Origin of the sequence: Cognaticolwellia aestuarii (genome assembly GCF_002000025.1) — a bacterium.
GTDB classification, from domain to species: Bacteria; Pseudomonadota; Gammaproteobacteria; order Enterobacterales; family Alteromonadaceae; genus Cognaticolwellia; species Cognaticolwellia aestuarii.
In genome coordinates, this window is sequence record NZ_MUZV01000003.1 from 1 (window position 1) to 115,343 (window position 115,343).

General features: G+C 38.8%; 100 protein-coding genes and 2 pseudogenes (1 of these 102 running past the window's edge). 46 read left to right on the top strand and 56 right to left on the bottom strand.

Annotation, left to right across the window (positions count from 1 at the left end):
• Nucleotides 1–82: 82 nt before the first annotated feature.
• The gene (locus B0169_RS05140) at nucleotides 83–760 is read left to right on the top strand and encodes an integron integrase (RefSeq protein ID WP_085328661.1); all 678 of its coding nucleotides are present in this window, start codon (nucleotides 83–85) and stop codon (nucleotides 758–760) included.
• 195 nt (nucleotides 761–955) lie between these two features.
• Here B0169_RS05140 and sucD read toward each other — a convergent pair whose 3' ends face one another.
• From sucD to sdhC, 8 genes are all read right to left on the bottom strand, one after another.
• A complete protein-coding gene (gene sucD, locus B0169_RS05145) occupies nucleotides 956–1,828 on the bottom strand; it encodes a succinate--CoA ligase subunit alpha (protein ID WP_077284901.1) in 873 nt (290 codons plus the stop codon).
• On the bottom strand, nucleotides 1,828–2,994 hold the full coding sequence (gene sucC, locus B0169_RS05150) for an ADP-forming succinate--CoA ligase subunit beta (RefSeq protein WP_077284902.1): 1,167 nt from the start codon (nucleotides 2,992–2,994) through the stop codon (nucleotides 1,828–1,830). Before sucC ends, sucD begins: the two co-directional genes overlap by 1 nt.
• Nucleotides 2,995–3,168: 174 nt before the next feature.
• A complete protein-coding gene (odhB, locus tag B0169_RS05155) occupies nucleotides 3,169–4,656 on the bottom strand; it encodes a 2-oxoglutarate dehydrogenase complex dihydrolipoyllysine-residue succinyltransferase (RefSeq protein WP_077284903.1) in 1,488 nt (495 codons plus the stop codon).
• 51 nt (nucleotides 4,657–4,707) lie between these two features.
• The gene (locus tag B0169_RS05160; protein WP_077284904.1) at nucleotides 4,708–7,512 is read right to left on the bottom strand and encodes a 2-oxoglutarate dehydrogenase E1 component; all 2,805 of its coding nucleotides are present in this window, start codon (nucleotides 7,510–7,512) and stop codon (nucleotides 4,708–4,710) included.
• Between the two features lie 96 nt (nucleotides 7,513–7,608).
• Nucleotides 7,609–8,319 (bottom strand): succinate dehydrogenase iron-sulfur subunit, encoded by a 711-nt coding sequence (locus B0169_RS05165; RefSeq protein WP_077284905.1) that lies wholly within the window; start codon nucleotides 8,317–8,319, stop codon nucleotides 7,609–7,611.
• A gap of 10 nt (nucleotides 8,320–8,329) precedes the next feature.
• Nucleotides 8,330–10,099: a succinate dehydrogenase flavoprotein subunit gene (gene sdhA, locus B0169_RS05170; protein ID WP_077284906.1), complete on the bottom strand. Its 1,770-nt coding sequence runs from the start codon at nucleotides 10,097–10,099 to the stop codon at nucleotides 8,330–8,332.
• Nucleotides 10,100–10,447, bottom strand: a complete 348-nt coding sequence (gene sdhD, locus B0169_RS05175; RefSeq protein ID WP_077284907.1) for a succinate dehydrogenase, hydrophobic membrane anchor protein — start codon at nucleotides 10,445–10,447, stop codon at nucleotides 10,100–10,102.
• Complete coding sequence (sdhC, locus tag B0169_RS05180; RefSeq protein ID WP_077284908.1) at nucleotides 10,441–10,815, bottom strand: succinate dehydrogenase, cytochrome b556 subunit; 375 nt, start codon at nucleotides 10,813–10,815, stop codon at nucleotides 10,441–10,443. Before sdhC ends, sdhD begins: the two co-directional genes overlap by 7 nt.
• Before the next feature lie 418 nt (nucleotides 10,816–11,233).
• On the opposite strand from sdhC, the gene B0169_RS05185 reads away from it, so the two are divergent.
• Together B0169_RS05185 and B0169_RS05190 are read left to right on the top strand one after the other, a co-directional pair.
• Nucleotides 11,234–12,520 carry a citrate synthase gene (locus tag B0169_RS05185; protein WP_077284909.1) on the top strand — a complete coding sequence of 429 codons (1,287 nt, stop codon included), beginning with the start codon at nucleotides 11,234–11,236 and terminating at the stop codon, nucleotides 12,518–12,520.
• Nucleotides 12,521–12,712: 192 nt separating this feature from the next.
• Entirely contained in the window at nucleotides 12,713–14,260 is a 1,548-nt protein-coding gene (locus B0169_RS05190) for a hybrid sensor histidine kinase/response regulator (RefSeq protein ID WP_077284910.1), read from the top strand.
• Nucleotides 14,261–14,267: 7 nt separating this feature from the next.
• Here B0169_RS05190 and B0169_RS05195 read toward each other — a convergent pair whose 3' ends face one another.
• The gene (locus B0169_RS05195) at nucleotides 14,268–15,254 is read right to left on the bottom strand and encodes a GlxA family transcriptional regulator (RefSeq protein ID WP_077284911.1); all 987 of its coding nucleotides are present in this window, start codon (nucleotides 15,252–15,254) and stop codon (nucleotides 14,268–14,270) included.
• Nucleotides 15,255–15,710: 456 nt separating this feature from the next.
• Here B0169_RS05195 and tcdA point away from each other — a divergent pair, with 456 nt between their 5' ends.
• On the top strand, nucleotides 15,711–16,496 hold the full coding sequence (gene tcdA, locus B0169_RS05205; RefSeq protein ID WP_077284913.1) for a tRNA cyclic N6-threonylcarbamoyladenosine(37) synthase TcdA: 786 nt from the start codon (nucleotides 15,711–15,713) through the stop codon (nucleotides 16,494–16,496).
• Nucleotides 16,497–16,586: 90 nt separating this feature from the next.
• Here the strand turns inward: tcdA and B0169_RS05210 are convergent, their stop codons facing one another.
• Complete coding sequence (locus B0169_RS05210; protein ID WP_077284914.1) at nucleotides 16,587–18,278, bottom strand: SufS family cysteine desulfurase; 1,692 nt, start codon at nucleotides 18,276–18,278, stop codon at nucleotides 16,587–16,589.
• A 163-nt stretch (nucleotides 18,279–18,441) separates the two neighbouring features.
• On the opposite strand from B0169_RS05210, the gene B0169_RS05215 reads away from it, so the two are divergent.
• Complete coding sequence (locus tag B0169_RS05215) at nucleotides 18,442–18,666, top strand: hypothetical protein (protein WP_077284915.1); 225 nt, start codon at nucleotides 18,442–18,444, stop codon at nucleotides 18,664–18,666.
• A gap of 53 nt (nucleotides 18,667–18,719) precedes the next feature.
• On the opposite strand, the gene B0169_RS05220 is transcribed toward B0169_RS05215, so the two are convergent.
• From B0169_RS05220 to B0169_RS05245, 6 genes are all read right to left on the bottom strand, one after another.
• Nucleotides 18,720–20,108 (bottom strand): hypothetical protein, encoded by a 1,389-nt coding sequence (locus B0169_RS05220; RefSeq protein WP_143323477.1) that lies wholly within the window; start codon nucleotides 20,106–20,108, stop codon nucleotides 18,720–18,722.
• 59 nt (nucleotides 20,109–20,167) lie between these two features.
• Nucleotides 20,168–21,085, bottom strand: coding sequence for a lipoprotein NlpI (gene nlpI / locus B0169_RS05225; RefSeq protein WP_235838480.1), 918 nt, complete (start codon nucleotides 21,083–21,085; stop codon nucleotides 20,168–20,170).
• 133 nt (nucleotides 21,086–21,218) lie between these two features.
• Complete coding sequence (gene pnp / locus B0169_RS05230) at nucleotides 21,219–23,342, bottom strand: polyribonucleotide nucleotidyltransferase (RefSeq protein WP_077284918.1); 2,124 nt, start codon at nucleotides 23,340–23,342, stop codon at nucleotides 21,219–21,221.
• A 331-nt stretch (nucleotides 23,343–23,673) separates the two neighbouring features.
• A complete protein-coding gene (locus B0169_RS05235; protein ID WP_077284919.1) occupies nucleotides 23,674–24,987 on the bottom strand; it encodes a hypothetical protein in 1,314 nt (437 codons plus the stop codon).
• Nucleotides 24,988–25,050: 63 nt separating this feature from the next.
• Nucleotides 25,051–25,311 (bottom strand): DUF2249 domain-containing protein, encoded by a 261-nt coding sequence (locus B0169_RS05240; RefSeq protein ID WP_077284920.1) that lies wholly within the window; start codon nucleotides 25,309–25,311, stop codon nucleotides 25,051–25,053.
• Between the two features lie 2 nt (nucleotides 25,312–25,313).
• Nucleotides 25,314–25,769 carry a hemerythrin domain-containing protein gene (locus B0169_RS05245; protein WP_077284921.1) on the bottom strand — a complete coding sequence of 152 codons (456 nt, stop codon included), beginning with the start codon at nucleotides 25,767–25,769 and terminating at the stop codon, nucleotides 25,314–25,316.
• A gap of 400 nt (nucleotides 25,770–26,169) precedes the next feature.
• Between B0169_RS05245 and fdhD the strand changes: the two genes are divergently transcribed.
• Nucleotides 26,170–26,919: a formate dehydrogenase accessory sulfurtransferase FdhD gene (fdhD, locus tag B0169_RS05250; protein ID WP_077284922.1), complete on the top strand. Its 750-nt coding sequence runs from the start codon at nucleotides 26,170–26,172 to the stop codon at nucleotides 26,917–26,919.
• Nucleotides 26,920–26,938: 19 nt separating this feature from the next.
• Nucleotides 26,939–29,221 carry an FdhF/YdeP family oxidoreductase gene (locus B0169_RS05255; RefSeq protein ID WP_077284923.1) on the top strand — a complete coding sequence of 761 codons (2,283 nt, stop codon included), beginning with the start codon at nucleotides 26,939–26,941 and terminating at the stop codon, nucleotides 29,219–29,221.
• Between the two features lie 184 nt (nucleotides 29,222–29,405).
• Here B0169_RS05255 and rpsO read toward each other — a convergent pair whose 3' ends face one another.
• From rpsO to rimP, 6 genes are all read right to left on the bottom strand, one after another.
• Entirely contained in the window at nucleotides 29,406–29,675 is a 270-nt protein-coding gene (gene rpsO, locus B0169_RS05260) for a 30S ribosomal protein S15 (protein ID WP_077284924.1), read from the bottom strand.
• Between the two features lie 139 nt (nucleotides 29,676–29,814).
• Nucleotides 29,815–30,759, bottom strand: coding sequence for a tRNA pseudouridine(55) synthase TruB (gene truB / locus B0169_RS05265; protein ID WP_077284925.1), 945 nt, complete (start codon nucleotides 30,757–30,759; stop codon nucleotides 29,815–29,817).
• Nucleotides 30,760–30,761: 2 nt separating this feature from the next.
• Entirely contained in the window at nucleotides 30,762–31,178 is a 417-nt protein-coding gene (gene rbfA / locus B0169_RS05270; RefSeq protein WP_077284926.1) for a 30S ribosome-binding factor RbfA, read from the bottom strand.
• 207 nt (nucleotides 31,179–31,385) lie between these two features.
• Complete coding sequence (gene infB, locus B0169_RS05275; protein WP_077284927.1) at nucleotides 31,386–34,070, bottom strand: translation initiation factor IF-2; 2,685 nt, start codon at nucleotides 34,068–34,070, stop codon at nucleotides 31,386–31,388.
• A 21-nt stretch (nucleotides 34,071–34,091) separates the two neighbouring features.
• Nucleotides 34,092–35,588: a transcription termination factor NusA gene (gene nusA / locus B0169_RS05280; protein ID WP_077284928.1), complete on the bottom strand. Its 1,497-nt coding sequence runs from the start codon at nucleotides 35,586–35,588 to the stop codon at nucleotides 34,092–34,094.
• Between the two features lie 28 nt (nucleotides 35,589–35,616).
• Nucleotides 35,617–36,078: a ribosome maturation factor RimP gene (rimP, locus tag B0169_RS05285; RefSeq protein ID WP_077284929.1), complete on the bottom strand. Its 462-nt coding sequence runs from the start codon at nucleotides 36,076–36,078 to the stop codon at nucleotides 35,617–35,619.
• A gap of 486 nt (nucleotides 36,079–36,564) precedes the next feature.
• Here rimP and B0169_RS05290 point away from each other — a divergent pair, with 486 nt between their 5' ends.
• The 11 genes from B0169_RS05290 (at nucleotide 36,565) to B0169_RS05340 (ending at nucleotide 47,251) form a co-directional block, all read left to right on the top strand.
• Nucleotides 36,565–38,451: an EAL domain-containing protein gene (locus B0169_RS05290; protein WP_077284930.1), complete on the top strand. Its 1,887-nt coding sequence runs from the start codon at nucleotides 36,565–36,567 to the stop codon at nucleotides 38,449–38,451.
• A 264-nt stretch (nucleotides 38,452–38,715) separates the two neighbouring features.
• Complete coding sequence (gene rsxA, locus B0169_RS05295) at nucleotides 38,716–39,297, top strand: electron transport complex subunit RsxA (protein WP_077284931.1); 582 nt, start codon at nucleotides 38,716–38,718, stop codon at nucleotides 39,295–39,297.
• Nucleotides 39,297–39,851: an electron transport complex subunit RsxB gene (rsxB, locus tag B0169_RS05300; protein ID WP_077284932.1), complete on the top strand. Its 555-nt coding sequence runs from the start codon at nucleotides 39,297–39,299 to the stop codon at nucleotides 39,849–39,851. Before rsxA ends, rsxB begins: the two co-directional genes overlap by 1 nt.
• Nucleotides 39,852–39,862: 11 nt before the next feature.
• A complete protein-coding gene (rsxC, locus tag B0169_RS05305) occupies nucleotides 39,863–42,505 on the top strand; it encodes an electron transport complex subunit RsxC (protein ID WP_077284933.1) in 2,643 nt (880 codons plus the stop codon).
• Nucleotides 42,506–42,514: 9 nt separating this feature from the next.
• Complete coding sequence (rsxD, locus tag B0169_RS05310) at nucleotides 42,515–43,579, top strand: electron transport complex subunit RsxD (RefSeq protein WP_077284934.1); 1,065 nt, start codon at nucleotides 42,515–42,517, stop codon at nucleotides 43,577–43,579.
• Nucleotides 43,579–44,217: an electron transport complex subunit RsxG gene (rsxG, locus tag B0169_RS05315; RefSeq protein WP_077284935.1), complete on the top strand. Its 639-nt coding sequence runs from the start codon at nucleotides 43,579–43,581 to the stop codon at nucleotides 44,215–44,217. Before rsxD ends, rsxG begins: the two co-directional genes overlap by 1 nt.
• Nucleotides 44,217–44,921, top strand: coding sequence for an electron transport complex subunit E (locus B0169_RS05320; protein WP_077284936.1), 705 nt, complete (start codon nucleotides 44,217–44,219; stop codon nucleotides 44,919–44,921). The genes rsxG and B0169_RS05320 overlap by 1 nt, the downstream gene beginning before the upstream one ends.
• A 72-nt stretch (nucleotides 44,922–44,993) precedes the next feature.
• Nucleotides 44,994–45,626 carry an endonuclease III gene (gene nth, locus B0169_RS05325; protein WP_077284937.1) on the top strand — a complete coding sequence of 211 codons (633 nt, stop codon included), beginning with the start codon at nucleotides 44,994–44,996 and terminating at the stop codon, nucleotides 45,624–45,626.
• Nucleotides 45,627–46,107: 481 nt separating this feature from the next.
• Complete coding sequence (locus B0169_RS05330; RefSeq protein ID WP_077284938.1) at nucleotides 46,108–46,317, top strand: hypothetical protein; 210 nt, start codon at nucleotides 46,108–46,110, stop codon at nucleotides 46,315–46,317.
• A 108-nt stretch (nucleotides 46,318–46,425) separates the two neighbouring features.
• Nucleotides 46,426–46,857, top strand: coding sequence for a hypothetical protein (locus B0169_RS05335; protein WP_077284939.1), 432 nt, complete (start codon nucleotides 46,426–46,428; stop codon nucleotides 46,855–46,857).
• Nucleotides 46,858–46,876: 19 nt separating this feature from the next.
• Complete coding sequence (locus B0169_RS05340; RefSeq protein WP_077284940.1) at nucleotides 46,877–47,251, top strand: hypothetical protein; 375 nt, start codon at nucleotides 46,877–46,879, stop codon at nucleotides 47,249–47,251.
• A gap of 32 nt (nucleotides 47,252–47,283) precedes the next feature.
• Here B0169_RS05340 and B0169_RS19510 read toward each other — a convergent pair.
• The 3 genes and pseudogenes from B0169_RS19510 to B0169_RS05350 all read right to left on the bottom strand — a co-directional run.
• Nucleotides 47,284–47,424 (bottom strand): annotated as a pseudogene (locus tag B0169_RS19510) (IS110 family transposase); the annotation flags it as partial.
• 152 nt (nucleotides 47,425–47,576) lie between these two features.
• Nucleotides 47,577–49,646 carry a S9 family peptidase gene (locus B0169_RS05345; protein WP_077284941.1) on the bottom strand — a complete coding sequence of 690 codons (2,070 nt, stop codon included), beginning with the start codon at nucleotides 49,644–49,646 and terminating at the stop codon, nucleotides 47,577–47,579.
• Between the two features lie 682 nt (nucleotides 49,647–50,328).
• A complete protein-coding gene (locus tag B0169_RS05350) occupies nucleotides 50,329–50,862 on the bottom strand; it encodes a DUF7010 family protein (RefSeq protein WP_077284942.1) in 534 nt (177 codons plus the stop codon).
• A 941-nt stretch (nucleotides 50,863–51,803) separates the two neighbouring features.
• Here B0169_RS05350 and B0169_RS05355 point away from each other — a divergent pair.
• From B0169_RS05355 to B0169_RS05375, 5 genes are all read left to right on the top strand, one after another.
• A complete protein-coding gene (locus B0169_RS05355) occupies nucleotides 51,804–52,394 on the top strand; it encodes a YqaA family protein (RefSeq protein ID WP_077284943.1) in 591 nt (196 codons plus the stop codon).
• A gap of 150 nt (nucleotides 52,395–52,544) precedes the next feature.
• Nucleotides 52,545–52,976: a RidA family protein gene (locus B0169_RS05360; RefSeq protein WP_158077054.1), complete on the top strand. Its 432-nt coding sequence runs from the start codon at nucleotides 52,545–52,547 to the stop codon at nucleotides 52,974–52,976.
• Between the two features lie 115 nt (nucleotides 52,977–53,091).
• The gene (locus B0169_RS05365) at nucleotides 53,092–53,553 is read left to right on the top strand and encodes a DUF2059 domain-containing protein (RefSeq protein ID WP_077284945.1); all 462 of its coding nucleotides are present in this window, start codon (nucleotides 53,092–53,094) and stop codon (nucleotides 53,551–53,553) included.
• A 197-nt stretch (nucleotides 53,554–53,750) separates the two neighbouring features.
• Nucleotides 53,751–54,602: a carboxylate/amino acid/amine transporter gene (locus B0169_RS05370; protein WP_077284946.1), complete on the top strand. Its 852-nt coding sequence runs from the start codon at nucleotides 53,751–53,753 to the stop codon at nucleotides 54,600–54,602.
• 244 nt (nucleotides 54,603–54,846) lie between these two features.
• On the top strand, nucleotides 54,847–56,400 hold the full coding sequence (locus tag B0169_RS05375; RefSeq protein WP_077284947.1) for a diguanylate cyclase domain-containing protein: 1,554 nt from the start codon (nucleotides 54,847–54,849) through the stop codon (nucleotides 56,398–56,400).
• A 234-nt stretch (nucleotides 56,401–56,634) separates the two neighbouring features.
• Here B0169_RS05375 and B0169_RS05380 read toward each other — a convergent pair whose 3' ends face one another.
• A complete protein-coding gene (locus B0169_RS05380; protein WP_077284948.1) occupies nucleotides 56,635–57,627 on the bottom strand; it encodes a transposase in 993 nt (330 codons plus the stop codon).
• A gap of 100 nt (nucleotides 57,628–57,727) precedes the next feature.
• Here B0169_RS05380 and B0169_RS19515 point away from each other — a divergent pair.
• Nucleotides 57,728–57,973 (top strand): annotated as a pseudogene (locus B0169_RS19515) (IS110 family transposase); the annotation flags it as partial.
• Between the two features lie 48 nt (nucleotides 57,974–58,021).
• Here B0169_RS19515 and B0169_RS05390 read toward each other — a convergent pair.
• Nucleotides 58,022–58,300 carry a hypothetical protein gene (locus tag B0169_RS05390; protein ID WP_143323478.1) on the bottom strand — a complete coding sequence of 93 codons (279 nt, stop codon included), beginning with the start codon at nucleotides 58,298–58,300 and terminating at the stop codon, nucleotides 58,022–58,024.
• Between the two features lie 121 nt (nucleotides 58,301–58,421).
• Nucleotides 58,422–58,808, bottom strand: coding sequence for a TonB C-terminal domain-containing protein (locus B0169_RS05395; protein ID WP_077284950.1), 387 nt, complete (start codon nucleotides 58,806–58,808; stop codon nucleotides 58,422–58,424).
• Nucleotides 58,809–59,562: 754 nt separating this feature from the next.
• Here B0169_RS05395 and B0169_RS05400 point away from each other — a divergent pair.
• The gene (locus tag B0169_RS05400) at nucleotides 59,563–59,982 is read left to right on the top strand and encodes a VOC family protein (RefSeq protein ID WP_077284951.1); all 420 of its coding nucleotides are present in this window, start codon (nucleotides 59,563–59,565) and stop codon (nucleotides 59,980–59,982) included.
• Between the two features lie 183 nt (nucleotides 59,983–60,165).
• Here B0169_RS05400 and B0169_RS05405 read toward each other — a convergent pair whose 3' ends face one another.
• Nucleotides 60,166–61,293, bottom strand: coding sequence for a pyridoxal-phosphate-dependent aminotransferase family protein (locus B0169_RS05405; protein WP_077285232.1), 1,128 nt, complete (start codon nucleotides 61,291–61,293; stop codon nucleotides 60,166–60,168).
• Nucleotides 61,294–61,493: 200 nt separating this feature from the next.
• Between B0169_RS05405 and B0169_RS05410 the strand changes: the two genes are divergently transcribed.
• Together B0169_RS05410 and B0169_RS05415 are read left to right on the top strand one after the other, a co-directional pair.
• Nucleotides 61,494–62,027 (top strand): YaeQ family protein, encoded by a 534-nt coding sequence (locus B0169_RS05410; protein WP_077284952.1) that lies wholly within the window; start codon nucleotides 61,494–61,496, stop codon nucleotides 62,025–62,027.
• 111 nt (nucleotides 62,028–62,138) lie between these two features.
• Nucleotides 62,139–63,506: a M20/M25/M40 family metallo-hydrolase gene (locus B0169_RS05415; protein ID WP_077284953.1), complete on the top strand. Its 1,368-nt coding sequence runs from the start codon at nucleotides 62,139–62,141 to the stop codon at nucleotides 63,504–63,506.
• Between the two features lie 133 nt (nucleotides 63,507–63,639).
• On the opposite strand, the gene B0169_RS05420 is transcribed toward B0169_RS05415, so the two are convergent.
• Complete coding sequence (locus B0169_RS05420; protein ID WP_158077055.1) at nucleotides 63,640–64,107, bottom strand: GNAT family N-acetyltransferase; 468 nt, start codon at nucleotides 64,105–64,107, stop codon at nucleotides 63,640–63,642.
• A gap of 206 nt (nucleotides 64,108–64,313) precedes the next feature.
• Here B0169_RS05420 and B0169_RS05425 point away from each other — a divergent pair, with 206 nt between their 5' ends.
• A complete protein-coding gene (locus tag B0169_RS05425) occupies nucleotides 64,314–66,170 on the top strand; it encodes a DUF885 domain-containing protein (protein WP_077284955.1) in 1,857 nt (618 codons plus the stop codon).
• Nucleotides 66,171–66,348: 178 nt separating this feature from the next.
• Here the strand turns inward: B0169_RS05425 and B0169_RS05430 are convergent, their stop codons facing one another.
• Nucleotides 66,349–67,245, bottom strand: coding sequence for a DMT family transporter (locus tag B0169_RS05430; protein ID WP_077284956.1), 897 nt, complete (start codon nucleotides 67,243–67,245; stop codon nucleotides 66,349–66,351).
• 90 nt (nucleotides 67,246–67,335) lie between these two features.
• Between B0169_RS05430 and B0169_RS05435 the strand changes: the two genes are divergently transcribed.
• On the top strand, nucleotides 67,336–67,788 hold the full coding sequence (locus B0169_RS05435) for a methyltransferase family protein (RefSeq protein ID WP_077284957.1): 453 nt from the start codon (nucleotides 67,336–67,338) through the stop codon (nucleotides 67,786–67,788).
• A gap of 137 nt (nucleotides 67,789–67,925) precedes the next feature.
• Here B0169_RS05435 and B0169_RS05440 read toward each other — a convergent pair whose 3' ends face one another.
• From B0169_RS05440 to rpsB, 20 genes are all read right to left on the bottom strand, one after another.
• Nucleotides 67,926–68,495: a PhnA domain-containing protein gene (locus B0169_RS05440; protein ID WP_077284958.1), complete on the bottom strand. Its 570-nt coding sequence runs from the start codon at nucleotides 68,493–68,495 to the stop codon at nucleotides 67,926–67,928.
• A gap of 189 nt (nucleotides 68,496–68,684) precedes the next feature.
• Nucleotides 68,685–69,923: a serine/threonine transporter SstT gene (gene sstT, locus B0169_RS05445; RefSeq protein WP_077284959.1), complete on the bottom strand. Its 1,239-nt coding sequence runs from the start codon at nucleotides 69,921–69,923 to the stop codon at nucleotides 68,685–68,687.
• 106 nt (nucleotides 69,924–70,029) lie between these two features.
• Nucleotides 70,030–71,406 (bottom strand): tRNA lysidine(34) synthetase TilS, encoded by a 1,377-nt coding sequence (gene tilS / locus B0169_RS05450; protein WP_235838481.1) that lies wholly within the window; start codon nucleotides 71,404–71,406, stop codon nucleotides 70,030–70,032.
• Nucleotides 71,407–71,517: 111 nt separating this feature from the next.
• Nucleotides 71,518–72,474, bottom strand: coding sequence for an acetyl-CoA carboxylase carboxyl transferase subunit alpha (gene accA, locus B0169_RS05455; RefSeq protein ID WP_077284961.1), 957 nt, complete (start codon nucleotides 72,472–72,474; stop codon nucleotides 71,518–71,520).
• A 52-nt stretch (nucleotides 72,475–72,526) separates the two neighbouring features.
• On the bottom strand, nucleotides 72,527–75,979 hold the full coding sequence (gene dnaE / locus B0169_RS05460) for a DNA polymerase III subunit alpha (RefSeq protein WP_412842116.1): 3,453 nt from the start codon (nucleotides 75,977–75,979) through the stop codon (nucleotides 72,527–72,529).
• Between the two features lie 110 nt (nucleotides 75,980–76,089).
• Nucleotides 76,090–76,740 carry a ribonuclease HII gene (rnhB, locus tag B0169_RS05465; protein WP_077284963.1) on the bottom strand — a complete coding sequence of 217 codons (651 nt, stop codon included), beginning with the start codon at nucleotides 76,738–76,740 and terminating at the stop codon, nucleotides 76,090–76,092.
• Between the two features lie 18 nt (nucleotides 76,741–76,758).
• On the bottom strand, nucleotides 76,759–77,907 hold the full coding sequence (lpxB, locus tag B0169_RS05470) for a lipid-A-disaccharide synthase (RefSeq protein ID WP_077284964.1): 1,149 nt from the start codon (nucleotides 77,905–77,907) through the stop codon (nucleotides 76,759–76,761).
• Between the two features lie 61 nt (nucleotides 77,908–77,968).
• Nucleotides 77,969–78,757, bottom strand: coding sequence for an acyl-ACP--UDP-N-acetylglucosamine O-acyltransferase (gene lpxA, locus B0169_RS05475; RefSeq protein ID WP_077284965.1), 789 nt, complete (start codon nucleotides 78,755–78,757; stop codon nucleotides 77,969–77,971).
• A gap of 1 nt (nucleotide 78,758) precedes the next feature.
• Complete coding sequence (gene fabZ / locus B0169_RS05480) at nucleotides 78,759–79,211, bottom strand: 3-hydroxyacyl-ACP dehydratase FabZ (protein WP_077284966.1); 453 nt, start codon at nucleotides 79,209–79,211, stop codon at nucleotides 78,759–78,761.
• 40 nt (nucleotides 79,212–79,251) lie between these two features.
• Nucleotides 79,252–80,283: a UDP-3-O-(3-hydroxymyristoyl)glucosamine N-acyltransferase gene (gene lpxD, locus B0169_RS05485; protein WP_143323479.1), complete on the bottom strand. Its 1,032-nt coding sequence runs from the start codon at nucleotides 80,281–80,283 to the stop codon at nucleotides 79,252–79,254.
• Between the two features lie 172 nt (nucleotides 80,284–80,455).
• Nucleotides 80,456–80,974, bottom strand: coding sequence for an OmpH/Skp family outer membrane protein (locus tag B0169_RS05490; RefSeq protein WP_077284968.1), 519 nt, complete (start codon nucleotides 80,972–80,974; stop codon nucleotides 80,456–80,458).
• Nucleotides 80,975–81,114: 140 nt separating this feature from the next.
• On the bottom strand, nucleotides 81,115–83,589 hold the full coding sequence (bamA, locus tag B0169_RS05495; protein ID WP_077284969.1) for an outer membrane protein assembly factor BamA: 2,475 nt from the start codon (nucleotides 83,587–83,589) through the stop codon (nucleotides 81,115–81,117).
• A gap of 27 nt (nucleotides 83,590–83,616) precedes the next feature.
• Complete coding sequence (gene rseP / locus B0169_RS05500) at nucleotides 83,617–84,972, bottom strand: sigma E protease regulator RseP (RefSeq protein ID WP_077284970.1); 1,356 nt, start codon at nucleotides 84,970–84,972, stop codon at nucleotides 83,617–83,619.
• Between the two features lie 20 nt (nucleotides 84,973–84,992).
• Nucleotides 84,993–86,192, bottom strand: a complete 1,200-nt coding sequence (gene ispC, locus B0169_RS05505) for a 1-deoxy-D-xylulose-5-phosphate reductoisomerase (RefSeq protein ID WP_077284971.1) — start codon at nucleotides 86,190–86,192, stop codon at nucleotides 84,993–84,995.
• A gap of 5 nt (nucleotides 86,193–86,197) precedes the next feature.
• Nucleotides 86,198–87,064 (bottom strand): phosphatidate cytidylyltransferase, encoded by an 867-nt coding sequence (locus tag B0169_RS05510; RefSeq protein ID WP_077284972.1) that lies wholly within the window; start codon nucleotides 87,062–87,064, stop codon nucleotides 86,198–86,200.
• An 87-nt stretch (nucleotides 87,065–87,151) separates the two neighbouring features.
• Nucleotides 87,152–87,919, bottom strand: a complete 768-nt coding sequence (locus tag B0169_RS05515) for an isoprenyl transferase (protein WP_077284973.1) — start codon at nucleotides 87,917–87,919, stop codon at nucleotides 87,152–87,154.
• 105 nt (nucleotides 87,920–88,024) lie between these two features.
• Entirely contained in the window at nucleotides 88,025–88,582 is a 558-nt protein-coding gene (gene frr / locus B0169_RS05520; RefSeq protein WP_077284974.1) for a ribosome recycling factor, read from the bottom strand.
• Nucleotides 88,583–88,601: 19 nt separating this feature from the next.
• Nucleotides 88,602–89,342, bottom strand: a complete 741-nt coding sequence (gene pyrH / locus B0169_RS05525) for a UMP kinase (protein WP_077284975.1) — start codon at nucleotides 89,340–89,342, stop codon at nucleotides 88,602–88,604.
• 485 nt (nucleotides 89,343–89,827) lie between these two features.
• A complete protein-coding gene (gene tsf / locus B0169_RS05530) occupies nucleotides 89,828–90,688 on the bottom strand; it encodes a translation elongation factor Ts (protein ID WP_077284976.1) in 861 nt (286 codons plus the stop codon).
• A 93-nt stretch (nucleotides 90,689–90,781) separates the two neighbouring features.
• The gene (rpsB, locus tag B0169_RS05535; RefSeq protein WP_077284977.1) at nucleotides 90,782–91,510 is read right to left on the bottom strand and encodes a 30S ribosomal protein S2; all 729 of its coding nucleotides are present in this window, start codon (nucleotides 91,508–91,510) and stop codon (nucleotides 90,782–90,784) included.
• Between the two features lie 349 nt (nucleotides 91,511–91,859).
• Between rpsB and B0169_RS05540 the strand changes: the two genes are divergently transcribed.
• The 5 genes from B0169_RS05540 (at nucleotide 91,860) to B0169_RS05560 (ending at nucleotide 97,778) form a co-directional block, all read left to right on the top strand.
• Complete coding sequence (locus tag B0169_RS05540; protein WP_077284978.1) at nucleotides 91,860–92,486, top strand: hypothetical protein; 627 nt, start codon at nucleotides 91,860–91,862, stop codon at nucleotides 92,484–92,486.
• 270 nt (nucleotides 92,487–92,756) lie between these two features.
• Nucleotides 92,757–93,545, top strand: a complete 789-nt coding sequence (gene map, locus B0169_RS05545) for a type I methionyl aminopeptidase (RefSeq protein ID WP_077284979.1) — start codon at nucleotides 92,757–92,759, stop codon at nucleotides 93,543–93,545.
• A gap of 82 nt (nucleotides 93,546–93,627) precedes the next feature.
• A complete protein-coding gene (glnD, locus tag B0169_RS05550; RefSeq protein ID WP_077284980.1) occupies nucleotides 93,628–96,252 on the top strand; it encodes a [protein-PII] uridylyltransferase in 2,625 nt (874 codons plus the stop codon).
• A 30-nt stretch (nucleotides 96,253–96,282) separates the two neighbouring features.
• Nucleotides 96,283–97,113, top strand: coding sequence for a 2,3,4,5-tetrahydropyridine-2,6-dicarboxylate N-succinyltransferase (dapD, locus tag B0169_RS05555; RefSeq protein ID WP_077284981.1), 831 nt, complete (start codon nucleotides 96,283–96,285; stop codon nucleotides 97,111–97,113).
• A 338-nt stretch (nucleotides 97,114–97,451) separates the two neighbouring features.
• Nucleotides 97,452–97,778, top strand: coding sequence for a hypothetical protein (locus B0169_RS05560; protein ID WP_077284982.1), 327 nt, complete (start codon nucleotides 97,452–97,454; stop codon nucleotides 97,776–97,778).
• A 43-nt stretch (nucleotides 97,779–97,821) separates the two neighbouring features.
• On the opposite strand, the gene truC is transcribed toward B0169_RS05560, so the two are convergent.
• Nucleotides 97,822–98,589: a tRNA pseudouridine(65) synthase TruC gene (gene truC, locus B0169_RS05565; RefSeq protein ID WP_235838482.1), complete on the bottom strand. Its 768-nt coding sequence runs from the start codon at nucleotides 98,587–98,589 to the stop codon at nucleotides 97,822–97,824.
• A 233-nt stretch (nucleotides 98,590–98,822) separates the two neighbouring features.
• Between truC and B0169_RS05570 the strand changes: the two genes are divergently transcribed.
• The 3 genes from B0169_RS05570 (at nucleotide 98,823) to B0169_RS05580 (ending at nucleotide 101,944) form a co-directional block, all read left to right on the top strand.
• Nucleotides 98,823–99,860 (top strand): DUF3549 family protein, encoded by a 1,038-nt coding sequence (locus B0169_RS05570; RefSeq protein ID WP_077284983.1) that lies wholly within the window; start codon nucleotides 98,823–98,825, stop codon nucleotides 99,858–99,860.
• A gap of 11 nt (nucleotides 99,861–99,871) precedes the next feature.
• A complete protein-coding gene (locus tag B0169_RS05575; protein ID WP_077284984.1) occupies nucleotides 99,872–100,174 on the top strand; it encodes a DUF3301 domain-containing protein in 303 nt (100 codons plus the stop codon).
• 648 nt (nucleotides 100,175–100,822) lie between these two features.
• Entirely contained in the window at nucleotides 100,823–101,944 is a 1,122-nt protein-coding gene (locus tag B0169_RS05580; protein ID WP_077284985.1) for a hypothetical protein, read from the top strand.
• Nucleotides 101,945–102,991: 1,047 nt separating this feature from the next.
• Here B0169_RS05580 and B0169_RS05585 read toward each other — a convergent pair.
• Nucleotides 102,992–103,642, bottom strand: a complete 651-nt coding sequence (locus tag B0169_RS05585; RefSeq protein ID WP_077284986.1) for a GNAT family N-acetyltransferase — start codon at nucleotides 103,640–103,642, stop codon at nucleotides 102,992–102,994.
• 181 nt (nucleotides 103,643–103,823) lie between these two features.
• Nucleotides 103,824–104,633, bottom strand: coding sequence for a choice-of-anchor H family protein (locus B0169_RS05590; protein WP_143323480.1), 810 nt, complete (start codon nucleotides 104,631–104,633; stop codon nucleotides 103,824–103,826).
• 200 nt (nucleotides 104,634–104,833) lie between these two features.
• Here B0169_RS05590 and B0169_RS05595 point away from each other — a divergent pair, with 200 nt between their 5' ends.
• From B0169_RS05595 to B0169_RS05610, 4 genes are all read left to right on the top strand, one after another.
• Nucleotides 104,834–105,142 carry a PepSY domain-containing protein gene (locus tag B0169_RS05595; RefSeq protein WP_235838484.1) on the top strand — a complete coding sequence of 103 codons (309 nt, stop codon included), beginning with the start codon at nucleotides 104,834–104,836 and terminating at the stop codon, nucleotides 105,140–105,142.
• 6 nt (nucleotides 105,143–105,148) lie between these two features.
• The gene (locus B0169_RS05600; protein ID WP_077284988.1) at nucleotides 105,149–105,835 is read left to right on the top strand and encodes a response regulator transcription factor; all 687 of its coding nucleotides are present in this window, start codon (nucleotides 105,149–105,151) and stop codon (nucleotides 105,833–105,835) included.
• Between the two features lie 108 nt (nucleotides 105,836–105,943).
• A complete protein-coding gene (locus B0169_RS05605; protein ID WP_077285235.1) occupies nucleotides 105,944–107,260 on the top strand; it encodes an ATP-binding protein in 1,317 nt (438 codons plus the stop codon).
• Between the two features lie 180 nt (nucleotides 107,261–107,440).
• Nucleotides 107,441–108,745 (top strand): DUF3300 domain-containing protein, encoded by a 1,305-nt coding sequence (locus B0169_RS05610; protein WP_077284989.1) that lies wholly within the window; start codon nucleotides 107,441–107,443, stop codon nucleotides 108,743–108,745.
• A gap of 193 nt (nucleotides 108,746–108,938) precedes the next feature.
• Here the strand turns inward: B0169_RS05610 and B0169_RS05615 are convergent, their stop codons facing one another.
• Nucleotides 108,939–109,286: a DUF3192 domain-containing protein gene (locus B0169_RS05615; RefSeq protein WP_077284990.1), complete on the bottom strand. Its 348-nt coding sequence runs from the start codon at nucleotides 109,284–109,286 to the stop codon at nucleotides 108,939–108,941.
• 172 nt (nucleotides 109,287–109,458) lie between these two features.
• On the opposite strand from B0169_RS05615, the gene B0169_RS05620 reads away from it, so the two are divergent.
• Entirely contained in the window at nucleotides 109,459–109,785 is a 327-nt protein-coding gene (locus tag B0169_RS05620; protein ID WP_077284991.1) for a hypothetical protein, read from the top strand.
• A 23-nt stretch (nucleotides 109,786–109,808) separates the two neighbouring features.
• Here B0169_RS05620 and syd read toward each other — a convergent pair whose 3' ends face one another.
• Entirely contained in the window at nucleotides 109,809–110,390 is a 582-nt protein-coding gene (gene syd, locus B0169_RS05625) for a SecY-interacting protein (RefSeq protein WP_077284992.1), read from the bottom strand.
• A 74-nt stretch (nucleotides 110,391–110,464) separates the two neighbouring features.
• On the opposite strand from syd, the gene queF reads away from it, so the two are divergent.
• From queF to xni, 4 genes are all read left to right on the top strand, one after another.
• The gene (gene queF, locus B0169_RS05630; protein ID WP_077284993.1) at nucleotides 110,465–111,316 is read left to right on the top strand and encodes an NADPH-dependent 7-cyano-7-deazaguanine reductase QueF; all 852 of its coding nucleotides are present in this window, start codon (nucleotides 110,465–110,467) and stop codon (nucleotides 111,314–111,316) included.
• A gap of 196 nt (nucleotides 111,317–111,512) precedes the next feature.
• Complete coding sequence (locus tag B0169_RS05635) at nucleotides 111,513–113,147, top strand: GGDEF domain-containing protein (RefSeq protein ID WP_077284994.1); 1,635 nt, start codon at nucleotides 111,513–111,515, stop codon at nucleotides 113,145–113,147.
• A 24-nt stretch (nucleotides 113,148–113,171) separates the two neighbouring features.
• Nucleotides 113,172–114,518 (top strand): nucleotide 5'-monophosphate nucleosidase PpnN, encoded by a 1,347-nt coding sequence (gene ppnN / locus B0169_RS05640; protein ID WP_077284995.1) that lies wholly within the window; start codon nucleotides 113,172–113,174, stop codon nucleotides 114,516–114,518.
• 5 nt (nucleotides 114,519–114,523) lie between these two features.
• On the top strand, nucleotides 114,524–115,343 hold the 5' portion of the coding sequence (gene xni / locus B0169_RS05645; protein WP_077284996.1) for a flap endonuclease Xni. The gene runs 2 nt beyond the window's last position; the window shows 820 of its 822 coding nt (coding positions 1–820); its start codon is at nucleotides 114,524–114,526; the stop codon is cut by the window's right edge — 1 of its three bases falls inside, at nucleotide 115,343.

Consider the following 115,343-nt stretch of genomic DNA (forward strand, 5'->3'; position numbering starts at 1 on the left):
ACGTCACTCGCATACAGGCGGTGTTTCACCTGCTAAGTTTGAGGAAGCGTATTTTTCTGAGTTAGAAACTGTCTAGTGAAAGCTGGGAAGTCCAGAAGTCACATTAATTATTAATAAATTAAGAATGCCTTTCCAACTAATTGTTTCTATTCTTTATGGCTCAGGTTTACGCTTAAATGAAGTATTGAGATTACGAATCAAAGATATCGATTTTGCCAACAAAACTATATTTATTTTTAGAGGGAAAGGACAAAAAGATAGACTAACAATACTACCTAAAGAACTAAACAACCCTATTACAAATCAAATAAATAATGTGGAAACTAAACACAAACAAGATTTACTTAACGGGTTTGGATTAACGTCTGTACCTGCTTCATTACATAGAAAATATAAATCAGCAATGAAAGACTTCGCGTGGCAATATTTATTTCCTTCATCAACTCGATGTGAACATCCAATAGATGGTTACATATGTCGTCACCATCTTCACCCTTCAACGTTGACTAAAAATTTACGGCAAGCTGTGTTAAAAGCAAAAATTTGTAAAAAGGTATCCGCACATACATTTCGCCATAGTTTTGCAACGGCTTTGTTACTAAATGGCACTGATATTAGAACGGTACAAACATTACTTGGACATTCTGATTTAAGAACAACTGAGATCTACACACATGTGATTGGGGAGAAACATGCAGGAACGATCAGCCCGTTTGATTGCATTTCGCATAATTTTAAGACATATACCCGTGACCATTGAAACTGCTTGTTTTGATTCGCCTAAAATGCCCATCTACTTCGTTGCATTCAATCCCTATAGCCAGCTATGGCTCAATCATGCGCCTTGCAGTTGAACCTTTTAGTCAGAACCAAAATCATGCATTTCCAATGATTACGGGTATAAAAAAGGTCACCGAAGTGACCTTTTTAAGATTAACGTTTGGTTAAGCAGTGCCTACCAACCCGTTTTCTCTTTAAGTGCTACACCGATATCCGCTAAAGAACGAACTGTTTTAACACCAGCCGCTTCTAATGCTGCGAATTTCTCATCAGCAGTACCTTTACCACCAGCGATAATTGCGCCAGCGTGACCCATACGCTTACCTTCTGGTGCAGTAACACCAGCAATGTAAGATACAACAGGCTTAGTAACGTTTGCTTTGATGTATTCTGCAGCTTCTTCTTCAGCTGTACCACCAATTTCACCAATCATTACGATTGCTTCAGTTTGTGGATCGTTTTGGAACATTTCCAATACGTCGATGAAGTTAGTACCTGGGATAGGGTCACCACCAATACCTACACAAGTAGATTGGCCAAAACCAGCATCAGTTGTTTGTTTAACGGCTTCGTACGTAAGCGTACCAGAACGTGAAACAATACCTACTTTACCAGGCTTGTGAATGTGACCAGGCATGATACCAATCTTAGTTTCGCCAGGAGTAATAACACCTGGACAGTTAGGACCGATCATACGAACGCCAGATTGATCAAGCTTAGCTTTAACGTCAACCATATCTAAAGTTGGAATACCTTCAGTGATAGTAACGATAAGCTCGATGCCTGCATCAATAGCTTCTAAAATTGCATCTTTACAGAACGGAGCAGGAACGTAGATAACTGTTGCTGTTGCGCCAGTTGCTTCTACTGCATCACGTACTGTGTTGAATACTGGTAGGCCTAAATGCGTTTGACCGCCTTTACCTGGGCTTACGCCGCCAACCATTTGTGTACCGTACTCAAGTGCTTGCTCTGAGTGGAATGTACCTTGACCACCAGTGAAACCCTGACAGATTACTTTAGTATCTTTGTTAATTAAGACAGACATTATTTGCCCTCCGCAGCTGCTACAACTTTAGTCGCTGCATCAGATAATGATTCAGCAGCAATGATATCTAAGCCAGAGTTTTTAAGAACTTCACGACCTAATTCAGCATTAGTACCTTCTAAACGTACAACTACTGGTACTTGAACGCCAACTTCTTTAACTGCGCCAATAATACCTTCAGCAATCATGTCACAACGTACGATACCACCAAAGATGTTAACTAAAACAGCTTTAACGTTGTCGTCAGAAAGAATGATTTTGAATGCTTCAGAAACACGTTCTTTAGTTGCCCCGCCACCAACATCAAGGAAGTTAGCTGGCTTGCCACCGTGTAGGTTAACGATATCCATTGTGCCCATTGCAAGGCCAGCACCGTTAACCATACAACCAACGTTGCCGTCTAAGGCTACGTAGTTTAATTCAAAACGTGCTGCATGTGCTTCACGCTCATCTTCTTGAGATGGATCGTGGAAAGCGCGCATTTTAGGTTGACGGTATAAAGCATTACCATCGATACCAATCTTGCCATCTAAACAGTGAAGATTACCTTCGTCAGTGATAACTAACGGGTTGATTTCTAATAAAGCGAAATCGAAATCTTCAAACATTTTTGCAAGACCTAAAAAGATCTTAACAAATTGCTTCATTTGCGTTGGGTTTAAACCTAACTTGAAGCCTAATTCACGTGCTTGGTAAGCTTGTGCGCCAACCAATGGATCGATTTCAGCTTGGTGAATTAACTCTGGAGTTTCTTCAGCAATCTTTTCGATGTCAACACCGCCTTCAGTAGAGGCCATGAATACTACTTTACGACTTGCACGGTCTACAACAGCACCAAGGTATAATTCGTTAGCAATATCTGTACAGCTTTCTACTAAAATTTTCGCTACTGGCTGACCATTTTCGTCAGTTTGGTAAGTAACTAAGTTTTTACCTAACCAGTTTTGTGCGAAGTCTTTGATCTCTTCTTTTGATTTAACTAGCTTTACACCGCCAGCTTTACCACGTCCACCTGCGTGAACTTGAGTTTTAACAACCCACATATTGCCGCCAATTTTATCGGCAGCTTCGGCAGCTTCTTGAGCGGTATCGCAAGCGAAACCTTCAGAAACTGGTAAACCATATTCAGCGAATAATTGTTTCGCTTGATATTCATGCAAATTCATGGTGTTTTATCCATTTATCTGTAGATGAAAATGGCAATAATCATAAAATTATTACCATCGAAAAAAGTCGATCGATTATAGTATAAAAGCTCTAAAGAACATAGTCCTTAGAGCTTAATACTATAGTCTACATCGAACAAAATACATTAATGCGACTACGAACTCATTACTTAACTAAATGTTAAGTAACAAGCGTGTAGGATCTTCTAACAATTCTTTAATTGTTACTAAGAAACCTACTGATTCTTTGCCATCAATTAAACGATGATCATAAGAAAGTGCTAGGTACATCATAGGTAAAATTTCAACTTTTCCGTTAACAGCCATTGGACGGTCTTGGATTTTATGCATACCTAGAATTGCCGCTTGTGGCAAGTTCAAGATAGGTGTTGAAATTAGTGAACCAAAAACGCCGCCGTTAGTGATAGTAAAGTTACCACCTTGCATTTCGTCCATGGTTAATTTACCGTCACGACCTTTGATTGCAAGGTCACGAATACCATTTTCGATACCCGCCATGCTAAGTTGGTCTGCATCACGTAATACTGGTGTTACTAAGCCACGTGGTGTAGATACAGCAATCGAAACATCAAAGAAGTTGTGATAAACAATGTCGTCACCGTCAATTGAGGCATTTACCGCTGGGTAGCGTTTAAGTGCTTCTGTTACGGCTTTCACGTAGAAAGACATAAAGCCTAAACGTGTATCATGTGTTTTCTCAAATACATCTTTATATTGTGCACGAAGATCCATAATTGGCTTCATGTTCACTTCGTTGAACGTTGTTAACATCGCGGTAGAGTTTTTCGCCTCTAACAAACGTGTAGCAATCGTTTTACGTAGACGTGTCATTGGGACACGTTTTTGCGTACGCTCACCTAAAGCGGCAGAAGCTTGTGCTGCAGGCGCTGGTGCCGCTGCTTTAGCTGGTGCTGATTTTGGCTTGTTCAAAGCTGTTTCAACATCTTCTTTCGAGATGCGTCCGCCTTTACCTGTGCCAACAACGTCATTAGCCGTTAAGCCTTTTTCGGTCATTAAACGACGTACCGATGGGCTAGCTAACTCATCTGAGCTGATCGCTTCTTCAGCTGAAGCAGCAGGCGCTGCACTTGCTGTAGCACCGGCGTTAAGTTCGCCAATTTTTTGTGCACCTAGCACGGTATCGCCTTCACCATGGATAATTTTACCAATTACACCATCGGCTTGCGCTACTACTTCTAAAACCACTTTGTCAGTTTCGATATCAACCAAGTTTTGGTCAACTGATACTGTATCACCTTCTGCAACATGCCATGTTGCTACCGTTGCATCAGCAACAGATTCTGGTAATACCGGTACTTCGATATCAATCACTTGGCTTGCGCTTGCAGCTGGTGCATTTGCTGGAGTTTCAGCTTTAGCAGCAGGAGCTGTTTCAGCAGCTTCACCTTCAGACAAAATAGCAATTACTTGCTCGCCTAATACGGTTGCACCTTCAGCTTGAGATATTTCAGTGATAACACCATCTGATGTTGCAGGTACTTCAAGTACTACTTTATCAGTTTCAATATCAACTAAGACTTGATCGCGAGACACTTTATCGCCAACTTGTACATGCCAAGTCGCTACTGTTGCATCTGCAACTGATTCAGGTAAAACGGGAACCTTAATTTCGGTTGTCATTTATAATATTCCTTACACACTCTTAATTAATCTCTTTATAAAAAAGAGGGTCTATTCTACATTAAGCGCGTCGTGAACTAGCGCCTGTTGTTCTTTAACATGTACTGACATATAACCTACCGCCGGAGCTGCAGAAGCCTTACGACCTGCATATGTCAAATAGCTGCTTGCAGGGATTGCCGCTCTAAAGTGATGCTGTGAACAGTACCAAGCACCTTGGTTTTGCGGTTCTTCCTGACACCAAACGAATTGCTTAACATGCTGATATTTCTCAATTTCAGCTTTTAGCTCTTCTTCTGGGAATGGGTACAGTTGTTCGATACGAATGATAACAACATTAGTTTGCTCATTCTTACGACGTTGATCGAGTAGTTCGTAGTAAACTTTACCACTACAGAACACAACGCGTTCAACACCTGCCGGATCTATCTCATCAACTTCACCAATAACATTATGGAAAACACCTGTTGAAAGTTCTTCTAAAGAAGAAACCGCTAACGGATGACGCAATAATGATTTCGGTGACATAACCACTAATGGACGACGCATAGGACGAACCACTTGACGACGCAGCATATTAAATACTTGCGCAGGTGTAGATGGCACACATACTTGCATATTGTGATCAGCACAAAGCTGTAAAAAGCGTTCTAAACGTGCTGATGAATGCTCAGGTCCTTGGCCCTCATAACCATGAGGTAATAACATAGTAAGACCACATAAACGACCCCACTTTTGCTCGCCTGAACTGATGAACTGATCAAAAACTACTTGTGCACAGTTAGCGAAATCACCAAATTGTGCTTCCCAAATCGTTAAACCACTTGGCTCAGCTGTTGTGTAACCATATTCAAATGCTAATACAGATACTTCTGACAGTACTGAGTCATGAACATCAAATGGTCCTTGATCTTCGCGAATATTTTGCAATGGTAAATAACGACTCGCATCATCTTGTGCATGTAATACTGCATGACGATGGAAAAACGTTCCACGACCTGAGTCTTGGCCGGTAATACGGACACGCTTACCTAAATCAACAATTGATGCGTAAGCTAAATTTTCTGCCATGCCCCAATCAAGTAGCTTTTCGCCGCTGGCCATTTTTTCACGATCGTCATAAATTTTCTTAACACGATTATGTACTGCATGGTCTGCTGGAATATGGGCTACTTTTGCTGCAAGTTCTTTTAGCTTATCAATTGAGATTTCTTTCTCGTAATCATCATCCCAGTTGTGGCCAATGTACGGTGACCAATCAACAGAATGCTCTGTCATTGGGCGCCATTGTTCAACGGTGCACTGACCTTCATCAAGCAATTTACGATAATAAGCCGTTAGCTCATCTGTTTTTGCTTTGCTCAGAGAACCTTCCGCGTTTAATTTATCAGCGTAAAGTTGGCGAGGCGTAGGATGCTTTTTAACTTTTTTGTACATAAGAGGCTGTGTGGCACTTGGCTCATCAGCTTCGTTATGACCATGACGTCGGTAACAAACTAAGTCGATAACAACATCACGTTTGAATTCGTTACGGTAATCAAGCGCAATTTGTGTTGCTAAAATTACCGCTTCTGGATCATCGCCATTAACATGAAGAATAGGTGCAGAAACCATTTTAGCGATTTCAGTACAGTATTCTCCACTGCGAGTATCTTGTGGACTTGAGGTAGTAAAACCGACTTGGTTGTTAACCACGATGCGAATCGTACCACCCACTTTAAACGCGCGCGCTTGCGACATGTTAAAAGTTTCTTGTACCACACCTTGACCGGCAATCGCTGAGTCACCGTGAATAGTGATAGGTAAAACTAAATCACCTTCATTACAATCACGACGGTCTAAACGTGCACGAACACTACCGATAACCACAGGGTTAACGATTTCAAGATGCGACGGGTTAAAAGCTAGTGCTAAATGCACATTACCGCCTGGCGTTACGAAGTCAGATGAATAACCTTGGTGATACTTAACATCACCTGAAGATAATATTTCATCATGCTTACCGCCGAATTCATCAAATAACTTTGATGGATTCTTACCCATAACGTTAACAAGCACATTTAAGCGACCACGATGGGCCATACCCATAACAACTTCTTTAGCACCTTGTGAACCAGCACGTGTGATAAGTTGCTTCAACATAGGTACTAAGGCATCACCGCCTTCGAGCGAGAAGCGTTTTGCACCTGGGAATTTAGCACCCAAATACTTTTCAAGACCGTCAGCGGCAACTAAGCCCTTGAAAATTTCTTCTTTCTCTTCAACGCTAAGCACGGCTTGTGACTGCACAGATTCAAGACGTTGTTGTAACCAACGTTTTTCATCTGTAGACGTGATATGCATATATTCAGCACCGATGGAACCACAATAAGTAGTCTTAAGCGCTTTATATAACTCACCGAGTTTCATTGTTTCTTGGCCGATAGCCAAAGAACCTAATTTAAACTCACGATCGAAATCATTTTCTGATAGATCATGGTGAGACAATTGCAGGTCACGTACTTTTTCACGCTGCCATAACCCTAATGGATCAAGGTTAGCATTTTGATGTCCGCGAAAACGAAAAGCATTGATAAGCTGTAATACTTTGACTTGCTTAGCATCACTACCACCTGAAACAACTACAGTTTTTTGTATTTGCTGGGCTAGCGCTTTATATTCGTCACGGATTTCAGAATGCCGATATTCAACGTCAGCACCTTCAATTTTAGGAAGTTGTTGGAAAATATCTCGCCACTCTGCAGAAACAGATTGCGAGTTATCCAGATAAGATTCGTATAATTCTTCAATATAAGCAGCGTTCGCACCACTTAAATGGGAAGACTCTATCCAAGCCTTCATATCACCTTCGGGCATTGCCTGTTCCTTTATGGGATAAAAGCAATAAAAACAAATTGTCTAATAAAAATAGCAGAGTACATCAGTTGTTCCCAATATACTCCACTGTTTTAGTTAAACCGCTCTTGTTAGCAACATTGACTTAATATGGCCAATGGCTTTTGTTGGGTTTAATCCTTTCGGACAAACGTCAACACAGTTCATGATGCCGTGACAACGAAATACGCTGTAAGCATCCTGTAAGTCATCTAAACGCTCTTCTGTTGCTGTATCACGGCTATCGATAAGAAAACGATAAGCATGTAATAAGCCGGCAGGACCAATAAATTTATCAGGGTTCCACCAAAAAGAAGGACAAGATGTTGAACAACATGCACATAAAATACATTCATACAGGCCATCTAATTTTTCACGTTCTTCGATAGATTGCAAATGTTCACGTGCTGGTTGTTCTTTACCGTCATTAATCAGGTAAGGTCTGATTTTTTCATATTGATTATAAAACTGTGTCATATCAATAATTAAATCACGTACTACTGGCAAACCTGGTAATGGGCGTAAAACAATTTTATTTGCTTTAATTGCAGATAAAGGCGTTATACAGGCCAATCCATTTTTACCATTCATGTTCAAGCCGTCAGAGCCACAAACACCTTCACGACAAGAGCGACGGAATGACAAACTAGAATCTTGCTCTTTCAGCAAAATTAGTGCGTCTAGTACCATCATGTCTGAGCCTTCTGGAATTTCCAGCTCATAATCTTTCATGTAAGGTTTGTTATCAACATCAGGGTTGTAACGGTAAATAGAAAATACTTGTTTCATCACAACGCTCCTAGTAAGTTCTTGCTTTCGGTGGGAAAGCTTCACGGTGAACCGGCGCCATATTTACAGTACGCTTGCTCATTTCTTCGCTATCTGGTGAGTAAACAGAATGACATAACCAGTTTTCATCATCACGTTCTGTGAAATCTTGACGAGCATGAGCACCACGAGATTCCGTACGGAAGTTAGCAGCTTTAGCTGAACAAAAAGCAGTTTCCATCAAGTTATCTAACTCTAAACACTCGATACGTTGAGTGTTAAACTCACTAGACTTATCGTCTAAATGGGCATGTTGTAGACGTTCACGAATTTCCGTTAATTCTTTCATACCTTGCGCCATTGCATCACCTTCACGGAATACCGAGAAGTTAAGTTGCATGCACTGTTGTAAATCTTTACGGATTTGCGTAGGAGATTCACCTTTACTTGATGACTCCCAACGATTTGTACGTGCTAAAGCAGCTTCTAGATCAGATTCAGAAGCATCTTTACCTGATTGCGTATCATTTAAGTAAGTTCCTAAGAAGTTACCTGCTGCACGACCAAATACTACTAAATCAAGTAGTGAGTTACCACCAAGGCGGTTCGCGCCATGTACAGATACACAAGCAATTTCACCAACAGCGAATAAACCTTCAACGATAGTTTCCGTACCGTCAGCTGCAATGTTAAGCGCTTGACCGTTAACGTTACAAGGTACACCACCCATTTGGTAGTGACATGTAGGAATAACAGGAATAGGTTCTTCAGCTGGATCAATATGAGCAAATGTTTTCGATAAATCACAAACACCTGGTAAACGTTTCTCTAACGTTTCACGACCCAAATGATCAAGCTTAAGCTTAATGTGTGGACCATATTGAGGATGGTCACAACCACGGCCTTCACGAATTTCTGTCATCATTGAACGAGCTACAACGTCACGACCGGCTAAATCTTTAGCATTTGGTGCATAACGTTCCATAAAACGTTCGCCGTCTTTATTTAATAAGTAACCACCTTCACCACGACAACCTTCAGTTACTAGTACACCAGCACCTGCTATACCTGTCGGGTGGAATTGCCACATTTCCATGTCTTGCATTTGAATGCCAGCACGAAGTGACATACCAACACCGTCACCGGTATTGATGTGAGCATTTGTTGTTGATGCGAAAATACGACCTGCACCACCCGTAGCAAGTACAGTTGCACGTGCTTTAAAGTAAACAACTTCACCCGTTTCGATACAAATAGCCGTACAACCGACAACACCGCCGTCGCTATTTTTAACTAAATCTAAAGCATACCATTCAGAATAAACGTTAGTTTTGTTTTTAACGTTTTGTTGGTATAGACAGTGCAATAATGCATGACCGGTACGGTCAGCTGCAGCTGCGGTACGAGCTGCTTGCTCGCCACCAAAGTTTTTAGATTGACCACCGAATGGACGTTGGTAAATTTTACCTTGTTCTGTGCGAGAGAAAGGTAAACCCATTTTCTCAAGTTCGATAATAGATTCAGGGCCTGTTTTACACATATATTCGATAGCGTCTTGGTCACCGATATAATCAGAACCTTTAACCGTATCGTACATGTGTTGTTCCCAGTGATCTTCATGGGCATTACCCAATGCAACAGTGATGCCGCCTTGCGCAGAAACCGTATGAGAACGAGTAGGAAATACTTTTGAAATCAAGGCACAAGATTTGCCAGATTCCGAGATTGCTAAGGCAGCGCGCATACCTGCACCACCAGCGCCAATAACAATGGCGTCAAATTCACGAATTGGAACGCTCACTTACACACCCCACACAGTTAATAAGCCTGTTGCAAAGTAAACGAGCAACAAAACAGAAAAGAAAAATTGTAAACCACCACGTAATAACGCTGGTTTGATGTAATCAGAAAGCACTTGCCATACACCAATCCATGCATGAATGAGTAAAGCAATCAGCGCTAAAATGGTGAATATTTTAGTACAAATATTACCAAAAAAACCTTGCCAAATTTCAAAAGTTACATCAGGTGTTACAACGAAAAAACCAATGAGAAATAAGGTATATAGTGCTAAAACTATTGCGCTAGCACGAAGAAGAATGAAATCATGTACGCCACTACGGCCTACTGTTGCTGCGTTATTTACCATAATCTAACTCCTACAACTACAGTAAGGATTAACCAAAGTGCGATGATTATTTTCGCTGTAGTATTACCTGATGGTAACTCTTCAAAATAACCTAAATCCATAATTAAATGACGGATACCGCCAAGTAAATGATAGATAAGAGCAGAAAGTGTACCAAGGATAATAATTTTAAAGAATAACCCACTAAGTAGTGACTCTACTTGCGCGAAACCTTCAACAGAAGATAGAGATAAAGAAAGCGTCCACAATAAAATACCAATAGCGAATACCATGATGACACCAGATATACGGTGTAAAATAGAGGCATTGGCTGCCGCATGCATTTTAATTGTTGACAAATCTAGGTTTACAGGACGTTGTTTTTTCACGATTGTTGCCTAAGGAGCTCTTGGAGCCTTCAACTTATTTTTACGTTATCTAGCCAATTGTTCTGTTAGATAACCCCCCTCCGATGTGCATTATATTTTTACACTTACGATATGAAAATAACATACGAATGTAAAAACAGAATTCAGATCGGCTTGATTATATAGGTGAAAATCATTAATTACAATTTTCTTCACTGACAAGTTGCAGCCAATTTTCAAGGCTTACGACTAATTATCAACCATACTTTACTAAAATAGATCCTTACATTTGACTTTAGTCTAAGAGGTTAACAAACGAATTGACTTTTAGGGGGTGATCTGAAGTAGAATACACACAGTTTAATATTCACAAAAATTGACTAAACATTTAGTTTAGAGATATTTTCAAGATAAATAAATTTTAATGGGGACGAAACATATGGCTGACTCAAAAGCCTCTCTTAGTATCGACGGTAATGTAGTTGCAGACTTGCCAATTCTTAAAGGCACTGCCGGTAACGATGTAATAGATATTCGCACACTAGGCGGCGCAGGCTATTTCACATATGACCCAGGTTTTTTAGCAACCGCCTCATGTGAATCTGAAATTACTTTCATCGATGGTGATAAAGGCATTTTACAACACCGTGGTTATCCAATTGATAGCCTTGCTAAACAAGCTGATTATCTAGAAGTTTGTTATATTTTGTTAAATGGTGAAGCACCAACTAAAACACAATATGATGAATTTAAAAACATTATTACCAACCACACTATGGTACATGAGAAATTAGTACATTTTTTCCATGGCTTCTTACCTGACGCGCATCCAATGGCGATGTTATGTGGTGTTGTTGGCGCTTTATCGTCGTTTTATCACAGTGATTTAGATATTAACGCACCAGATCAACGTATGCGTAGTGCGCATCGTTTAATTGCGAAAATGCCAACTATCGCAGCAATGGCTTACAAGTACAGCATAGGTCAACCTTTTGTTTATCCACGTAACAACTTGAACTACGCAGAAAACTTTTTACACATGTTATTTTCAGTACCTGCTGAAGAATATGTAGTTAGCCCAACAGTTGCTCGCGCAATGGACCGTATTTTTACTCTACATGCTGACCATGAACAAAATGCTTCAACGTCAACAGTGCGTTTAGCTGGTTCATCTGGCGCTAACCCGTATGCATGTATTGCTGCTGGTGTTGCATCACTTTGGGGACCTGCTCACGGTGGCGCTAATGAAGCATGTTTAACTATGCTTGAAGAGATTGGCTCTTTAGATCGTGTAGATGAATTTGTTGCTAAAGCAAAAGACAAGTCAGACCCTTTCCGTTTAATGGGCTTTGGTCATCGTGTATACAAAAACTTCGATCCACGTGCCACGGTTATGCGTGAAACTTGTCATGAAGTATTAAATGAGTTGGGTATCAAAGATCCATTGCTTGATGTTGCTATGGCACTTGAAAAAGTAGCACTTGAAGACCCATACTTCATCGAGAAAAAATTATACCCTAACGTTGATTTTTACTCTGGTATCATCTTGAAAGCAATTGGTATTCCAACCAATATGTTCACTGTAATTTTTGCCATGTCTCGTACAGTTGGTTGGATTGCACATTGGGATGAAATGCTAGGTCAACCTGGTCAAAAAATTGGTCGTCCTCGTCAAAAATACACTGGCGAAATTGACCGTACATTTGTACCATTAAGTGACAGATAAAAAATAAACTTATACTGATGCGCGTATGCGTTCATCACAAAAAGGCAACCTTAGTGTTGCCTTTTTTTTTAGCTCGCAGCCACTTTTAATATCCAACAACAGAATATGCCATTACATATCCAAGCGGCTATTTAAACTTCAGTACATTAACGTTACAATCGCTAAATTATTCTAAAAACAGGTATTTTATTTGTGCTTGACCATATTTTAATTGTTGATGAAAGTCGATTAGTTCGCGAAGCGCTCGCTAAAATATTACTCTCATGTGGCGTGAAAAAGTCAGCTATTGCCTGCATTGAAAATGTCGAAGACGCACTAGAATATGCCCAATTTTCATCCCTAAATTTACTCATTTGCTCAGACACCTTAACAGAAACAAGTATCTGTTCTTTTCGCGATGAATTAGCTACATTATCGAATAGCAAGCAATTGCCGTTATTGATACTGGCGCATCAACAAGAAGCGCCTGAGGGTAACAATGTTTTAACGGATAGTAACGATACGCCAGAAAAAATCAGTACTTTACTTTACCCCCCATTCAAGAAAAGCTCAGTGATCAACGCTTTATTTAAGTTAACACAAGCAGATGTTTTTGCTCCTAGTATCAATCCATCTGAGCCCAGTAATGCGTCAGTTAAAGCTGCTGCCAGTAGTAAAACAAATTTAAGCACTGAAAAAGCGACAATATTAGTAGTAGATGATGAGAGTAGCAATATTGATGTTGCCGCCGGTAATTTACGGGAAAGCTACCGTGTAATGGCAGCTAAATCAGGCGAACATGCACTAAAGATTGTAGCGAGTAATAAACATAATATTGCGCTAATTCTATTGGATATTATGATGCCTAACATGGACGGCTACCAAGTTTGTAAAAAACTAAAAGAAAGCCCTGTCAGTGCTAATATTCCGGTCATATTTTTAAGCGCTAAGGCACTTGTTGATGACATAAAATATGGTTTTGATTTAGGTGCGGTTGATTATATTACTAAACCATTAAACGGCGACTTACTGCGCGCACGTGTTGCCACTCATATTCGCTTACAACAGCAAAAGCTTGCTTTATCTGCACAAGTTGCAACGCTTGAAGAAAATGCAAAATTACGTGAAGATATTGAAAAAATAACCCACCATGACTTAAAAGCGCCGCTCAGTAATATACTGTTTGAAACCTATCGCTTAGCAGATCAAGACGCGGCAAAATCAATTAATCGCGCAGTAAACAACGCCATAGGTATGATAAATAACTCACTCAATTTATATAAAATTGAGCAAGGTATTTACACCCTTATGCCACAAAAAACCAACTTAAATATACTGGTTAATGACGCTATTAACGCTTCAGTCAAAGACTGTCAGGATAAGCAGCTAACATTTGAGCTGAGCGGCTTTGACCACGAGCATTATATTTTAGCCGAGCCATTGCTTTGCTTATCCATATTCAACAATCTCATTAAAAATGCTGTAGAAGCGTCCCCAACAGAGCAGAAAATAGCAATAACCTTGGCATATGAAGGTGAACAGGTTAGCTTTAGGTTAACCAATCAAGGAGCCATTCCAGAGAGCATGCGTGCAAGCTTATTTGAAAAATACAGCAGCTCAAATCACCGCTCTGGTACCGGTTTAGGTACTTATTCAGCTAAGTTGATGACACAAGTTCAACAAGGTGAAATTAGTTTTAATATTATTGATGAGCAACAAACAGAATTTACCGTTAAATTGCCCGCGGCTAACGCCGATTAAGTTTCGCTTATAGGTATTTTTGGCGATACTCTTTGGGTGTTACCCCAGTGAAACGTTTAAATAGCTGTCGAAAGCTACTGACGTCTTCATATCCGCTCGTCCATATAATTTGATTAATGGCTTCGGTGGTTTTTTCCAATCGCACTTTAGCATGTTCAACCCTTATTCTTTGTAGGTAACTGATCGGCGTTTCATCAGTGGCTTGTTTAAAGCGTCTTTTAAAGGTTCTAGCACCTAGGCCAACTAATGCCGCTAAATTATCAATTAAAATTTCCTGACTAAAATGGGATTCAATCCACTCTTGCGCTTTTAAGATCGCCTGATCATCATGCGATTTTTGCGCCTGAAACGTGACATAAGGTGATTGTTTCTGTCTAACTGGGTCAAAAACCAGTAACTTTGCACAGTCAGAGGCAATATCTTGTCCAATGTTTTTAGCAATTAAATGTAAAGCTAAATCGATATATGACATTGAACCGCCAGAGCAAACAATATCGCCATTATCAATTAACATGCGATCACAATCGAGGCGAATGGAAGGAAAAAGTCGTTTAAATAAATCGGCACTGCGCCAATGTGTCGTAGCCACCTTACCCTTTAGCAAGCCACAAGAGGCTAATAAAAAGCTTCCTGTACAATAACTTGCAATAGTAGTCCCTTGAATGTGACATTGAGTTAGCCAACGCTTAACCGCCGGTATATTCTCCACCATTATGTCATCTGCGCAACATTCAATCACAGCTCGTACTGAGGACGAAACCACAATAATGTCAGGTTTTTCTATTTCATTGAGCTCGGCATTAGGGGTAATACTGACACCGTTATAACCTGTAACCACTTGGTTATCTATGGTCACTATTTTACAGGTAATATTGCTACTTTCACTGCTACCATAGCGCTGTTCATGACAATAATTAGCCGCATAAAACACATCAACTAAACCATAAACAGCCGACACTACACATTGATTTGTTGCTAAAACTAGCACATTCATTCTATTTCACCTGAAAGCCCATGACTTAATTGCCACTAATAATGTCAAATATGCCACCTCTTTTTATCGAGTACAAGCGTTAGAATAAAAATTCGACAAACAAAATCCAACGATATGGAGATTTACTTTATGGAAACCATGATCAAATCGATAAAAATATTACATTTATTAAGCTTTGTTAGCTTAATGTTGGCAATTTCATTGTTGCCGATACTTTTAAATGCTGAAATATTAACCAGTTTGCTTTATTTACCCTTAGCTTATCTCACATTAGCTATCATAAGTTTTAATATTGAAAATAAGCTAAATAAATACTTAAACGAAATAAATAGCCAATCGGCCAAAATCAAAGCAAAAAAGTGCCTTATTTATCGGGGAATTTGTTGTTTACACTCTTAGTTTTAATGATCTAGGCTGTTATAATGCGCCACGATTTTTCAAGCTAGTGAATAAATAATGTCAGATTATCAATTAAGGTTTGGTGGTATAGCAAGACTATACGGTAACAAGCAAAGTAACGCTTTACAGCAAGCACACTTTTGTGTGATTGGCATCGGTGGTGTTGGGTCTTGGGTTGCCGAAGCACTGGCACGTAACGGTGTTGGACAAATAACCTTAATTGATCTCGATGATTTATGTGTCACTAACATCAACCGACAAATTCATGCCTTAACCAATACGGTAGGCTTAAGTAAGGTTGATGTTATGCGTGATAGGATCATGCAAATCAATCCAGATTGTTGCGTTAACACCATAGAAGATTTTGTTACGCTAGAAAATATTAAAGAATTACTTTCAAGTTCATACGATTACGTAATTGATGCTATTGATTCTGTTAATGTCAAAACGGCCATTATCGCGCATTGCAAACGTAATAAACTCCCCATTGTGACTATTGGTGGCGCCGGTGGGCAAGTAGATCCAAGCAAAATAGCAATTACTGATTTAAGCCAAACATTTCAAGACCCACTACTCGCCAAAGTACGTAACCAATTACGTCGTGAATATAACTTTTCTCGTAATGTTAAACGCAAGTTTTCTATTGATGCGGTATTTTCCAGTGAACAACTGCGTTATCCGGATACTGAAGGTAATGTTTGCCATGCTAAGCAGTCAAATGACGGTGCAATGCGATTAGATTGTAGCGGTGGTTTTGGCGCGGCAACGCATGTTACCGCCTGTTTCGCATTTTTTGCTGTTGGCAAAGCGATGGAAAAATATTTGAAAAAAGCGCTCAGTTAAGTGTATGAGCGTTTAAAAATAAGTGTAAACGGCCAAATAACTTCACTGAACTTAACTTGGCCGAATTATATCGAACTAGGCCGAGCAACATTATTCAGTAATAAGTTGCTGAATTTTATGAACAATAGCCCGAACACCATTCCCGCGTGATGGGCTTAAATGCTGTAACAGCCCCAAATCTGAAAAATAATTATTCATATCAAACGCATGAATTTCTGCTGCTGTTTTATTATCGACAGCCGCTAGAATTATTGCCAGTAACCCTCGGATCACTTTCGCTTCACTATCTGCTTGAAAGCGATAAACCCCTGCGGCATTAATGTCAGAAACTAACCAAGCATGGCTTTCACAACCTGCAATCAACGATAACGGGGTTTTGTTTTCAACAGCCATAGGCAATTGCTTTTTACCTAACAGCATAATTTCTCGGTGCTTACTGTCCCAACTTTTTGCCTTAGCAAACATGCTATAAATATCATCAACAGTTAAGCGAGCAATCTCAGGGGAACTAAAGCTAGCTGCTTTATTATCTAATGACAAACTCGCTAGCTTACTGCCTGTGATAACAGTCTGAGTTAATTTTTTCAGTTGCTCAATAACAAAGTCAATTTCTTGCACACTGTTATACGCCGATAAAGACAACCGGATGCAACCCGCCACATTAAGGTATTGCATTAATGGCATAGTACAATGGTGGCCAGCGCGTACCGCAATGCCAACGCTATCTAGAGCCGCAGCAATATCATGATTATGATGCCCTGGCAAAGTAAATGAAAATAAAGGTATATCAGGCGCTTCATCAACCAAGAATTTAAGCGTTGGTATCGATGATAGTTCGCTAAAGCAATACGATGTTAGTGCATTCTCATAGGCTACTAGACCCAAATGGTCTTGTTGTTCAAGAAACTCAAGTGCCGAACCAAATGCGATGACTCCGGCAATATTAGGTGTTCCAGCCTCAAATTTATGTGGTAATTGATTAAAAGTGGTTTGTTCAAAGCTGACGGTTTTGATCATTTCACCACCGGCTTGATATGGCGGCATTTTATCTAATAACGCTCGTTTTCCATATAAAACACCTATCCCTGTCGGACCATACATTTTATGAGCAGAAAAAACATAAAAATCACAGTCTAAGTCCTTCACATCAACCTTTAAATGAGCAATAGCTTGAGCGCCATCGATCAGGGTTAATGCCTGATGTTTTTTAGCGACTCGTATCACTTCTTTAATGGGATTGACTCGACCAATAACATTAGAGATATGTCCTACACAAACAATACGCGTACGTTCACCAATATAGCCTTCTAGATCCGCAATCGCTATTTGACCCGTTTTGCCTAAAGGTAATACCTTTATTGTTGCGCCTGTTTGTTTGGCAACTATTTGCCAAGGCACAATATTCGCATGATGCTCACTATAACTTAAGACAATTTCATCACCCGGCTGTAATGTTGTACGTCCCCAACTTTGCGCAACCAAATTAATACTTTCGGTGCTACCTTTAGTCCAAATTATTTCTTCTTCAGCGTTAGCATTGATTAAGCTTTTGACTCTTTTTCGGGCACTTTCATAATCTGCAGTCGCACTCGCACTTAACGCATGAGAAGCCCGATGTACATTGGCATTACTTTGTTGATAATACTCCTGATAACGCTCAATCACACAAGCTGGTTTTTGAGTTGTCGCCGCATTATCAAAATAAACTAACGCATGCCCATTAACCCGACTTTTTAAAATAGGGAATTGTTGGCGAAAATGAGTATCAGAAAATTTTTCCATAGAAATATAATAGTGCTTTCATTAAGTTGCCATAATTATATCGTAACTTGGTACGGTTAGATTCAGTGAATGTGCAAATATCGAGAAAAATATTAAACATCGGTCAGCAAAAATAGACAATTTACGCTATAACTTAATGTAAGTAATGTGAGGAGCCAGTGGTATGAAACTATTTTCATGGTTTATAAATACAACAAAAATTAACTCAGCTAAAAATGATAAAGCTTCGTTAGAGCGAGAACTCTTAATATTTAATAACAACACTATGTGGCCAATAGCGAAAGTCAGAAATAATATCGTTGTACAACAACAAACATACGTAAATGCAGCATCTAATTTAAAGGAAACAACTCAAGTTAACACATTAAAAGAACACACTAATTCATGATAGCTCTGGATGTTTAGTCAATTAATTTCAGCATTAATTAATTGACTAAGTTATTACTCAAACAATGTTGATTGCAGCACTTCCCTCGCCTGATCATAATCTCCCAGCTCCACTAAATCTCGGCTGACATTATAATGATAACTTGGCATTAAAAATTTGTTCGCCGCTAACCGTAAAATATCAATATAAGTCGGTGGAAAACTCAACTCAAAGTATTGTAGTTTTGTTCGTTGCGCCAAAGGTTTAAAAGCCTGCATTTGCCGCTGATTTTGACATGAATTTGCCGGAAAAAGTCCTATTTCGTTTTGGTATTCTTTCGGTGTCAATAATTGCCAGCCCTGGTTATAGCGAGATAATATTGGTGTGGTATCTTTAATTAAACTAAACCAAGGTACTTGAGATAACACCTTGGCTCTGACACTCGCACGATCACCTTGGTAAAACTCAGGTAAGACAACAAGGTTATGGGCAAACGGCTCTTGCTGATATTGTTGGCACTTTTGATGTTGAACGGGTAATGGATACTCATCAACAAAACCCATTAAATGGCTCAGTTCATGCACTAAAACATCAATACTATCATTCTGATCGATATACAAAATACCGTGATCAACATTAGCACCTCCCCTTTCAACAACAAGGCCGAGATAGCGTGTGTTTATATCTTTTCGCTGCGCCCAAGTGTTAGCCTTACAGGTGATTTTTTCATCAGCTTGGTGTGAACATTTAACGATATCAGCCGCAATATATTTAGGGGCATTCAAACAAACAAACTCTGCTAAATGCTGCTGTTGAAAAGTGTTTATTAACTGCTGTGTGTGTCTCAAACCAGCTAAATTTGTGGCAAAAAACTGAACATCAATAAGACATGTCAACGCTGAAGACTTACTTACTTTCGCTGTTAATGGTTCTGAGTCGGCAGCAAAAACAGAGAACGTTTCTAACTCTAAGTAAAATTCTTGTGCTTCACTGTTTGCAAGCTGATTTTTATAGCGTGTAATAAATGCGACATCACCTTGGTACAGCGCCACTTTATACAATATCGTTAATGCCTCAGCATTAGCGATGATCGGTAATAATAATGGTTTGATGCGCGCGTATTCTTGCTGTTGAAAATAGTTGTTGGCCAATGCAATCCTTGCCTGAATATGGTTTTGGCGTATTGCCACCTTGTACCACAGTTGTGCTGATTGCATTTGTTGACGTTGATGAAAATACTCAGCTAGTTGGTATGCTGTGCTTGCACTTTGATTGCCGTGCAACGTGGCTAAATGCAACCATGCCTGATTATTTTTGGCATTTTTTAGCTGTCTTAGTCGTTCATTGGTATTGGTGAATATATCGACAGTTTCAAGTAGTGTTAATTGCTGACGAGTAATATTGGCTTGATTGACTTTTTCACGATAGTCAGCAATGAAAAAAAATAAGCTTAGCAATATCATTATCGCTAAGCTTATTAATGTAATAGTGATTTTTTTACCGCGAGTCATCTACTACGAATTTACGGTGTACTGCTTTGCTGCAGGCTTTGACGCATTAAATCAAGTTCAAGTTTTGCGTACCTGTGCTCAACAAACTCATAAACATTGGTACTCATCGCAAGTTTGAAAAAGTTAATCGCGGCATTAACATCTCCACGGATTTGACTATATTTGCCTAAATAAAAATACGCTTCACACAAACGTTCAGTTAGCGCTTGGTTGGTGTGAATATTTTCAGTTAACTGAGCGATAAATTGCTCTTGACTCATTTCACCTAAATAGAGCGCAATAACCTTCTTTGCCCAAAGACTATCATCAATTAATTTAGCGGCTTCAATTAACTCTTGCTTGGCACTTTGTTGGTCTAATTCGACATCTGCTAGATATTGCCAAAGCACGCGATAGGGATCATTCACTTGATATGCTTTAAATGCCTTGAAATCGTCAACCGCAAGATTTGGCCGACCACCATAATATAGAGCGATACCACGATTAAAATAAGCAAATTGATAATTAGGATCCAATTCAATCACTGAGTCGAACGCGTCATATGACTGATTAAACTCTTGCAACTGAATAAAATGGATACCTAAAAAGTTATAAGCATCTACCATGTCGGGTTTTAAATTAATCGCTTGATTAAAGTCATTATGGGCTAAGGCTCTTAAACCAAACTTGTCGTATTTAATACCACGTTGGTAATACAATTCAGCCCGTTGTTCGTCATTAATTTTAGCTCTTTGAAGTACTTGGCTTAAGCGCTCAAGGGCTATTTCATCTTTCACGTTAATAGCCATTGGCTCTGCAATGATTAGCTCACCTATAACTGACTGTTGGTTATCTGTGGTAGTACAACCTTGGGCTAATAATAAGCCTGAAACAAGTAATACTTTGGAGAATAAAGCTTTGGGAATTTTATTTTTAAGAAGTAAGCGCACGAAAAACAACATCCTAGTGGGTATTTATGCCCATGAGTATATAAAAAAGGGAGCAATTAAGCTCCCTTTTTATCGACAAGAAATTAGCAATATATGCGTAATACAGCTAATGAACTCACTTTATAGCAGAAAATTACTCTGCGTTGTCAGCTTCAGCTGCCGGTGTAGCTGGCTTTTCAGCCGCTTCTTTCATACTTAAACGTACACGGCCTTGACGGTCAACTTCTAGTACTTTAACGGTTACGTCTTGACCTTCTGTCAATACGTCACTTACCGCGTTAACACGTTCTTCAGAGATTTGAGAGATATGTACTAAACCATCTTTACCTGGTAAAACGTTAACAAAAGCACCGAAATCTACGATACGTACAACTTTACCAGTGTAAATTGTACCCACTTCGATTTCTGCTGTTAATGCCGTAATACGGGCAATAGCATCTTTAGCTTGTTCGCCGTCAGTTGCCGCAATTTTAACTGTACCGTCATCTTCAATTTCAATAGTCGTGCCAGTTTCTTCAGTTAATTGACGAATAGTAGCGCCACCTTTACCGATAATGTCACGAATCTTATCTTGTGGAACTTTCATGGTGTGAATGCGCGGAGCGAATTGCGAGATATCATCACGATGTCCGCCAATAGCTTCGTCCATAACATTTAAGATATGTGTACGCGCTGCTTTTGCTTGGTTTAAAGCAATTTGCATGATTTCTTGCGTAATACCTTCAATCTTAATATCCATTTGAAGTGCTGTAATACCACCAGTAGTACCTGCTACCTTAAAGTCCATGTCACCTAAGTGATCTTCATCACCTAAAATATCAGAAAGAACAACAAAGTTATCACCTTCTTTAACAAGACCCATTGCAATACCAGCTACAGATGCTTTGATTGGAACACCAGCGTCCATCAATGCTAATGAAGTACCACAAACAGAAGCCATTGAAGACGAACCATTTGATTCAGTAATTTCAGATACTACACGAACAGCATACGGAAATTCTTCAGCTGAAGGCATAACAGCTAACATACCACGTTTTGCTAAACGACCATGGCCGATTTCACGACGCTTAGGTGAACCAACAAAACCTGTTTCACCAACACAGTATGGAGGGAAGTTATAATGAAGCATAAATGAGTCAGTTTTCTCACCCATAATAGTATCAAGACGTTGCGCGTCACGTTGCGTACCTAATGTAGCCGTAACTAATGCTTGTGTTTCACCGCGAGTAAACACAGCAGAGCCGTGAGTACGTGGTAAAACACCGGTCATAACGTCTAATGCACGGATCATTTCAGGATCACGACCATCAATACGTGGAGAACCTTGCGTGATACGACCACGTACAACCGTTTTCTCTAAATCGTGGAATAAGTCTTTTGCTTCTTGAACATCTAACTCTGCGTCAGCTTCAAGTAACTGTTCAACTACGCCATTACGAATTTCAGCAATTTTTTCATAACGAACAGCTTTTTCAGTAATTTGGTAAGCTTCATTTACAGCAGCTTCTGAAAGTTCTGCAATTTTGGCGACTAGATCAGCGTTTTTAACTGGCGCTTCCCATTCCCATTTAGGGTTATTCACTTCAGCAGCCATTTCTTTAATTGCTGTGATAGCAGTTTGCATTTGCTCATGACCGTAAACTACAGCACCAAGCATCACTTCTTCAGAAAGCACATCAGCTTCTGACTCAACCATTAATACCGCTGAATCAGTACCAGAAACCACTAAATCAAGTTGTGAGCTAGCTAGTTCAGACTGTAATGGGTTTAAAATGTATTTTCCGTCAGTGTAACCAACGCGTGCTGCACCAACAGGACCACTAAAAGGCATACCTGAAATAGCTAATGCTGCAGAGGTACCTAATAAAGAAATGATATCAGGGGCAATTTCTGGGTTAGCAGATACAACCGTGATAATAACTTGTACTTCGTTAGTAAACCCTTCAGGGAATAAAGGACGAATTGGACGGTCAATTAGACGTGCAATTAAAGTTTCTTCTTCAGAAGGACGACCTTCACGTTTGAAAAAGCCACCTGGGATTTTACCTGCAGCGTAAGTACGCTCTTGATAGTTAACGGTAAGTGGGAAAAAGTCTTGACCTGGTTTTGCTTCTTTTTTACCAACAACTGAGACTAATACTGATGTATCGTCCATGCTAGCCATAACAGCACAAGTGGCTTGACGAGCAATAACGCCCGTTTCTAAAGTAACGGTATGTTGACCGAATTCAAAAGTTTTAGTAACTGGTTTGAACATAAAGTAGTTCCTTAAATATTTTTAGATTTTAATCAATCTGTACAATTATTTATTCACTTAGTTTGTCGCACAAATATTCATTAAAATATTAAGCTGCTAACCGATAAGTTAAGCACTAAGTTGAACAAAAAATTATACAGTTTGATTGATTAGCTTTTTGTAAATACAAAATTTGCACGCACATTATACTTAACAGTTATGTTTTTACTAGCGCGAAAGCACAAATGTTGAATTTAAAAGGTAAAAAGCATGCTTTGTAGTCGTTATGTCTCGCTTTCGCACTGAATTGGATAAATATCAACCAATACATCTTAACGTTTATACTGGGCATTTATAACGGATTATTTTTTATCTTTGCTAGGCAGATTCGATATAAATATAAACTGCGAGTTATGAGAAAAAGTAGCCAGCTAAATTCAGCCAACAATGCTAATGCAAACAAAAAATAATAGCCTGTAGCGGCCATCGTCAATAGCAGAAAAAAACAAGAAACCAGGTGCAATTTAAATAACACTTGGCCATGCTTTTTCAGTAATAACTCATGCATATGTGGTAAAAAACTCATCGCACTAAAATCAGCTAAGCATAAATTTTGTAGATGGGTATAGGTCAGAAACGGCGTTATTTTTAACAACATCGCCTCAATAATACTGACCAAATAAAAATAGATGAATAGCGCACTCAGCAGTAACGCTTTATTTCCAGCAAATACTTGCTGATAAAAAGCGTCAGGGAAAAAGTATAAACAGACCAAAGCCAGAAAACTGACACCCGCAAACTGCCAAAAGCTAACACTGGTATCAACCACTTTGCGTTTGCGCTGCTTGAACAGCTTCAAAAAGGCAACATTATAAACACTGTATAGTACCAAAACGAATGCGATAACAAATTGCCCCGCGACACTATTAGGCTTAAAAACAAACAATAGTAATAGCAAAAGAACTAACATAGCGGGTAAATATTTTGCCAACCATTTGGGGAAGCTTGGTGTTACATGAAACATTGGTATTATTTGTAAACTTACCGCTAAAATCAGCAGCCCTGCCCAACCGAAACCACCCAATAAAGCATGCAAATCGGTATAATTTTTGTCAGCAATAAAACGTATATCAACATAGGGTATTAGGTAACTTTGTGCGATAAAAAGTAACCCTAACAAAACCACAAAAATTAACGATAACATCGCAAGGCGAATACCAATGATAGTCTGCCCTTGACTCAATTTTTTTACGAGTACCTGAATAACCGAAAAAATATACCCTGTAAAACCTATTCCCAAAGCTGACATCGCAATGATCTGAGCTAAAGTACTCGGCAAAATAAAGTTCCATGTCAACGCGAGAGTACCTAAGGTATGTAAACTATGGGATACCGTTGCAACAGTGCTGACATTTGCGATGCCCACACCACCAATAACCGGTAAAAATTGATAGATAGCGCCCATCATCACCATTGACACAAAACCTAAGGTGAAAAGATGAGTCACTGCCAACATCATTGGTTGCCATCGACTCAGCCCAAGGGGTTCCCCCGCGAACAATATCAACAACGCGGCTAGGATTAAAAATACGTTAGCACTAATAAAATAACGAAATGGGACGCTAATCGCAGGTAAGGCACTAAATGATAAATTAGCGATATTCATGAGTTTTCTACACTACTTATATTTTCTGTAACACCAACAACAGCATTATAAATACGCTTACAGCTAAGCATTTGCGGCGATAAAAGCATTAAACTGCTGTTTATCCGGCCCTTTTGCGATGTAAATAATATAACTTTCATCCAAAACTTGCTTACTATGATAAAGCCAACCATGCGCTAATAATCGTTCGTATAGCGGAAACGGCTCTCGTCGATGTATTACTTTTAATACCGCGCCATTGGGCAACTGAGCAAGTGAAGACAAAATTACTTGCATTGGCTCAGGTGGAGCCAATGCGCTGACATTTACTGTCATTACTTCCATTGCTACTCGCTATTTTCAAGTGTTTGACAATGTTCAACAACGCGCGTTAATAAAGCATCTGGCGCCGGAACACGCTGCTGCGTCATAGGGTATAGCATCATTTCTTCTTTCATATTATGCTGCTGCATCAACACCATCAGGGTTTCTGACGCGCCAATATAAGCGTCTTTATCTTCAGCGCTCAGTGCTTGCAACAAATCCGCCACTAAAGCTCGCATTTGCTGATGTTCGCCGCGCATCACTTGTGTAGGACCTTGTGTAATACCGGTGGCTTGTTCGAATTCAGGGAACAAAATATTTTCTTCCGCTTGAAAATGTAAATCTAGCTCTTCAGAAAATTGCTTAAAGCTATCTTTAGCTAAGGCCCAATTATTTTGTGTAATTGCATTCTCAGCGGCAATAAAAAATTCATCACATTCACGGTGTTTTGCCGTCATAAATTCAGGGATAGATGTCATAAAATAGTCCTCATCAATAATTAATGAGATTTTAACTCAACCATAAAATCATTCTTTGACTTAGCGTAATAATAGCGTTATTTAGCATTGAGTAATCGCAATACTAAATATATTTAGCCGCTAAATTACTTCACGAGGCTTTTAATGAGTTGATTTATCATGTTTTTGACTAAAGCAGTATGCGCGAACGGAGATTATTTAGCGTCGTCGGTTTTGGTCTATATTAAGCTTCGATAAAACAATCTTATCGAACACACTTAAGGTTATTGCTGGGCAAAGCTGCGTATCAAATGCATAATTGTCTACTCAGCGCTTGATCATAATGTATATTGCACACTCTATGGTTATTAAGAGCGAATGCAAGTAGCAAGGTTACATTTAAACCCTCAACAGGAAAAGTATGGCAATGAATACAGCATCATCTCTCGATTTATTGCATCAAGCGCAACTGTCAGAGGTTGCGGTTGCTGTTTGTTTTAATGGCATTAGTCAATCTGTGATGATGATTTCTCCAAATAATTTACATGATTTTGCTCTCGGCTTTGCCTTGACAGAAGGGTTAATCAGCTCGACTGCAGAAGTATTAGATATCGTCATTAAAAAGCAAGCGCTTGGTTGGCAACTTAACCTGCATGTACTGTCTAGAACTGAGCACCGTTTAAAACAAAGACGCCGAACTATGGCTGGCCCTACGGGTTGTGGCCTCTGTGGTATCGCATCAATTAATGAGGCAATGTCAGTGCCAACTAAAGCACTCAATAGCCCTATTTTACCTGACGTTGATATCATTATTAACGCCCGTGACTCGTTATCAAAAATTCAAAAAAATCATCAGGGTGTAAAAGGTAACCATACGGCAGTGTACTTCGATTTACAGGCTCAAGTAATTGCCGTCAGAGAAGATGTTGGACGACATTCAGCACTCGATAAACTCATTGGTAGCTTATATAGTAATAAACAAGAACGTGTTGCCGGTTTTGCACTATTAACGAGTCGTTGCAGTCATGATCTAGTCATTAAAGCAGCACGAGCCAAATTACCTATGCTAGTGACGCTGTCTCAACCGACCGATCTAGCCGTAGCTTCAGCCGAGCAAAGCGGCTTAGCACTTTTTAGCTTTCAACAAGGTCAACTTAAACGTTTTGCTTAAAACTAATTAAGAGAAAATTATGCCTAATTCAAATTCTTCTAAACCGCCTTATTCTTCACCTGCAGGAGGCTGGGGCGCGTTAAAAAGCTCTGCTAAACACTTAATTCAAAGTGAAAATGCGATGAAAAGTGTTAAAGCATTACTTAAGGCTAATCAACCTGGAGGATTCGATTGCCCCGGTTGCGCATGGGGAGACGGTACTCATGCAGGCAAAATTGACTTTTGTGAAAATGGCGTAAAAGCTATTGCCTGGGAAGCTACAAGTAAGCGGGTAGATGAAGATTTTTTCAAGCAATATACCGTTAGTCAATTACAACAATGGGATGACCATGCACTGGAAAAAAGCGGCCGTTTAACTGAGCCGATGTTGTATGACGCTAGAGATGATCACTACCACCCGGTAAGTTGGCAGCAGGCTTTTGAATTAATTGCGAAAAATCTCAACCAATTACCCAGCCCTGATCAAGCATTATTTTATACTTCGGGTAGAGCCAGTAATGAAGTGGCCTATTTATACCAACTTTTTGCTCGAGCATTTGGTACTAACAACTTTCCTGACTGTTCAAATATGTGTCATGAAGCCTCAGGAGTCGGCATGACACGTAGTATCGGCATTGGCAAAGGAACCGTCACGATGGAAGACTTTGATCACGCTGACGCTATCTTTGTTTTTGGCCAAAACCCAGGAACAAATCACCCTCGCATGCTAGCAACCCTGCGTAAAGCCAGAAAACGTGGAGCTCGCATTGTTGCTATCAATACCTTGAAAGAGCAAGGGTTACAAAAGTTTGCCGATCCGCAAAACCCTAAAGAAATGATATTGTTTTCAAGCACTGATATTAGTCAATATTACTTCACGCCAAAATTAGGCGGTGATATGGCAATATTACGTGGTATCGCTAAAGGACTATTTGAAAAAGCTGAACATGATAGCAACATTTTAGATCACACATTTATCGATGAACACTGTGATGGTTTTGAGGATTATCAACAGGCAGTAATCAATAGCTCTTGGGATGAGATAACACAGCAAAGTGGTTTATCTCGTCGCGAGATCGCGCAGATGGTCGACATCTATAGTAATAGCAAAAATGTTATTTTTACTTGGGCTATGGGGATCACCCAGCATCGACATTCAGTTGCCACGGTGCGCGAATTAGTTAACGTATTATTACTGCGAGGTAATATAGGTAAAGTTGGCGCAGGTGCTTGCCCCGTTAGAGGCCATTCTAATGTTCAAGGAAACCGTACCGTCGGTATCAATGAACAGCCATCAATGCAGTTTTTAGCTGCGCTTAAAGCACGATATCAATTTGAGCCTCCACAAACGTCTGGCTTCAATACAGTAGACTCTATTCATGCAATGCTTGCTGGAAAAGCGAAAGTTTTTATCGGACTTGGCGGTAATTTTGCTGCCGCAACGCCGGATACTGCCCGCAGCTATCAAGCATTAGAACAATGCGATTTGACCGTGCATATCAGTACAAAATTAAATCGTAGCCATGTCATCACAGGAAAATCCGCTCTAATTCTCCCTTGCCTTGGTCGCACAGAAATAGATCAACAAGCTAGCGGTCAACAACAGATTACCGTGGAAGACTCTATGAGTATGGTGCATGGCTCACGTGGACAAAATGCGCCAGCATCTGAGCATTTACGCTCTGAAGTCGCCATTATCGCCGGTATTGCTACAGCAACTTTAGGTGATAACCTTATCGACTGGTCGAAAATTAGCGCTAATTATGCGCTCATTCGTGATGAAATTTCTGCTGTTATTCCTGGCTTTAAAAACTATAACCAACGCATTGAGACTGAGCGCGGTTTTTATCTCGACAATTCAGCTGCACAGCGTGAATGGAAAACCCTTACCGGTAAAGCTAGCTTTTCAGCGGCAATTTTACCTTCGCATTTATCTTCTACAGTAACTGAAAGTCTGTCAACACAACCCGTTCTGACATTACAAACCTTACGCTCTCATGATCAATATAATACCTCTATCTATGGCCTTGATGATCGTTATCGAGGAATTCATGGACAGCGAAAAGTCGTTTTTATTAATGATGAGGATATGGCAAATCAGCGTCTACAAGATGGTGACTTGGTCAGTATAGTAACCGTCTCAAATGATAATATTACACGTTCTGTATCTGGTTTTCGCGTTGTACGTTATCAAATACCTGCTGGATGTATCGCGGCCTATTACCCAGAAACGAATCCACTCGTACCATTGGAAAGTGTTGCAGACGATTGCGGCACACCAACCTATAAATCTATCTCAGTGATATTAAAGCCCCAGGTGTAGGGTAAAGTTTAAGTTTGTCGTGCGTTGACTATCTTCTCAAAAGCAAGCTAAGTGGCAACGCGAATCATCTAGTGTTTGTTGTGCCGTTGCTCATAATAAAATCAGAGATAATTAATCAGCAATAAAAAAAGGAGCCATTAGGCTCCTTTTGAAGATCTTTTGCTTTTATTTAATAAAGCTAGTCTTAACGACGTAGACCTAATTTACCGATCAAAGCAGTGTAACGTTCAACGTTTTTGCCTTTTAAGTAATCAAGTAATTTACGACGTTGGCTTACCATGCGTAATAAACCACGACGAGAGTGGTGATCATGGATGTGCTCTTTGAAGTGACCTTGTAAGTGGTTGATTTGTGTAGTTAACAAAGCAACTTGTACTTCTGGAGAACCAGTGTCACCTTCAGCTTGTGCGTATTCTGCAACGATAGCAGCTTTTTCAGCAGCATTTAAAGACATAATATTTACCTTAATTTTAGTGTTTAAAAATCGCGTCGAGCCGAACACTAAATCAGCAAGACGTTCTAAAGAGCGCGTATTCTAGCAATATTAACGATAATTGCAACTTATACTGTTAGCCTACACATAGTAGCCGAGTTTATCCGACAACCGTAATACGTTTAGGCGCAACTAAACCATCATCATCTATATGGCCAATACCAATAAACTCACCGGTTTCAACGTCATCGCCAATAAAAACTTGTACTAAGCCTTCGCTTGGCGCGTTCGAGCATTGCACTGGGTTGCCATGGCGTAAAAAGTTAGCCGACATATCATCAACAAAAACAGCAGGAATGCCATCACAAGCAGAAGTCATCGGTAATAATAACGGATCTAAATAAACCGACGGGGCAACTTCTTCACTTTCAGCTTGTGCAAGTAAGGCTTCTAACTGCGCCATAGTGACCATACGATCGGTTGGATAGTTACCAACGGCACTACGGTGTAAATGCGCAACATGTGCGCCACAGCCAAGTAACTCACCTAAATCGTCAATAATAGTACGGATATAAGTACCTTTAGAAACATGAATATCTAAATCGACTTCGTCACCTTCAAAGCGTAATAAATCTAAACGAAACACCGTAATATCACGTGACTCTCTTGGTACTTCAATACCTTCACGTGCGTATTTGTAGAGTGGTTGCCCTTGATACTTTAACGCTGAATACATTGAAGGTACTTGCTTGGTAGTACCACGAAATGACGCTAATGCTTCTGCCAGTTGCTCGGCACTGACATTAACCGCTCTCTCGCTAACCACTTCACCATCAATATCACTAGTGGTGGTTCGAACGCCTAATTTAGCAGTAACTTGATAAGTTTTATCGGTATCAAGTAAAAATTGAGAAAACTTAGTTCCTTCACCTAAACATATCGGCAACATACCCGTAGCAAGGGGATCTAAAGCTCCGGTATGGCCGGCTTTTTGAGCAAAATAAATGCGTTTAACTTTTTGTAAAGCACTATTCGATGACATATCGTATGGCTTATCAAGCAGTAAAACGCCGTTAATTGCGCGACCTTTTCTTTTTTTCGCCATCGTTATTCACTCTCTGGAGCTTCGTCTACATCAGTTTCGCTTACATCGCCTTCATGGTTTTTCATGTCTTGCGCAACCGCTTGGTCGACTAAATTACCCATGCGAACACCTTCAACCATTGAGCTATCATAGATAAATCTAAGCTCTGGCATAATGCGCGCTTTAATGCGCTTAGCTAACAAAGTACGAATATAACTTGCCGCTTCATTTAGTACTTCAAGTGAGTGATCAACATTTTGACCTTCCAAGGTAAAGAAAGTAACAAAGATTTTTGCATAAGCTAAATCTCGCGTGATCTCAACAGCATTTACCGTGACCATACCTAAACGTGGGTCTTTAACTTCGCGTTGAATAATCATCGCGATCTCTTTTTGAATTTCTTGTGCTACTCGATCAGTACGAGCAAATTCTCTTGCCATGATGGCTACTCCTATAAGCGCTATAAAAAGTATTAATCATTAAAATAAACTTTATAGCAAAAAATGGAGGCAAAGCCCCCATTTTAATAAATCGATTGTTATTAATTATTGAAGCTGTTGATAACTAGAGCAAAGAAAAGCACGCAGTTGACGCAAGTCAGTGAGTACTTTTGATGCAGCTATTGTTAACAACAGCAATAATATTAATTACAAGGTACGTTGTACTTCTACGGTTTCAAATACTTCGATTTGATCACCAACACGTACATCGTTGTAGTTCTTAACACCGATACCACATTCAGTACCGTTACGAACCTCTTGTACGTCATCTTTAAAGCGACGTAAAGATTCCAACTCACCTTCATAAATAACCACGTTGTCACGTAGTACACGAATAGGTGCTGAACGTTTAATAATACCTTCAGTAACCATACAACCAGCGATTGCACCAATTTTTGGTGATTTGAAAACATCACGTACTTGTGCCAAACCAATGATTTCTTGTTTAAACTCAGGCGCAAGCATACCGCTCATCGCTGATTTAACTTCGTCAATCAAGGCGTAGATAACACTGTAGTAACGTAAATCAATTTTTTCAGCTTCAATGACTTTACGTGCAGTGGCATCAGCACGAACGTTAAAACCAACAACAATAGCGTTTGACGCTGCAGCTAATGTCGCATCAGTTTCAGTAATAGCACCTACGCCACTACCGATGATACGTACTTTAACTTCATCAGTTGATAGTTTAGTTAATGAATCTGAAATCGCTTCAAGTGAACCTTGAACGTCAGATTTAAGTACTACGTTAACTTCAGAAACTTCACCTGTTGCCATGTTAGCAAACATATTTTCAAGTTTAGATTTTTGTTGACGAGCAAGTTTAACATCACGGAATTTACCTTGACGGAATAAAGCAACTTCACGTGCTTTCTTCTCATCTTTAACAACCGTTGCTTCATCACCTGAAATTGGCACACCACTTAAACCAATAATTTCTACTGGGATAGATGGACCTGCAGATTGAATCGCTCTACCATTTTCGTCACGCATGGCACGAACACGGCCGTATTCTAAACCACAAAGTACGATATCGCCTTGATTTAAAGTACCTTCTTGAACAAGAATAGTCGCTACAGGGCCACGGCCTTTATCAAGTTTAGATTCAACCACCACACCGTTTGCCATTTTATCAACAACAGCAGTAAGTTCTAAAACTTCAGATTGCAATAATATTGCGTCAAGTAGTTCGTCAATACCTAAGCCTGTTTTCGCTGATACGTGACAGAATTGAACGTCGCCGCCCCACTCTTCAGATAATACATCGTGTTGTGATAACTCACTCTTAACACGCTCAGGGTCTGCACCCTCTTTATCCATTTTGTTCACAGCGATGATAATTGGCGCTTCAGATGCTTTTGCATGCTGAATAGCTTCAATTGTTTGTGGCATTACACCATCATCAGCAGCAACAACGATGATAACGATATCCGTTGCTTTAGCACCACGTGAACGCATTGATGTAAACGCAGCATGGCCTGGGGTATCAAGGAAAGTGATCATACCATGACCCGTTTCAACGTGATAAGCACCAATATGCTGAGTAATACCACCCGCTTCGCCTGCAGCTACTTTAGCTTCACGAATGTGATCAAGTAATGATGTTTTACCGTGGTCAACGTGACCCATGATAGTAACAACAGGTGCGCGGGTTATAGCTTCACCAGAATGTCCACGATCAGATAATACCGCTTCTTCAAGGGCATTTTCTTTCACAAGTACCACTTCACGGCCCATTTCTTCTGCAACAAGAGCTGCAGTTTCTTGGTCAATCACTTGGTTAATGGTTGCCATTGCACCCATTTTAAACATGGCTTTAACAACTTCAGCGCCTTTAACCGACATTTTGTTGGCTAGCTCTGCAACTGAAATAGTTTCACCAATACGTACTTCATTAAGCTTAACTTCCACTGGTTTAGTAAAACCATGCTTCAAGCTTTGAGGTGAAGATAGGCTTAATTTGCCTTTGCCTCTTGCATTGCGACCGCGGTTATTTCTATCTTGACCTGCTGGCTTTTTCTTCTTGCGACGACGGCCACTTTCATCAGCTGAATCACTTTTATCTTCAGCTTCTTGAGCATATTTAGAAGAGGTTAAATGTACCACTTCTTTTTCTTTCGCTTTACGTTCAGCTTCTTGCTCTTTCCAACGCGCTTCATTTTCTTCAGCAAGTTTACGAGCCGCTTCAGCAGACAAACGTGCTTCTTCTTCGGCTTTAGCCGTTAATTCAGCTTCTTGTTGTAAGCGTAGTTTTTTCGCATCTTCGGTTTCAGCAGCAACGACAGGTTTAGCTGCCGTTTCTTCAAGGTTTTTAGCTTTAGCTACTGCTGCTTGCTTGGCTTTGGCTTCTGCCTCGGCTTTTGCTTCAGCTTTCGCTTTTGCTTCAACTTCTGCTTTGGCTGCAGCTGCAGCACGAGCATTTTCAGCTTCTTTAGCATCCGCTTCTGCTTTAGCTTTCGCGTCAATTTCAGCTTGAATACGTGCTTCTTCCGCGGCTTTAGCTTCTACTTCTGCCTGTTGTTGCTCTTCTAAATCACTACGTTTCACATAAGTACGTTTTTTGCGCACTTCAACTTGTACTGATTTAGCCTTACTACCATGACCTAAAACTAAAGTAGACTTTTTCTTGCGGCTTAGCGTCATTTTACTTGGGCTAGCTGTTGTGTCGTCACCATGTTGTTTTTTCAAGTGGTCAAGTAGTGCTTCTTTTTCTTCTTGCGAAACAGAGTCGGTCGCCGATTTGTTCACGCCAGAGTCAGCCAATTGGCTTACTAAGCGATCCACCGGTGTGCCGATCTCTTTGGCAAGTTGTTCTACTGTTACTGATGCCATCTATATAATTCTCCCGGTGAGTTATTCTTCGTTAAACCAACAAATATTACGTGCAGCCATAATTAGCTCGCCCGCTTTGGTTTCATCTAAGTCTTCAATGTCTGATATTTCATCAACGCCTTGCTCTGCAAGATCTTCAAGTGTTCGCACACCTCGACTCGCTAGAACAAATGCTAAGTGACGCTCTAAACCAGCAAGGTCAAGTAGATCTTGAGCTGGCTCTGCACCTTCAAGTGTTTCTTCACTTGCTAGTGCTTGCGTAGTAATAGCGGCTTTTGCTCGTTCACGTAGTTCTTCGATAATGTCTTCATCCATGCCATCAATATCAAGCATTTCAGCAACAGGTACGTAAGCAATTTCTTCTAACGAGGTAAAACCTTCTTCTACCAACATCAAAGCAAAATCTTCATCAAGATCTAACTTATCAGTAAATAGCGTTAATACTTTATCATTTTCAGCTTGGTGCTTCTCGTTCATGTCTGCAACAGTCATAACGTTAAGTTCCCAACCCGTTAACTGGCTAGCTAAACGTACGTTTTGACCACTACGACCAATTGCCATGGCTAAGTTGCCTTCTTCAACAGCAATATCCATAGTGTTCTTGTCTTCATCAACAATGATAGAAGCCACTTCAGCTGGCGCCATTGCATTAATAACGTATTGCGCAGGGTTGTCGTCATATAAAACGATATCAACGCGCTCACCGCCTAACTCACTTGAAACGGCTTGCACGCGTGAACCACGCATACCAACACAAGCACCCACAGGGTCTATGCGTTTGTCATTACTTTTTACCGAAATTTTTGCACGAGAGCCAGGGTCACGAGCTGCGCCTTTGATCTCAAGCATTTCTTCGCCAATTTCTGGCACTTCAACGCGAAATAATTCAATTAACATTTCAGGTTTAGTACGACTGACGAATAATTGTGCGCCACGTGCTTCAGGTTTAATTTCATACAATAAACCACGAATACGGTCGCCCGGACGGAAGCTTTCACGTGGTAACATATCATCACGATAAACAATCGCTTCGGCATTGTTACCTAAGTCTAAAATAACGCTATCACGGCTAGCTTTTTTCACTACACCAGTAATAATTTCACCAATTTGTTCTTGGTAAGCGTCAACAATAAGACCACGTTCTGCTTCACGAATTTTTTGAACGATAACTTGCTTAGCCGTTTGTGTTGTTACACGGTCAAACTTAACCGATTCAATTTGCTCTTCAACATAATCACCAACTTTTAAGTCTGGTTCATCATATTGCGCCGCTGCTAAGCTAATCTCAGCGTATGGGTTTTCCATCGGCGTTTCACTTTCATCAACGATTAACCAACGACGGAAAGTGTCAAATTCACCACTTGTACGATCAATACTGACACGAACGACGATATCGCCTTCATATTTCTTTTTTGTTGCAGTTTCTAAAGCGGTTTCCATCGCTTCAAAAATGCTTTCTCGTGGTAATGCCTTTTCATTAGAAACAGCATCTACAACCAGTAATATTTCCTTACTCATGCTAGTTAGCCTTTCTCAGTATTTTAAATTATTTTTTATGGTTAAAAACAAGGTGAGCCTTGTCTATGTTACTGATAACGAGTTCATATTCCTCATTATCTACCATGACAATTAAGCTATCGTTTTCAACGGCAATTAATTTGCCTTTAAATTTTCGACGACCATTCAATGGCATTGATATTTTTACTTCTACCGTTTCATCAACAACCGCTTCAAAGTGCGCTTTGTCAAATAAAGGCCTATCAAGCCCAGGCGATGAAACTTCTAAGCTATATTCACTACTGATTGGGTCTTCTACATCGAGAATAGCCCCTACTTGACGACTTACTTCTGCACAGTCATCAACATCGATACCATTTTCATGGTCGATAAATAATCGTAAAACCGAATGGTTACCGGCACTAATAAATTCAACGCCTAATAATTCCTTACCCGTTTCTTCAACGGCAGGACGTAACATTGCGGTTAATTTATGTTCAAATTTAGCCAATCATTTTTCTCCAATTTGGAAGAGTTCAGAAACAAAAAAAGGGCATATAGCCCAGCGATTTACCTTGCTGTATTGCACCTTTTAACATTGTTAAGATACAAAAAAGCCCCATTACGCGGGGCTTATTCACTGAACCCACGATGTAAACCAAGTCATAACTTTCTTGGTTCTGTATAACAATATCTTAGAAAATTTATCTAACATTGATAAAAATCTATTCAGTGAAATATTGCTATATTCAAGCTGCGCAAATTATATAGACTTGCTATTTTTTTAGCAAGTTAATTTTAGTAAACAATGCCAAGTCAACAAGCTTAACCTAGCTTATTTTTAGTAGAAAACAAGATGAAATTTATGCTGCTTTAGGCTAAAAATTATTGCGGCATAATCAGATAGTTAGTAAATTAGTTCCATTCATGTTAAAAATAATTAACGGTAGTTCATCGGTGACTACTATAACGGCACTTACCAGCACTTTGGAATTATATGTATTCATATTCTCAATTACTTTTAAGAAACTTTCTTTTTGCCTTGGGCTTCAGTGCCTGTGTTGCTATTGCCGGTGTAGTATTATTGGCGCTACAAACATCGGGGGAGCAAAGTCAACACCAGCAAACCCTACTATCACTTGAAAAAAATACTCAAGCGTTCAGTGCACAAGCACTTGTTAAACACTTAGCACACTTTAATGGTTACCATTTTCTCAATATTACCAATGAAGAAGGTGCTGTTATTGTTAATCAGCAGCGCAACTCTACGCTGTTAAGTAATGTAGTTTTAGCCCCTATCAGCGAAATCACGCTACCTAATTCATCGTTAACTATACGTTATCAAGTCGATGTTACTGATAATCTACTTTTATTACGTAATATAATCTTATCTGTATTTGTGCTGAGTATTGTGTTCATTGTCATTGCAGCTTCATTTAGCATTGGTCGCTATCGTCGTTTGGCGGGAAAAATTAATCGGCAAATTAAACGTGACCTTGCAGTTGTTATCACCGGTGAAGAGAGCGATGATGAAATAGCGGATAACGAAATTGACTTGCCGGAAATTCAACAGCATTTATCGGAAATTAAGGCGCTCATTGCCACTAAAGTTAGTGCAACGGCTATATTGGAAAAAGATGCCTACATTGAACCCGTAACTAAGCTAGAAAACCGTAATCGTTTTATACAGTTTTTTGAGAATGTTGAACGTCGCTCTGACTTCGGTGTGCTGGCCATTACGCGTTGCTCCGAATTACAAACAATTAACCAACTGCATGGCTACAATGAAGGTGATAGCTATATTCGTCATGTTGCTGACATTATGAAACACGCTATCAGTCGCTATAACGGTGCACAAGTATTTCGCTTAAATAGCTCTGACTTTGCAACTCTCATTCCTAATATCACCTTAAAAGCAGCAGAAAGTTTCGCCACCGATTTAACCGGCCGCTTCAACGACTACCAACAAGCGTCTGACTTAGACTCTGTTGGTTACACTGGCATGGTATATTTTGATAATGACAAACCTCTAGGTGAGCTTTTAGCCTTAGCTGATACCGGAATAAGTATTGCGCAAACACAGCAAGTTAATGCCTGGTTTGCACAAACAGACAGTAGCATCTTAGAAAGTAGTAGCGCCAGTTATGGCAACCAGAATTGGCGTCAAGAAATCGATAATGTCATCGAAAATCAGCGAATAAACTTACTTATTCAAACAATTAAACCTAGCAGCCCCAATAATCGTGTCTATGGTGAAATTTTAGCGCGCTTTATCAATAGTAATAATGACCCCTTACCTACCGCATCTTTTTTTGCCATGGCAGAAAAACTCGATAAAATCGTTGCTGTTGATAAAATGATCATTGAGTCAGCTATCAAAGAAATTACTGAAAAGAACATGCTGGGTAGTTTCTTTGGTATAAATGTTAGTGCCCGTTCAATAAATGATGGTCACTTTTTAATTTGGCTAGAAAGGCGTTTACTGCGCGACACTAGCGTTGCAGCTAAATTAGTCTTTGAAATTACCGAGCATGGTTTACAGCAAAATATTAAAGCCAGTAAAAACTTTATTGATATGATCCATCGCGTAGGTGCGCGCATTACTGTTGAGCGTTTTGGTGTTGGCCTTACCTCATTTAAATTTTTTAGAGATCTAAAGCCTGATTTTATTAAAATGGATAGTACCTATACCCGTGATATAAATGAAGATAAAAATAACCAATACTTTTTGCGTTTGATGGTCGATTTAGCGCATAGGTTAAGTATCAGTGTGCTAGCTGAAAGTGTTGAAAGCCAAGAAGAAAAATATACACTTGAAAAGCTATTTGTTGATGGTTGCCAAGGGTTTTACATCGGTAAACCGAAAAATATTTCTTCAATATAAATTGATGCTATCGAGAATTAAACCTGCAATTTATCTTTGCTCTTTTGCTTAATTGAGAAACCATAGCTGCACTTTGTTTATAGAATGCGATAAACGATATCAAATAAAGCAATGATTTAGCATAATAACTGTACCTTTAAGGACATTTTTTGATCGCAAATAAATATCTGCAGATAAAAATCAATAACCCTACGCTTCATATGTTGTTTATTACTAGATAAACACGGATAATAGTGCGAATTTTCACGGTAATATATTGATCAAATGACTGATTATCTTCTGCTACTCGTTGGCACTGTATTAGTAAATAACTTTGTCTTGGTTAAGTTTCTTGGCTTATGCCCTTTTATGGGGGTGTCATCTAAAACTGAAACTGCTATCGGCATGTCGTTCGCAACAACCTTTGTTATGACGCTAGCCTCTCTATTAAGCTACATCGTTAATAGCTATATCTTAGCGCCATTAGGCTTAGAGTATTTAACCACCATGAGTTTTATTTTGGTGATCGCCGTTGTTGTTCAATTTACTGAAATGGTTGTCCATAAAACCAGTGCCAACCTCTACCGTACATTAGGTATATTTTTACCCTTGATCACCACTAACTGCGCGGTGTTGGGCGTCGCCTTGTTAAACCTTCAAGAACAACATAACTTTTTCGAGTCTATTATTTATGGCTTTGGCGCTGCCGTTGGTTTTTCTTTAGTGTTGATTATGTTTTCTGCAATGCGTGAAAAATTAGCGAATGCTGACGTGCCAACACCCTTTAAAGGCTCAGCAATTGCCATGATCACCGCGGGTTTAATGTCATTAGCCTTTATGGGCTTTACAGGGTTGGTTAAGTTTTAATGAGTACTCTTATTGCAATATTAGTCCTTGGTGCCATGGCAGCATTATTTGGCGCTTTATTAGGTTTCGCTTCTGTACGATTTAAAGTTGAGGGAGACCCACTTGCTGAGCAGTTAGATGCTTTACTACCACAAACACAATGTGGTCAATGTGGTTATCCAGGTTGTAAACCTTATGCCGAAGCAGTAGCTAATGGTGAAGCCATCAATAAATGTGCACCCGGTGGTGAAGACACCATTAAAAAAATTGCAGATTTAATGGGAGTCGAAGTTCAACCATTAGATGGCAATCACGAAACAGATAATTCTCCAAAGGTTGCTTTTATCATCGAAGAGGACTGCATTGGTTGCACTAAGTGTATTCAAGCCTGCCCTGTCGATGCCATCATAGGCACGACAAAACAAATGCACACTATTATTGCTGACGAATGTACAGGTTGTGATTTATGTGTCGCACCTTGCCCGGTAGATTGTATAGAGATGATCCCCGTAGCAACAACAACACAAAATTGGCAATGGGATTTAAATAGTATTCCTGTCGTACAAATAGATTAGATGAGGTTTGGGTGGAATCGGTAATTGAGCGTATAAAAAAAGGTAGTTTTTCACAGTTTCATGGCGGTATTCACCCGCCAGAGCAGAAATTCTTAACCTGCACCAAACCTATTGCAAGTGCACAAATTCCTGAGCAATTAATTATCCCTATTCGCCAACATATCGGCCAAGCGGGTAATTTAATTGTTAACGTTGGTGATAGAGTCCTAAAAGGACAAAGAATGAGTAGCTGCGACAGTCCAATGTCATTGCCTATTCATGCCCCCACAAGTGGCACAATCACAGCAATTCAGTCTATGGCGATACCTCACCCGTCAGGTCTGAGTGAGAGTTGTGTCATTTTAACACCTGATGGTGAAGACACTTGGCAAGAGCGCCATATCTGTCCTGACTTTACATTACTGGGCAAAGCGCAAATTTTAGAGAAAATTGCTAATGCCGGTATTGCTGGTATGGGCGGCGCAGGTTTTCCGACACAAGTAAAAGTTTCAACCTTAGCAAAAATAGACTATTTGATAATCAATGCGGTTGAATGCGAACCTTATATCACAGCTGATGACTTATTGATCCAAGAGCATAGCCCGACGATTTTAGATGGCATTAAAATTTTAGATCATCTACTCGCACCGAAAAACATTCTCATCGGGATAGAAGACAATAAACCGACAGCGATTGAAGTATTAAAAAAAGTTACTTCCGATATTGATCATATTCATGTCTGTGTAATCCCGACAAAGTACCCTAGCGGCGGCGAAAAACAACTGATTAAGATATTAACTGGGCAAGAAGTTCCCAGTGGCGTATTGCCTAGCTCATTAGGTATGGTCATGCAAAATATTGCCACGTGCTTTGCGATAGCTGACGCGGTAATTAACGACACACCATTGATCAAACGTGTAGTTACGGTTAGTGGTCAAGCCTTAGATAAACCACAAAACACTTGGGCGCTTATTGGCACGCCGGTTGGATTTTTAACCCAACAGTGCGGCTATAGTAATAGCCAAGATAAGCATTTGATTATGGGCGGCCCCATGATGGGCTTTAGCTTAGCGAACGATCAAATTCCAGTAATAAAAACCACCAACTGTATTTTAGCGCCTAGCGAAATTGAAATTGCCTCGCCTTTCTCTTCAACAAGCAGTAAAGAGGTAGAGTGCATTCGTTGTGGGCAATGCGCAGATGTGTGCCCAGCGCAACTATTACCTCAAGAATTACAATGGAGCGCGAAAGCAAAAGATCAATCACAACTTGAAAAACTAAACTTGTTTGATTGTATTGAATGTGGAGCTTGTGCTTACGTCTGTCCCAGCCAAATTCCTTTAGTGCACTATTATCGTGTAGCAAAAGCCGAAATTCGCCAACAGAAGCTACTCGATATTAAAGCTGAAAAAGCGAAAGTTAGATTTGAAGCACGCAAATTACGTCTTGAACGTGAAAAAATTGCTCGTGCAGAAAAACATAGAATTGCAGCTGAAGCACGTAAAGCGAGAATGAATGCGGGAACTGAGGCGGCAAAATCAGAGAAATCTGCTGTTGCTGCTGCCCTTGCTCGAGTAAAGGCTAAAAAAGCACAAAGCAACAATAGCGAAAATAGCCCTGAAATCATTAATAGCGCAGCGGTACAAATTGACGACAATAAAAGCCAAGTAGCTAATGCAATCGCCAGAGCTAAAGCGAAGAAATTAGCACAAAAAAGCCAAGCGACTGACAACGTAATAAATGAAAACCCGGATAATCAATTTAAAGCATCTGACAGCGCAACGCCGGCAACAACAGAAGCTGCGCCTGTAGTCAATGATAAAAAAGCTAAAGTAGCCGCGGCAATTGCCAAGGCGAAAGCAAAAAAATTGGCAGAAAAAAATCAACAAGCGTCAGCAACTGAAGCGGCCGTTAACACCACTGAAACAGCCGCTAAAATAGTAACTGACACTGTTGCTGAAGCAGAAGCCAATGAAAAGCTTGCAACGGCAGATGCACCAGTCAACGACAAAAAAGCCCGCATTGCTGCTGCCGTTGCAAAAGCGAAAGCAAAGAAATTAGCAGAAAAAAATCAGCAAGCGCCAGCAACTGAAGCGGCCGTTAACACCACAGAAACAGCCGCTGAAATAGTAACTGAAACTGTTGCTGAAGCAGAAGCAGAAGCCAATGAAAATATTGCAATTGCAGATGCACCAGTAAATGACAAAAAAGCCCGCATTGCTGCTGCCGTTGCAAAAGCGAAAGCAAAGAAGTTAGCAGAAAAAAATCAGCAAGCGCCAGCAACTGAAACAGCCGTTAACACCACTGAAACAGCCGCTGAAATAGTAACTGAAACTGTCGCAGAAGCAGAAGCCAATGAAAATATTGCAACGGCAGATGCACCAGTCAACGACAAAAAAGCCCGTATTGCTGCTGCCGTTGCAAAAGCGAAAGCAAAGAAGTTAGCAGAAAAAAATCAGCAAGCGCCAGCAACTGAAGCGGCCGTTAACACCACAGAAACAGCCGCTGAAATAGTAACTGAAACTGTTGCTGAAGCAGAAGCAGAAGCCAATGAAAATATTCCAATTGCAGATGCACCAGTAAATGACAAAAAAGCCCGCATTGCTGCTGCCGTTGCAAAAGCGAAAGCAAAAAAACTGGCTGCTTCAGCCAATAAATCACAACTTTCAGAGTAATTGAACGCCATGGCATTTTGGATAGCAAGTTCCCCACACAATCATCAACAAAGCGAAACATCAGCCTTAATGAGAATGGTGATTTATGCCACAATTCCCGGCATTTTTGCCCAGTGGTATTTCTTCGGCTGGGGGAATTTAATTCATATTTCGTTAGCCATCATCACAGCACTCGTTGCAGAATTCACGGTGTTATCGTTACGAAATAAAAAAATAACCGCACAGTTATTTGACGGAAGTGCCATATTAACTGCGGTACTACTCGGTATTAGCTTACCGGCTTTAGCACCTTGGTGGATCACCATTATTGGCAGTTTATTTGCAATTATTGTTGTTAAACAACTGTACGGGGGCTTAGGTCATAATCCTTTTAACCCAGCAATGGCGGCTTATGTCATGCTGCTAATTTCATTTCCAGTGCAAATGACCTTATGGCAACCACCATTGTCTCTATTAGCAATGGATATCCAGTTAAGTGATACTTTTTCTGTGATTTTTACCGGCTATACACCACAAGGTTATTCTGTTGAACAAATTCGCACCCATATTGACGGCTTTACCATGGCTACACCTCTGGACACGGTAAAAACCAATCTAACTCAAGGCCTAACCGTAGTTGAGAGTATGCAAGCACCGACCATAGGTAAGCATTTTGGGCTAGGTTGGGAATGGATAAATGCCGGATTTTTACTCGGTGGCTTATTTTTGTTGAGTAAAAAAGCTATTCACTGGACAACACCATTAAGCTTTTTATCAAGCCTTTTTGTGTGTAGTTTTATTGCCTTTATTATCAGCCCTGACAGTAGTGCTTCAACTATGTTTCACTGGTTTACGGGTGCCACTATGCTAGGAGCATTTTTCATCCTTACTGATCCAGTTTCAGGGGCGACGAGTGTTAAAGGTCGTCTTGTCTTTGGCGCATTGGCTGGCTTATTAGTTTACCTGATCAGAAAATTTGGTGGTTATCCCGATGCAGTCGCTTTTGCCGTTTTATTATGTAATATGGCAGCACCGCTTATTGACCAATATACGCGTCCTAGAACCTATGGCCACAATTTAGGGGCAAAAAAATAATGTCGACTTTACTCCCCGCTATCAGTAAAAATGCAAAAATACTCGCCCTATTTGCTATTGTTTGTACATTATCTGTTGGTTTGGTGCATGTACTAACCAAAGAGCGAATTAGCATGCAGGCGCAACAACAATTGATAAAACAATTAAATGAAATTATTCCGAAAAGTAGTCACGATAATGAAATGTTTCGTGACTGTATTGCAGCCCCTATTGATAACAATACTGATTTACTCGTTGATGTTATCTACCGTGCTCGACTTAACGGTGTATCAACTGCCGCAGCCATTAAAGCCATTGCACCTAATGGCTATAGCGGAAATATTGAATTATTAATCGCGATCAATGTTGATGGCAGTATCAGCGGCGTTAGAGCCCTTGAGCACAAAGAAACTCCGGGCTTGGGTGATAAAATAGAATTAAGAAAAAGTTCTTGGATTGAAAAATTTTCGGGTAAAGGTGTTCTCGATGATAATGATACACGCTGGGGCGTTATGAAAGATGGCGGCATGTTTGACCAATTTACAGGTGCGACTATTACGCCTAGAGCAGTTGTTAAAACAGTGAAAAAAACCATCGACTACTTTAAAGCAAATCAAGCGGTTATTTTTTCAAATACCAGTAATTGTGAGAACAAATAATGAAAATTAATCCTGAATATAAAGAGCTAGCCTGGCAAGGCTTATGGAAAAATAATCCAGGCTTAGTACAATTACTCGGCCTTTGCCCTTTACTAGCGGTAACCTCAACCGTGGTTAATGCTCTAGGGTTAGGTATTGCAACCATGTTTGTTTTAATTTGTTCAAATGCCACTGTATCGGCCATTAGACATTGGGTACCAAAAGAAATTCGTATTCCCATCTTTGTCTTGATCATCGCCGCTTTTGTTACTTGTGTTCAATTACTCATGAACGCTTACACTTACGGCTTATATCAGTCTTTAGGGATTTTTCTGCCATTAATAGTGACTAACTGTGCCATTATTGGTCGCGCCGAAGCTTACGCCTCTAAAAACCCTATTAAGCAAGCTAGCTTTGACGGTTTAATGATGGGATTAGGGTTTTTAGCCGTATTAGTGATATTAGGTGCTATTCGTGAAATTCTTGGCCAAGGCACCTTATTTGATGGTGCAAATTTACTGTTAGGTGCATGGGCAACTGACTTAAAAATACAAGTATATCAGCTTGATAGCCAGTTCTTATTGGCTATATTACCACCAGGTGCTTTTATTGCGATGGGTTTTTTAATCGCCGGAAAAAATGCGATTGATCATAAAATAGCGCAAGCAAAACCGAAAAAATTAGAACAAGCCATTGAGCGCGTACGTGTTAATTTTGAAAGCTAAATAAACATAAACCAACGATAGCAAACACAGCGCTACAACGTTTTACCATAACAATAGTGATATATAAGCCTGATGAATAAAGCAAAACGACTAGAAATATTAACCCGCTTAAGAGATGACAACCCAACGCCAACCACTGAGCTAAATTTTTCCAGCCCGTTTGAATTGTTAATAGCGGTATTGCTATCCGCTCAGGCTACCGATGTAAGTGTTAATAAAGCAACCGATAAACTCTACCCTGTTGCCAATACCCCGCAAGCAATACTTGATCTCGGTCTTGATGGCTTAAAATCGTATATCAAAACCATAGGGTTATTTAACACCAAAGCCGCTAACACCCTGAAAACTTGCCAGATGTTAATTGACTTGCATGGTGGTGAAGTGCCCGAAAACAGAGCTGCACTTGAAGCATTACCGGGCGTAGGAAGAAAAACAGCTAACGTTGTGCTCAATACTGCTTTTGGCTGGCCGACCATAGCCGTAGACACGCATATATACCGCGTCTCAAACCGCACTAAATTGGCTATGGGTAAAAATGTTGACCAAGTAGAAGATAAGCTCTTAAAAGTTGTACCTGCCGAGTTTAAAGTCGATGTTCATCACTGGTTAATTTTGCACGGTCGCTATACCTGTGTGGCGCGCAAACCAAAATGTGGTTCGTGTATCATTGAAGATTTGTGTGAGTTTAAAGATAAGACTGATTAGCCTTTTGTCTGCACAGAGCCTAAATCGGTCACAAATAGTTTCTAATATTCACCTCAATTAAGTCAGCTAGGATACGAAACCGGACACTAATGAATTCAAGAGTAAAGTCTCCTCCGTGCGCTCAGAAGACATTAGCCTCGATATTTTGTCATATATTTTCTAATGGATAACTGGCTATATATATTGGCACGTAATGTAAAGTTACTATAGTGGCTCGTTTATACCAAAAAAATTGGTTAATAATTGTTTTTATTATCTTTATTTTTTATTGGTTGGGTGCATAACGTGCCATTTGTTGGCTCATATATCTCAAGACCCGGTATGTAAATTCATAGATGAAGTTGAATGCAGTCAAACTTACTGGTAAGTTACTAAAAATATTATAAATTATTTATACGTGACCGAATTAATCAGAAATTGTCGACGGTTTAATTCGAAATGCGCACTAATAAGCTGTTATGTGTACAAGGAGGATTGAGCATTGGAAAACATACCTGAATATCCAATAAGCATTGATTATGCTGACGACACTGAAAGTGTTGTGCTAGCTAATGATATGGAGGTTATGACCCACCTCGAATGGTTTGATTCTGAGGATTCCGAATATTGCGCACAAGTAACAGACGCAAAAAATAAAGCTGTTTGTCTTAAGGTCGAGGCACTAGAAATTATAGTGCTAAAGTACACATAACAAGCTGTTAAACAAGGACAAAATACAGTTGGCTTTTGCTCCTTCGTCGCTTATTCTAGCCAACTATATTATTGCCTGTTAACAGGGCGTTAGCAGTACAAGGAAGTTATGAGCAAGCAAATCTGGGATATCACTCTTCAAGACTTATCAGATCATTCTGTTTGGCATTTTCCTATGTGGAAAGACGATAGCTGTGATGAAACAATTATTACCCCTGCAAATGAAAGTGATGAGTTAAACCCTAACTCAAACATCATCGTTAAAGCCCAATTTATTGATGCAGTCGGTTCTGAATTTGCAGGTTTTATATATTACGGTTTAACTGAAATTGGATATTCTCAACCATGTATGTTCGTAAAAAGTGAAATTGTAAATTTTTGGTTTGGTATTTCTAAACCAAACGAAGTTGATTTAATTAAGCTTAACTTTCCAATAGTAGCCACATCAATTCCGGTTTATGGTTTAGAATCTAAATCAGTGAAGATTGATGGTTACGGTTATATAAATGAAGGCTCTAGCACTTGCGTAATGCACTGCTAATAAGGCGTTAGGTGTTTCTTTGAGTCCAGTTATTAAATCGACTTTAGTATCAACAATCACAGTGTTTATTGTGAGTACTTTATTCTTTTTATTTTTTGGTGGTGCCTCAATTGAGTTACTGCTTAGTATATTTTCTGCGGCTGTAGTTACTGCGATAGCTTTAATGGTTACAGTTTTCTGGGTTATTCCTGCGCATCTCTTATTTCAAAAGTATAATAAAGCTAATATACGTAACTACATTTTGGTTGGGCTATGTCCGGCAACATATATTCCAATAGATCATTTTTTTACTGGTTTATACGCTGCTCCAGTATCAGATACATTATCTGTTGCATTAATCGGTATTATCGGAGTAATTAGTTTTAAATTAAGTTTTAGAGCTAAAAACACCTAACAACACGCCCTGAGGTGGACAACTACTAAAATTTAGCTATTTATTGCAAATTTTAGTAGCGGCGAGCCTCTACATTTCAATGCTTCTAAATACTTAGACTCATCAAAAGGTGTATTGGTTTTCCAGCACCTAAATACTATTCTTATCCACTTAAAAGCCAACGACCTTATTATTATATATTGAGACTTATGTGAGTTTAAAGATAGGACTGATTAAGGGCGTCGCAATTTAAAACGAAGAGTTAAATGAGCAAAAAGCCCCAATACTAAAACAGTAATCGGGGCTTTATTTTATATAAATAACTAAAACTAATATCTAGTCTTGTTTATTTTTCAGTTTTTGTATCGTTTTTATACTTATCAAACCAAGCTAAAATATATCCGACTTTACGTGCTAGGTTGGAAGGCTTAGCGGCAATACCATGATAAGCACCTTGAATACGAACAAGTGAGCTTTCTACTCCTTGTAAGCGCAATGCACCATAGTACTGTTCGCTTTCAGACATAGGTGTACGTACGTCTAACTCTCCTGTTAGTACCATCGTTGGTGTTTTTACATTGCCAACTAATGATAACGGCGAACGGCTCCAATATTGTTCGTAATCATTCCACGGTAAGTCTGTAAACCAATACTTGCTCATAAAGGCATAGATATCAGATGTACCTATCATACTGGTCCAGTTAATGACGGGTTTAGCCACAACTGATGCTTTGAAACGATCCGTTTTACCTATGATCCAAGAAGTTAGCGTACCACCGCCTGAGCCCCCCGTGACAAATAGGTTCGACTCATCGATATAGCCTTTGGCAATAGTCGCATCAACCATATCCATAAGGTCATTATAATCTTGTGATGGATAATTTTTATCGATTAAATTAGCAAATTCTTCACCTTGAGAAGTAGAGCCTCTTGGGTTGCCATATACAACAACATAACCAGCAGCAGCCATTAATTGCACTTCTGTTGAGTAGCCAGGACCATAGGCTGTGTGTGGGCCACCATGTATTTCTAAAATTAATGGGTATTTTTTCTGAGCATCAAAATTTGGTGGCGTTACTACCCAAGCTTGTAAAGCTCTATTATCTATACTGCTTTTTAACTCAATTAATGCTGGTTTATTCACTGTTTTGTGATCAAAAACATCACCATTTAAATCTGTAAGTTGTTTTACTTTGCCTTTTTTGGTCACAACAGCGAGATCCGCAGGACGGTTACCTTTTGAAGAGGTATAAACAACATGGCCTTTAGGTGTTACATCATAATCGCCAGATGTATAGGGTCTACCTAAGGTAGTACCACCTAAGTCATTTGTTACATTTGAAATTTTACCTGCTAAGTTAACGTAAGCTACATTTTTCTTGCCCATATCATCGTAGCTAAAATATAAGCCTTTACCCTTACCTGCCCATTTAATTGCACCGACAGAGCGGTCTAGTTTACTGGTTAAGTTTTTAATATTATCGCCATCAGAATCCATGACATATAATTGACTGAGCTGATTTGACTTGCCATTATCTTCATAACCAACAAAAGCTATTTTCTTACCATTAGGACTCAACTGAGGGCTGTATTCTGGCCCACTCATATCTGTTAATTTAGCAACTTTTAACGTATTGATATCAATACTGAATAAGTCGCTATTAAGCATATCGAACTCGGCTTCATCTCTTGTGTTTGCAGAGATAATTAACTGTTGACCGTTTTTAGACCATGCCATTGTTCCGGCGTGATCATGTGCACCAGAGGTAACTTGTCTTGGTGTTCCGCCAATGGTGGGTACTACATACACTTGCATGTTGCCTGGGCGTTTCATGCCCATACTATCTCGCTGAAAATTTGTTTGATCAATATACAGAGCATTCTCTGCCCACTTAGCGCCTTTTGGCTTAAAATCTAAACTAAACAAGGGCTTGGCTTTAGTGGGTGTAAACATAGCAAAAGCCAGGTATTTACCATCAGGTGAAAAGCTCATACTGCTAGGGCTCATCGCAACATCAGTTACGCGAGTTGTGCTGTTTGATGCTACATCTTTCAAATAAACTTGAACCTTGCCTTCTTTACTTGAAAGGTAAGCCATCTTAGCGCCGTCAGGTGAAAACACAGGATTAAAGTGATTTTTACTGTCAGAAAAAATAGGCAAATGAGCGCCACCATCTATTGCTATTGACCACAAATTTCGTCGTACAGAGTCCGTCATAATATCCATGCTGCGGCGCTCATAAACAACATGTTTACCATCAGGCGTTACTACAGGGTTAGCAGCATACTCAAGATTAAAAACATCCTTTAAAGATAAAGTGCGACTTGTCGACTCATCAGCAACAGCTGAATGAGTGGCAAATAACGTACTTATTACCAGCGTCAATGCTGACTTGGTTATATATTTCTTATTCATGACAAGTTTACTCTTATTGTTTTAATTAGAATTAACAGTGAAGTTTAAAAGATAACTTAAATAATTATATTAGCACCATGTATTTGATTTAAAAGGCAGGATTTATAAGGTGAACTGCATGTGCTAATAATTCAACAAGCTTCAAAAACTCTCTTTTTATCAAGCGTGCACGCTCATTTAAACTTCGATATTTATTGTCTTGGCAGATTTAACTCACATAACAGAGCAAAATATCCACCTTTATTATCTTTTGGCTAGCTCACCATAGCTGTAGATATGCATATTTAACGAGTCGCTAATCGTACTAAACTGGCTATAAACAAAATGTTGAGCAAGTGGCATGAGAGCTCTTCAAAGGAGTAAATCTGCCTGCTTTTCTGATAATGCTCCAAATATCATTGGCTTTCCGATATAAAATGCCAGATGAAGCAAAATGCTGGTTAAGTAAAACATTTTTCGGGGCTAAAACTATCACAGCAAGTAATAGTAAAGGGTTTCGCTTTATACTTCCTAAGTCACCGTTTTATAGCTAATTAATATAAAAAGTAGCTAAATTCGCTTGCAGCAATACACCTTGGAACTTAGCCAAGCTTTTACTGGTATCAATATTTTTTATGTTACTTAGCCTTTTGGCCAAATCTAATACCTTAAGTAAAGGCGCCTATTATGGCGCCCTATTGCTTTAACTTGATATTTTTCTCGTTGACATTAGCCAAATACTTAAACAGTAGACAAGGACAATTGAAATCCCGATAGCAAAAAGGCGTGACTCTGGAAAAATAAACCATGCTAATAAAACTAACACTGTACGTAATATTGCATGGATCAGCCCTACTGGGTGCTGAATAATCCACGAGTAAACAATCCAATGTAGTCCTAGACCAATACCAACACTTAAAGGTAAAAATTCTGGTGCATATAAAAACAAGGGAATATGCAGAGCCCACAATAAGTTAACCATTAAAACAGAAAGTCCCATCAACTTCGCCAACGGGTTATTTGGGGAGAAGACCTTTTCTTTGGTGATTTTTGCAATTAATAAAGCTATCGGGAAAATAGTACCTGAGCCAAAGAGTAGAATGAGCAAACCTAGTCTTTCAGAAACCTGAGTTGAAACAATAGCAAGTGCCAGCCAATATAATGCGCCAGCGATGGGCATCGCTAAAGATCTTTTGGCCGAGTGTTCAAAATCTTTTCTACATTCTTCTAAAGTCATCTCTGTATCCTAAATTTTTGGTTTTACATAAAGCTATACTAAGTAAAAAATAATGCTCGGTGGAATCGCCAAACGATATTTCACGACAAGTGTTCTTCGCCACTAGTTATTCGCTACTAGTTCTTCATCACGAATAAAGTAGCGCACTACGTGAAGGTTTATCATTAAATAACTGAGGCTTGGTAATAGAAAGGTATAAAAGTATTGATAATACTCACTTGCCAAAAGTTTTAATCGATTCTATGCCAAGATTAACAGCGAATAAATCGTAAACGAAATACACCAAAATAAACACGGCTAAAAAATCGCGGTATTTTGCCCCCTAAAAAAATCAAAATACCCTTAAATTCAATTAAAAACAAGTCGATATAAGTTTACCCTTATGGCGTGTTACCATGAAAAAAAACGTGAACAATTGCCAGTTACCGACCCAACGACGACCTAGCACAGCCTAGTACTGTATAAAAATCCGCTAAGTTTTGCCTTATTTTACCTAATCCCTTATCAATTTTGTCTGATTGAACTCGTTAGTATATAGAGGCTAAAAGCGTATATTCATCGAGCAGCAAATCGGGGTGAATTGGTGAACAGTATTAATACTGACCAAGGTGAAAGTAGACTATTAAATGAAACCTTTAAAGCAATTAACATTGAAGCTTATCGCTACTGATACTTTATGCTATCGAAGTGACAATGGCCTATAAATAAAGTCCAAATTATGTCACTTGTATTATCGTAAATACCTGTTAATTTAACGTTAAGGGCTAAACACAGGTATTAACTTGCCTTGAAACTTCTTCACAACGTATCTAACAGAGTTATTAAGCGTGCATTGATATATTCAACAGCCTTATAAATTACCAACCAGAGCGTTATAATATTTCTCAAGTTAAACTGAGCTGAAGTTAGTCTTACTTAAATATCGACCTAAAAGGAAGTTTGTGGCTATTCAAAAAAAGCTTAAAAAAAAGACGCGTCAATTCATCGACTCTAAGCACATGCTCAGTGGTATCACCACAGCATCTTTTTTAGAATCAACGATAGTGCCCATTCCATTAGAGGCGGTATTAGTGCCGTTAATGCAAGCTCGCCGTGAAAAATTATGGCTTATTGCCTTAATGGCAACATTAGGTTGTATTATTGGCGCTTTATTTGGTTATGCGCTGGGTTATTTTTTATTTGATGCTGTTGGCGATTGGATTATTAGTACATTTTCAAATCCAGAGCAATTTGAAATAATAAAGCAAAAAATGCAAAAGCAAGGCTTCTGGTTTGTACTCACCTTAGGGGTTGTGCCGATCCCCTTTCAAATAGCAATGCTTGCAGCCGGTGCGACCAAATATTCACTAAGCCTATTTTTGATTGCTGCAACGATTGCTCGCGCTATTCGTTATTTCGGTTTAGCCATTTTGGTATACTATGCCGGAGATAAAGCTGAACATATGCTACGTAAACATAAAGTTAAAACTATCATTGTTCTCACCACGTTAGTGTTACTTGCATGGGGGATAAGCAACGTATTCTCGTCATAAGTGCTGCTGTAGCTATTTAGTAGCACTATTCACTTTTAAAGCATTGAAATTATATGATATTAATACTAATTAAATAAGAATTATGCAGCGAACATGACTGAGCCGTATACATAATAAACAATTATATTTATTTTCCTCAATGGAGTTCAATTGCTACATTTCATCAAAAAATCATTACTGCTATCTTGTAGCCTCTTTTTATTTGGTTGCGCTACCAGCAACCAAGCAATTGAAAGAAAAAATTATCACTCTTGGGAAAATGATATTGGTTACTCGCAAGTCGTGAAAACTGATAACACTTTATATATATCAGGTATCACGAGCGAACAAACTACTTTTGAAAACCAAATTGATGATATTTACAATACTATTAAAAAAATACTTGCTGATTATGATGTTGGAACAAATGCTATCGTAAAAGAGGTAATATTCACTACAGATATTGAAAAATTAAAAGCCGCTATTCCAGCCCGCAAGGCTCACTTTAATGGTAAATACCCCTCTTCAAGTTGGGTTGAAGTTAAAAGGCTCTGGAGTAAGTCACATTTACTAGAAGTTGAAGTTGTTGTTGTGCTACCGTAGACATAATAAATTGTTAAATAAGGATATAATACAAATGACAGTGTTTCGTCCCCCAACAATTTCCGTCAACATTATTTAGCCTGTTAATAGGGCTTAAAATTATCTCAAGGTTCAAATGAAGAAGTTACTGTTAATTGTGTTGTTATTTCCTTTCTTTGTTCAAGCAAACGAATTGGCATTCAAATTACTAGAAACAAACGGGGCAAAAGAGTTTTTCGATAAATCTAAAGGTCAAATCGCGAACGTTATGTATATGACCGATCCAACATTAAAGTTACATTCAAATTTAGTTGAAGAGTGGGAATCATATTACTTTGCTTGGGATAAGGTTCGCCTTTCTATAGCGCCTATATATACAAGTAAGTTTTCTGATATCGAAATAGAAGAGATTATAAACTTTTTTAGCATGGGTAAGCCCGCATCATTCTTCGAAACTGATACCGGTAAAAAATTTCAGTCATTATCTCCTAAAATCAATCAAGAGTTCACTATAAATGGGCATAAATATATGTCAAAGGTTTTACCATTTTTATATCAGGCCGTAGCTAATGCTAAGCCATTAAAGCACGATAACTAACAGTAGCCTTATATTCGCTGCATTCATTATTTTAGCTAGCAACATTTTACAAAACAGCAGATGCTAGCTTTCGACCTTTAAATTTCAGTTAACAGCCCAGAGTTTCAAACGGGTTATTATTTATTTTTGTAAACAGATATACCCAAATTAGAGAAGTCGGTACACTAGCGACATTTTTCTAAACAGGGCTTTCCTACATGCCAATACTAATTGCCGTCACCTTAATGTGGGCATTTTCTTTTAGCTTGATCGGTGTTTATCTGGCTGGGCAAGTGGATGCTTGGTTTTCAGTATTGATAAGAGTAGCGCTGGCTACGGTAATTTTTTTACCTTTTTTAAAGATTCAACAAATTAAAATCAACGTTGCCTTAAAATTGATGCTCTGTGGTGCATTTCAGCTAGGCATTATGTATGGTTTTTATTACCAGTCATTTTTATATCTTTCAGTGCCTGAGGTCTTACTGTTTACGGTGATGACACCTATTTACATAACACTTTTTAATGACCTACTCGATCGCCAACTTAACACTGGCTTTATCTTAAGTGCGTTACTGGCAGTGATTGGGGCTATTACCATTCGCTACGAAGGAATAGACGAAGGTTTCTTAACCGGTTTATTCATTGTACAAGCCGCTAATATCTGTTTTGCCGTTGGTCAAGTGAGTTACAAACGAACAATGGCAAAGGAGCCTAGTAATTTAGCACAGCGAACAATTTTTGCTTGGTTTTTTTTGGGGGCATTAGCCGTTGTGATCCCTTGTTATCTATTGCTTGGCGACCCAAACAAGTTACCAACAACTTCATTTCAATGGTCTATTTTAGTTTACCTCGGTATTGTGGCATCTGGTCTGGGCTATTTTGCTTGGAACAAAGGAGCGACACAGGTAAGCGTTGGCACACTAGCGGTTGCCAACAACTTATTAATCCCAGCAGGTATTATCGTAAACGTAATTTTTTGGAATCGTGACGCAGATATTTTTCGATTAACCTTAGGCGGGTTGATTATCTTATTCGCGCTACAGGTGAATAACAAATTTCATATAAAGTAATAAACGCTAACATGCATTGCTAATGTAATAGGCAATAAAATGACTCATAAAAATTGATAACGTTATTTATCAATCACTTTATTGCTAAATCACTATCTATGGTAAACACTTTATAGATAAGTGAATTTCAAATAAAGTTATTTGTTTGAAGGCTAAGCCAAGGCTTAAATTATCGATTATCTCCAACTAATAAGAATTAAAAACAGGTTAACAAAATTGAATATTGTTTCAGCGCAGACTAACAATGCTTGAACTTGATACCCGCACACTTCTCGTTGTTACGGCACTTGTTTCAATGATCTCAGCTTTAGCTTTAATTGCGCTTTGGCGAGCTCAGTTAAAAGGCAATGGTAGTGGTTTTTGGGCTGCAGGTATGTCGTGCATTTCAATTGCAAGTATCCTGATATCTGGTCGAGGATCACTTCCTGATTTCATTTCTCTGATTATAGCTAACTCACTTTATGTAGCTGGTTTTTCGCTTTTTTTGAGGGGGATTTGTATTTTTACTGGTCGCTCACCCTTGTTCTTTTTTGATTATATCTTAACCTCTTTATGTTTCTTGTTGTTTTATTATTTCCAATACGTAGAACAAGATGTAAACGTTAGAATTATTATAATATCAATCGCATTTACATTGACATGCTTTATGATTGCCTCAATATTATTGCGTGATAAACACGCACCGTGGCGCCCTGCCGGCATAGCCGTAGCATCAGTTTTTACGCTATTTGGTGTGTTCCACGGTATGCGTGGAGCAATTGCTCTGCTTTCTCCTTTTCAACACAATTTTTTGCATGAAAGCATTTCTTCAACTTTAGTTTTTCTGGTCGGTATATTTATTCTTGCGGGTATTACCATCACCTTAATATTATTGGTTTATTCAAATCTCGAATCTAGGTTTCGCATTATCTCTTTAGCCGTAGAGCAATCAGCATCGTCAATAATTATTACTGATACCAAAGGTACTATTGACTATGTTAACCCTGCCTCAGCGAAGAAAACTGGCTATTTAGAGGAAGAACTTATTGGTGAAAACCCACGAATTTTACGTTCTGGGAGTAAGACCACAGAAGAATATGCCAATATTTGGGCAACAATTAGTAATGGCAACACCTGGCGTGGAGAGTTTCAAAACCGGAAAAAAAATGGCCAATTATATTGGGAAATTGCATCAATAACTCCTGTTAAACAACGTAACGGAGAGATTAGCCATTATGTTGCCGTTAAGGAAGATATAACAGCGCTAAAGGAAGCAGAGAAGCAGATTTTACATTTAGCAAACCATGATTTAGTGACTGGTTTACCCACCCGTCGCCTTGCTATGGAGCGTTTAATTAGTGCTATTTCAATCGCTAAGCGCAATAAAACTAAGACCGCCTTGATGTTTATTGATCTTGATGGCTTCAAAGGGATTAATGATAACTATGGACACCATGCAGGTGACGAAATTCTTAAAGAAACAGCTGTTCGACTATGCACTTGTGTGCGAGAAGTTGACACGGTAGCTCGGGTCGGTGGTGATGAGTTTTGGGTGATATTAATGGATATTTCCACGCAAGGCAGTATAACGAAAGTAGCCGAAAAAATTCTCGATGAATTAACTAGACCATACAAACTAAAAAAAGAGCAAGTTTCTATTGGTGCTAGCATTGGTATTTCTATCTCACCTGATCAGAGCAATAATCCTGAAACACTGATAGAACTGGCAGATCACACTATGTATCAAGTAAAGCAGCAGGGAAAAAATAATTATAAACTAGCCGACTCAACAACCCATTTGGGTATTCCCACACCCTAGGAACTATTAAACAGACACCCAATTCAAATAAAGTAACGCAAAACATTAACGAGAAAGGCTCGAGCACATTGGAAGCCAGGTACTTTAACAATAATCAATGATATTGTTCTATAATTTCACTCGATGGTGCCTAAAAATGTGATTTTCGGACAAGCTCACCTTCAGCGTGAGCTTTAAAGCGACGCTGTGCGAAATAAAAGAAACACTAAGATTTTGATATGCTGTTAATTGCCCTTACGCAAACAGTTTATTGCAATGGCTTAAATTCTGTCGTCGTTTGAGGTGCTGATGTTCGCAAAAGTCAGTTAACGCCGCTTCTCGACCCACGGCACCATGAAACTGTGTTCTAAATTCCGTGGTAATAATTAACCAGTGCGCTGCTGAAATATGTAAGCGTGTGAGTATCTCTGGCTGGCTTTGCTCGATATAGCCATGTTTATCTTCACGGATACTACGCCCTGTTATATCAATGAGTTGTAAATAGTCTGTTAGGTCAAACGGCAGGCCTTGGGGTATTCCTTCTCTCGGGTTGCCAACAAAAGGCATGAGTATGTTTGGCTGGTTGCTGATATTGTCGGTTTGACTGGCTTTTGCTTGCTCGCAGCGCAGTTTAACGCTGGTGTGGTTTGAATTCTCTGGTGTGTCAGCGATATTGGCGCGAACAGGATTTAAATCAACATGAGCCATACAAGCCACTAGCGCTGTTTCATCTAACAGCGCTTGGGATTTAAAGCGTGCTTCCCAGAACCGGCCTTTGCACTCATCTTCTTGATTCGCCTGACGTGCTATTTTTTCATTGATTTCACGCATAAACCAACTGATATCCATAAGGCGCTGGCGATATATTTCAGCCGTTGTGTTAACCATATCCACTAGCGGCGTAGCAAGGTTGTCACCATTGAGGTATTGCTGCGTTAATAGTGTGCCTTTGTGTAAACGATGCCAGCGCTCAAGTACCTCATTCATGCTCCATTGGTTGGCTTTGTCTTCATCGACAAATAACACCACATGGTAGTGGTTACTCATTACTGCATAAGCACACATTTCAACAGCAAAAACCGTGGTGAGGAAATGTAATTTATCTTCTATCCACCCTCGCCGATGTTCAAAACTTTGGCCTGAGTGCTTATCTTCACCGCATAAAAAGGCACGCCTGACACAGCGTGTCATACAGTGATAGTAAGGGGTATCCGCTAAACTAATTTGTTGCTTTCTGGGGGTAGTCATCACGCACCTGACATAAATAAGAAAGGGTCATCTGAGCTTAGTACACAGACTAGGTTAGTTCAATTTAGGATGGGTTAGGATGGGTGTCCTTTATATTCTGCAGACCTTTGTTGAATGGGCAGGTCAATCAGTGCGATATTCATTTTGGGCCAAGGCTTATTATGAACAACAAAAAAGTAAAGGAAAGCCGCACAATACTATCATTCGCGCATTGGCATTTAAGTGGATAAGAATACTGTTTCGGTGTTGGAAAACGAAGACCGCGTATGATGAATCAACGTATTTAGAAGCCCTGAAACGTAAGGGCTCTCCCTTGTTGAAATATGCGATGGAAAGCAAGTTTTAGGACTTGCGGTCCACCTCAGGGCGTGTTGTTATGTGTAATCTATTGAATTTACTTGCTAGAAGCAAACCATAAAATGCAACCAATAGGAATTACAATTGGCATGATAGCTAGAGCAATAAAGTCAGAAGTTTTACCATGCTTTTTAGCTTTGAAACCATCTCGGATTGAAAGAACTACGATTAATATAAATACCAAACCAATATAGGTATTTGCATGTTTAAAATCGCCAAGGGTAGAAAGAATAAATAGTGGACCAAGAACGGAACCTATCCACGCAAATGCTACGCCTTTTGCTCCAATAAAAGTTATATACGGATCTCGATTCATACTCATTTACACATAACGCCCTAATAACAGGCAAAAAATTGTTTGCTAAAATGTTGAGGGACGAAAACAGCAAACTGTTTTTTGTCCTTGTTTATTAGCTTGTTATATGGAGTGTACACCATTACTTATTAGCGGCGTTACCAACAAATTTAAAACTAATAACTGATGCTTCCTCAAAATCTTTATTGTTAAGCATAGTCAGCTCAACAAGTGGTGCCGCTGATTCAATCGCCTTGAAAGCAGCGTCATCAAACTCACTATCACCGCTAGAAGAGGTAAGTTTCATTTCAACTATTTCACCTAATTTAGTGAAAGAAGATTCCACCACCACAACTTTATCAGTGGATTTTTGATCACAAATCCACTTCGATTTCTCCCTTACCCGTTGCATAATATTTTGAGCGCAAGATTGAACGTCAGTACATTTCTGTACAGTGAGTTTTTTATCAGTAGTTGCGCATCCGGAAATTAAGAATAGGGATAAAATTAAGGCTGATAGGTTACTCAAGCTCGAACTCCATATAACAACTTAATAGGAGGCAACTTGCCTCTTTTACAGAGAAAAAGTTTCCACCTTATTTATTTTACATATTAATAACAAATCCTTGCAGCTAATACCAGCTCTTAGCTACAGATAAACACAACGTTTTCGTTATTAGACGAAATGAGGCAACATGCTTCATTTCTTGACTTGGGTGGAAACACCGCAACACTGTATAAAAACACAGCAAGCCAAGGTAATTAAAATGAAAACAAAGTCACCTTTTCTAAATAGTGTTGTCAAGTACATGTATAGTCGGCATCAGTATCATCGTTGCTTTCGTCGTGTTGTGTCTATTTCATTTCACGAGAAGCAAAACACGGTGCGGGCTTATAGCCAGTTATGCTAGTAAATTTATTAGTTTACATGGTTGCATGACCACTAGAGTAGCAGTAATTCATTTGCCGTTTAAGTTAAGCTAATGACATAAACTATTCAGTTTATTATCAAAATTATGTTAATATTTTTTTCTTTTTAATCTTATACAAAATAGATTTTCGATTACTTTGAATCATGATACTTAGCGCGTATTTAACGGCTATAAATTTGCCGTAAGTGACATATCAGCATGCTAAGGTAACGCAGATACTGAAAAGTTTAAGCCACGAATCAGCATAGGCTTATGCTACAAGGTCGGCGCATATACGGTTAGAAGATATCAGGATGGATCTTGCATTAGAAAGATTTATGTCAATTTACAGATAAAATTAATGGGTACATTATGAAATTTTTACACACTATGGTTCGCGTTAGTGACGTGGACAAATCACTCGATTTTTATATTAAACACTTAGGTTTAATAGAGACCCGCCGTGTTGACGTACCTGAAGGTGAATTTACCTTAATATTTTTAGCTACTGAGCCTGGCGCAGCTGAAATAGAGCTAACACATAACTGGGGCTCGAAAGAAGAATACACGGTTGGCAGAAATTTTGGTCACTTAGCTTTTGAAGTTGATGATATTTACGCTTTATGTGAAAAGTTAATGGCAGCAGGCATTACCATTAACCGCCCACCTCGCTGTGGTCATATGGCATTTATTAAATCACCGGATAATGTATCGATCGAATTACTGCAAAAAGGCGAACGCCTAGCACCACAAGAGCCTTGGGTTAGTATGGAAAACTCTGGCACTTGGTAAATAGCGGATAGTAAACGGTCAGGTCACCCATAGCTATTGCGCAAACAACATAAGCATTAAAATGGTCTTTATTACCGCCATTTTAATGCTTATTACTCACTTAATCACACCGCGACTTGTTTCAAAGTCGGTTAGCTTAATTATTGATTGCCACTATATTATTGTTGATTTTTTATCAGTGATTTATCTAAATTTAGTTAATGCATCATCTAGTGCTGCTAAACACAAAGCCACATTCTCACTACGCGCAGTAAAGCCCATCAAACCTATTCGCCAAGCTTGACCTGCAAATTGGCCAAGGCCTGCACCAATTTCTAAATTGTATTCTTGTAATAAGTATTGACGTACTTTCGCGTCATCAATGCCTTGAGGAATATATACAGAATTCAGTTGTGGTAGACGTTCTTCTGCCGGAACAATAAAATCTAAACCTAGCTTAGTTAAGCCTTTAGCCAAAGTATTATGTTGTGCTTGATGGCGCGCCCAACTGTTTTCTAAGCCTTCTTGTTGCAACATTAATAATGATTCATGTAAGGCATACAGTGAGTTTACTGGCGCTGTATGATGGTATGCACGCTTGCCCTCTCCTGACCAATACCCCATAACCAGTGATTGATCTAAAAACCAACTCTGCACTGGTAATGTTCTGTTGCGAATAACCTCACTGGCTTGCTCGCTAAAACTTATTGGTGAAATACCCGGCACACAGGATAAACATTTTTGACTACCTGAATAAATCGCATCAATACCCCAATCATCCACTCTTAACTCACTACCCCCTAATGAGGTGACAGCATCAACAATCGTCAAACAACCATGACGTTTAGCTATTTCACATAAGGTCTTTGCATCTGATCGTGCGCCTGTTGATGTTTCTGCATGAACAAAAGCAACAAAGTTAGCTTGAGGATTCTGCTTAAGTGCATCTTCTAATAACTGCAGCTCAATCGCTCTCCCCCATGCTGAATCTACAATCACCAATTTGGCACCAATACGATTAACATTTTCAATCATACGCGCACCAAAAACACCATTACGACAAACCACAACAGTATCTTCAGGCGTAATTAAATTAACAAAACACGCTTCCATGCCCGCAGAGCCAGGCGCTGAAATAGCCATAGTATTACTATTTGAGGTTTGAAATGCATATTGTAAGAGTTGTTTAACCTCATCCATCATCCCAACAAAAGTAGGATCTAAATGCCCAATGGTTGGGCGTGCTAATGCTGACAGTACACGTTGGCTGACATCTGATGGCCCAGGTCCCATGAGGGTGCGCTGTGGGGGAATAAATGATTGTATCGTCATAAATAAATTTCCAATTAACTGAGGTAGATAGCTAAAGCTTACCATCTATCGACTGAGCAGCTCAATTAATCCCTTTTATGCTAACTATTCAGTAATAGCATAGTAATTGGCTAAATTAAAAATCATTTGATTGCTATCACACAGAGTGAATAAAAGTTAATATATTGAATTAATTACTCAAAACAATATTTATAATCACCATGGCCTTAAAATCAACCATTAATAAAGCGACAATTCATTTATCTGACATGGATCGCAATTATTATGACACCTTACAATTAACGATCGCCCAACACCCTTCGGAAACTGATCGTCGAATGATGATCAGATTAATTGCCTTCGTACTAAATGCTAGTGAAAACCTGCAATTTGGCAAAGGTGTTAGTGATGAAGATGAAGCTGCTATCTGGCGAATTAATTACAGTGAGGTTATCGAGCTATGGATAGAACTCGGCCAACTAGATGAAAAACGACTTAAAAAAGCCTGTAACCGCGCACAACAAGTAAAGCTCTATTGTTACGGTAGTAGCGTTGATACTTGGTGGCAACAATCTAAAGGTAAACTGAATCAATTTGACAAATTATCGATTGAAAGCTTCAGCGAAGCGACTTCAGCAGCTTTAGAGCAACTGGCCGACCGCTCAATGGAGTTTCAAGTCAGTATTCAAGATGGCCAATTCTGGTTAACCTGCGGTGACGAAACACTATTGATTGAACTTACTAAACTCAAATAAGTTTGCTATTGCTAACGATATATCAGCTAGGATTATCGTTAATATATTGATTTATTAGCGCTTTCAATAGTAAACTTTTTTAACTTCTCTGCCACGGCAATATTAACTATTATGATAAAAATACCAGCTTTGAAAAACAGTCCACTGAGCAACTTCAAGCGTAAATCACTCATTGCCGCAATAGCGATGACAAGTGCATTTTCCAGTGTTGCCGAAATAATCCCTGCCGAGCAAGTGGCCAAAGATATTACCTATCTTGCTGCTGATGACTTAAAAGGTCGCGCAAGTTTTAGCCCAGAAATTGACCGAGCAGCAAACTATATAGCTAAACGCTTTGCTGACATAGGCTTACAACCAATATCGACAGAAAAAGTGGCTACGCACAATACGCGTTTTCTGCAAAAATTTACCGTCAGCCAAATACAGCCACAGGCGCTAACCGTATCAATAAATCATGCTGAAATTAGCCAAGAAAACCTCGCTATAGCAAGCACGATGAGATCAGTAAACTGGCAAGAAACAGGTGCTCAAGTCCACGTTATTAGCAAAGACGATGATATGCGAGATACGCTAAGGGCATTAAACCAAAAAGGTGGTCAGCATTTAGTGATCATCAATAGTGCCCATACAAAAACCTTTCAAGCGTATAAAAACTACTTTAATCGCGGCATTACTAAACTTTCACTTGAGCACCGTGGTGCGATTGTGATGGTATTAAGTGATATTAGTGACGTGAACGCTTATAACGTCAAAGCCAACGCAAAAATTACCGAGCAAACATTAACTAACGTGGTGGGGATCCTACCGGCAACTAGCACTGAAAATGCCAAGGAAGTCGTATTATACTCAGCACACTATGATCACTTAGGCGTTACCGAAGACGGCAAACAAATATATAACGGTGCTGATGATGACGCATCAGGCACCACTGCTATCATTAACTTAGCGCAATATTACGCAAAGCAAGGTAATAATAAACGTAGTTTGATGTTTAGTGCTTTTACTGCCGAAGAAATTGGGGGTTTTGGTTCAAAATACTTTTCACAACAACTTAATCCAGACCACGTCGTTGCCATGATAAATATTGAGATGATAGGTAAGCCATCAAAGTTTGGCGCTGGCACAGTTTGGATGACAGGAATGGAACGCTCAAATTTAGGGGCTTTGCTTAATGAAAAACTCAGCGCCCAAAACACCGAAATATATCAAGACCCATACCCTGAACAAGGCTTGTTTTATCGCTCAGACAATGCAACATTGGCTCGTTTAGGCGTGCCTGCTCATAGTTTTAGTAGTACTCAGCTCGATAAAGACCAGCACTACCATCAAACCAGTGACGATATTAAAAGTTTAGATTTGTCGTCAATGCATAAAGTAATCGAATCATTAGCGGTTGCTACCCAATCACTTGTTGATGGAACAGTTACACCAACACGTATTGATAAAGCCAAAGTTCGCGCACAAGGCAAAATTTATTAGCCTGACACTGAGGCCGCTGTAAACAATAAAAAACCAGCTTGCTAGACAAACTGGTTTTTTATTGTCTGAATTTTATTTTTAGCTTAATTACTGCCAGCGAATATCAAGTCTGGTGTTCTCTTTAAGTTAAAAATCAACCTGACCAACGCATCGCATATTCAAGTTCATTTTCCGCACAAATGACAAAACCGTGGCGCAAATATAATTGTTTAGCGGGATTATCTAGCAATACATTTAAGGTAATTGCGAGTTGCTTTTCTTGGGCTTTGCGTTTAACTAATGCTAGTACTCGACTGCCAATACCTAAACCATGATATTGAGGTAATAATTGAAATTGTCTTAAATGAATTTTATCTGGAAACTGTCCTAACTTTAATAAACCGATCGCATTACCTTGATAAGAAATAATATGAGAATCGGTAAAGTATTCATCGACCCGCTGCATATGCGCAATATCATCGAGGTAGATACCGGCCTTACTCAAGTGTTCGGTCATCGACGCTTTTCGTAGCTGTAAAAGAAACGCTCTATCACTTGCCGTTGCCCGACGAAAACTCACAATCGCTTGCTCGTTGTTTTTTCGCTTAAAGACTTTGCTCACCTCAGACATCGAATATAAAGAGTGTACTAAAACATCCTTCTACTATAACAAGTTAATAAACGAGTTAAAGCATAAATTACCGATAGACAAGTTAGCGATAAAAATAACCGGAAGTTGTCGCATAAAAACCACCATTGGGCGCGGCACACTTGATTGCTTGCTAACAATAACGGCAAAATGGTTGAAAACTAAAATAGGAATACCACATGACCTTCAATAAATCGCTTATCGTCATATCTCTGTCGGCTGTATTTGCAGTAGCGTGCAGTAATGAACCCGCATTAATGACGAAAACCAATAATACAGCGGCTGTAACGACTGACGCTGCACAACTTGATAGCATAGCTTTAGCTTCTCAAGCAGCCAACGAGCTATTTGATACTATTTTTATGGAAGGTGTTAATCGCAACCCTGTCATGCAAACTTACTTGGGTATTAAAACTGATTACGACAAGTGGCAAGATCTCTCGGAAGAAAATAGCGCAAAGGAATTAGCTTTTGCTAAAGAAGCCCTGCAACGCATACAAGTTATCGACATAACAAAAGTTGATAAACAAACTAAATTAAGTTTCAAATTATTGTCGCAAAAACTCGAGCAACAAATTGCTGACTATCAATGGCGCCACCATAATTATCCGGTTAATCAGATGTTTGGTGTTCACTCGCGTATCCCTGCCTTGTTAATTAATCAGCATAGTATTAAAGATGTAAAACAAGCACATGACTATATCGAACGAGTAAAAAATTCAAAACTTTTGCTTGAACAGCTTATTGAGCAACTTCAAATCAGAGCAGATAAAGGTATTATTGCGCCAAAATTTGTATTTGGTCATGTTATTCGTGACTCGAAAAACCTTATCGTAGGTGTACCTTTTAATGAGGGGACTGATAGCACTTTATACGCAGATTTTAATAAAAAAATAGCGACATTAGAGATTTCTGAGGCACAAAAGCAGGCATTAACGGCTGAATTAACATCAGCATTAACTAACGAATTTAAAGCGGGCTACCAACAATTGGTCAGCTACTTAACTGAGCTTGAGAAAAAAGCCGACAATACCGATGGCGCTTGGAAATTTCCACAAGGTGATAAGTTTTATAACAATGCCTTAAACCGAACCACCACCACGGATTTAACCGCTGATGAAATTCACCAAATAGGCTTAGATGAAGTTAAGCGTATTCATGATGAAATGCGCGTTATTATGAATAAAGTCGGCTTTAAAGGAAACTTAACCGAGTTTTTCGCATTTATGCGTCATGATCCACAGTTTTACTATGCTGGTGATGATGCCGGTCGTCAACGCTACTTAACGGAAGCCACAGACTTAATTAATACCATGAAAGGTGAATTAGACCAGCTCTTTATCACTAAGCCTAAAGCTGATTTAAAAGTTAAAAAAGTTGAAGCCTTTAGAGAAAAGTCAGCGGGTAAGGCATTTTATCAGCAGCCAGCACCTGATGGCTCTCGCCCGGGTATCTACTATGCGAACCTGTATGACATGGAAGCCATGCCAACATACCAAATGGAAGCCTTAGCGTACCATGAAGGTATTCCTGGGCATCATATGCAAATTGCATTAAAGCAAGAACTTGAAGGTATTCCAAAATTCAGAAAATTTGGTGGTTACACCGCCTATAGTGAAGGCTGGGGTTTATATTCAGAGATGATCCCAAAAGAAATTGGCTTTTACCAAGACCCATACTCTGACTTTGGTCGCTTAGCAATGGAGTTATGGCGTGCATGTCGCTTAGTGGTTGATACGGGCATCCATAATAAAAAGTGGACTCGTGTACAAGGTATAGCCTATTACGTAGATAATACGCCGAATGCAGAGTCTGATGCAGTAAAAATGGTTGAACGTCATGTTGTTATGCCATCACAGGCAACGGCTTATAAAATAGGCATGCTAAAAATCGTTCAGTTACGTGCTAAAGCTAAGCAGCAACTAGGTGACAAATTTGATATTCGTGAATTTCACGATGTTGTACTTACCAATGGTGCGGTACCGCTTAACGTATTAGAAGATATGGTGAATGACTATATTGCTAAAAATCGTTAATAGCTTGATACGTTAACATTTAATGTAATCATACGCTAAGTGCAGCCAGCGCACTTTAAAACGCCAAAGCTAATGTCTTTGGCGTTTTTATATCTTTAATATTATTTTGCTGATGCCCCTTCAAACGGTAAAATTGTGCTGAAAGTCATATCTTAAGATAAGCTTACAAGTTTACGCATTACCCTACTTTGGGCTGCTTTAGCGTGACTTTACCACCCCACTGATAAAGTGCTAAGCCGCACATCACTAACAAAGCCCCCAACAATAAATGCAAACTGACCGGCTCATTATTTAGCATCGCACCTAAACATAAGGCAAAAACAGGCGTCATCATGGTAATAAGTGCCACAGTGCTCGCCCTCAATTTTTGTAAAATAAAAAAATAAGCCAGAAAACCAACTAAAGAGCCAAAAATACCTAGGTATAAAATGGCTAAAATTGAACGGACTTTCCACTGCTGATAAGGTAATGTGCCATCAACAAAGAACCAAGCAAGAGCAAATAGTGGCACGCTAAACGTTAACGCGCCAATCGTTGTCGCCAATGGGTGAATGTCAATTTCAACACTCTTAACCATGACTCCGCTGATGCTAAAGAAAAAGACCCCCAGTAAAATAAGACCAATTCCAACAACACTATCTTCATTTAAGGCAATACTATCAAAACAAACTACAGCTAAACCGGCAAGCGCCACCGTTAAAGCTAATATTTTTGTTTTACTAAATTTAGGCTCAGCAAGAATTTTTTGTGCCAGTAGCCCTGACAATAGGGGTGATAAACCAAATATCAACGACATCAAACCAGAGGATAAATATTGTGCTGAAAGATAAGAGAACAGCATGCCACCAAAAACACCAACACACGAATAACCGTATATTTTCAGCGCTTGGGCCGACAAAGGTAACTTTATCTTAGCAAATTTCATGATAGCCACACCCGGCACAATAGCGATGATCATACGCATTAAAACGGCTAAGGTCGGATGCACCGTTTCACTGCTCCAAACAATACCAAGCGGTGTTGTTGACCAAATAATTACGACAGCTAAATATGCCACTGAAATAGGCAAAAGCATTCCCCTTGAATTAAAAATTAAATAACTTAAAAACTGAAATAATTTGCGTATAATTTAAATAAACATTAGCGAATAACCAAAAGACAAGAAATGGAATTAAAAGTAATCCCCGTTGTACAAGTGCTGATTGCCATGGCATTGATGACTATACTGAGTATGTATTTTCCGACGTTAAACTATAGCGCAACCTATAGTGATTATTTAGCAATACTTTTACTATTCATTGCTATATTGCTTGGATTTTTCGCTATTTATAGCTTTCGCAAGCATAAAACTACGGTCAACCCTAGCAAACCTGAAACATCATCACAGGTAGTTAACAGCGGTATTTATCAATACTCACGTAATCCGATGTATTTAGCCATGCTTTTAGGCTTACTTGCCTATGCTTGTTACTTAGCAAACCCATTAACCTTGGGGATATGTGCACTATTTACCTGCTACATCAGTAAATATCAAATCACCCCAGAAGAGCGCATACTCACGCAGCTATTTGGCAGTGAATATAGTAACTATACCCTTAAAGTTAGACGTTGGTTATAACCTCAGTAACGTATTCAAGGCCAAATAAAAAGCACTTACCAGTATCAACTGTAAGTGCTTTTTATTTATTTTTGCAAAAGCTTATACTAAAAGTAACTTGCTAAAACCGTTGAGTAACAAGCTTGCTGGTTTACAAGCTAGGCTTTCTTTAAATAAGCAGCTACTAAAACAATGCGAGTACCGTTAACTTTACCTTCGATATGCTCAGGGTTGTCCGTTAAGCTAATGCCGCGCACCATAGTCCCTTGCTTAGCGGTAAAATTTGCCCCTTTAACTTTTAAATCTTTAATTAAAGTTACGTTATCACCGTCTTGTAGCTCAGCACCATTGCTGTCTCGTGTTGGACCTTCTCGCTCTGCTGCTGCAATGCCCTGCTCTGCCCATGTTTTAACATCATCTTCTAAGTAGATCATAGCTAACGCATCTTGTGCCCAGCTTTCTGCTGACAACTTATGCAACATACGATATGCCATCACTTGAACTGCTGGCTCTTGATTCCACATAGCATCGGTTAAACAACGCAAATGGTTAACATCAAGTGCAACAGTGCCTTCAACTTGAGCTAAACAAGTATCACATAAATAAATACTTTGTTGCGCACTCAAGTCACTCGTTGGTGGCACGGGGTGTACGGCTAAATTATCAGTTGATGTACAAAATTCACAACTTGAGTTGCTACGTTGTTTTAATGCTTGTTCTGTTACCATAATAAAATACCCACAAAATTTTTGGCGCTATTATGCTCCTAATTTTCCGATTTAAAAAGTGGTGATCGGCACTAAAAAGCAATAAGTGCTATTTTTATTGATAACAAAAGGAAATTTAGGCAATTTTGATAAAGGCAGGTGGAGTGCTTTGCCAGTTCATCACGAACCAGCAAAGCGGCTGGGTGATTTTTAATCTATATTTTTTGTCGCATGATGTGAGGCTGCTGCCGTAAAGACCACATCAGTTGAGCTATTAAGTGCGGTTTCTGCTGAGTCCTGAATTACGCCGATAATAAAACCAATAGCAACGACTTGCATGGCGATATCAGTATTAATACCAAATAAGCCACAGGCAAGTGGAATAAGTAATAATGAGCCACCAGCAACGCCAGAAGCACCGCAAGCTGATACCGCAGCAACAATGCTTAATAAAATAGCGGTGGCAAAATCGACTTCAATATTTAAGGTATTGGCTGCCGCTAATGTTAGCACTGTGATCGTAATAGCCGCGCCAGCCATGTTAATCGTGGCGCCTAAGGGAATCGAAACAGAATAAGTATCTTCGTGTAAATCGAGTTTTTCACACAATTCCATATTTACCGGAATATTAGCCGCAGAACTTCGAGTGAAAAACGCGGTAATGCCCGACTCTTTTAAACAGGTCAGGACTAAAGGGTATGGATTTTTACGCATAATAAAGTAAACAATTAACGGGTTAACCACTAAAGCAATAATCAACATGGCTCCTAATAGTACCAGTACTAAATGACTAAACTCACCTAGTGTATCAAAACCTGTGGTTGCAACCGTGTTGGCAACTAAACCCATGATACCTAAAGGGGCGAAACGAATAACTAACTTCACAACGCTGGAAATCGCTTCGGCAAAATCATGCACCATCACTTTGCTGGTATCACTGGCTTTTTTTAATGCAAAACCTAATCCTAAGCCCCAAGCTAAAATACCGATAAAGTTACCGCTAATAACCGCGTTAAAAGGGTTATCAACAATTTTGAACGCTAAGGTTGTTAATACTTCACTTAAACCTTGTGGTGGATTCGCACTTGCGCCGGCAATATCTAAGGTTAGTTGTACAGGAAACAAAAAGCTTAGCGCTACGGCAACCAGTGCAGCACTGATAGTACCTACTAAATATAGACCGATAATTGGCTTTAAGTTAGCGTCGCTATTTGGCTTTTGGTTGGCAATAGACGAAGCGACCAACACCAGCACTAGGATAGGAGCTACGGCTTTTAAGGCATTAACAAATAGACTGCCAAGTATAGAAAATGATTTGGCAATATCAGGAGAAATAATCGCTAAGCCTATGCCTAAAACAATGGCAATAATGATTTGATTCACAATATTAATCGATTTTAGCTTATTAAAAATTGACGGTTTTTCTAAAGCAGTATTTTCTGTTGTCATAGTTTTTCTTATTTGAGTTGTTGTTTTTATCATTACGCTAACGTGTCAGGAAATTTTTTACCACTTATTTACCAACACTGTCTTGTTTATTCGTTATCTGGCTATTTTAAAACGACAGTTCACTTTTCCAGGCAATAAAATAGCGGTCTTCTTTGATATCAGCCAAGTAGTCCTGACAGACAAAATGGCCAACTACCGCTACTAACTCATCATCATAAAAAATGAAAGGTAATCTTTTTCTTTGCCAAGGTGGTATAGCAAGTTCTTGTAAAACCTTTTTTAATGAACGTGAGCGTTGGCGATACTCAGGTAAACATGTTGGATTAGCGTGGGCGAAGCGAATCGTCACTAATTGCCCAACGTTAGGTTGCTTGATAGCTGCTTGCCAAGTAGTGTCAGCGTTACTCGTATTTGAGCTTGTCGATATACTCACGGCTCCTACTTGATCAGGAAGTGCAATATTCACTGACGGTCCAGCCGCTAAGGTATCGAGATCAATGTTATGCTGCCATGATGAAATATCTTGATAAATATGCGTCAAATACAGCTCATGCTGAAACCTTCTTAAACAACAATTAGCGAGTTGAATAACCGGCGATTTATCAGAGTTGGCATTAAGCTGCTGACATATTTGTGCCAATTGCTGCCCTGTGGGCATTAACAGCTGATGACTCGCTAAAAAATGGCGTAAAAGGTTTTTCAGTCGAGCTTCGCTCAGGCTATTAAGCTTAACAATGGATAGTTTGTCAGGTGCTGTCTGGCATATGGTTAAATCCTGCTCTGCCAATTCATTCAGTAGCTGTTGCGCTTCAAAACAATGCCCAGCGCTGCGTGCAATCGTTTTATTGATACTTGGCCAACGCTCAGATAACGCGGGAATAATTTGATGACGTAAAAAGTTACGATCGTAGTGTTCATCAGTATTAGACTCATCTTCAATCCAACTCAGCTCATGTTGTTGTGCGTAAGAAAGAATTTCCTCACGTGACACAGATAACAAGGGGCGCAGTAAATTATGCTGCGCTAACTCTGAGTTTTCAGGCATTGCTGATAAGCCTTTTAGGCCAGAGCCACGCTTTAATGCTAATAAAAACGTTTCTGTTTGGTCATTAAGATGATGCCCGGTAACAATAAAAGCCGGCTCGACACTTGCCTGAACGAGTACCTGATAACGGGCATCGCGCGCTATCGCTTCTAAGCTTTGTTGCGGCTGTTTTTTTAATTGTAATTTTTGAGTAATTAACGGTAACGAAAATCGAGCACATTGTTGTTGTGCAAAGGCTTGCCATGAATCGGCATTTGGACTTAAACCATGGTTGACATGACAAACAACAATGTTATTTGATAACTGTTTTCGCTGTTTTAGTGCCGCTAGTGCAACCAGCAACACTTGTGAGTCAACTCCACCGCTATAAGCTATAATAACTTTTTTATCTGGCGCGCTGTTAAAGCACTTTACCAGCGCTGATTCAATAGTATTCACAGAGTTTAAAAATATCGCAAAAAAGAGTAATTAAGCAAGGCCTTGAAGTAAAAGCTTAGAAAGTAAAGGCTGCAAAGTAAAAAGCGACCTTGGTGGGTCGCTTAATATAAATTAACAATAACCGAATGACATTAATTTATCATAGCGGCTTTCAATTAATTCTTCATTTGAAAGCTTATCAAGCTCAGCCAGATCGGCTTTTAATGCCTGCTTAAGAAATGCAGCCATTTGGTCCATATCACGGTGAGCGCCGCCTAATGGCTCTTCAACAACACTGTCAATTAGCTCGAGTTCTTTAATACGTTTTGCGGTAATCCCCATAGCCTCAGCTGCTGTTGGCGCTTTTTCTGCCGTTTTCCATAAAATTGACGCACAACCTTCAGGAGAAATGACCGAGTAAGTTGAATACTCAAGCATGTTAACTTTATCACCAACACCAATAGCCAATGCACCGCCTGAACCACCTTCACCAATAACAGTGCAAATAATCGGTACATTTAAACGAGACATGACTTTTAAGTTCATCGCAATAGCTTCACTTTGGCCGCGCTCTTCTGCGCCAATGCCTGGGTAGGCACCCGGTGTGTCGATGAAAGTTATAATAGGCATTTTAAAACGCTCTGCCATTTTCATTAAGCGTAAAGCTTTACGGTATCCTTCAGGGCGCGGCATACCAAAATTACGTTTAACTTTTTCATTGGTTGAGCGACCCTTTTGATGACCAATAACCATCACAGGGCGACCATCTAAACGCGCAGTACCACCAACAATGGCACGATCATCAGCATAAGCTCTATCACCTGCTAATTCATCGAATTCGGTAAATATACGTGGTAAATAATCTAACGTATATGGACGTTGAGGATGACGGGCAACCCGAGCGGTTTGCCATGGGTCTAAACCAGAGAAAATCTTTTTAGTAAGCTCATTATTTTTCTCTCGTAACTGAGAAATTTGCTCTTCTAAATCAAGATCTAGTTCTTGGCCATTGTTGACCAATTGTAATTCTTCAATTTTCGCTTCAAGTTCCGCAATTGGAAGCTCAAAATCTAAAAAATTTAATGACATATGATTATTCTTACCTATGTTGTCTCTGCATAACGTTATCAATAAACGCTATCTATTTAAATTTTAATTCGACTTGCTCATCACCCAAGAGGGTTTTCAAATCGTATAATAGCTGGTCGCTTGGCGATACACGCCACTGTACCCCTAACTCTAGCATACCTTGCGCTTCATCTCTTTGATAAAAAACGCGAACGGGGCAAATCCCTTCTTTATAAGGTGTTAACACCTGTGTAAATTGCTCTATAAAGCGTCCCGAGAGCTGATTTTTATTGACTTGTAAATCCAATGAGGCGACATAATTCTCACGAGCATCGGCTATCGTCATAATATCTCGGGCGGTCATTGTAATACCCCCAGAGTAATCATCAAAGCTGACCTGTCCGCTACAGACTAAAATAGCATCAGAAACAAGCAATTCTGCAAATCTATCATAGTCATCTGGAAATAAACGTATATCCATGCGAGCACTTTTATCGTCAAGTGTTACTAACGCCCAACGCCGACCACGTTTATTAACTAATACCCGCACGCCTAGCACTAAACCAACCGCCACGGTTGTTTTATCTTTATTTGTCGGTTGTAAACTCACTAAACGACCAGTGGCGTAACGCTTAATTTCACTTAAATAGCGATTGATAGGATGACCGGTTAAATATAACCCCAAGGTTTCCTTTTCACCATCAAGCCATTGTTGTTCAGGCCACATAGGTACATTTTTAAAGGCCTGCCGATTATCTTCTGGCTCTTCGTTAATCAAACCAAATAAATCATTTTGCCCGATAGCTTGCGCTTTTGCATGTTGCTCTGCCGCTTTTAATGCTTCAGGCAATGATTCAAATAATGCTGCGCGATGTGGTCCTGATTCCGTTTTCGGCCCCAGTGCATCCATAGCTCCCGCTTTTATGAGTTTTTCTAATACTCGCTTATTGGTTTTCTTGGTATCAACACGAGCACAAAAATCAAATAAGTCTACAAATTCACCATCATTTTCACGTGCCGCTATGATTGCTTCTATCGGCCCTTCACCGACACCTTTAATAGCACCGATGCCATAAATAATTTGATCTTGTTCATTGACGGTAAATTTATATTGGCCGCTATTAACATCGGGCGGTAATAAATCTAAGCCCATGTTTTCACACTCATCAACTAAGGTGACAATTTTTTCGGTGTTATCCATATCGGCAGACATTACCGCGGCCATAAACGGTGCAGGGAAGTGGGTTTTCATCCACAGTGTTTGATATGACACTAATGCATAAGCAGCAGAATGTGATTTGTTAAAGCCATAACCGGCAAATTTTTCAACTAAATCAAAAATTTTCATTGCCAGTTCGCCATCAACACCACGCTTGATAGCACCCGCTTCAAAACCGGCACGTTGCTTCGCCATTTCTTCCGGTTTTTTCTTACCCATAGCACGCCGTAACATGTCGGCACCACCAAGTGAGTAACCTGCTAGTACCTGTGCTATTTGCATAACCTGCTCTTGATACAAAATAATGCCGTAGGTCGGCTCAAGAATCGGTTTTAAGTCTATATGCTGCCAGGTTTCATCTGGGTAACTGATCGCTTCACGGCCATGTTTTCGTTCGATAAAGTTATCAACCATGCCCGATTGCAAAGGCCCTGGCCTAAATAAGGCCACCAGTGCGATAATATCTTCAAAACAATCCGGTTTAAGCTTTGCTATTAGCGACTTCATACCGCTAGATTCAAGCTGGAAAACCGCCGTCGTTTCTGATTTTAATAATACTTTAAAGCTGGCTTTATCTTCGAGATCAATGGCAGCGATATTGATGGGTTCTTTGCCTTCTCTTAATAACTTTGCATCTGCCATTTCAATGGCCCACTGCAAAATAGTTAAGGTGCGCAGACCAAGAAAGTCAAACTTGACTAACCCAGCGTCTTCCACATCATTTTTATCAAACTGAGTGACCGGGTTATTGCCTTCTTCGTCACAATAAAGTGGTGCAAAGTCAGTAATAGTTGTAGGAGAAATAACCACACCACCGGCATGTTTACCGGCGTTTCGTGTCGTGCCTTCTAAGATACGACACATATCAATTAAATCTTTGACGTCGCTATCTTGGGCGTACACTTCTGGTAATTTGGGCTCTTCTTCAAAGGCTTTAGCTAAGGTCATACCCGGTGTTGGTGGAATAAGTTTTGATATCCGATCAACAAAACCATAAGGATGCCCCAACACACGACCGACATCACGAATAACCGCTTTAGCAGCCATAGTACCAAAGGTAATAATTTGTGATACCGCGTCACGACCATAAAGTTCAGCAACGTGATCAATAACCTCATCGCGCCTATCCATACAAAAGTCGATATCAAAATCCGGCATCGAAACACGTTCAGGGTTAAGAAAACGTTCGAACAGCAGGTCATATTCAAGCGGATCAAGGTCGGTAATTTTTTGGGCATAAGCTACCAACGAGCCGGCACCTGAACCACGACCAGGGCCTACCGGTATATTGTTATCTTTACTCCACTGAATAAACTCCATAACAATCAGGAAGTAGCCCGGGAACCCCATATTGTTAACAACTTCTAATTCTATTGCTAAACGCTCATCATAGGGCTTTCTTTTTTCAGCAAAGTCAGGTGCATCTTTATCAAATAAAAACTCTAATCGCTCTTGTAAGCCTTCTTCCGATACCTTAACTAAGTAATCTTCTATTGATAGCCCTTCTGTTGGAAAGTCAGGTAAAACATACTCACCTAAACGCACTGTAACGTTACAACGCTTAGCAATTTCTACTGAGTTAGCGAGTGCTTCTGGAATATCAGCAAACAACTCGAGCATTTCGTCTTCGCTGCGCAAGTATTGCTCTTTAGAGTATTTTTTCGGTCGCCGTTTATCATCAAGCGTGTAACCATCATGAATGGCAACACGTATTTCATGAGCATCAAAGTCATCAGGACTTAAAAACATCACTTCATTCGTTGCTACCACCGGTAAATCATGACTCGTCGCTAATGCTAAAGCCAAGTGCAGGTAATTTTCTTCGTCACTACGGCCCGTGCGAATTAACTCAAGATAAAAACAATCAGGGAAATATTGCTGATAAAATGCGACCATTTGCTCAGCAAATTCACTATTACCTTTGAGCAAGGCTTTACCGATATCACCTTCTCGGCCACCCGATAATAGAATTAAGCCTTCAGCGTGTTCAATTAACCAATCGCGGTCTATCACCGCTTTGCCTTGAATATGGCCTCGTAAATAGGCTTTAGAGATTAATTCTGTCAGGTTTTTATAACCTGCATTATTAGTGGTTAATACCACTAAGCGTGATAATTCGTTTTCTAACGCTGCGCTTTTTACCCAAAAATCACAACCTATAATAGGCTTTATACCCGCGCCATGTGCAGCATGGTAGTATTTAACTAAACCACATAAATTGGTTTGATCAGTCAGTGCTAAGGCTGGCATGTTTAAATCAGCGGCGCGAGCAACTATTGGCTTAACTTTTTTTAAGCCGTCAGACATAGAATAATCACTATGTATTCTTAGATGTATAAATTTAGGATCATTAACCACTGTTGCTTGGCATGATTCAGTCGTAGGGATTGGGAGATCAGATTCAGACATCTAGTGCTCTAATTATTTTTATTATGCGTTGCTGCATTAGCGAGTACATTGGCTACCGGTTTAAAACTTCTACGATAACAGTCGAGCACACCATGCTCTATAATTTTTTCTAGATGTAACTTAGTTGGATAACCTTTATGTTGTGCGAAACCATAATAAGGATATAACTTGTCTAAAGCGATCATTTCATCGTCTCTAGCCACTTTAGCCAAAATAGAGGCAGCACTAATTTCTGCAACTCGCGCATCTCCTTTAACAACACTTTGACAAGCAATGACGCCTCCGTCATGAGCAAATGTTGGACAGCGGTTACCATCAACGAGAACGTAGTCAGGTAGTACAGCTAGCCCCTGCACTGCTCGTTGCATAGCAAGCATAGTAGCGTGGAGAATATTAAGGGTGTCTATTTCTTCAGGCGACGCACGACCAATTGACCAAGCAATTGCTCGTTGTTTAATTTCTACCGATAATAACTGTCTTTTTTTATCTGACAGTTTCTTTGAGTCCATTAAGCCTTCGATTGGGTTATCGGGATCTAATATCACCGCAGCGGTGACCACGTCACCAACCAAAGGACCTCGCCCAACTTCATCAACACCGGCAACACAATAGGCGACAGGGTATTCAAATGGTTCAAATGTTTTTTTTACAGCAGGCATAATTACTCTGATTCAATATTATAATAAGTCGATTACGGCTTTAGCTGCTTGCTCACTCGCATTTTGCTTAAGCATTAAATGAATATCAGTATAGGCTTGGTTCAAAGCTGATTGATCTTCAAACATTCGTTCTTCAACTAACGGTAAAATATTGTCGACGGTGACTTTACCTTGCAGTAGTTCTGGCACCAAACTTTTATTAGCAAGTAAATTAGGTAATGAAAACCACTTCAGCTTCACGAAACCTTTAAACATATGATATGTCAAAGGGTTAAACTTATAACAAATTACCATAGGGCGTTTTATTAAGGCCGCCTCTAGCGTTACTGTCCCTGAAGCTGTTAATAAACAATCACTAGCAGCCATGACTTGTTGCGTTTTACCGACAATAACGCTCAAAGGTAATTCAGGTGCTATTTTTTCATGCAGTTGACGAAATTGTGCTGCCCTTTTTTCACTGACCATAGGAACAACAAATTTCAGCTTTGAAGATTGAGCTTGCTTACTTTCAAGCAGTTTTTTGGCTGTTTGTAAAAAAGGAGCAACTAATCGAGATAATTCGCCTCCTCTACTACCAGGCATCAGTGCTAATATTTTTGCTGACTCTGATAAACCAAGTGCCTCTCGCGCAAGTAACTTATCAGAGACTAACGGGATATCATCAGCAAGTGAGTGGCCAACAAAGGTACAAGGTATTTGATGCTTATCATAAAATGCTTTTTCAAAAGGCAGTAATGACAACACCATGTTAGTGGCTTTGGCTATTTTAAAGACACGTTTTTCACGCCATGCCCAAACTGATGGGCTGACATAATGTACTGTTTTTATCCCTTGAGCCTTTAATGTTCCTTCCAAAGTAATATTAAAGTCAGGTGCATCAATACCAATAAAAACATTCGGTTTATTGGCAATAAAGTATTCACCCAAGGATTTTCTAATATGTAATAAGCGACGAAGCCTACCCAGCACTTCAAACACGCCCATTACCGATAGCTCTTCCATATCAAACAAGCTATCAAAGCCTAACGCTAACATTTTAGGACCACCAATACCGACAAACTTTGCATTAGGGTGACTAAGCTTAAGTTGCTGCATTAAACCAGCGCCTAAGGTGTCGCCGGAGTGTTCACCAACGACAATAGCGAATATAATTTCAGGTTGATTCATATTTTGACTAATAGATTTTTATCGGCCATTAAAGCCTGTGTGGTTGCTTTGCTCACAAAAATTAACGGATAATGCCACGACTAGAGTTTTTGATGAAGTCGCTGAAAAAGCCCAACTCAACCATATTTCCGTCTAAACTCGCAATTTTATCCATGGCTTCATCAATAGTTAAACCTTGACGATAAACAGCTTTGTATGCGCGTTTGATATTCAAAATAACCGCTTTATCAAAACCGCGACGTTTTAAGCCTTCACTGTTAAGACCAAAAGGTTTTGCCGGTTGGCCTGAGGCCATGACATAAGGTGGAATGTCTTTAAGAATTAACGAATTGGCGCCAACAAAACAATGGTCACCAATATGGCAAAATTGATGAACACCCGTCATACCACCAATAATTGCATGGTCACCAACGTGCACATGACCTGCAATAGATGCACCATTTGCCATGATACAGTGGCTTCCCACCATGCAGTCATGGGCAATATGGGTGTATGCCATAAATAAGTTATTGCTGCCAATTTGCGTTAAGCTATTGTCTTGGATAGTACCACGGTGAACGGTGCAATATTCACGGAAAGTATTGTTATCTCCAATCACCAGTTCAGTAGGCTCACCTGCATATTTTAAATCTTGGCAATCTTCACCAATAGACGCAAACTGAAAAATTCGATTGCCTTTACCCAGTGTCGTTGGTCCATTAATGACTACATGTGAACTAATATGACAATCATCACCAATAACGACGTTAGCGGCTATATAAGTCCACGGGCCTATTTTGACGTTGTTACCAATAACCGCGCCATCTTCAATAATCGCTTGCGGGTGAATTAATGATGTTGAATTATCCATATTATATTGCTCTTCTTGCACACATTAGGTCAGCAGAGCATACTACTTTGCCATCAACTCTTGCTTCGCCATAAAATTTCCACATACCACGACGCTCTTTAACAAACTCTAAATGTAAATGCATGGTATCACCAGGGTGAACAGGCTTTTTAAATTTAGCTTTATCTATTGATGCGAATAGAAACAGCTCACCGTCACTTTGATCTTCCACAGACTTGAAGCCAAGTATGCCACTTGCCTGAGCAAGCGCTTCGAGAATAAGCACACCTGGGAAAATAGAGTAACTCGGAAAATGGCCCATAAAAGCGGGTTCATTAACCGTGACATTTTTTATCGCATGGATTGATTTCCCTGGCGTATAATCAAGCACTCTATCGACTAATAAAAACGGATAACGATGCGGAATAAGTGTTTTAATTTCTTCGATATCAATAATGTTATTTTGAGAATCCAAAATTCTTCCTCTTTTTACTTAACTATGGCGAGAGCTTACGCTAGTTTTTTAAAGCGTCTATGTCTTTTTCTACAGTAATTAAACGTTTAGTTAACGACTCAAGCTTTTTAATTCTAGCATTGTTTTTATGCCATTCTTTATTTGGCTGACAAGGCATACCTGATGAGTAAACACCGGGCTCAGATATCGCTTTTGTTACCATGGTCATCCCGGTAAATACACAGCCATCCGTAATACTGATATGGCCATTTATGCCTACTAGACCAGCAATCACGCAGTTTTTACCAACTTCTGTACTACCTGCAATAACACTACATGCGGCAATAGCGGTATTTTCGCCGATCACTACATTATGAGCAATCTGTATTTGATTATCTAAAATAACACCATTGTGAATAATCGTGTTACCTAAAGCACCCCGGTCAATGGTCGTACTCGCACCAATTTCAACATTGTCACCAATAACAACTGTACCCAATTGCGGTATTTTAACCCAGCTGCCTTTATTATTTGCATAGCCAAAACCATCGGCACCAATAACGGTATTAGCATGAACTAAACATTGCTCGCCAATCTCTACACCATGATAAATACTTACATTAGACCACAAGGTAGAGTTAGCACCGATTTGAGCGGCAACACCAATAAAGCTGCCAGCGCCTATACTAACACCATCAGCAATATTAGCACCGGTTTCAATCACAGCATTTGCCCCGATGGTAACCCCCTCTCCCAACATAACGCCATCAGCGATAACGGCACTAGGGTGAATACTCTTGGCCGGCTTAGGTGTAGTATCAAGCAACTGAGCAACTAAAGCGTAACCCATATAAGGGTTATCCATCACTAAAGCATTGGTTTTACATAAGTCAGCCTGAGCCTTTGTGATAATAACAGCGCTAGCTTGAGTAGTAGCTAACTGAGTACTGTATTTACTATTAGCTAAGAAGGCAATTTGTCCTGAGGTTGCAGAAGTTAAGGTGGCAATACTTGATATTTCACATTGCTCGTCGCCGATAACAGCCGCGCCTATTTTGTTTGCAATATCTGCAAGGGTGTAACTCATAAGTATAAACTTCTTTTAATGGTATCTAATTGCTATAAGCATAGATTTAAAGAAAAGCGCTTGCCACTTAAGGGCTAAACGCAATATTCCGAATCAATAGATTCGGAATATTTAAATAGACGAGAAAGCAAAGAAATAAAGCATTGCTGGCTTTATTCCTATTGCCTAACACAAGTTATTATTTCAACTTGCTTACTTGTTCAACTACTTCTGCAGTAATAGTATTGTCTGACTTGGCATAAACAACAGCACTTTGCTCAAGCACTAAATCGTAATTGCCTTTAGCAGCAACTTTATCAATGGCTTGACGAACAAGTGCAATGATTTTGTTAGTTTCTTCGTTTTTACGTGTACCAGTTTTCTGTTGGAAAGCTTTACCTCTAACTTGGTAATCTTGAAAAAGCGAGCCAATTTTTTTATCAAGTTCTTCAACTTCTTTTGAACTCATTAAAGAGCCGTCACGTTTTTTCTTCTCTTGATGATATTTAATATCTTGCTCTAATTGTGCAAGTACCGCTTTCTCATCTTTGAATTCTTCTTCCAAGCTTTTCATAACAGTAGCTGTTTGTGGGATTTTCCCCATAACTTCTTGAAAATTCACTACGCCAATTTTTTGATCTGCAGCTAATGCTGAGTTCGCTAATAAAAAGCTTGATGCTGCAGTGGCAATCACAATAGATTTAATCAATTTTTTCAATTTTTACTCCTAAAATATTTTACAATATTTTTTATCTTTATTTATTATGCGGTAGTTATACCGTCTCAAGTAATTTCGTTCAAGCCTATTTGTCTAAAGAGCGCAGAATAATAGTTATTCTAGCGCTCTATTTGCTTAGATTAGAAAGTTTGACCAATGTTAAAGCTGAAGAACTCAGTGTCATCACCTTCTTCTTCTTTCAGTGTTTTCGCAAAACTAAAGACCATAGGTCCCATGGGCGATAACCACTGTAGAGATAATCCGGCAGACGCTCTAAAGCGTCCAACATCAGAATAGTCAGCCAGTTTTGCTAACTCGATATCGGCTAACGTATCATAATCATCTAGGCTGAACTCTGTATCCCAAACATTACCAGCATCAATGAAGAAGCTCGTGCGAACACTATTGCTATAGCCTTCATCTAAAAATGGCGTTGGAACAATCAGTTCAAGTCCAGCTAAGGCGATGGCATTGCCCCCTACTGAACGCTTAGAAGTCTGAATAAAGTCATGGTCTGTGCCTAAACAACAGCCAGAATCTGAATCTACTGAATCAGGCGTACCTGAAATAGTTGTAGGTCTGCGATATATTGCTCTCGGTCCAACAGTATTAGATTCGAAACCACGTAAGGTGCCTGAACCACCTGCTCTAAAGTTTTCCCAAAACGGTAAAATTTGATCATTGCCTTCTATAGAGCCATAACCATTACCATAACCTAATTGGAATTTCGCTAAAACAGTCCAACTTTGATCACGTGTTATCGGAAAATACCATTTCGTATCTAAATTAATTTTAAAATAATTTACATCTGAATTTGGTGTAGTCATTTTATATGACAAAGATTGCTGTGAACCATCACTAGGGAATGTTCCGCGATTCAGTGTTGAGCGTGATAATGAAATATTCATATCAAAGTTTTCAAAATTCAAACCACCATCTGGATCATCCGGGTCTGAATATAATTCATAAAACTTCTGAATTTGTTCATAGGTTTCTAAGCGTGTAATGCCGTTATTTTTATAACCTAAGCCAAAGGTCAAGCGCACGTACTCATTAATAGGAAAACCAAGTGTCATACCTACGCCATAGGTTTTATTGTTGTATTCAACTAAGTTAGCGTTACCTGCGTCAAACTCTTGATAGAAAATATTACCACCAAGTGAGACACCATCAACAGTAAAATAAGGATCGGTATAAGAAACATTTGCACTTTTTGAGTAGCTAGAAGTATTGATACTAAAACCTAAACGGTTACCTGTACCCAAAAAGTTATTTTGTTGAATACCTGCGTTTAAGCTTAACTGTGTTGTAGAGCCATAACCAATACCAGCTGTAAATGAGCCTGACGGCTGCTCTTTCACTTCAAAGTCAATGTTTACTAGGTCATCTTCACCAGGCAACTGATTGGTTTCAAACTCAACCGTTTCCATATAAGGTAAACGTTGTAGCCAAGCCTTAGAGCCTTCAACTAAATCATTTGATAACCAGGCACCTTCCATTTGTCGCATTTCTCGGCGCAACACGTGTTCAGCAGTAACGTGGTTACCCTTGAAGTTGATACGATTAACATAAACCCGTTTACCAGGGTCGACTGAGAGTACAAGTTTAACGGTTTTGTTGTCTTCGTCAATTTCAGGAATAGTCACTACTTTAGGGTAAGCATAACCATAACGACCTAAAAATTTACTGATCAGTTCTTCTGAATAAGTAACAAGCGCACCATTGTAAAGCTCTTCAGCTCTAATGGGGGTAATCGCACGAATAGTATCTTCAAAACCGGCCATATCACCAATAAAGTCAACACCACTTACGGTATAAATATCGCCTTCAGTAACATTTAGTGAAATATAAACGGCTTTTTTATCTGGTGTCATCGACACTTGAGTCGAGTCAACTTTATATTGTAAGTAACCTCGATCAAGGTAGTAACTTTTGATGGTTTCCATATCACCTTGCAAGGTTTGCTTTTGATAGCGATCTTGCGCCATAAAATCCCACCAAGGCGAGTCGTAAGTAAGCTCTATACGTTCTAATAGCTCAGCATCTGAAAACTTTTCGTTACCGACAATGTTGATTTGCTCAATGGCTGCAGCATCGCCTTCTTCAAAAGCAAAGTCAATATTAACGCGGTTACGCGGTAAATGCGTAACTTTGGCTTTAACATCTGCATTATACTTACCAACACTGTGATAGAAGTTTTCCAAGCCAACTTCTATGCCTGAGATAACGGTCATATCAAGTGTTTCACCAACACGAATATCGCTACCGTCAAGGCTTTCAGTTAATTGTTCGTCTTTTAAGTCTTTATTCCCATCAAAGGTTATTGCGCTAATTGTCGATCTTTCTTGAACGCGGTAAATAATGGTGTTGCCATCTCTTGACACCACAACATCACTAAAGTGACCTGACTTATAAAGCGCTTTGATTGATTGTGAAACACGAAAGTCGTTTAAGTTATCACCAACATTAAATGGAATATGCGTTAATGCAGCTCCTAGAGCTACACGCTGTAAACCTTTAACTTGAATATTGTCTACTTGAAAATCGTCAGCTGCTTGCACTGATGTTCCCAAACTACCTAATAATACCGCCAGGGCAAGTTTTTTAATAATCATAAAATATTAACTTTATACTTCTTTTAGTTATAATCGCGATAAATCGTTAAATATGGCGATACTCATTAAGCTTAGTAGCGCTATAGTACCAAATTTAAAACCTATTTCTTGTATTTTTTCCGGTACAGGTTTCCCTGTTAAAAGCTCTACAAAATAATAAAATAAGTGCCCTCCATCTAAAACCGGCAATGGTAAAAGGTTTATTATGCCAAGATTAATACTAATTAGCGCCAAGAAGCCTAAAAAGTAAACAAAACCATAATCTGCACTGTTACCCGCGCCTTGCGCAATTGATATAGGACCACTCAAGTTTTTTACTGATACATCACCGGTAATTAACTTACCTATCATATCGAAACTCAATACCACTAGGTTCCAAGTTTTACTAGCACTTTCTTCAAGCGCTGCAATAGGACCATAAACATGTTCAAATAAATATGCTTCTGGATAAGGGTCTGAGATTGGTCTTACACCTAAATAACCAATAACTTTACCTTGAAATTCTTTTGCTTCAGGCTTAACGCTGAGCTCGATACTCTTACCTTCTCGCAATACCGTTACAACGACAGTTTCTGCTGGATATTGTTTAATCAGATCTGAAAAAACTTGCCATTGACCGTCAATATTCTTATCTGCAATAGAAAGTAATTCATCATTAACTTTTAAACCAGCTTTCTCTGCAGGGCTACCTTCGGCTACCACGGCCAGTTTTGCGTAAACATTAGCACGGTATGGCACTAAACCTAAACTGGTAATCGCTGATTCCTTCTCAGGAGAGAAGTCCCAGCTTGCGGTGTCTAAGCGAATATCTTGCGGCACCGTTCGGCTTTTTGCCTTTATAGTTAAAACAATATCACTATCACCTATTGCACTAACCAATGCTAAGTTAACATCTTGCCAATCCGCTGTTTTTTCTCCAGAAATAGCAATAATTTCACTACTTTTGGGTAATTGGGCTTTGGCGGCAATAGAGTCAACAACAACATCACCAATAATAGGTTTTACACTAGGAACACCGATTAAGAACATCAGATAAAATGCCACAATTGCAAAAGCAAAATTAGCAAAAGGTCCTGCAGCAATAATAGCAATACGTTGATAAACCGACTTATTGTCAAATGTTAGAGGTATTTGTGCCGCTGTGACATCGTCAACACGGCTGTCCAGCATTTTTACATAACCACCAAGTGGTATCAGTGCGATAACAAACTCAGTGCCATGACGATCAATCTTGCGCCAGATAGCCTTACCAAAGCCGATAGAGAACCGCTGCACTTGCACACCATTTTTACGTGCAACCCAAAAGTGACCGTACTCATGAACAGTGATCAAAATACCCAATGCAACAACAAAAGATACTAGGTTCCATAAAAAATCTATCATTCTACTACTCTATAATGGCTTTAATGTTCTGATTCAGCGACTAAAGATCGCGCAAACACTCGAACACTTTTGTCTAGTGCAATAACATCTTCTATTGAAGTTACCTTTTCTGAGACAAATTTATTCACGGAAGTTTCATTTATTTTCACGATATCGGTGAATTTAATTTTTTCGCTCAAAAAAGCATCAACCGCAATTTCATTGGCAGCGTTTAAAGCTGTACATGCGCCTTGGCCATTTTTGCAGGCATCAATAGCGAGTTTCAAATTCGGATATTTAGCAAAGTCGACATCTTCAAATTCAAAAGATTTTGCGGTAAAGAAATCAAATGCAGCAACACCAGAATCAATCCGCTCAGGAAAGCTCAATGCATGTGCTATAGGTGTTCGCATATCCGGATTCCCCATTTGGGCAATAACAGAGCCATCTTTATACTGCACCATAGAGTGAATGGTGCTTTGTGGATGCAGAACAACTTGAATATCATCAGGTTCAAGGTTAAATAACCACTTAGCTTCGATGAATTCTAAACCTTTATTCATCATAGTGGCTGAATCAACAGATATCTTTCGCCCCATATCCCAATTGGGATGAGCACAAGCTTGATCTGGAGTAACGCTATCAAGGTCAGTTTGCTGCCAAGTTCTAAAAGGACCGCCTGAGCCAGTAAGCAGCACTTTACTCACACCTTCATTAGGTAAGTCACAGTAACCTGGCTGCTGCTGTGCGTTTAACGGTAAGCACTGAAATATTGCGTTATGCTCACTATCAATAGGTAATAATTGCGCACCTGAGCGTTTCACAGCTTCAATAAAAATTGCACCTGAGGTAACAAGCGCTTCTTTATTCGCAAGTAATACTTTTTTACCGGCTTCAACCGCAGCTAATGTCGGCAGTAATCCTGATGCCCCAACGATAGCGGCCATAACCGTATCAGTTGTTGGCTCTTGTGCAATAGTTGCTAGCGCACAGGCGCCAGATAGCACTTCAATATGAGCTAAGTCGACCTCGTTAAGCTTACTTTTTAATAATTCGGCATGCTCTTCTGAAACCATCACTACTTTGTTGGGCTGAAACTCAAGACATTGCGCTACCATAATATCAACGCTCGCATGTGCCGACAGGCTAACAACATTAAACTTTGTCGGATGTAAGCGAACAACATCTAAGGTACTTTTACCAATCGAGCCTGTAGAACCTAAAATACACAATTTTTGCATTTATTTTACCAACCCAAATATGCGTAACATAGTGCATATATCGGCGCAGTTGCAGTTAAACTGTCAATACGGTCAAGTACACCGCCGTGACCCGGTAAAATAGAGCCACTGTCTTTGACACCCGCTTGACGCTTAAACATGCTTTCATTTAAATCGCCAAGTACTGAAATAGTCGTAATAAGAACCGTCACAGGTATAACAATAAAATACTGCGCACTAGACCAATCAATAAAATAGCCGGCAATTGCTACGGTGATACAGGCAAACACAACGCCACCCAAAAAGCCTTCCAAGGTTTTTCCAGGGCTTACATTAGGCAGTAGCTTGCGCTTACCAATAGACTTACCAACAAAGTATGCGCCAACATCCGCGCTCCAAACCATCAAGAATAGAAACATTAATAATTGTGCACCATGGTAAGCATCTACTTGGTAATCACTGCTTCTAAGCACCATAAAGGCAAGCCAGGTAGGGATCAGAGTTAACCAACCAAAGAGTCCACGCACCGAACGATGGCTTGACCAAAAGGTACTACAACGCGGATATAAAAAGGTTAAACCGGCAGATAATAACCACCAGGCAACGGCTAACCATAAGATAATATTGACTTGCTCTAACAAAACTTTAGGTGCATGCCATAACTGCTCAATAGGTATTAAAAACCAGATAGTTGCAATTAATATACTGGTTATGCCAACAAAAACTAAACGACGAGCTTTGCTAGCAAAGCCCATGAGCGGCCCCCACTCCCAAGCACCGATAGCCATAACGACCAGCATAACTGCTGCAAAGTTAATGAGAGATAGATAAAAGATCGCTAAAATCGCAGCGGGTGCGAGGATTAATGCCGTAATGATACGTTGTTTTAACAAACGATATTCCTTAATTTATGCACGGGCTTTAAGCTTTCATTTGAGTTTTTACCACACTCTGAAAGTTAAAAAGTCCCTAAGTAATTTTTAGTTTTTATTAGTTACTTGTTCACTGGTTTGACCAAAACGTCGTTCACGTTGATCAAACAATGTCATTGCTTTAGTAAACTCTGCTTCGTTGAAATCTGGCCAAAGTACTTCAGTAAAGTACAATTCAGCGTAAGCTGCTTGCCAGAGCAAAAAGTTACTAATACGATAATCACCACCGGTTCTAATTAATAAATCTAACTCTGGAAGTTCAGCTAAACTGGTCTGTTCATGCAATGATGCCTCGGTGATATCATCAGCGTTTATTTCTTGGCGCTCGACTTGTTTCGCTAACGCTTTTGCTGCATGTGTAATGTCCCAACGACCACCATAGTTAGCCGCTATAGATAGCACCATACCCGTATTTTCAGCGGTTAGTGCTTCAGACTCTTTAATCATTTTCTGTAATTTACTGGAGAACTTAGATAAATCACCGATCACTTGAAATTTAATGCTGTTTTTATGTAAGCGTTTAACCTCTCGGGTTAACACAAACATAAATAAATCCATTAGCACACTAACTTCGGTTTCTGGACGTTGCCAATTCTCACTGCTAAAGGCAAATAAAGTCAAGGCTTTAACACCATGCTTTGCCGCTGTAGCTACAGTAGATCTTACTGACTCAACGCCAGATTTATGCCCTGCTACCCGCTTCTTTCCCCGAAGCTGTGCCCAACGACCATTACCGTCCATAATAATGGCAACATGTTGAGGTGTTTTTACCTCAACCGTTAGCGTTTGCTTAAATTGATTTTCTGTATTACTCACATGTTCTCCATCGTAAGCTTAATCCTACATGTTAAATATTTTACTGGCATATGCAAAAACGCCGTAGTCATTATCTACGGCGTCATGGATTAAGCAATGAAAATTTTAAATTTCCATTAATTCCTTTTCTTTAACGGATAAAACATCATCAACTTGTTTAATAAATGTGTCCGTAATTTTTTGTACTTCATCTTCAGCTTGATGCATTTCATCATCGCTGATATCTTTTTCTTTATTCAACGATTTGATATCTGAGTTGGCATCGCGACGAATATTGCGAATAGCGACTTTACCACCTTCAGCTTCACCACGAACAACTTTGACTAAATCTTTACGACGTTCTTCTGTTAACGCAGGTAAAGGAATGCGAATTAACGTACCTTGAGATGAAGGGTTAAGTCCAAGATCAGATTTTAAAATAGCTTTTTCAACCGCACCAATCATGCCTTTATCAAATACTGTAATTGCTAAAGTACGAGCGTCGGGTACAGAAATGTTACCTACTTGACTTAATGGAGTATCCATACCGTAATATTCAACGACAATATTATCAAGTAACGAGCGATGCGCTCGGCCAGTACGTATTTTGTTCAAACTAATTTTTAATGACTCGATACTTTTCGCCATTCTTTCTTGAGCGTCTTGTTTTATTTCGTTTATCACTATGTTATTCCTGCACTAATTAATTTAAATTTTCAGCGTGATCGATTGTTGTACCTTCTTCACCGCCCATAATGACAGACTTTAACGCGCCAGGTTTATTCATATTAAACACACGTAAGGTCATACTATGATCGCGGGCTAAGGTAAAAGCGGCTAAATCCATCACTTGTAATTCTTTCTCTAGCACTTCTTGATAGCTCAAGTGGCTATATAAAGTAGCGTCTGGGTTTGCTACCGGGTCTTCTGAGTAAATACCATCAACTTTAGTTGCTTTTAACACAACATCAGCTTCTATTTCAATGCCACGTAAACAAGCAGCAGAGTCTGTGGTAAAAAACGGGTTGCCTGTGCCGGCACTGAAAATAACCACACGGCCAGATTTTAGTAAGCTGATCGCTTCAGCCCAATTATAACGATCACAAACACCAGCAAGATCAATAGCCGACATTAAGCGAGTATTAACAAAAGCACGATGTAAAGCGTCACGCATAGCCAAACCATTCATCACAGTTGCTAACATGCCCATTTGATCACCGACAACACGATTCATGCCAGCTTCAGCAAGACCTTTACCACGAAAAAGGTTACCACCGCCAATAACTAAGCCGACCTGAATGCCCATTTCGATTAATTCTTTAATTTCTTGTGCCATACGATCCAATACTTTTGGATCTATGCCAAAACCTTCTTCACCCATCAGGGCTTCACCACTAAGTTTTAAAAGGATTCGACGATACATTGGTTTGGGATTGACGCTCATGTAATAAACATTCCTTAAGAATTATTAAATTAAAATAGTCTAGGCCTGATCGACCTCAGCTATTTTAATACGTTTAGCCACGGTTCGAAAGTCTAATATGAAAAAAGTCTAGTGTAGAAGCTATTTATCACTTTTACCGAAATAAATAGTACAATATTTGCACGGAGTTTGTTGTTGTCGCCCGTCACAAGTAAGAAAGGAACATAAGGCTAGCTTTTAAGATAAGGGAAGTTAGCATATGGATAGGAGTACTTAGCTTTTATTTTCAAGCAACATTACTGTACTTCCTATTAAGTAATAAGCAAAATAACGACTCTGTGACTAATAACAGCAACCATAATTAAGTTATATAGAGGCGCTAATATTCAGCTTATTAATCGATAGTTAAATTCAATATCTGATTGACAAATCTCGATAAAAAAAGCGCCGATTGGCGCTTTTTACGAAAGTACTGTCATAGACTAAGACTAATTTACTAAAGTAAATTAAGCCTTAGCTGCAGCGATTTGTGCTTCTACTTCAGCAGCAAAATCTTCTTCTTTCTTCTCAATACCTTCACCAACTTCTAAGCGAACGAATGAAGAAATAGTTAAACCTTTCTCTTTTAACACAGCACCAACAGTTTTCTTAGGTTCCATGATAAAAGCTTGGCCTGTTAAAGAAATTTCACCGGTAAATTTCTTCATACGGCCGATGATGATTTTTTCTAGCAAATCAACTGGCTTTTTCTTGTTTTCTTCAAGCGCATCGTTTTCAGCTTTTAAGATATCCAACTGAATACGTTGTTCGTTTTCAACAACACTAGCAGGAACATCTTCAGGGTTGATAAATTCTGGCTTACTTGCAGCAACGTGCATAGCAATGTGCTTAAGTGCTTCTGCATCACCTTCACCAGCAACAACAACACCGATAGTTGCACCGTGTTTGTATGAAGCTAACGTAGTACCTTCAACATAAGCTACACGACGTACATTGATGTTTTCACCAATTTTAGTCACTAAAGCAACACGCTCTTCTTCAAATTTTGCTTGTAACTCTTCAATAGAAAGTTTTTCAGCGGCAGCAACATCAACAACTTTGTTAGCAAATGCTAAGAAGTTGTCATCTTTTGCTACGAAATCAGTTTGACAGTTAACTTCAACTAATGTGCCGTCTTTAATGATGATTTGGCCTTCAGCAGCAATGTTGCCTGCTTTTTTAGCCGCTTTTGCTTGGCCAGACTTACGCATGTTTTCAATCGCAAGTTCCATATCGCCATCAGCTTCTTGTAAAGCTTTTTTACAATCCATCATGCCCGCAGCTGTGCGTTCACGTAATTCTTTTACTTGTGCAGCAGTAATTGCCATGAAATTTTCCTCAATAAAAATTGTGTTCAGTATTTGCCACAACAACCTTTGTTGTTGTGGCAACAGCAGTAAAAACGTTATTTAAAACTGAAATTATTCAGTTTCAACAAAGCCGTCTTTTTCAGCTTGTACTGCGATGTTTTGCTCACGACCAGAAAGAACAGCGTTTGCAGCTGAGTCTAAGTATAAAGTCACAGCGCGAATCGCATCATCATTACCTGGAACGATGTAGTCAACGCCATCTGGGTTTGAGTTAGTATCAACAACAGAAATTACTGGAATGCCTAAGTTGTTAGCTTCTTTGATTGAAATATGTTCGTGATCAGCATCAATGATGAATAAAACATCAGGTAAACCACCCATGTTTTTGATACCACCAAGGCTTTTCTCAAGCTTTTCCATTTCACGAGTACGCATTAACGCTTCTTTTTTAGTAAGCGCTTCAAAAGTACCGTCTGAAGTTTGAGCTTCAAGATCTTTTAAACGTTTGATTGATTGACGAACTGTTTTCCAGTTTGTCAACATACCACCTAACCAACGGTGATTTACGTAGAATTGATCACATTTAATTGCTGCATCTTTAATTGCATCGCTTGCTGCACGTTTAGTACCAACAAATAAAACTTTACCTTTTTTCGAAGAAACATTGCTTAATACTGCAAGAGCTTCGTTAAACATAGGTACAGTTTGTTCAAGGTTGATAATATGAACTTTATCACGAGCACCAAAAATGTAAGATTTCATTTTTGGGTTCCAGTAACGAGTTTTGTGACCGAAATGGACACCGGCTTTAAGCATATCGCGCATAGAAACGTTTGGCATTTTTTTTCCTTTGTGGGGTTAAGCGTTCATACATCCAATATACACGACCCTTAGTGCGTTTTACGTAAGGTAAATTCGCTGGGCACCCCGGTATACCTTTGCTAGATGTATGTGAGTTTAGTTTTAATGTATTGAATTTTATCAATACCGTTTAAGGCTAAAAATATTTGCAAAATTAATAACAAATTCAGGCAAACAATTTAACGGCGCACTTTATACCACAAACGTAAACATCTGGCTAGTTTTTAGCTAGAAATCATGCTTAAAAGGATTTTATTTTACTAAAGGCTAGGATCTTTAATTACAGCGCGTTAAAATTACGCCAATTTTTCATCAAGCTAATTGAACCATGTCCTTAAATACGCAAAATGCAGAACTTTTTTATATCTACGATAGCCATTGCCCATGGAGTTACGCCTCAACTGTACTTGTTGAGAAAGTATTAAGTGCTTTCCCAGCAATAACATTTAGAGCCATGCATATAAGCTATTACGATGGTGATAATAAAGTATCACCAACAACAATTACCGCAGTTGGTGAATTCAGTAACGTGCCCTTTGGCGCTAACTATATTGACACGCTAAATTACGCGAAAGACTCAACATTAGTCGCCAATCTTATGGCATGGGTACAAAATAAGTCAGCAAAATCAGCTTTCGAATTACTGACGAAGCTGCAACATGCACATTTTATTTTAGGTAATGAATTAACTGATAAAGAAAGTGTCAGTGACATTATTGATGAATTAAAACTGTCACCGCCAGCAAAATGCTTACAATCAAATAAACTGACTAAAGATGCCGAATTTGCTATTCATGATATTACTGAAATTCAAGAAATTATTGGCACACAAGCCATTCCAGCTATGTTGTTAGCTTACAATGAACGTTTAGTTTTATTAAATCACAACCTGTATTTAGAGAACCCAAGCGCTATCATTGATGCCGTAACACTTGAACTAGAGAATATGGCATAACAGCGTTACCCGTATATATTGACAAAATAGCAGACATTCGCATCGTCTAATGTCTGCTCCCCTTCTCGCTTGCCACTTCTCTTTTAGCAGCCAACTTAAATAATTTAACTAATTAATTTATTTTATCTGATGTTTTACGATTGGGAAAAGTTAGAAAACCATGTAAAATCATCAACAATAAATATTTACCAGTTAGCTCCGCTGCTTAATGTAAAAAAGTAGTAAATTATCTATGCTAGCGCCACTAAAATAAAGTCACACTGAGGTTTTATGACAATTACGATTAAAGATCAGCAAGAAATTGAAAAAATGAGAGTTGCAGGAAAGCTTGCCGCAGATGTGCTGGAAATGATCGAGCCTCACGTTAAAGCAGGTGTAACAACCGACGAGTTGAATACATTATGTGCAGAATATACCGAAAAAGTACAAGGGGCTATTTCAGCACCATTGAATTATCACGGCTTTCCAAAATCAATTTGTACATCAGTTAATCATGTTGTATGTCATGGCATTCCAAATGATGTGCCATTAGTTGACGGTGATATTATTAATATTGACATCACTGTGATTAAAGATGGCTACCATGGTGACACTAGCAAAATGTTTTGCATTGGTGAAACGTCACCGGAAGATAACCGCCTTTGCCGTATCACTCAAGAAGCGCTATATGTTGGCCTTAAAAAAGTTAAGCCGGGGAACACTTTTGGTGAAATCGGTACTGCAATTCAAAAATTCATTAAAAAATCGGGTCGCTATTCAATCGTCAAAGAGTATTGTGGTCATGGCATTGGTAAAGAGTTTCATGAAGAGCCACAAATTGTACATTATAAGAATAATGACAAAGATAAAATGGTCGAGGGTATGTGTTTTACCGTTGAGCCTATGATTAACTTAGGCCGTGCTAACACTTTACTCGACAAAGAAGATAACTGGACGGTATACACCCTAGATGGTAAAAAATCAGCGCAATGGGAACATACGGTTGTGGTGACTAAAACAGGATGCGAAATATTAACGTTACGCAAAGATGATACGATACCTAGAATGCTGCATAACTAAATCATCAATTAAGTAGCAAACTAAAGGAATATTTGAAATTATAAGTCAATTGTACAATTAATTAAGATGTGAGAGCTTACTGTTGAATATTACCCCCCCCATTCCAGAACATTACTGTGAAGCTCTCGCTGTTAGCGCTCCTTCGTTAACTAGCTCACAAATTTGCACGTTAAGTCATGAGTTTTTGCAATGGCAAAAATCAGAGTTTCCGATCAGTGAAGTTACCTCTCTTGTAGCTGCTCGAGCCTACTATGTTGATCTGCTTCTAACTAAACTATGGTGCCAGCACCACTTGGACGAGTATCAGATTAGCTTAGCTGCTGTTGGCGGATATGGAAGAAAAGAGCTTCATCCTTATTCTGATGTCGATATTTTGTTACTGACTCAAGACATAGTTGAAGACGATTTAGCCGAAAAGATATCATCCTTTATTACCCAATTATGGGACGTAAAACTCGATATTGGCCACAGTGTTCGTAGTATCAAAGAGTGCTTAAATCAAGCAATTGATGATGTCACTATAGCGACAAACTTAATGGAAATGCGCCAAATTTGTGGCAATCAAGCATTAGTAACTCAGTTACAACCTCTATTAGTTGAAGACATATTTTGGACCTCGGAAAAGTTTTTTCTTGCTAAACGTGATGAGCAATATCAACGTCACCAACAATACCATGGGGCATCATACACACTAGAGCCTAATCTCAAAGCTAACCCCGGTGGTCTAAGAGATATTCAAACCATTGGTTGGGTCGCCAAACGACATTTTATGGCTGATACCCTTGAGCAGCTTATTGATCATCACTATTTAACCAGTAATGAGTTTTTTGAACTTATTGAATGTCAAGATTACCTTTGGCGTATGCGTTGTGCCTTACATTTTATCGCAGGTCGCAATGAAAATAGATTGCTCTTTGATTATCAGGCCGATGTTGCAGAACTTATGGGCTTTGGTGATGGTGGTAAGCTTGCTATTGAACGGATGATGAAACGATTTTTTCGCATTATATCTCGGGTTTCTGAGCTCAACAGGATGTTATTGCAACATTTTGAGTACGCTATTTTAAACAAGAAAAAGCACAGTAAAGAAATTGTTCTCAATGAGGACTTTGTCATTATTGATGGTCAGATCAAGGTATGTAACAGGCGTGTTTTTACCCGCTCAACCAAGATCATGGAAATGTTTTTATTGATCGCTCAGCACAAAGAAATAACCGACTTACACCCGGAAACATTACGTTTAATGCGTAATGCTCGCCGGCGTTTAGTTTCAGGCATGATTGATTACGCACGCTGTCGTGAAATTTTTATCAAACTCATTAAGCATCCAAGAGGCTTAGGCTTAGCATTTACCTTGATGCACCGTCACTCCATTATCGGTGCATATTTACCACAATGGCGTAATATTGCCGGCCAAATGCAATTTGATTTATTTCATGCTTATTCTGTTGATGAACACAGCTACCGTTTACTGAAAAACTTATATCGATTTAGTCAACCCAAATACAATGATGAATATCCTTTGTGCAGTAAAATAGTGCAACGCGTTCGTAAACCTGAACTTTTATATTTCGCCGGTATATTCCACGATATTGCCAAAGGTCGTGGTGGTGATCATGCCAAGCTAGGTGCTGTAGACGCCCTAGATTTTGCTAAAATTCATAAGTTAGGGGATCACGATGGACGAATGATTTCTTGGTTGGTAGAGCAGCATTTATTAATGTCAGTTACAGCACAACGAAGAGACATTTCTGATCCAGAGGTGATTAAAGCTTTTGCAGAAATAGTGCGTGATGAAGCACATCTTGACTATTTATATTGCTTAACGGTTGCCGACATGCGCGCAACAAATGAAAGCTTATGGAATAGCTGGAAAGCTAACTTACTTGAAGACTTATATTACGGTACTAAACGTGCTTTTAGACGCGGTCTAGAAAAGCCAGTTGATTTAAGAGCAAAAATTAGAGAAAACCAGCAGCAAGCTATTGCCATTTTAAAAACACAAATGGTTGATCAAGAACGATTACCACAACTCTGGAAAGAGTTTAAAGCTGATTATTTTTTACGTTATTCACCTGAACAAATTGCTTGGCACTTTCAACATATATTGTCGCACAATAAAGCCAAACCATTGGTTATCATCAGCCCAAAACCTTATCGTGGTGGAACCGAAGTTTTTGTTTATACCAAAGACAAGCCCAATATATTTTTCAATATTGTCTCTTTGTTGGGCGCGAAAAAGCTTTCAATCCATGATGCAAAAATTACGACCAATAAATCTGGCTACACTGCCAATACTTTTGTGGTACTTGATAACCGCAATAAAGCCATAAATGATAGTGCAAGAGCATTAAGTATAGCCCGCTCATTAAGCGTCAGGTTAGCGTCCAAGCAAATCAAGATAAAGCCGAAACCAATCGCTAAACGATTCCGTCAGTTTAAGGTACCAACGCATGTTAGCTTTATTGAAGGAACCACTAAAAATCGTACCATGTTAGAAATAGTCGCTTTGGATCATCCCGGTTTATTAGCTAACATTGCTGCTATATTTCAAAAATGTCAAATCCAAATACATTCAGCTAAAATCACTACTTTTGGCGAAAAAGCCGAAGATGTTTTTACTGTTTCAAATAATGATAATCAAGCGCTAACTAAAGAGCAGGAAGCCGCATTAGAAGCTATGCTTTGCGCTGATAGTCATCGATAAATTTACCCAATGAATACTAGGAATTCCCTGATGTCAGAATTACAAACAATTATTGAGCAAGCTTTTGAAGATCGTATGAATATTACACCTGCAAGTGTATCTTCAGAAGTTAAACAAGCCGTGTTAGATGCGCTAGCTGCATTAAATGATGGCTCTGCACGAGTTGCAGAAAAAATTGCTGGAGAATGGGTTGTTCACCAGTGGTTAAAAAAAGCCGTATTACTTTCTTTTCGAATTTGGGATAACGACGTTATTGATGGCGCTGAAAGCAAGTTTTTTGATAAAGTACCAATGAAGTACAGTAATTACAGCCATGCTGATTTTGTTGCTGATGGCGTTAGAGTAGTACCGGGAGCATCTGTTCGCACGGGTAGCTACATTGGTAAAAATGTTGTTGTTATGCCAAGTTTCGTTAATATTGGTGCCTATGTCGATGAAGGGTGTATGGTTGATGGTTGGGCTACAGTCGGCTCTTGTGCACAAATAGGTAAGAATGTGCATCTATCTGGTGGTGTAGGTATTGGTGGCGTATTGGAGCCATTGCAAGCAGGACCCACGATTATAGAAGATAATTGCTTTATTGGTGCACGTTCGGAAATTGTTGAAGGTGTAGTTGTTGAAGAAGGTGCGGTAATTTCAATGGGCGTTTATATTGGTCAAAGCACACGTATATTTGATCGTGAAACAGGCGAAACCCTCTATGGACGAGTACCTGCTGGCTCAGTAGTTGTTCCTGGTAACTTACCTTCAAAGTGTGGTACTTACAGTTTATATGCAGCAATAATTGTGAAAAAAGTTGACGCTAAAACACGTGCTAAAGTGGGCATTAATGCCCTACTTCGATCGGTATCTGAAGAATAAAAAATCACTTATGTTGTTAACAATGGATAATGACGTCACGCTAAAGCAGTGCATTATTTATTGTTAACAAACTTCAGAAAAATCTATAGCGTGGTTTTTTTGACGCTTGAATCACCGCGCTCCTATTCTCCTCCTTTTTAGCCCACCATACCTAGTAAAATAGCATTAATCAATATATCTATAATGATTTAACAACACATGCCAATTAATTTTTATACTTTAAATTCAATTAATTAAATAAAACCTCTTCGCTAATAGTTTCATATTACATTGTCAAAATTATAATTGGCATAACCTTTGCGATAGTGATAACAAGTCATCTTAATTATCACAACACTATGAAAAATTTATTAACACTCGGCGCTACTTTAGTTATCACATTACTTTCAGCATGTAGTTCAACACAGCAAACTATTGTTGAGAAAAAGCCCCTCGTTTCAGATCATTATTTAATGCTGAGTTTACTTAATCGCCCAATGACACAAGATCAACAAATGATGTTAGCTTTTGCAGAGCAACGTGAAAATTATCAGAGCCTTTATTTTGTTAATGCAGTTACGATAAAAGGCGAAAAAAATGAAAAGCAAACAACAAGAGCGCAGCATCGTTACAGCAATTTAATTGCACAAGACTTTAACTCAGTACAAATTAGTGGCCCAAACTAATCAATTTAAAAATGACTTATATGGATATCATAGTCCAGGTGATCTAAAAACTGTCTTGCTGCCATTGTAAGACAGAAAAAACTTGTTGCCATTGCTCATCGAACTCAGCTTCTATCGTGATCCCCAACTCTGTTACAGGATGAATGAAGTCTATACACTTCGCGATTAACATTAACCGCTTAAAACCAAAATACTCACCAAAGAACGGGTTTTGCTTGTTATCTCCGTAGTTTATATCGCCAATTATCGGATGACGTAAATGCGCAAGGTGGCGACGTATTTGATGACGACGCCCTGTATGAGGCTGACACTTAATCAACGAATATCTCACACTTGAATATTTACCTAGAGGGACAGGTAATGAAGCTGTTATTATTGACTGATAGTGAGTTTGCGCACTTTGAGCTTCTTTATCCCGGCTAACGTTTTTATCACCTAAATCATCGAGCTTTTCTTTTAAGGGGTGATCAACCACACCATCGTTCAACAGGTGTCCACGTGTTAAGGCATAGTATGTCTTTTTAATATTTCGATCGGTAAACGCCTGCCCCATTAAGCGAGCAACATCTTGTGTTAACGCAAAGAGTAAAACACCTGAAGTTGGTCTATCTAAGCGGTGCAGCGGATATACGTACTGACCAATTTGATCACGTACTAGCTGCAGGGCAAAATAAACTTCATCTTTATCCATAAAGCTACGATGAACGAATAAACCCGCAGGCTTATCAACCGCGACAATAAATTCATCTTGATATAAAATTTTTAATATCGGCTTATCAACAATAACCGTTCCAGCACTTTTAATGGTCATGTGTAGTTATATTCTCTATTATGCAAAGGCATTAAGCTGATTACAGCCTGATTAAATTAGTTTATTTCAATAATGTTGAAAATATAGCGATATACCATTCGCTACAATGACTAATTTATTAACTAGATAAGCTATGACTTAGCAAAAATACATAGTGGAGTTAAAGTCTCATTATCTCTATAATGGCGCGCTATAACAACTTATCTCCACTTTAATAGCGATAGTATTATTCTATGAGTACAACTTCCGACCCTATTTCTTCGATTTCAGCACTACTGAGCTTATCTGACTCACAATACCGTATTTACGATATTGGCCGTAAAGTCGATAAAATATCAAAAGCGCAATTTGAAAAAATTGAAGAGGCTCAATTGCCTTACCCATACCCATCTCAAGGCCATGCTTTACTCGCTATTGCATTTTGGCAAAAGCAATCAACCAGTCCATATTTATGGTTTATAAAGCTACCTCTTGATGAGCGTGGCTTATTAAATCAAGGGGCTCGAAATCACTTTATTGCCATAATAATTGAAGCCTTAGGCGAAGACCTATCGGTCAATCCTACCGAGCAGCAAGAAGCATTATTGAAAAAAAATCCTTATCACTTCACCCCAACCCAATATAAATTAGCAGCAATAAATAGTACGGTGTCAGCATCATTAAAATATCCTGCTAGTAAATTTTATCCCCCAGTTCAGCAATATTTGTCTGGTAAAGATGGTTGGGAAAATTGGCAAAACATTGGGGTTCAGGGCTTATCTGACTTCGGATTCAGGTTAAGTGAAAATAACAATAACAACATACTCGCTAATGCTATTGCTTTCTTACCAGAGCAAGTACTGCTGCCATTATGCTCGGCATTAGAGAATGTGTTGTTGCCTGCAAACGTTATCGAACAAATAGTAATACGCTTTAAAAAAGCTGAGACTAATAATGAATTGACTATCTCTATTGCGTTGCTGCGGGCTTTAGCCTCAAGTACTGATCATCAATTCTGTCATGAGCTGCTAACTGACTTAATGAAAAGCAATGTTCTACATGAAGAAATTCTCATTATTATTGCCGGTCGCCTCTGGCCAATACTCAATAATGAAAATACCTTATTTATCTATCTAGAACATTTAATACAGGATCACGATAATGAATTATTTTCTGCCGTTTTTAAAGACTTAGTTGCAATACCGACAATACGTCCCGTACTATTGCAAGCTATTCGTTCACCAAAGCGCAGCCCTGATTTGGCTCAAGCCATTGGTATGTTATTTAAATAAGAGACTTAATCATGGAAAATGTCTATTACTTACTCTTTATTGGCTTATTATTTTGGTATTTTGTCTATTTACGAAAAGTAGCAGAATACGCTCGTTCACATGCTGATAAGTACTGTAAACAAGAAAATTTACAATTTTTAGCTATCGCAAGACTATCTAGTCGACTGAGATTTTCCAAGCAGCTTGGGCCACATTGGTTAAGTAATTTTGATTTTGAGTTTAGTGGTGACGGTGAATCAACCTATCACGGTACAATGACGTTGAGAGGATATAAATTAGATAATATCGATACACCTGCGTATCGCGTTAATTAAGACTTCTTAACGTAAATCAGGTAAAAAAAAAGCGACATTATGTCGCTTTTTCTTTTTGACTATTTAACACTATCCTTGGTTTACCATTCCTTAGTAAGTACTCCATTACGTGTATGTTAACTTCATTAACAAGCTGTGCATCCCGCACACTATCCCTATTTACCTCAGTCTAAATAATCTCTTTCCTTTTATTTTGAAAAATCCATTTCAGCTATAAGTACAATACGCTCCTAGCAATGTAATTATTTGCTTTCCTTAACTTGTTGTCTCCCTGACAAAGTTAAGTGTAATTGAATAAACATCGAAATACAGGTGGGTTAAATTAACTTTTATTATGCTTACTATTCCCTTTTACTTAAGTAACAGGAAGAAAAAAATAATAATCTATTAAAATCATAATGATAAAGAGAATTAACAATAGCAAGATAAAATAACTATCGAACAAACTGACAAGAAATACAGATATGTCTTACAAGGATAGTATCTTATTGGCAATTAAGCCTTAACCATAGCAGTATAAACAAATTTCCATAGAGACTGACTTTGCCGCTAAAATTGGTTACCCTTGCGTAACTCAAATTAGGTGCTTATTTTAACAATTTTAGGCTAGCGAAATTTATTATCGTTCAGCTATTTTCCGGAGGTTTTGTGCAACTTATTAAGTCATTATTTTGCTGGCATGGTGTTGATAATCGAAAACGTTTTATCATTATTAGTCTTACTTGCTTTGTACTCTTTTTTCTTTTAACGGACAGCTTAACTAATCATAAATCAAGCCTAATGATTATGCTGTTATTCTGTGCAACCATATACCTGTTCACCACTCAGCGCCGCCTCAATGATGCCAAATTAAAAAATAAATGGAGTATTATTGCTACCGCTAGCTTTATCATTGCCGGCTTAATAACATTATTCTTTAATGATACTGTCAATTATTGGTTTTTATTGCTCGCTTTACTGCCGACATGCTTCATTTTAACTTACCCAAGCAGCGGTCAAGAGCAATATATATATGGTTATCAAGGTCCGGTCGATTTAAGTGAATTCCAGCAAATTAAAAAAGTTAACTCACACACCAGTAGACGTGTAGAGCCAACGATGCACAGTATTAATATTAATCAATCATCACATAATGAAACTAAATACTCAGCAGCTGTTGAAAACAGTAAATATGATCAGCCAACCACCAGCAATATTAACCAAGCTAAAACTAGCAAACCAAATCATTTTGATCTTGGCGAGACTATTCGCTTGTCATTATTAAACCATAAATACTCAAGAATAGCGCTTGCTGCTATTGGCTTTTTGCTATTGCTGATATTCTTGATATCCTTAGTAGTAGATCGCCCCCAGGTTACTGAAGTTAGTCCTGAAAAAATAACCGAAGTCGACGAAGTAACTGTTGATTTCAAACACCCAATAACTTTACCTGATAACTTTTCAATAATGATGTCAGCTAATAATGGCATAGTGATTAACTGGCAAGCTGACATTAATAATAATCAAGAAATCTGGACCTTGGCCAGTGCGATGGGCGACAGAAGCTGTGAAAATATAGCCTTTGATAAAGGACAGGCTATCAGACCCTATAGTGTCAGCGTAATAGACAGTAATTATTATGCCTACTTTTCACCATTAGACACAAAAGTCCTATTGCAGAATATAGCGTTTAAAAATAAATTTTCGCTATGTGGATTTAATTTCTCACTCAAAGGCAGTCAAGCGACATTAGGTAAGTCAAATTTTTATGCGAATTTGATCGAATATTAGCGGTAAAGCAGAAAAATTAGCCGTGTTGTTTTAGAATAAAAGTTGCTCGGCGAAAATGATAGTGTAAATTTAGCGCAAAAAAAATGCGGTTCAATGAACCGCATTTCTATAACTAGCTTATATGCATCCAGCATCAATATATAATGATCTCGCTTCATCCATAAAGAGCCTTCCTTAGCTTTTTCTAGCAAATCATTTGCTATCCTAATTATCCTTAACAGTAGTTGTCCTAACTACATCAATTGTCTGTACTCATCATCCTGACGACTATTCCGTGACAATTACTCCCTCTATCCTTATGAGATATCCTATCTCTTCGCTATACTAAGCTTCCTTTGGTATATCCTTACCGTTATCGATAATCCCTTTGTCTTCCTGACCCTTGTAATATTAACCGAAGCACTGATATTTAAAAGCTAGTGATTTTAAATAAATAACAGTAACATTATTTTAACAAAGCAAAGGTAAAGTGAAGGTATTATAAAACAATAACTTAGGCTCTATCGCGTGGAATTTAATCCACATTAAAAACACTATGTCTCACAGCAATGTAAGATATGTCGCACATTGAGTTGGCATATTTAGCTTAATAGATTATCCAAGATTTGTGGAGATGTCATAAAAAATGAGCAGTGCGTCACACGATGAAAAAATTTAACATTTACATTACACCTGAAGTTATTTTTGTTACTCGTCAATAATCCAATAAGGTCAGCTCAAATATAAGTGATCATTGAGTACATAACTTAGGAGGTTTTTAAATTTTCTTATTTTTTGTGACGTTTTTATCGTTTTCTTGCCACTTTTGACGTAAAGGTTTCAGCTGATTTATCCCAATCTAGCTACAGTCATAAAATCTGAAACGTGAATCCTCATTATTAATGAAGATCCACAGACTAAAGAGCTACAAAAAGTATGACCTACCTAGTTGATTTTCAAGAAACAGGTGAACAATTTGACAGGTAAATTAACCGATGAACAGGATGGTATTCGCTTTGTATCATGTTCATCATAAGGTGAAGAAAGTAATATTGTATTTATAAACAATTAATGAGCTGTTTTATCTCGATAATAAACCATTAACGAACCCGAAACATTGCCAACGGTAACCTCTTTAATAAATTGATAGTTTACATCTTTAAAAAATGCTTTATATTTTTTGCTGGTTGCATAGACAGCAACACCTTCACTTTCTTTATGTTCAGCTAAGATAGTGTTTACAGCTGCCATAAGATAATGACCAAACCCATGGTGTTGATGTAGTGGGTGAATGGCAATAAAAGACAGCATATGAAATTTTTTCAATGGCACGGCATCTAAAACAATTTTTTCTTTTTCAATCATTTGTTTGGTACCAAAATATCCCGCCCCAAGTAACATTTTTAAACGCCAATGCCAAAAACGTTCAGATGAGACACCATCTTCTGGATTATTTAAACAAGCGGCACCAACCATAGTTTCCCCTAAATACAGGCCGATCATTGGTTGTTTCGCCTGCCAGAAAGCATTAAGCTCTTCGCGAATAGATGCACGTAAACGTTGTTCATAATCAACTTTATCAGCAGAGAATATTTCAAGAAAAACAGGATCGTCATGATACGCTTGATATAGTAAAGAGGCGGCTAATTTCAAATCTTCAGCCGAAAGGTAAGCGGCTTTTATATCAACGTTGGCTTTATCTATGACAGCTGATGACATCTAGAATTCCTCATTTAAGTAAGACAAATTTTTTTTTGTTTTTATTTGTTCACCATATCAGGATAGTAGAAATCAGGTCAAATGTTATTGTTTTCTATAAATGCAAAGTTACGCTACTTTCGTTAATTGTTCAGCTTTTTGCCGTTAAATAGCGTAACTTACCAAAATTTAGCTAGTATTTTCAAATGTAACTATTAACGTAATTTCGGCGAATATATAATAGCAATAAGCCAATGATTAATAACCAACTGCTACTCCCGCCATGGTCATCGTAGTGCACCACTTCGATATATTCAGGGTCATAGTCAGCGCTTTCTAATGGTAAGGCATAAAGTGTATTGCTATCATTGGCGCTATAGGTTGCTACCACATCACTATAACCAACCTCATACAAATCAATTAATACATCATAATGTGCAGTTAAATACCCCGAATCCAATTGAGTAACCACCTCAAATTCATCTTGTGTATCTTCGCCTGTAATAAAAAAGCTATCAGTAGAAAAGTATAAAACCCAAGGACCACCATTGTGACTTAAGTATAAATCTGCATATACAAGCGCTTGCTCATGAGCAACGGGTGATGATATATCGGCATCGAAACTGACACTAAACGTTTGGTAATAACCATCTTCATCAATATCTGAGATAAGTTGACTATAAGCAGAATAAATTGAAAAGCCATGATGTGACGTTTTGCTCGCCTCTATACCATTTTTCGACAATAACGTTGTCGGCCGCTGCTTTGTTTCAAGCTGACGATGTTTTTTAACCTCCTGGCGATCCATACCTTGCAGTGACATTTTTTCACTCATAGATTTAGTCCGTTCTATCGATGCTACCTTCTTCAACTCATTAACAGATAAATTACTTTTAAGCCCTCCTATGGAGTAACTATTACTATTGTTTATGGCAAGATTTTGTGCGAAAGAAATTGGACTTAACAGCATCCCAAGCAACATTAAATAAATTAAACTTTTTGTTTTAGACATAAATAAACAACCTCCATATAAAATATGACGTTTATTTAACCTTAATAATACTGAACCGAAACTGAACAATTTTATAGTCATAGTTAAAGTGCTGATGTTCATAAAGCATTCAGTTTAAATCTTTTACACTCAACCCCACTTGGATTACATTACTCATTCTTTTAAACTGTTTAATTATGTCGTGTTCGTTAGGTGTCACAATGAAAAAGCAATTATTTATTCTAAGCGTAATATCCTCATTAATAGCAGCACCTGTGTTTGCTGCACTTGATCCTGCGATTAACAGCATAATGATTGTAAAAACCAAATATAATCAAGCAAGCAACACTAAATCACTGAGTGCTCAACAAGCCGCTCGTTTAGTAAAAAACAAATTTGGTGGTAAGGTACTAAAAGTAAGCAACAGTGGCGCAAAAAGTAATCCAGGTTACCGAGTGAAGTTACTAAAAGACAATGGTCATGTAATTTCTGTTCATGTTGACGCCAAATCCGGCCGTATATCAGGATAATAATTAATGCGTATATTGCTTATAGAAGACGACCAAAACTTACAAAAGCATGTTAAAGAACAGTTGAACAGTGCTAAATACAGCGTTGATGTGGCAAGTGATGGCGAGTCAGGTTTATTTCAAGGTCAAGAATTTCCTTATGATGCCGCGATTATTGATTTAGGTTTGCCAAAGCTTGATGGTATCAGTGTTGTAAAATCATTACGCGAGCAAAACTTCACTTTTCCAATATTAATTTTGACCGCTCGAGGTAGCTGGCAAGATAAGGTTTCGGGCTTAGACGCAGGCGCCGATGACTATTTAACTAAACCCTTTCATACTGAAGAGTTAATAGCTCGATTGAATGCCTTAATTCGCCGTAGCGCCGGGCAAGCAAGCCCATTGATTGAAAATGGTCCTTTTTCAATTAATACGGCAAGTATGCAGGTGAGTGTTAATCAGCAAATTGTTTCACTGAGCAGCTATGAGTACAAATTGTTTGAGTATTTAATGCATCATTTAGGTGAAGTAAAGTCTAAATCACAACTAACTGAGCATATTTATGATCAAGACTTTGATTTAGACTCTAATGTCATTGAGGTTTTTATTCGCCGACTACGTAAAAAACTTGATCCTGAGAATCAATATCAATTTATTGAAACCTTACGTGGCCAAGGGTATTTATTAAAAGATTTAACATCAGCATCGTTTTAACCATTTTCCATCGCCTTGAAGGTAGTTCAGTTGTTAAAAAAAATTAAAGTTTCATTAAAAGGAGCCTTAAACTCGTTAAAAACGAGAGTTCTGTTTAGTGCCCTGCTAATGATTTTCATCTTGCTACCTATCGTCGGTATCATTATCAGTAATGCTTATGAAAAACACATGGTTGCTAGCCTTGAAAATGAACTTTCAGCATATTCATACTCAATTTTAGCGATTATTGAAGTCGAAAATAACAAACTGATAATGCCTGAGCAATTATTAGAAACTCAATTCAATGTTAGTCAATCGGGTTTATATGCAGTACTTAGCTCCAGTAAAATAAATACAAGTCGTCATTCTGGCGATAATAACACGATAAACTCCGAAAAACTTTGGAGCTCGCAATCACTGTTATCGCCTTGGCAAGCAGATAACTTTCAGCAGCCAATCTTGGGTAGTAGTGTGTTCTATCAAGCTGAAATAGCACAAAAAGCGCATTTTGTTTATAGTCTAAGTGTCAGTTACGGTAGTGAAAACAAACCTTTTCCTATGACCTTGCATATTATTAAACAGCAAGACAATTTAACCAATATGATGACAGAATTTCACCGCCAGCTGCTGCTGGGGTTAGTTGGTTTAATGTTGGTGCTGCTCATGATCCAATACCTCTGGTCTTTATGGACTTTAAAACCCTTACAGACATTACAAACTGAACTCAGCCAGGTAGAACGAGGTAACAGTGATCGCCTTACGGGCGACTATCCAACTGAATTAAGCCAAGTTACAGAACAATTAAATTTATTATTGAGCGCAGAGCAAAAACAACGTCAACGCTATCGTAATGCTTTATCTGACTTAGCGCATAGTTTAAAAACACCATTAGCGGTTATGCAAACTCAAGAACATTTATCAGCATTAACCCAAGAACAAATAACCATTCTTAAAACAATTATTGAGTATCAACTTGGCAAAGCACAGAGTGCCGGACAATCTTCATGGTATTTAGGTACCGCGGTTGCTCCTACAACTAAGAAATTGATTGATAGTCTGAAAAAAATATATCAAAACAAAAACTTGTTATTTACAGTCAACATAAGTGATGAGTGCAGTTTTAAAGGTGACGAAGCTGATTTATTAGAAATATTAGGTAATTTGTTAGATAACGCCTGCAAAGCCGCAAATAAAAATATTCAGCTTGATATCAGTAATAACAACCAAGGAGTGACAATAATCGTTCAAGATGACGGCGCAGGCATAGACCCTGAAATGCGGGACAATATTTTACAGCGAGGTACTCGAGCTGACACATATCAACATGGTCACGGCATTGGCTTAGCCATCGTTCGTGATTTAGTCAATAGCTATCAAGGCAGTATTCGGATTGAGTCATCACAGCAACTGGCTGGGGCCAAATTCACTCTCGATTTCCCTAAATAATTTTCTCAACTAATTTTCTCAACTATAAATTATTTTGCTGAATATTAAGTGTTCAGCAAACGTTCAGTTTACAAAGCGTATTATTGCCAACAGAATTTAAAAAGTCACTTGAGTAGTATTTATATTACCCTGCTCGGGCATAGATGGCATTTTAAGCACCCCGCATTAAGGAATGATAATATGCAAAAATTTAACTTCAGACGTTCATTAGGCGTTTTAGCTTTCTCACTATCAAGTGCATTGCTTTATTCAACACCTGTGCTTGCTATCAGTAATGATAACACTACCTCAGCTGAGCAAACTGACAATAGTAACGTTTTTAGCAAAGCTGAATTAGCACAAATGTTAGCACCAATAGCTTTATATCCTGATGCTCTGCTCACTCATATTCTAATTGCGACCACCTACCCTATTGAAGTGGTTGACGCAGAACGCTGGTTAACCAAAAATAAACAACTAAGCTCAGAAGCACTTGCCGATGCAGCAGAAGCTCAAGATTGGGATGCGAGCATTAAAGCAATACTGCCCTTTCCTAACATTCTAAAAAAGCTGAGCGAAGATTTACACTGGATGCGCAATTTGGGTGATGCATTCTTACAAGATGAAGCTTTAGTGCTTGCTAGTGTACAGGCCTTACGTCAACAAGCAGATCAAGCTGGCAATCTTGAAAACATGAATAACGTCAAGGTAGTGCGTGAAACGCAAACAATTATCATCGAACCGAGGCAGCGTGATATTATTTATGTGCCTTACTATGATACACGAGTAGTATACGGGCACTGGCGCTGGTCACATTATCCACCTGTTTTTTGGCATCAACCTCAATACTATACTTCGCATCACGGTCCTTATTATTGGCATAACCCTGTACACCTCAGCGTTGGATTATTTTTTGGTGCCGTACATTGGAGCAATCGTCATGTTGTCGTACATCATCACAAGTCTCGTTATTATAAACATCATAGTAAGAGAAAGGTTTCAACAAGTTATCAAACTAAGCGTTGGCAGCATAACCCTCGCCATAGAAAGGGTGTAGCGTATCGCACCTCTAATATACAGAAAAAATATCGCAGCCACGTACCAAGTGTACAAAAACATAAAACGCTGCGCTCAAAACAAAAGCATATTGTTAATAAACATCAATACACAAAAAACATCAGCAATTCTAAACATCGGAGCTTTCAGCAAAAGTTAAAAGTTAATCGTGCGGTAAAAATTGATAGCCATCCAATAAGAAAAAATACGCAGGTTAAAACTGCAACACGAGAAACCAAAACAGTAAAGGCTATGCCTGTGCAATATAACCACAAGCATAACCAGACTAAATACACAGATAAAAAAAATTACCGGAAAATAAGTGAGAAAAACACTCGTAAAACGTCAAGTACAAAAGTAGCACGTCATCGTGATAGTCACAAAGTTAAACATATTACGAGGGCTCAGAGCAATAAGTCGCAACAACGTAGCGTAAAACGACAAAACTAAGTGTGAATTATTTATCTTTATTTGCTCAATACATAACATTTACACAAAGTGATAACACGATAATTTAACGGCGCAAAAAAAGGCAATATCATTTAAAAATATTGCCTTTTCTGTTTACTTATTTAATGTAGTTAAATTGATCAGACTATTGCTAGCCACTGCCCAATATCAAGCAACACACATTTGTATAATGCTATTCTATTGCCGTAAGTTTACTATCAACAAAAACAAGTTTTGTACACTCATCTTTGGTTGTTAAACCATCTTTATGTAAGCGATGTGTACGGTAATAAACAACATTAACAGTTTTACCATTATCTAAATAAGTTTCATTAAAGTCGGCAACCCCCATTTCACGAGTAACATCAGCAAAAGCTGTATTTAATGCAATACGAGAAATCTTCTTTCTATTTTCGTACTCTCTATCTTCAAAGCTGCCCGAAATAGAATGACCATCTTCACCGCCTACAGCAATAACACAACCAGTTAAGCCTAACGTTAACGGTGCAACAAGAATTAATGCTAATAATGATTTTTTCATTTTTTTTGCTCTCACTAAAAAGTAATTATTTCACCTTACTATTAGCAAATGTCAAACCAACATCGTAAATCATTGATTAATTTGAACAATAAAAAATAAAACAAAAATAACTCAAGACTTGGATAGTCTTTTTCGCTAAAATATTACTTCTTTCACATTCGAGTTATGCTTTATGACTATATCTGATGAAATTTCCATCATCGCTAATAAACTTGCCAATGAAGGTAAAACACCCACTGTCGCATTAATTAAAAGCCAACTAAGCCAAACAACACCATTACCGCAAATTATTGCTGTATTAAAGCACTGGCAACATGAACCAACATTCATCCAGTCTAAACAGCAAGATAAAGCGCTTGCTGCATCAACAAAACAAACGCCAGAAAACGAAACAATCAAATTATTAATTAATCAAGCCATACTGCCACTGCAAGATGAAATTGAACAACTAAAGCAACAGCTCAATCAGCTATTACAGCGTCAACAAAGTACTAAATAATATTGTCACCGCAACCATGAGCATTAATTAGTTTCTAACGCTTTTGGCGGTATCCGTGGCGTCAGTTGTTCAATGAACTCAGCAAGTGATTCGGCTAACTTTTTATGTGGTTCACAACCGACTTTTTCCACCCAAACGGCACCCGTTTCATTATTGAGCGAAATGATGTGATCGTCATCATCCGTCATAGCAAAAAATACGGTTAAATTTTGCTTTAATTTTGTTTTCATCAAAATATGCCCGATGATATTTTCCTGAAGCCGTTCGAAGTCTTTTTGATTCCAAGCAAACAACAATGATAGATCACCTTCAACACAGCTAGCATCCAAACTATCACAATAAATAGTCGTAAAATACGCTTTGATATCATCATGTAGTTTAATGTCTAACGCGGCTTCAACATTATCAAAGGTTAATGCTTCAACTATTTTTAGCGGCTGCCATAAAGAAAAAACATCTTGGTGTACACCTTGCTCACAAGGAGATGGCCAATCTTCAGATTGCTCAGTAATGGGTAAATGTTGAAACCTGTGTTGATAATCCTGGACATAATCTTGAGAAAAGCGCCATATGAGTTCGTCGAGGGCAAAATTTGATATTTTCATCTAAGCAAAAAATCCTATAAAATAAAACAAATAACTATCGATATTGTGACAACCAGAGAAGAAATCACTCAAAAATGAGCACTTATACAAACGCAAAAGAGTTAAGCAACTTAGTTCTTGGAAAAACAACAGACTATTGTAGCCAATATAACCCAGAATTATTACAAGCGGTACCAAGAAGCTTAAATAGAGATAGCTTAGGGTTAAAAGCAGAACAACTGCCTTTTTTAGGTGAAGACGTTTGGTACGGCTATGAGCTTTCGTGGTTAAACAATAAAGGTAAACCTGTTGTTGCTGTTGCTGAATTTAGCTTTCCATGTACTAGTGCTAATATCGTTGAGTCAAAATCATTTAAACTCTATTTAAATAGTTTTAATCAAACAAAATTCTCCTCTTGGCAACAGGTTGAGTCGCACTTAACCGCTGATTTATCAGCTACTGCTGGCGCTACTGCAAAAGTCAAATTATTTCCAGTCGATAACTGTCCTGCGCTGTCTTTGCCTGGAGATAATGCGATATGTATAGATGACCTTGATATTGAAGTTAATCAATATCAGCTAATGCCAGAAATATTGGCAACAGCAAACCATGCCCAAGAAAGCCAAGTTGAAGAGTATTTAGTTTGCCATCTATTGAAATCAAACTGTTTAATAACTAACCAACCAGATTGGGCAAGTATTTATATCAGTTATAGCGGCAAACAAATTTGTCATGAAACGTTATTAAAATATTTAATTTCTTTTCGCCAACATAATGAATTTCATGAACAGTGTGTGGAACGAATTTTTTGTGATATCAAACACTTTTGTGAAGTTGAGAATTTATCAGTTTTCGCCAGATACACTCGCCGAGGTGGCTTAGATATTAACCCGTTTCGCTCAACATCTCACAAAACAGCACCTAAGCTGAGAACAATAAGGCAGTAAATTAAAGTAGTGACTGTTTTTTCAGCAATTAAGTAATGAATACAAACTTATAGTCACTTTTTATCTTTAGTATATGGCTATTATTAGCATATACTGATGATATAGCTTTGACCTTAATGTAAACGTTATCTTTTAGCGTTATCAGTAACACGCCTTTTAACATCGGCTAGCCTATATTTTTTTAGGGAAATTTTTTATGAGTGAAAATTCTGTCGCGGAAAAAACCATCAAGCATTTAAAATCACGGCTTGATACCGCCATTAACGCTCGTAGCGCCTTAGAACTTGAATTTTCTGCGCAGTCAGCATTATTAACTGGCTTTATTGCCAAGTTATCGCAAGCTTGTAAAGGTACAGATATCCTGCTTGATAATAAATTAGCAAAATTACGCCTGACGCTGAAAAAGGCCACTAGCTTTGCTGATTTAGAAAAAGAAATTACAACGATATCCGCACTGCTACAACAACACGCATTGCAAAATGATAAAAACGTCAAACAATTACAAGAAACATTACAAACCTCAGGTAGCGCTGTACAAAAAGTTAAAAACTTACCGGCCAATAGCCGCAGGCACTTAAAAGCATTAATAGACAAAATTCAGCAAGATCAAGCATCACTGATACAGTTTGTCCCACTTATGTCTGAATTTATCGCTTTTTACGGCAGTTTAGTGCCTGAGAACATCAAACTAAATAAAATTAATTCGCTTGATACAACTCAAACGATATCCACAGAAAAAATCAACAAAGTTGAATTTAAAAACACAGAACAAAACAACTCGTTGCAAGAGCAATTCGCACCAAAAGAATTACTTGGACGCTTTAATACTATTTTAAATAACCTAGTCATTTCTCCTAAGCATAAAGCCAACCTCAATGAGATAAAATCTAGTTTGAAAGGCAATATCTCAAATCATATTTTAATGACAAATTGCCTTAATGTATTTGATCTTATTATTGAAGATTTAAAGCAGGAGCGAACGACCGCTAAAGTATTTTTATCAACCTTAAGCGAGTCATTAGCCTCTGTGCAAGCAACTGTCTATGCAACGATTACCAGTACTACTGAATCAAATGCTAAAAATGATAAGTTCAATCAAGAACTAAAAGATAAAATTGACGACATGAGTATCAAAATAAACAACTCAGGATCGTTATCTGATATGAAACAAGATGTCAGTAAAAAGCTAGAACAAATCGTTCAAACACTCAAAAATAAAACCCAATTAGAACAACAACAACGCATAGCCTTACATGATAAACTCACTAATATGTCCGCGCAGGTGCAACAATTAGAGCAACAAAGTAAAACCTTTGAAAAACGCATAAAGGAAGAGCAAGCCAAAAGTTTGCAAGACGCTTTGACTAAATTAGGTAACCGGGCTGCATTTGATGAGCACTTTGAGAAACAAATACTCCGCTACCAACAAAATAAATTTGATCTGGCAATAACCGTTATCGATTTAGATGACTTTAAACGAATCAATGACACCTACGGCCACATTGCAGGTGATAAAACCTTACAAGTTATCGCTAACACATTGAAAAAAGTCATCGATGATGATGTTTTTATCGGTCGATACGGTGGTGAAGAGTTTGTGCTTATTTTTAGTCATGTTGACAAAGAAGCAGTAATCAAGAAACTCAACATATTACGCAAAAAAGTTGCTAGCCTCCCTTTCACTTTTAAAAACGACCGAGTAAGTATCACCCTTTCAATTGGTGTAACTTTGATCGAACAAAACGACAATGTTCATTCCGCATTTGAACGTGCAGACGCTGCATTATATCAAGCTAAAAAAACCGGTAAGAACAAAGTTATCTACGGATAAAAATAAGATCGAGGAAGTAGAGTTATGCATACCCAAATTAATCCAGTCGGCAAAATGAATTTGTTGTCTCAAGCTGAAGTTGATGACTTACAGCACTCCGCAAGTAGTGAACTCTATAATCTTTATCGTAATTGCTCATTAGCTGTGTTGAATGCTGGTAGTCATACTGACAATGCCGAAGATATTTATCAGCAATATACTGACTTTAAAATTAAAGTTTTACGACGAGAACGCGGTGTAAAACTTGCACTAGATAATCCACCTGAGCATGCTTTTGTTGATGGCGTAATCATCAGAGGTATTCAGGAACACCTTTCGGCCGTTCTACGTGATATTTTGTTTATTGGTGATCGTTATAATACCAATACTAAAGAAGCCGAAAGCGCTACTAACATTACCTTTGATATGCTCCGTAACGCGAATGCGATCATTCCTGATAGTGCGCCAAACCTGATCACTTGTTGGGGTGGGCATTCAATTAACTGTACCGAATATAAATACACCAAAGAGGTAGGCTATCATTTAGGACTTCGTGGATTTAATATTTGCACTGGCTGTGGACCTGGCGCAATGAAAGGCCCCATGAAAGGGGCTACTTTTGGCCATGCCAAACAACGAAATACTAGTGGGCGTTATTTAGGGTTAACAGAGCCAAGTATCATTGCCGCAGAGCCACCTAACCCAATTGTTAACGAGCTAGTTATCATGCCAGACATTGAAAAGCGTTTAGAAGCTTTTGTTCGTATGTCACATGGCATTATTATATTTCCTGGTGGTGCAGGGACCGCCGAAGAGTTGCTTTATATTTTGGGTATCATGCTGCATGAAAAAAATCAATCTCAAAAACTACCCATAATATTAACCGGACCAAGTGAAAGCGCTGAATATTTTCAGCAGATAGATAACTTTATTGCTGCCACCCTAGGTCCCCAAGCCCAAAAACTTTATAAGATCATTGTTGATGATGCTGAACAAGTAGCCAAAACGTTAATATCAACAACAGAAGAAGTTGTTGCACATAGAAAATTAACAGGCGATTCATACCACTTTAACTGGTCATTGGTCATTGAGCCTGAATTTCAGCAACCTTTTGAACCAAACCATAGCAATATGGCATCGCTTGACTTACATCATAACCAAGGGATTGCTTCATTAGCGGCAAACTTACGTCGAGCATTTTCTGGTATCGTTGCCGGTAATGTCAAAGCAAGCGGTATAAAATCAATTCGAGAGCATGGTCCCTTTATCATTAGTGGTGACAGTGCAATGATGGCCTTAATGGACACCCTGTTAAATTCTTTCGTTAAACAGCAAAGAATGAAACTTCCAGGCAGTGCATATGTCCCTTGTTATCAGGTCATTGAAGGTTAAATTATATGAGGGTTCATTTGATATTGGTTGATGCATTAAATTTGATAAGAAGAATTTATGCCGTACAAGAACGACCATTTCTTTTAAATAATGAATTGGCTGATAACACTAAACAACAAGTGTTATCAAATACGGCCAAAGCTTGTGAACAAGCTTTACAAAAAATGATTGAGCAATTACAACCTAGCCATGCACTTGCTGTTTTTGACTCTCAATCACCTTGTTGGCGCTACGATATTTATCCTGATTATAAAAAAGGTCGTAAAAAGATGCCCGAGCATTTAGCAGACAAATTGGCGGATATTCAAGATAGGTTTATGGCACAGCATGTTGACTCATTAGTGTCAGAAGCAGACGAAGCCGATGATCTTATTGCAACCTTAGCTGTTAAGGTTGCATTACGTGGTCAAAACGTCACTATTGTTTCGACAGACAAGTGCTTTTTATCACTTCTCAGCCCTAATATACAGGTCTATGACTACTTTAATCGCCGCCACTTAGATCAAGACTACGTAATCAATAAGTTCAGTGTTAAACCTGATAAGTTAATGGATTTATGGACCCTAACGGGTGACACTACCAATAAAATTCCTGGTGTAGCGGGTATTGGGCAAGTTACAGCATCACAATTGCTTAACCAATACGGTTCAATTAAAAGTATCCTTAGTGCAAAAGATTTAAAGCGCAGTGTCAGTGAAAAACTCGCTAAACACAGTGAACAGATAAGTCTAAGCCGAAAGCTCTTAACTTTAAAAATTGATATCCCGTTAGGTTTCAACTTAAAAGACATAAGGTTACCTTATGAAAATCCACTTGCCAGCACTT

Coding starts and splice junctions, on each gene's coding strand:
- sucD (WP_077284901.1), bottom strand. CDS start 1,828: ATGTCTGTCTTAATTAACAAAGATACTAAAGTAATCTGTCAGGGTTTC.
- B0169_RS05575 (WP_077284984.1), top strand. CDS start 99,872: ATGGAAAATGTCTATTACTTACTCTTTATTGGCTTATTATTTTGGTAT.
- B0169_RS05320 (WP_077284936.1), top strand. CDS start 44,217: ATGAAAATTAATCCTGAATATAAAGAGCTAGCCTGGCAAGGCTTATGG.
- B0169_RS05160 (WP_077284904.1), bottom strand. CDS start 7,512: ATGCCCGAAGGTGATATGAAGGCTTGGATAGAGTCTTCCCATTTAAGT.
- rpsO (WP_077284924.1), bottom strand. CDS start 29,675: ATGTCTTTAAATGCTGCTGAAAAAGCTGCTATCGTTGCAGAATACGCA.
- B0169_RS05335 (WP_077284939.1), top strand. CDS start 46,426: ATGAGCAAGCAAATCTGGGATATCACTCTTCAAGACTTATCAGATCAT.
- dnaE (WP_412842116.1), bottom strand. CDS start 75,979: ATGTCTGACGGCTTAAAAAAAGTTAAGCCAATAGTTGCTCGCGCCGCT.
- rsxD (WP_077284934.1), top strand. CDS start 42,515: ATGGCATTTTGGATAGCAAGTTCCCCACACAATCATCAACAAAGCGAA.
- B0169_RS05405 (WP_077285232.1), bottom strand. CDS start 61,293: ATGACGATACAATCATTTATTCCCCCACAGCGCACCCTCATGGGACCT.
- B0169_RS05240 (WP_077284920.1), bottom strand. CDS start 25,311: ATGGAAGTAATGACAGTAAATGTCAGCGCATTGGCTCCACCTGAGCCA.
- B0169_RS05220 (WP_143323477.1), bottom strand. CDS start 20,108: ATGATATTGCTAAGCTTATTTTTTTTCATTGCTGACTATCGTGAAAAA.
- rnhB (WP_077284963.1), bottom strand. CDS start 76,740: ATGCCTGCTGTAAAAAAAACATTTGAACCATTTGAATACCCTGTCGCC.
- B0169_RS05440 (WP_077284958.1), bottom strand. CDS start 68,495: ATGGTAACAGAACAAGCATTAAAACAACGTAGCAACTCAAGTTGTGAA.
- map (WP_077284979.1), top strand. CDS start 92,757: ATGACAATTACGATTAAAGATCAGCAAGAAATTGAAAAAATGAGAGTT.
- fdhD (WP_077284922.1), top strand. CDS start 26,170: ATGGCAATGAATACAGCATCATCTCTCGATTTATTGCATCAAGCGCAA.
- B0169_RS05610 (WP_077284989.1), top strand. CDS start 107,441: ATGCAAAAATTTAACTTCAGACGTTCATTAGGCGTTTTAGCTTTCTCA.
- rseP (WP_077284970.1), bottom strand. CDS start 84,972: ATGATAGATTTTTTATGGAACCTAGTATCTTTTGTTGTTGCATTGGGT.
- B0169_RS05400 (WP_077284951.1), top strand. CDS start 59,563: ATGAAATTTTTACACACTATGGTTCGCGTTAGTGACGTGGACAAATCA.
- B0169_RS05375 (WP_077284947.1), top strand. CDS start 54,847: ATGCTTGAACTTGATACCCGCACACTTCTCGTTGTTACGGCACTTGTT.
- B0169_RS05345 (WP_077284941.1), bottom strand. CDS start 49,646: ATGAATAAGAAATATATAACCAAGTCAGCATTGACGCTGGTAATAAGT.
- ispC (WP_077284971.1), bottom strand. CDS start 86,192: ATGCAAAAATTGTGTATTTTAGGTTCTACAGGCTCGATTGGTAAAAGT.
- infB (WP_077284927.1), bottom strand. CDS start 34,070: ATGGCATCAGTAACAGTAGAACAACTTGCCAAAGAGATCGGCACACCG.
- B0169_RS05435 (WP_077284957.1), top strand. CDS start 67,336: ATGGAATTAAAAGTAATCCCCGTTGTACAAGTGCTGATTGCCATGGCA.
- rsxG (WP_077284935.1), top strand. CDS start 43,579: ATGTCGACTTTACTCCCCGCTATCAGTAAAAATGCAAAAATACTCGCC.
- B0169_RS05415 (WP_077284953.1), top strand. CDS start 62,139: ATGATAAAAATACCAGCTTTGAAAAACAGTCCACTGAGCAACTTCAAG.
- B0169_RS05185 (WP_077284909.1), top strand. CDS start 11,234: ATGGCTGACTCAAAAGCCTCTCTTAGTATCGACGGTAATGTAGTTGCA.
- B0169_RS05590 (WP_143323480.1), bottom strand. CDS start 104,633: ATGTCTAAAACAAAAAGTTTAATTTATTTAATGTTGCTTGGGATGCTG.
- rsxA (WP_077284931.1), top strand. CDS start 38,716: ATGACTGATTATCTTCTGCTACTCGTTGGCACTGTATTAGTAAATAAC.
- B0169_RS05195 (WP_077284911.1), bottom strand. CDS start 15,254: ATGAATGTGCTAGTTTTAGCAACAAATCAATGTGTAGTGTCGGCTGTT.
- pyrH (WP_077284975.1), bottom strand. CDS start 89,342: ATGAGCGTCAATCCCAAACCAATGTATCGTCGAATCCTTTTAAAACTT.
- B0169_RS05215 (WP_077284915.1), top strand. CDS start 18,442: ATGAAACTATTTTCATGGTTTATAAATACAACAAAAATTAACTCAGCT.
- truC (WP_235838482.1), bottom strand. CDS start 98,589: ATGACCATTAAAAGTGCTGGAACGGTTATTGTTGATAAGCCGATATTA.
- B0169_RS05380 (WP_077284948.1), bottom strand. CDS start 57,627: ATGACTACCCCCAGAAAGCAACAAATTAGTTTAGCGGATACCCCTTAC.
- queF (WP_077284993.1), top strand. CDS start 110,465: ATGAGCACTTATACAAACGCAAAAGAGTTAAGCAACTTAGTTCTTGGA.
- rbfA (WP_077284926.1), bottom strand. CDS start 31,178: ATGGCAAGAGAATTTGCTCGTACTGATCGAGTAGCACAAGAAATTCAA.
- B0169_RS05600 (WP_077284988.1), top strand. CDS start 105,149: ATGCGTATATTGCTTATAGAAGACGACCAAAACTTACAAAAGCATGTT.
- B0169_RS05255 (WP_077284923.1), top strand. CDS start 26,939: ATGCCTAATTCAAATTCTTCTAAACCGCCTTATTCTTCACCTGCAGGA.
- B0169_RS05165 (WP_077284905.1), bottom strand. CDS start 8,319: ATGAAACAAGTATTTTCTATTTACCGTTACAACCCTGATGTTGATAAC.
- B0169_RS05615 (WP_077284990.1), bottom strand. CDS start 109,286: ATGAAAAAATCATTATTAGCATTAATTCTTGTTGCACCGTTAACGTTA.
- truB (WP_077284925.1), bottom strand. CDS start 30,759: ATGGCGAAAAAAAGAAAAGGTCGCGCAATTAACGGCGTTTTACTGCTT.
- accA (WP_077284961.1), bottom strand. CDS start 72,474: ATGTCATTAAATTTTTTAGATTTTGAGCTTCCAATTGCGGAACTTGAA.
- odhB (WP_077284903.1), bottom strand. CDS start 4,656: ATGACAACCGAAATTAAGGTTCCCGTTTTACCTGAATCAGTTGCAGAT.
- tsf (WP_077284976.1), bottom strand. CDS start 90,688: ATGGCAATTACTGCTGCACAAGTAAAAGAATTACGTGAACGCACAGCT.
- B0169_RS05585 (WP_077284986.1), bottom strand. CDS start 103,642: ATGTCATCAGCTGTCATAGATAAAGCCAACGTTGATATAAAAGCCGCT.
- nth (WP_077284937.1), top strand. CDS start 44,994: ATGAATAAAGCAAAACGACTAGAAATATTAACCCGCTTAAGAGATGAC.
- B0169_RS05390 (WP_143323478.1), bottom strand. CDS start 58,300: ATGAATCGAGATCCGTATATAACTTTTATTGGAGCAAAAGGCGTAGCA.
- B0169_RS05635 (WP_077284994.1), top strand. CDS start 111,513: ATGAGTGAAAATTCTGTCGCGGAAAAAACCATCAAGCATTTAAAATCA.
- pnp (WP_077284918.1), bottom strand. CDS start 23,342: ATGTTCAAACCAGTTACTAAAACTTTTGAATTCGGTCAACATACCGTT.
- rpsB (WP_077284977.1), bottom strand. CDS start 91,510: ATGCCAAACGTTTCTATGCGCGATATGCTTAAAGCCGGTGTCCATTTC.
- B0169_RS05620 (WP_077284991.1), top strand. CDS start 109,459: ATGACTATATCTGATGAAATTTCCATCATCGCTAATAAACTTGCCAAT.
- B0169_RS05540 (WP_077284978.1), top strand. CDS start 91,860: ATGTCCTTAAATACGCAAAATGCAGAACTTTTTTATATCTACGATAGC.
- B0169_RS05425 (WP_077284955.1), top strand. CDS start 64,314: ATGACCTTCAATAAATCGCTTATCGTCATATCTCTGTCGGCTGTATTT.
- B0169_RS05235 (WP_077284919.1), bottom strand. CDS start 24,987: ATGAATATCGCTAATTTATCATTTAGTGCCTTACCTGCGATTAGCGTC.
- B0169_RS05290 (WP_077284930.1), top strand. CDS start 36,565: ATGTATTCATATTCTCAATTACTTTTAAGAAACTTTCTTTTTGCCTTG.
- B0169_RS05430 (WP_077284956.1), bottom strand. CDS start 67,245: ATGCTTTTGCCTATTTCAGTGGCATATTTAGCTGTCGTAATTATTTGG.
- B0169_RS05365 (WP_077284945.1), top strand. CDS start 53,092: ATGAAGAAGTTACTGTTAATTGTGTTGTTATTTCCTTTCTTTGTTCAA.
- sstT (WP_077284959.1), bottom strand. CDS start 69,923: ATGACAACAGAAAATACTGCTTTAGAAAAACCGTCAATTTTTAATAAG.
- syd (WP_077284992.1), bottom strand. CDS start 110,390: ATGAAAATATCAAATTTTGCCCTCGACGAACTCATATGGCGCTTTTCT.
- bamA (WP_077284969.1), bottom strand. CDS start 83,589: ATGATTATTAAAAAACTTGCCCTGGCGGTATTATTAGGTAGTTTGGGA.
- lpxA (WP_077284965.1), bottom strand. CDS start 78,757: ATGGATAATTCAACATCATTAATTCACCCGCAAGCGATTATTGAAGAT.
- dapD (WP_077284981.1), top strand. CDS start 96,283: ATGTCAGAATTACAAACAATTATTGAGCAAGCTTTTGAAGATCGTATG.
- sdhD (WP_077284907.1), bottom strand. CDS start 10,447: ATGGTAAATAACGCAGCAACAGTAGGCCGTAGTGGCGTACATGATTTC.
- B0169_RS05370 (WP_077284946.1), top strand. CDS start 53,751: ATGCCAATACTAATTGCCGTCACCTTAATGTGGGCATTTTCTTTTAGC.
- B0169_RS05245 (WP_077284921.1), bottom strand. CDS start 25,769: ATGACATCTATCCCTGAATTTATGACGGCAAAACACCGTGAATGTGAT.
- B0169_RS05570 (WP_077284983.1), top strand. CDS start 98,823: ATGAGTACAACTTCCGACCCTATTTCTTCGATTTCAGCACTACTGAGC.
- B0169_RS05605 (WP_077285235.1), top strand. CDS start 105,944: ATGATTTTCATCTTGCTACCTATCGTCGGTATCATTATCAGTAATGCT.
- ppnN (WP_077284995.1), top strand. CDS start 113,172: ATGCATACCCAAATTAATCCAGTCGGCAAAATGAATTTGTTGTCTCAA.
- nusA (WP_077284928.1), bottom strand. CDS start 35,588: ATGAGTAAGGAAATATTACTGGTTGTAGATGCTGTTTCTAATGAAAAG.
- tcdA (WP_077284913.1), top strand. CDS start 15,711: ATGTCAGATTATCAATTAAGGTTTGGTGGTATAGCAAGACTATACGGT.
- rsxB (WP_077284932.1), top strand. CDS start 39,297: ATGAGTACTCTTATTGCAATATTAGTCCTTGGTGCCATGGCAGCATTA.
- B0169_RS05350 (WP_077284942.1), bottom strand. CDS start 50,862: ATGACTTTAGAAGAATGTAGAAAAGATTTTGAACACTCGGCCAAAAGA.
- B0169_RS05595 (WP_235838484.1), top strand. CDS start 104,834: ATGAAAAAGCAATTATTTATTCTAAGCGTAATATCCTCATTAATAGCA.
- B0169_RS05210 (WP_077284914.1), bottom strand. CDS start 18,278: ATGGAAAAATTTTCTGATACTCATTTTCGCCAACAATTCCCTATTTTA.
- sucC (WP_077284902.1), bottom strand. CDS start 2,994: ATGAATTTGCATGAATATCAAGCGAAACAATTATTCGCTGAATATGGT.
- B0169_RS05560 (WP_077284982.1), top strand. CDS start 97,452: ATGAAAAATTTATTAACACTCGGCGCTACTTTAGTTATCACATTACTT.
- lpxB (WP_077284964.1), bottom strand. CDS start 77,907: ATGAATCAACCTGAAATTATATTCGCTATTGTCGTTGGTGAACACTCC.
- B0169_RS05410 (WP_077284952.1), top strand. CDS start 61,494: ATGGCCTTAAAATCAACCATTAATAAAGCGACAATTCATTTATCTGAC.